Raw genomic sequence first — 115,343 nt, forward strand, 5'->3', positions numbered from 1 at the left:
CCCGAGCGCGTCGCACTCGTCCAGCAGGCCACCCTGGCCTATCTGCGCACCTCACTCGGCCTGGACGCCCAGGCGTGGCCCACTGCCCGGGAGGCCCTCACCGCGGCCGCCGAGCCGCTGGGCAGGATCGACTCGAAGTGACCGGCTCCCCCCGGCCGGCCCGCCGGCCCAGCTTCGGCATCATGACCCCGCCGTCCCAGGTCGGCTATGCGGACCTGCTGCGGGTCTGGCGCGAGGCGGACGGCATCCCGCGGATCGAGCACGCCTGGCTGTTCGACCACCTCATGCCGCTCGGCGGCGACCCGAACGGTCCCACCTTCGAGGCATGGACGCTGCTGTCCGCGCTGGCGGCCCGGACCGAGCGGCTGCGTTCTCCGGCCCGGCGTGATGGTCCGGAGCAACCCGGTTCACGGGTTTCCGCCGGCCAGTGCCTGGCGCATTGATCGCCGCCTCGGTCGACGTTTTTTCGTTCTTCCCGGCGGCGGCCTGGAGTTTCGGCACTCGGCGGCGGGCTCACGCCCACCGGACCCGTGCCCTGGGCCCGGCGTGAGTACGACGCTCCAAGGGGGCCTGGCCCCCTACCAACGACGGCCCGCCCACAGGGGTCGGGCGCTTCTCGCCGAGGCGTTGCGCCCTCATTCGCGCGGCTGTGTGGAACCGCCCACCGAAGTGCCGTTCGACTTCCGGGCGCGAACCACTTCCGGGACTCGCGGGCGATTTTTTCTGCGCCCAGGGGGGGGCCCGTGGCAGCGGGCCCCATCCGCCGCTGGTGATCGGCGGCCAGGCCACCCGGACCCGGCTGCGGGGGTCGGCGCCGAACCACGGGCGGACCGGTTGGAAAAACACTGGCCCGGCGGGGGCAGCATTTTCGACACGCGATCGGAGGTCCGGCGCCAGGCCTGGAACCGGGCTGTGCCGCCGGAGCAATTCGGCCGAGGAACCCGGCCGGAGAATTTCACCCGGTCCATCGTCCTGCCCCGTTCATCCTACGTCCGGCCCCGAACGGCACAGCGCCAGGCCGTTCCGCGAGGCGCGCGGGAACGGCGGGTTTGTTCGACCACATTCGTGCTCGGGCTGAGCGCGCCCTATCCGGCGGGGGTGGCGCGCTGGGTCGCCGACACCTTCACCGACACAAGCAACCCCGCGCCGAGGAGCCCCCGTTGACCACACATCCGCCGATCGATCCCGAACTCGCCCCGGTGCTGGCGGTGGTGCAGCAGCACGTGTCGCCGACCGTCACCCCCGGGGACATCGGGGCGCTGCGGGCCAGCCCCGCGTTCGCCGTCCTGGACGAGGAGTTGACACGCGACGGCACCGTGGAACTGCGGGAGTTCTCCGCCCCGGGGCCCGCAGGCGCCCCCGAGGTCCCGATGCTCGTCCTCCGGCCCGCCGGGCTGGCGCCCGAGGCGCCCGTCATCTACTACATGCACGGCGGCGGGATTGATCCTACGGCAAAAACAACCGGAACCCGGCCTCCGGCAATGGGTGCTTGGTACTGGGCCGTTCGACAAAACGGGGGGGGCGGCGGTCGTTGGGTGTCGGTGGACTACCGGCTGGGGGCGCCGGAGGGCAATTTCCCGGACCCTGCTCCGATCGGGGAACATGCTGACGCGGGGGCCTGCTGTGGGCTATCCACCGGGACACCGCCGGAGGTTCGGCGGCGGCGCGGGCCGCGCTGCCGTTTTTTTTTTCGTCCGTTCGTCGGCCGGTACGAGGGCTGCCGGCTGGGGGGGACTTTGCGCCGCCGGTGTGGGCCACTGCTCGCCCGCGGGACCGGGGGGGCGTACCTGGGCTGCTGGCTTTTCCAAGATGCTTGATGTGCCCCGATGCCTCGGGGACGGAACGGGCTCCTGGAACACGAGCAAGCCGGGAAAATAACTAGGAAGGGCGAGGGGCAATCTGGGTACGCCGCCCAGCACAACGGCGGACCGGGTGGAACGCGCTGCTCGGCGCGCGCAGGGGGCGGCGCACGGGGGGGGGGGAACGGTCCAAGCGGTCTACGCCGGCCACCGGGCCCAGGGGGCCACGGGACCCTGGCCGGGCCATGCCCCAACCGCGTTCGGGCGGCGGTCTGGCTCGGTGGGAGGGGCTTCCGCGACTGCAGGCACGTCGACTACGCGCTCCGGCGGGTGCAGGCCGGCGCGTCCAGTGTCGAAACTGCCAACTGGTGGGGCGGGTCGGCTTCCACGGATTCGACGCGATGGCCCCGCAGGCCGCCCTGTCGCGGACCGCGTCCGCTACCCGGGCCGCCTGGATGCGCCGGCTCCTCGGCCGGACCAACGGCGCGTGACGGGGCGTCCCCCTCGCCTCGCCCCCATCCCGTCCCTGGTGGTGGTCCGCTCCGCGGCCCGCGGACACAGGGCACACCCCGACCCGGCCGCGGCAGCCTCCGCGTACGACAACCCGGCACCCGCGCAAGCCGCGCCCGGGCGGGCCTGCCGGACAATCACGGGGCGGGCGGAACGCGGAGTGTCCGACGCCCCTTCCCGGCGGGACACCGCGTGCGCACCGCCTCTCTCATCGGTCACGGCGTCGTCCCCCATTCGTTCTTCCATTCGTTCTTCTACGACAGTTGGAGTTCATCGTGCGCATCATCTTCAGTGCCGTTCCGGCGCCCGGCCATCTGTTCCCCCTGCTTTCGCTGGCCGCTGCCGCGCAACGGGCCGGGCACACGGTCGGGTTGCTCTCGGGCCGGGGGGGCGGCGGCGATGGTGCCGTCCATGGACGTGTTCGAGGTCGGCCCGTCCATGGACGAGGCGATCACGGAAACCGGCCGTCGCCTCGGTGACGGCCAGGACGGGACCAAGCCCGGTCCCGGAGCTGTGGAGTTGTTCGGCGCGGTGCCCCTCGACGGGGTCGTGGACGAGGGCGGTCGGAGGGTTTTGGGGCGGGCGCGGCGGGTTCGCGCCCTGGACCTCGTTCGTTGCACGGACCACCGTCGGACGCGATGGGCCCGCTGATCGCCGCGGTGCTCGGCGTTCCCCTGGCCGAGCACCGCATCACCGGACCGATGCCCGAGCAGTTGCTGCGGGCGATGGCCGATCGCGCGCAGGGTGAGTACACGGCCCGCGGTGTCGCACGCCCCGCGCCGATCGCGGTGGTGGACCCGTATCCCGACGCGCTGCTCCCGAAGACGGAACGCGACGACTTCCCCGGCCGTCTTCCACTCCGTCCGGAACCCCACAGCACAACGGACGGTGGACGCGCCCTGCCCGGACCCGACGGACCGGTCGCCGCGGTGACTTTCGGCACCTCGGTGCAGGACCCCGCCGCGATGGGGTCGCTGGTGCGGTCGATCGCGAGCGCCGGTGTGTCCGTACTCGCCACGGTCGGACCTGGCGAGTTCGACGTCGACGAGAGCCTGCGGCACAAGGTCCACGCGGTCGGCCTTCGTACCGCTGGCGCGACTGCTGCCCTCGGTGGACGTGGTGGTGAGCGCGGGCGGGACGGGCACACTGCTGGCCGCACTGGCCCTGGGCAAGCCCCAGGTGATCCGGCCCTTCATCGCCGACCAGCCCTGGAACGCACGGCGTGCGGCCGACCGGGGCATCGCCGTGGAGATCGAGGACCTCGCATCGGCGGGCGACGCCGTGCGCCAGGTGATCTCCGACCCCTCGTACGCCCGTACGGCGAAGGCAGTCGCGGAGGAACTCGCCGGCCTCGACGACGCGAACCGGGTCGTCAAGGCCCTCCTGGACCGGCTCTGACCGGTCACCACTGCTGCCGGGGACGTAGAGGCGCCCCGGCCCACCGGCCGAGGCCCGGCACCGCACGCCGGATCCCGGCCGGGCGACTTCCGGGCGCAGGGGCCGGCCAGGGAGAAGGTGAGGCAGTTTCTTCACCGAGCCAGGTGATCATGGGCTGGGACGCTCGCGCGGCGGGTTCACCACCACACTGCACCTGGCCGTCGAGCAGGGCCAAAAGCCCACGCCGATCGTGGTGACCAGTGGGCAGCGCGGGGACTCACCGCGGTTCGAACCGCCTTGGAAAAGATCCGCGTGCCCCGCATCGGGCCGGGGCGGCCACGTGTCCGTCCCCATCGGATCCGCGCTGACAAGCGCCCTGCGAACCGATCTGGGCCGCCGGGCACCGATCTCGGCTGCGAGCAGGGCAGCGTGACCGAGATCGGAAGCTCTGTGGACCGGCTGGAGGAGACCGCCGTGTCGGCTGATCTGCCCGGATGAGATCCTCGGCGGGCGCGGTGCCGGCGTTCGCGACCGGACTCCGTACCGGACCCTGCTACGCGGGTTCGGGCTTGTGTCCTTCCAGGGCCTTCACCAGGAGCGCGTGGAGTTGCCCGCGCTCGTCCTCGTCCAGGCTCGACAGCAGTTCGGCCTGGGCCTTGTCCGCGTTCCGCTGGATTCGTGTTGCGAGGATAAGCGGCCTGCCGGCCATGGGTTGAATGGTGGACGGAGGGTTTAGCGGTGCGTTCGATCGCCTGGATCGGCCTGGCGGTCGGAGGTTGACCACCGGTCTGGAGGCCGGGTTCACGATTGCCGCTGGACGTCGTTGCGGTTCGGAGGCCGAGCCGCCTGCCGAGATCCGGCCTGGCTGAGCGCGCCCGTTACTCCTCCAGTGGCGGGCGAGGACGGCGAAAGTGTCGGGAGTGCCGCGCCGTCAGGGGCATTGTACCCGGCGCCGTCATTGCGGGCCCCGATCGTGGAGACCCCTGCTCGCCTGCCAGCTCGTGAGTGCCCGCAGTCGTTGGCCGGGTGGCTGGAGGTCGTCGTTCGCATCACCCCATGGACTCACTATAAAACGTTGGGCCCGCCCCAAACCGATCAGTGTTTACGGTTGGGCCAGGCCAACGTTTGGATAGCCCAAACGCGAGAGGAGTCCGGCGGGGATCTGCTGCCGACCCGACTTGGCCGAAGGGGAGCATTCCTGATGTTTCCGACAGCATCCCTCATCCCGACCTCTTCTTCCGGTCGGGCGAGTCCTGATTCCCGGCGGCACCGGAGGGGGTCGGGGAAGGGCGGGCCGTGCGCTCCCTATCTCGCGGCGGCGGCGCGCAGGTTGGTGGTGCCCACCACAGCAGGCAAGGAGGGCGGGCGGAGGAGTTCCGCCTACTGCTCGGCGGAGGGCCGCAACCGCGCGCCTGCACCTGTTTCGAGCACGACTCACACCGACTTCGGCGGGCCGCGGAGGCGCCTCGTCGCGACCATGGTCGGACCGGCTCGGCGGCGTGGACGGACGTCGTCGCCCCGATCGGCGGCTGAGTGGCACGGCAGGCGGTTTGTGGGAGATCGACGAGGCGGGACGATGGGCAGGCGGCCTTTCGTGGGCCTGGCGACCGGGCGCACATGGGCCGTGTTGCGCCGCGGGCCCTGCCGCACATTGACGCGGGCAGGGCGCGTTACTCCATCGTCGTACTCGGCGAGTCCCCGCCCACGTCCCCATCCCCGGAAAAAGCGGCCTGGTGAGCATGGAGCAGACCCGCGCTCCAGTATGAGTGCCACCAGGTGCTCGCCGTCGAGCTTCAGGGCGCCAAGCGCGTTGTTCCTCCTCGAACTCGGCCCCGTGGGCGACCCGCTTCGTTCGAAAGCCGTCGACCCCGCCCAGGTCACTTCCGCGCCAGATCGGTGCGGTCGCCGTCGCGGCCTCCGCCTCGGACACAGACCGGGAGCCTGGTGCAACTGCTGTGAACCGGGCCCAGGCCGAGGAGGAAGCTTCTGGTCTCGCTCGGAGCCGCGCGGTGCGAGCGCCACCCGGCTCGGCTACGAGGTCATCGTGTGCCCGAGGCGATCCCGCTCGCCCTGCCGGGACGCACGCCCCGATGGGGGCGCGCCGTACCTGGGCGCCGGTCGTCCACGACCGCTCGTCTTCGGCCGTGACGAGGCGGTACTCGTCGACCCGCGCGCTGACCACCGCCCAGGCGGGGATAGCGCCGTCGCGGACCGCGTCGCGCCGTCCGGCCCGCAGGCTCACGCACATCTTCGCCACCCACGCCGCACGGCGACCACTGGTTCACCGCCCCGAGTCTGACCGACCGGTTTCCCAGGCGCCCAGGTGGTGGCCCACGGGCGGAACACATCGCGCAGATGCAACCGCACCGCCGAGGCCGGCGCGCGGGCTTCTGGGACAAGATCCTTCCCGGACGGATCCCGGCATCACCCGTCACGGCCGTCGCCCGCCGAGGACCTCGGAAACCGGCTCGTCCTCGAAGGACACGCCCTGTTCCGTCCTCGGTGTCGGGCACAGCGACACCGACGACACCAGCGTGCTGCACATCCCGGACCTCGACCTGGTCGTCGCGGGCGACGTCGTCTACAACGGCGTCCACCAGTACCCTCGTCGAATCCCCGTGACGGGGGACGCGACGCCTCAGGCGCCAGTGCCATCGCCGCTGTGGAAGCACTCGGCGCACGCCGAATCCGTCGGCCCCGGCCACAAGAACCACCGGTACGACGACGACGCGGAACCGGCAGATCCGCGAGACCCGCCGCTACCTCGACGACACCGACCAGCTGCTGGGAAACAGAGCCGACACCGGGAGCGCTTCTACAGTGCCATGATCCGGCGGCACCCTGACCACCTCAATCGCAGCAGCCTCTGGGGGCAGCAGCCAGGCGCTCTACCCGGACCGCACCCAGGGGGCCCCGCCGCCCACCTGACGGATGGTCATCACGGGTGGGACGTGGGCGTCAGTCCTGCTTCGCAGCCAGTCGGCCGGGGAGGAGGCCGGGTGCGCGTGCGTCGGCGGCGACGACGCGATGACGACTGTGGAGATCGCAGGGCCCAGGCTTCGCGTACCGCATTGCTCACCACACACTTCGCCGGGTCGGCTTCCTCCTCGCCCAGAACGCCACCAGCGCCGCCCGCTACCAAGAAGACCCCACCTACTCCGACGCAGACGCCGAAACCACAGACCTCAGCAACGGTGAAGAGAGGGACCACCACCGATCATGAACGAGCTGAGGTGTCCGCCTCAGCCCCACCACCCCAGTCCGATCCGCTAACCTGTCAGGGACCGCCCTCAGTGGCGGTCCCCATCCTTGCCGCAGCGCGGGCGAACGCTCACTCAGAGTATTCAGCCACGTTTCACGCAAGGCCCCCGGCGAGGCGGTCTTCGGGCTTGAGGGTGTCGTCGTGCAGCAGGCGTCGGGCGGTGGCCCAGCGGGCCTCGTCGTCCATCGGCTGTGAGGGGCCGTTCCATCGCTCGGCCGGGAAGCTGAGATCCTGGGCGATATTTTGAGTAAGGGCCCAGCGCACGAAGTGGCCTGCCTCCTGGCGAAGGCGGGCATCGTCGCTGGTCATCCAGCGTTCAAGGTCGGCTTGGCGAAGGTGGCAAGGGTCAGGTTCTGGCCCTCGATCCAGTTCAGGAGATAGACGGCTGCCCGCAGATGTTGCCGCGCGACCTGAAGTTGGTAGTACGTGGTCTCCTTGCCGTGACTGCGACGGCGAAGCCGACGCAGGAGGTGCCAAGTCGCGTACCGATGCAGGATTTTCCGGCCCTCGGGCCGACGTGTGGGAGGCGACGAGGCCCTTCACGTGCCGTTCGAGATGGATCATCTGCTCGTCCCGCCGGGGCAAGGCTTCGGTGGCGACAAGAACGCTGCGGATGTGCTCCACGACCTTGCCTTCAGGGAGCTCGTCCAGGGCCTCATGGGTGAGAGGCCGGCGTCCGGAGCCGAGATCGGACAGGACGGTGGAGACGATGCCCTTGGAGAGCCAGCGCATCGCGGTGCCAGCCCGTTCGGTGTCGGCAAGGGCGTCGTGAAGCGACTGCAGCTTCGGGCTTATGGAGCCTGTGTTATCGGCGAGGAGTTCGTGGAGCCGCTGCTTGAGGGTGCAGCGGGGGCACGGTCCCGGCGCGTGCAGCCGTTCGGCTTGTCCGCCGGTGGGACAGGGGCGCCAGAGCTCGGCGTCCGGCATGGTGCAGGGGCCGCAGACGGGGGCGTCGGCGGTGCCGGAGTGAATGCCGCGCATTCGTCCGCAGACGGTGCAGTGAGCTTGGCGCCTGTCACAGCCGCCGCAGCGGGGCAGGCCGGTGAGCTTGGAGAGCATGCAGGGTGCGGTGCGGCCGCAGATCGAACAGAGCAGAATGGGCAAGGGACGGCAGTTCGGGCAGATCGGCCCGTCCGCAGTGCGGGAGTTGACCATGCGTGACGCGCCGCAGACGATGCAGGTCTCCAGGTTCGCCGGGTCCTTGACCAGGCAGCTCGGACACAGCGGTCGCCCTTGGCCGTTGCGGGTGGCCGGCTCGCGTCGGGCGCCGCAGCGTACGCATTCTTCGAAACGGGACTTGGCGATGCAGTTGCGGCAGACGCGCTGCCCGTCGAGCGGCTTGTCGATGCGGACCACCCGGTGGCAGCGAGGGCAGGCGGGCCGGACGATCCCGGCGACCCCGGCCTCGTGCAGCAAGTCGATGAACCGCAGGATGGCGCGATGCGGCGCCAGGTGTCCCTCCCCGGTCAGCAGACGAGGGTTCTCCTCCAGGGCCCAGACCTCTCCGGTGAACAGCCATCTGGCGCTGTCCCACTCCCCCGGCCGCCACGCGGGATCGATGTGGGCACGCAGCCACGTCTCCCACGACTTCTTCGTGGCCTTCGTCGGTGCGGAAGGTGCGACGGCAGGCGCACCAGCCGTGCTCACTGGTTCTCCCGCCATGCCTGGGCCCGGTCGACAGCCGCCCGGGTCTCGGACTCATCGACGTGGCGGTAACGGTCCATGGACAGCGGCGAGGCATGGCCCAGCAGCTTTTGCACGACGTCCCGATCCACTCCCTCACGCAGCCAGTGAGTGGCCGCGGAGTGGCGCAGCGTGTGCGGGCGAGCCGGGTGCCCGGCGCGGCGGGCCAGCCGGTCGAAGACGCTCTTGGCGTTCGGGTAGGTCATGGCCCGCCCCAGCGGGGGCCGGAAAAGGTTCACGAACACCATGCCGGTCTCGGCCGCGGCGGCCACCTGGTTCCGTTCGTGCTGGTAGTCGGTGTAGAAGGCGACGATGTCGGGGGTGACGGGGAGGCATCGGGAGTGTCTGGACTTGGCCAGGGCCCGGTTCGGGTTGTCGGTGCGGCGCCGCACATGAAGGTGCGGGCCCTCCACCGGGCAGCCCAGCGAGCGTGACGAGGCCAGGAAGTGCAGATCCTCCTGGCGCAGGCCCAGGGCCTCCCCGATCCGCAGGCCGGTCGCGGCGAGCAGCGCGATGAGGAAACAGTCCCGTGCCCGGGGCGTATCCGCGATCATGCGGCGGATCTGCTGCGGGGACAGGTCCTCGTAGCCGGGTTCGCTGACCTGGAAACGAAAAGCCGACACCTGGACCTGGCGCCACTGGCCACGCTCGCCGGCGTCGTAACCGGCCGGCAGGTAGCGCAGCAGCTTCGGCTCCGACAGCAGGCCGGCCGTCTGGGCGGGGACCCAGCCGTGGAGAGCGCCGAAGCGCAGGAAGTCCGTGACCGCCGTCATCACCGCGTTCGCCGTACCCTGCGAACGGTAGCGGGGCGCAGCCGTGGTCGGGGAGCGGCGGCTGCGGGCCGGCAGCGGCGTGGTGACCAGCCACTGCTGCAGCCCGGACAGAGCCATGAAACTCGGACGCGACCACTCGATACGGCGCTGGGTGCAGTAGTTCAGATAGAGGGCGAGACGGCCCGCGTAGACCCGCTCCGTGTTCGGCGAGCGGCCCTTACTGCGCAACCCGCCAAAAACGCACACGCCTCCACATGCAGGTCATAGGTACGTGCATCAGCCACCACCCACCGCTCCACACCGGTCACCGGGGAGATCGAACGCTCAGCCGCATAGCTCTGCTCCACCCACCAAACACAACCAAGCCCGACCCCAGCCGGCTCTGCTTCCAGACATCTCCTACACGACCAGGTGGCAACCACACCGAACACACCACACAAGCCCGCGCACCTATGGATAATCCCTGTCCTGTAGTCGACGCCCTGACACTGGCCGGACCCCAGCGCCGAGCAGTAACAGCGCCCGCCACGGGCGGGCGCCGTGCTCTCGCCTGCAGGTAGGAGGACAAAGCATCCTCGGTTCACAGCACCGCGAGGACGAAGGTCAGCAGCGCCAGGGACAGGGTGGCACTGCCCGCAAAGGCCACGGCACCGCGCAGCAGAGCGGTGGCATAGGTGGCTCCGTCGATACGAGCGAGCAGACCGGCCGCTGCTCCTACGAGCATGCACAAGAGCGCGACGACCGCGAGGAGCAGGACCAGGAGCATCAGGTGAATGGATGAGGTGTTCATGCCTTCTTCCCAGGACAACCGACGACGGGGACTTCGGCGAATTTCGCAGTTCTGGTGTTCACCGGGGTTCAGGGCGAACAAAGATGAACGAAGACGGTCGCTTGAGAGACGGAGAAGCAGGACATGGGGGACGTGCACGAGGATCCGCTGGCGGAACTCGCGCTACGGCTGCGCACCCTCAGGGCGCAGCGGGGTCTGCAGATGGGTGGGTTGCAGCAGCGGACCGGGCTGGGGCGGACAACGGTCAGCCAGGCGCTGAACGGCCACAAGGTGCCCTCCGAGACCACGCTGATGGCCCTGGCGAAGGCACTGGGCACGGATGTGGAGCCATTGCTGGCCTTACGCCACGCCGCCGCCCGCGTACCGCAGGTGCGCCAGGGCTCTCCGAGGAGAGTTACCCGCAGGTCGGTGCGGCCCAGAGTGCAGCCTTCGTTCGAGGAGCGGTACCTCAGCTACGTGACGGAACGGCATTCCCAGCTGACCGTCGTAGGGCTGGACCTGAGTCGGCCGGAGCGTGCGCGCTGGCCGCTGGACGCGGCGTACTTGAGCTTGGAACTGGCGGAGCGGTCGGAAGACTGGTCTGCAGGCAGTGAGGAATGGAATCGGCCATCGGTCGTGGTGAAGCGTGCCGAGCACGCGTTGGCCGACTGCCGGCGCGTTCTTCTGCGAGGGCTCGCTGGCAGCGGAAAGACAACGCTGCTGCAGTGGCTGGCTGTCTCCACGGCGCGCGATGAACTGCCGGAGGAACTGGCGGACTGGCGGGGGCGGATTCCGTTCGTCCTGCCGCTGCGGACGCTAGTGAGGCGTGGCCCCCTTCCGGAGCCGCATCATTTCCTGACTGCGGTCGGCGCTCCCCTGGCCGCCTCGCAGCCTGAGGGCTGGGCCGATGACGTACTCGCCAGAGGCGAGGCACTCGTCCTGGTCGATGGCATCGACGAGGTCCCCCAGGAGCATCGGGGTGCCACGCGGGACTGGCTCGAGCGACTCTTGGCCGCGTATAGGGACGCACATTTCGTGGTCACCACGCGTCCGTCAGCTGTGCCAGAAGGCTGGCTGACTTCGTCGCACTTCACCGAACTGTCAGTACGGCCCATGAGTGCCGCTGACACTGGGGTGTTCGTTGGCCGGTGGCATACCGCCGCCCGGCACAGTGCAGCGACCGACGCCGAGCGGTCACAGCTTCATGATCTCGAAGCAGCGCTCCAGGTGACGGTGCGTGCTCAGCGTGACCTGGCGCAGTTGTCCAGCACTCCCCTGATGTGTGCGTTGATCTGCGCGCTGCACCGGGACCGCCGCGGTCATCTGCCACACAGCCGCATGGAGTTGTATGAGGCAGCACTGTCGATGCTGCTCGTGCGCCGCGACCTTGAGCGCAGCATCGATGTCCCGGAAGGCATTCAGCTCACCGAACACCAGAGCGTCCAGCTACTGCAGCGTCTGGCCTACTGGCTCATTCGCAACCGCCAGACCGAGATGGAACGGGCCACCGCGATGGCCCTGGTCGACGACGCGCTGCCAGCCATGCAGGCCGTGGCCGAGCAGGGCACTGCCGACCAGGTCCTGACGCACCTGGTCGGCCGCAGCGGGCTTCTGCGCCAGCCCACCGCGGACACTATCGACTTCGTCCACCGCACTTTCCAGGACTACCTCGGGGCCAAAGCCGCCATCGAAGCCCATGACTTCCCCCTGCTGGTCAACAATGCACACGACGACCAGTGGGAGGACGTCGTACGCATGGCTGTCGCCCACGCCCGCCCAGCCGAGAGCGCTGATCTACTCCGCCGCCTCGTCGAACGCGGTGATGCCGAGGGCGAACACAGGGGCAGACTCCACCTCCTGGCGGCCGCCAGCCTGCAGTACGCCACCGAAATCGAGCCCGAGGTCCGCAGACTGGTCGAACAACGTGCGCGTGTCCTGATGCCTCCCCGCTCTTCTGAGGAAGCGGAGGAGCTTGCCGCGCTCGGGCCAGGCATCCTGGATCTGCTGCCCGGTCCCCAGGGCCTGAAGCAGGATGAAGTGAATGCGGTTTTCCGTACGTCTGCTGTTATCGGCGGCGACCAAGCATACGCCTTCCTTCAACACTTCACACAAACGTTATCTTCTCCCCCGGCAAACTACGAGCTAGTCGATGGCTGGGAGAAATTCGATGCAGACCAATACGCCCAGGACATCCTTTTCCGCTTCAAAGACCGCTTGCATCTGAGCGTACAGACCCAAGACCAGAGGAACGCCCTCCGCTTCCTCAAGCCTGTCACCAAAGTCGCCTTCAGGGGGGAATTCACTCAAGCCGAGATCACCGAGCACCTCTCTCTTGAGCACACCCAGAAAATCGAAATCTACTCGGGTCAGCTGCTCGAAGATTTGACATTCGTACGCGATTTCCCCGCCCTAAAGGAGCTCGCTCTCAGCAATTGCACACAACTCAGTCACCTCGAAGACCTTACAGGACTGCCACTACGCAACCTGAGGCTGATTCAACTCCCGGGCTCTTTCTCATTCAACGCACTGACCTCTCTTCCCCACCTCACCGAACTCGCTCTCTACACACGCCTGCCCTGGAATAGCCTGGGAGAGCTACCCGCACCAGCAGACCTGACATCACTACGCCTCGCCGAATGGATCGGCATACCCCTGACAGGCATATCCAAATGGACGCAACTGCAGGAGCTGGTGATCAACGCAGCACCTACACCAGCAGAATGGCGAGAAATTTCCGCCCTGCCCCACCTATCGACACTTACCCTCGGGAAATATGACCTCGCGCAGGCCACTCCCATACATGCCGTAACTTACCTGCACCTTGCCCCTGTCGGCTCAGACACCCAGTTGGACCTGGTGCCGGATATCTTTCCCAATGTGAAAGATATTTTCGTCAACTGTCGCGCGTCTCTGCCTGACATCACCGACATCACCCCCTTGAAAAGAATCAAAGAGCCGACAATCTCGTTGAGTTTCGCGAATTATGTCGTTGGCCGAGAAGAATTCAGTCCAGAAGCGGTCCATCTCTACCCACGACCCCGGGCAGAAATCACTTGATCGCCCATTGGGTTGAGGTTTCAGCACACAGATCGGCTTCTCTTCAGCACGGACCTGTCAGCTAATACTCCAGCCGTAGATGTGATCTTGCTGGTCGCGCATGTGGCCATGGGGTCGCTCGATATCGGATCGCGTAAGACGGATGCGGGCTGGCACGCTGCCTCTATGGATCACGCGGAAGTGCTACTGATCGGCGGGCGGGCCGGAGTCGGCAAGACGACGGTGGGGTGGGAGGTTTCGGTGTTGCTGCGGGCTGCGGAGGTCCCTCACGCGGTCATCGATGGTGATTTCATGGGGCAGGTGCACCCGGCCCCGGAGGGAGATCCTCACCGCTCGGAGATCACCGAGACGAACCTCGCCGCTGTGTGGGCCAACTTCGCCCGGCGCGGCTACCGCCGACTGATCTATACGAACACCCTCAGCGTGCTGCCAGAGGAGACCGGCATGTTCCAGCGGGCCATGGGGACAGGTGTCCGGATTGTGCGAGTCCTTCTCACCGCCTCCGATGCCACCGCCCGCGAGCGGCTGATGCGCCGGGAGCTCGGCTCGGAACTGGAGCAAGAGCTGGAAGGCAGTGCCCGCAAGGCGCGGCTCCTGGACCAGCGCGTCCCCGCAGAGACTATGCGGGTGGTGACGGATGGTAGGGCTGTTCTGGACATCGCGGGTGAGGTCGTGGCTGCCACGGGCTGGTCCAGGCGGCACTCCGTGACCGGGCCGTAATCGAGTCGTGCAGGCCGGTCCGAAGGTGGGTGCGGCCACCGCTGATCATCGGTTTGTGAAGACTGAAGATCAGGCGGTGGCCGCGGGTGGCGGCGTAGTGCCTGACCGCTGGCAGACGATGTTCCAGGACCTGATGGGCCGGATCGCAAATCGCTTCGTGCGTGTCGAACCCCTGCTTCGGACAAGGCAGTTGGTGCTCGGCTTGCTGTCGGACCTGTCGCGCAAGAATTGCTGGACGATCGCCGAACACACCGGGGACGCCTCACCGGACGGGCTGCAGCACCTGCTCGGCCGGGCCAAGTGGGACGCCGACCTCGTCCAGGACGACATGCGCACATTCGTTCTGGAGCATCTCGCCGACGACCAGGCGGTACTGGTGGTGGACGAGACCGGCGGCCTGAAGAAGGGCACGCACACCGTCGGCGTCCAGAGGCAGTACACCGGCACCGCTGGGAGGATCGAGAACGCCCAGGCCGCTGTCTACCTCACCTACGCCTCCCGGCACGGGCATGCCGGCATCGATCGGAGCCTGTACCTGCCCAGATCCTGGAGCGCCGACCCCGAGCGGTGCCCCCGGGCTGCCGTCCCCGAGGAGATCGGCTTCGCCACCAAACCTCAGCTCGCCCAGCACAGGGCGTGGGCCGCGCGCTGCGGATGCAGCCGGGCGAGGGCAAGGTCGCCTCGCTCGTGGTGCCGGTCCTGCTCGGGCCTGGCGAGACGGCGGACAACATGCTCACCTCTCGGGCGTTTAGCGGGCTGGCGGGAGGCGCACGAGCACTGGCGGCGCGGCGTGGAGGCCGCCGTCATCTGCGCCCGCGCACGGCGACCTGAAGGTCCCGTTCGCGTACCGGGTGCCCGGCGGCGACGACCAGGCGGTGGAGGCCGAGGGGTGGCCGGCCTCGCTCGCCGCGTTCCCTCTCGGGCAGTGGATCGCGGATGCTCGCCGCTCCTACGCCCGTGGGCCCGTGGGGACATGGACGAGGCTCGCGTCGAGCAGCTGGAGAAGCTGGGCATGGTGTGGTCGCACTTCGATGTCGCGTGGGAGGAAGGGCTCGCGGCGGCGCGCGGGTGGGCGGCCGAGGCGGGCCACCTCTTGGCGCCGCTGGACGCCACGCGCCAGGGGTACCGCGTGGGGATCTGGCTGAAGAACGCGCGGGCCGCCGCCCGGAAGGCTGCCGAGCTCGAGGAGTGGCGTGCCGAGGGGCTGCTGGTGGAGTCGGCGGCCGGTGCCCTATCGGCCGAGCGGCGCGAGCAGCTGGCGGAGATCGACCCGTCGTGATGTCCGGCTTGGCCGGTGGAGTGGCAGAGGGCGTTCCATCTGACCCGGCTGCACCTGGAGGAGGGCAGTGCGCTGCCCACCGAGCCGGGTGGCGTCGTGCGCCAGGGCGAGGATCTGGGGCGGTGGGTACGAGCCAGCGCCTGGGGTGGGACAAGCTCACCGCCGTGCAGCAGTGGATGCTGGAGCAGGTCCTCGGGATCGAGCCCGCGGCCGAGGACGAGAAGCCACTGTCACGCCGCACGCAGGCTGACAAGTGGGCCGCCAACATTGTGGCCGCCCGGCAGTTCTTCGAGCGTGAGAGGCATCTGAAGGTGCCCCGGAAGAATGTCGAGACCGTGCTCTCCGAGGACGGCTGGGAGCTTCAGTTCCGCCTGGGGCATGGGTCAGCAACCAGCGGAGCCGGGCCGCCATGCTGTCCCCGGAGCGGGTGGAGCAGCTGTCCGAGGTCGGGATGCGGTGGTCGTAGCCCGTGTGCGAACAGCGGGGCCGGGCAGGGTGAGCCTGCTCGGCCCTGCTGTCGTCGGGTCAGCCGGAGTCGAACGTCTCTTGTAGGAAGTCGGCCGGGAGCGGGCGGGGCGAGGGCGGTGGTGTGCCGTCCCGGTGCGCGGCCTTCCAGCGCTCGGTTTGCTCGTCCTTCCAAGAAGCAGTCGGCGACGACGCCCCGTACGTATCTGCCGTCCGTGGGAACATACACTGGCCGCTGCCCTCAAGCGCACGGCCCCTGGGCAGCCAGTCGTGAGAATCGCGGTCATGGCATCAATGACGCAGACTTTCCGCCAGGCCCTGCAGAATGCGCTGGCCGATCGGGACACAGTCAGCATCCGCAGGACGCTGATCGAGATGTTGGAGCGGGATCCTTCCAAGGCGGAGATCTCGGCGGCCAACAAGGCGGCCCGAAGGATCGCCGAGGAGGGGGACGCGGTCCTCATCTCCCTGCTTCCTGACCAGGCCGGCGCCGACGTCTACGTGTCTGCGGCCCGTGGGGCTGGGATGCGGGCGTCGAACTACCTGACCGTGGACGAGAAGATCATCAAGGACTTGCCCTGCCGCGTCGAGTTGGCGACAGACAAGTGGGATGCACTCATCGACGAAGGCATGCGGCTTACCCAGCAGAAGATCGAAAGCGACCCGCTGCTCTCGGCGTTCCTGCCTGGTTGGAAGGCCGAACCGCGTGCCGAGAAGCGCGCCCGGCTCACAGCAGATGCAGCAGCCAGCTGACCCGCCGCTGCGCACCTGTGTCAGCACACAAGGCAGAAAGCGCGGCACAGGCGGCGGGGCTGGGCAGGGCGATCCTGTCCGGCCCCGCTGTCGCCAGGTCAGCCGAAGTCAAGCGTCTCCTGCGCGAAGCTGGCCGGTGCCGGACGGGGCAGGGGTGGCGGCGGTGCGCCGTCCTGGTGTGCGGGTTTGGTCGGGGCCACGGGACGCCCCAGGCAGCGAGCTGGTCGTGCTTCCATCCGCCGGCGGGCGTGCGGGCGGCTTCGACTCATCAGGTGATGGGAGTTCCGTCATAGAGGGGGAACGCTCCGTGTTCAGAAGTTGTCCGCCGAAGCTGTGTTGGAAAAGCGAGAGGTTCGTTGTCTTGTTCAGCGGGAGCCACCCCTCAGGCAGCGGGGTGCTCGCCAGCGACGGGGGTTCTGCCCCGGCAGGGGCGAAGAACACCTTGGCCGTCTCTTCCCACACGGTCGACTTCAAGGCGACCCGCTCATCGAAGACCTCCTGGCGGAGTTGCAGAAGACCAGCCTCGTGCAGTGCTCGGATGAAGTTCAGGAGCTCAATTGTGCCGACCATGGCCCAGGCGATAAGTGGTACAGCCGCCCGAAACCGGTCGCGCAGTCCGAAAGCATCGCCTTCCTTTCGCCGCTCCGGATCGTGGTGGACCACATCGCCGTAGATCCAAGCCATGGCCAGTCTGTGGGCATCGAGATCGTGGTCCTGGCCTGTGGCGGTGTCAGCGACCATGACGCAGTAGCCAGTTTCTTCACGTGTTGAGGGGTTCACCCGTGTCCGCCATTCAGTACGTGCAGCCCGTATCCACTCCGCGTCTTGTGGTGATGTTCGACAGAAGTAGCCGAGTGCTGCTAGCGCCTTCATATGGAAGCAGTCCTCCTGCTCCAGAAGGATCGGTCTGAGTCGGGCCGCAGCGGACTCGACCACTTCCTCGGGCGGAAGCTCGTACCGGATCCGCGCTTCGCCGTTGTTGAAGCGGATCTTGATCTTCATTTGGGCCAGCGTCACGAGGGCATCCCAGTCGGACGCAAGCGAGTGTTCCTCCACGCGGCGGGCCCTCACCACGTATGCCTCCAAGCAGCGTTGGTGCTTTTGGTCAACGCTCTCCGGCTGGCTGCGTCCCACGTTTCCCCCTCACATCAAAATCCTCTCCAGCATGACGCGGCATTCCATAAATATCCACCCAATTCGTCAGACGGAGCTGTTTGCGGCAATGCACAGGATCCAGGTACGCGCAGCCCGGTCGCGACAATCGGGATCTTCCTGTCGTAGAGGTGATGATCCTCGTGGCGCTCCCCCTGCAACAGGTGGCGGGTGCGTTCGATCAGGCGCGGGATCATGCGTTTGAGGTCCGCGATGCCGGCGCCTTCGGGAAACACGACCAGGTCGTGGTCGCGGTGCCGAGTACCTCGTCCCGGCCGCAGCGGTGCACGGTGACTCTCCGGCCGTCCGTGCGGGAGGTCCGGTGCACGACGATCGGCGCTGGTCACGCCTCCCAGCGTGCCCGGGCCCGTTCGAGGGCAAGTCGGTCCGGGGCGGTCAGGGAGTGTCACCGGTCCAGTCGAAGCGGGCCGGGGCGCCGGGGCGCGGGTCATACATGGCCCGGCCGCCGGCGCCGAACTGCCCAAGTTCCGTAGGGAGCGCGACGCCACTGTCGACCTCGTCCTGCGTCCAGCCGGTGCTGTCGAGCAGCAGGCCGTCCAGCGGCCCGCCGACCAGTTCGGCGTAACGCCGGCCGGGCTGCGGGCCCGGGTAGTCATGGTCGGCGCCGTAGACCCTGCGGCGCAGCAACTGCTCGTCATCACGGTCCATCCCTTCAGCCTCCCAGACGCCACCGACAGCTCGAGTCGTCTCCGGGCTTGCCCACACCCCCGGTCCGGGCTTGCTCACCTTCATGGTGGTGCCCGCCGTCAGCCCGGGCAGGATGGTTGATGCGCGGGCTGCGACTGGTTGGGTGAAGTCGAAGGCCTCTCCACCAGCCTTGCCGCAGCACAGGAAAAGGTCGACCAACTCGACCGGCAGCAAGAACGCAAGGCTTCACACATCTTCATGGGGATCCCCACGTTCGACCAGGTCGTCGCCCGCACCAGTGAGACGAGGGAGCCGTAAACCGCAGTCAGGCCGGCGCCCCATCTGCGTCAGTTCGATCAGGTGTACCGTCCTGTACGACGAGGGCCCATCTGGGGTTCTCCGGCAGCGGATGTGCAGACCAAGTTCGCCTCCCTCGTTCCGGTTCAGGGAGTGGTTCCCCTTCCGCCAGCGGACGTTCCTTCCATCCCGAGGGGAAGGGCTGGCGGTTGGTGGTCCACTCGGTCTCCGTGGTCAGGGCTCGAGCTTCGCGGAAGGACGGAGGCTGGGCGAACGAGCAGCGTCCCCAGCGGGCGTAACCGGCGAAGGTGGCTCCCTCAAAGTCGGCGATGCCACGGAAGTTTGTAGCGTCAAACAGAATGAACTGGCCGAACCACACGCCACGAAAGATCGCATGCTCGAAGGTCGTGCCATGGAAGAAGCCGCGTTCCACGATCTCGGCATGCGCAAAGTTGGTGGTTCCGGCGAAGTGGGTGTACCGGAAGTCGGCGTGCTGGATGCGGCAATACGTGAAGTCGACGTCGATGAGGGTGGCCCCAGACAGGTTGAGCTGGATATCCGGCCAGAAAGTGATCCGTGAGTGCCCGGGAGATCTCGAGTCAGAGACCTTGGGATCGACACGCAAGTGGTCGGCGAGCAGCTTCTGAACCGTGGCCCGTACGACCTTCTCCTGCTTCCAGCCAGTGCGGCCTTCGTCCTCCGCCGGGGGCGCCGGGTTGAAGGGCATGCGCAGGTAGGCGCACATGACATCGACAATGGTCTGCCGGTGATCGGGGTGGTCCTGGGCGAGGCGTTCGAGGGCGTAGATGCCAGCAAGGCGTACCGGGGCGCTCTCGCTGCCGAGCTGTGCGGCTGCGGCGGTGTACAGCTCAGTGATTCGCCGCTCGGTGGCGTCCTGCTCGGTGGAAGCGTCGACGGCCTCGCGATGGATCTGCTCCCGCTCGTTCAGCCACTGCCGCCGTGCGGTCAACAGCAGGGCGGCTGCGCCTCCGGTGCCGGCTCCCACTGTGAGGGCGGCCTTGACCGCGTCCATCCGGGCCTTCGCCCGGTCCGCCCCACGGAGCCCGTCGGTCTGGGCGAGCAGGGCCCACAGCGACAGCATGATCGCCACCGCAACCAGCGTGACGCCGGCGGCAGCCCACCACCACGACAACGGCCGGAATCCCCGGGACCTACGCTCCCGCTCACCACTCATCTGATGTACGTCCTCCCCCTGGCGCGTCGAGTACCGGGAGCAGCATGCCCACTAGCAGCTGCAGATCACTCCGTAACACGGAGTGGCCCCCGCCTGAGAGAGGACCATCCAACGTCCTCTTGAAGAACATTGCCCACGCTTAGTTCAGAGAACAGCAGCAACCCATCCAACGGCCCGCCTATGAGCGCGGCATAGGTCTGGTGCGGGAGCGGGCCCGGGTCGGGGTCATCGTGGTCACAGCCGTAGACCCGGCCGCGCAGCAGCTGCTCATCGCCGGCCTGAGCTCGGGCACAGGCCCGGGCTCGGGGTGCCCTGGGCAAGGTCCTGGTCGACCTTGCTGCGGTTTTCCCGGGCGCTCACTGCGACCAAGGACCCTGTATCCCCCAAGTTACTGGCGCAACACTGCCATTCCTGGCCGGACCAGCTCGATGCCCCGGTGTCCAGGCTTCCGCAAGGGGTACGAGGTGGTCGATGTCCGGGCCACGGGCGTTCGTGACGTCGGTGTCGTCGTAGCAGGAGTGCCATACGCCGCCGGTGATCGTGCACCGGCTGCTGACCGTCGGAGGTTCGACCGCCTCGGCGATCAGCACTTCCTGGCGCGTATTGCAGGATTCCCCGTCCTCGTCCACCCAGTGCTGTGGGCCAGCCGGTGCTGGTGGCCGGCCCCGTCGAGATCATGGCGGGGCGGTGCAGGGGTGAGCTCGGTGTCATTCGGCTGCATCGGTCACGTGGACGAGGGTGGAGCCGACGGGGCTTTTACGGACGTGGAGGCGCTGGGTGATGCGGCGGCGCATCTCGGCGACGTGGCTGATGACGCCCACAGTGCGGTCGTGGTCGCGCAGGGAGTCGAGGACGTCGAGGACCTGGTGGAGGGTGTCGTCGTCGAGGGTGCCGAAGCCTTCGTCGATGAAGAGTGTGTCGAGTGCTTGCCCGCCGGCTTCGGCAGTGACGACGTCCGCGAGGCCCAGGGCAAGGGACAGGGACACGTAGAAGGATTCTCCGCCGGAGAGGGTGTCGGTGTGGCGCTGGTGTCCGCTCCAGGTATCCAGGACCTTGAGGCCCAGGCCGGATTTGGCACCGCGGGCGGCCCGTTCGTCGGAGTGGACGAGGGTGAACCGGTGGTGCGACATGCGGGTCAGGCGAGTGTTGGCTGCCTCAACAACGTCCTCGAGGCGGGCGGCCAGGACGTAGGACTCCAGTTGCATGCGGAGCCGGTTGCTGAGCGAGGCGCCGCTGATCAGGCCGTGGAGGTGGTCGACGGTGCAGTAGGCGGCCTCCAGGGGCTTGAGGTTCGCTGTGAAGGCATCGAGCTGGGCGCCGAGAGTGGCGAGGGCGGCGACGCGGTCGGTGGCTTGGGTTTCGGCAGCCGTGGCGCTGGAGTGGGCGGTGGTGGCTTTCTCCAGGTCCGCCACAGCATGCTCCAGGTCTGCGGGAGGCTGGGCAGCGGCGTTCTTGAGGTCGGGTTGGTCGAGACGGGCGGCCAGGACGAGTCGCTGTTCGTGCCAGCGGGTGATTTCTTCGCTGATCCGGGCGAGGTCGGCGTCAGACAGCAGGGCGTTGGTGGCCTCGGCCGGTGAGGCGAATCCGGCGGCCTGGGCTGCCTGCTCGGTGCGTGCCGTGGCGTTGCGCAGGTCCTCTGTGGTGCGGGTCATGGTGGTGGTGCACTCGGCTGCGGCCTCGATCCGCTCCGCGAGCTGGGTGAGGTGGGTGATGCGGTCGGCGAGCGTGGTGTGCTGGTCCAAGGCGGCGGCCAGGCGCTGGCTGAGGGTTTCGCGCTGGGTGTGCAGGTTGTCGTAGGTGGCGTCGATGGCGCCCAGGCGCTGCTGTGCGGTGCTGCGGGTGTGTTCGCGGTCGGTCTGCTGCTGTTCCAGACGGGTGAGTTCTTCTTCGGCTGTGCCTGTATCCGCGGCTTCGGCCAAGGTCTGGCGGAGGCGGTTTTCCAGCTCGGTGCGTCGAGCCATGAGGTCGGTAAGAGGGGTGTCGCCACCGGCCTGGCCGCGTGCTTCAGCAGCCTCCTGCTTGAGGTGGCTCAGCGTCTGGCTGGCTTCTTTCTCTTTCTGTTGCGCGACGGCGTGGGCGGTTTCGGCGGCCTGTTCGTCGGCGGCTGTGGGCTGGCCCGGCTGGGGAGTGGCGGGTGCCGGGTGGGTGGCGGAGCCGCAGACGGGGCAGTTTTCGCCGTCTTTGAGGCGGCCGGCGAGTTCGGCGACGATGCCGTCGGTGCGACGTCGGCGGAGGTCGATGTAGGCCGCAGCGGCCTGGCTGAGGATGCCGGTGGCCTCGGTCAGGGCTTCGTCGGCGGCGGCAACCTGCGTGAGCAGGCTGTCGCGGTGGGCGGCGGCCTCGCACTGGGCGTTCACCGTGCTGAGGGTGACGGTGAGTTCCCGGCTGGTTTCCTGGGCGGTGCGGGCTGCTTGCAGCCGTGCGGCCAGTGTCTCGCGCAGGTGGGGCAGGCCGTCCAGCCAGTCCTGGGCTTCGGCGACAGTGTCGGCCAGCTCGTCGCGTTCGTTTGAGAGCGCTGCGAGTTCGTCGGTGTGGTGCTGCAGTGCAGCTTCATCCGGGAGCAGGGCCTGTGCGGCACCGATGTGGCCGCGTACCTGTTGCGCGGTCTGGGCGAGACTGTTGCCGTCCTGCGAGGCGTGTTCGGCTGGTAGGAGGGCGCGGGCGTTGGTGTCGGCGGCCGCGGCGAGGCTGTGGTCGTGGGCGGCGGTGTGGGCGTCGTCGAGGACGGTCTGCAGTTGCCTCGCCGTACGGGCGCGGTCGCGGCGATCGGTGAGCTGTGTGTAGTGGTCGGTGTCTTCGTCGAGCTGGGCCAGTTCTTGCTGGGCGGTGTGGTGTGCCTGCTGGAGGCGGTGCAGGTCGCGGGTTTGCTGCTCGGTGGCGCGGCAGTCGGCCAGCAGTTGGCGGGCGTTTTCGGTGCCGGCGGCGGCTGTCTGCTGAAGCGTTGCGGCCTGCTGGTGCAGGGCGGCGGCCCACAAAGGTGCCTGGTCTGTGAGGGTGGCCGGGTCATCGGGGCGTGGCGCGCCGGTGGAGGGGTCGAGTTCGTCGCCGGCGGCCTGCTGGATGCGTTCGGCCAGGCGCATGACGTCGGCGCGGGCCTCGTCGCGGCGTTTAGCGGTCGCGGTCTTGCGTTCGGCCAGGAACTCCTCGATGCGGCCGAAGCGGCGGGTGCCGAACAGGGTGCCCAGCAGGATGCGGCGTTCGGAGGCGTCCGCCCGCAGGAATTTGGTGAAGTCGTTCTGCGGGAGCAGGACGACCTGGCAGAACTGCTGACGGTTGAGGCCGAGGAGGGATTCGATCTCTTTGCCGGCCTCTTTGTGGGAACTGCTGATGCCCTCCCAGCGGCCCTGTCCGTGCCCGTCTTCGGTCCACTGCCTGAGGTCGGTTTCGGGTTTGTGTTCCACGAACTCGCCCGGGCGGCGCGAGTGGGGCTTTCGCTGCGCGGGCACGCGGCGGATCTGCAGGCGTTTGCCGGCGATGGTTGTTTCCAGGGTTACTTCGGTGAGCAAGTCGGTGGGTGCGTGGTCGCTGCGCAGCCGTGCGTTGCGCTCGCGGGGTGGATAGCCGTAGAGGGCGAAGCAGATGGCGGCGAACAGGGTGCTTTTGCCTGCTCCGGTGTCGCCGTGCAGGAGGAACAGGCCGTCGGTGGTCAGGGCGTCGAAGTCGATGCTGTGGCGGCCGGCGAAGGGGCCGAAGGCCTGCAGGTGCAGGGAGTGCAGGCGCATGTTCAGATGGTTTCCTTCTGCTGGGCGTCCAGGTGCATGCGGTCGACGGCCTCCTGCAACAGGGTCTGCTCGTCGTCGGTGGGCGCGCTGCCGCGGACGGCGGTGATGAAGTCGTGGGTGATCTCGAGGTCGCCACGGCCGCGCACCCGGTCCCGGTAGGTGGGGGTGTCGGTCGCCTGGGCGGGGATGGCGGCGGGTTCGTGCTTCAAATCGAGGGTGTGGGCAAAACGCTGGCGCAGGCGGCTCATCGCCTCGTACGGCCGGGCGGGGTCGGTAAGGGTGACGTGCAGCCAGGCTTCGGTCAGCGGGGTGTGGGCGGGGTTGGACAGCAGATCTTCCAGATGGCCGGTGAGCCGGGCCAGGGGGAGGTGCAGGTCGGCGGGGACGGCCTGGTGGGTGACGGTGGGCGTGCCGTCGGCGTCCAGGTCGACCAGGGCCAGGGATTTGGTGTGGCCGGCTTCGGAGAAGGAGTAGGCCAGCGGGGATCCGCTGTAGTGGATGCGGTCGTTGACGGCCTGGGGGCGGTGGAGGTGGCCGAGCGCGGTGTAGTGGATGCCGTCGAACACGGTGGCGCCGGCGTGGGCGACGCCGCCGACGCTGATGTCGCGTTCGCTGTCGCTTCTGTCCGCGCCGGTGATGAACGCGTGGGCCAGGACGACGGCGCGGGTGCCCTTGGGGCGCGTGGCGAGGTCGGCGCGGATGCCGTCCAGGGCCGCGGTGAGAACGGCCTGGTGGGATGCGGTCTCCACGTGCATCTGCTCGCTGACCAGGGTCGGGTGCAGGTACGGCACACCGTAGACGGCGACGGGGCCGTGGGTGTCGGACAGCAGGACGGGCCGTGGGGCGCCGGCGGGGTCGGTGCGCAGATGCACGCCGGCTTTGGCGTACAGGCCGGAGCCGATACCGAGGCGGTGGGCGGAGTCGTGGTTTCCGCTGATCATGATCGTGGGGATGCCGAGGTCGGCGAGTTCGTGCAGGGCCCAGTTGAACAGGCGCGCCGCGTCCAGGCTCGGGATGGCACGGTCGTAGATGTCGCCCGCGATCAACACAGCGTCGACCTGTTCGGTGCGGGCGGTGGCGCAGATATGGGTCAGGACATTGCGCTGACGGGCGATCAGGTCTTCCCCGTGGAACCGGCGGCCCAGATGCCAGTCCGAGGTGTGCAGGAACCTCATGACGTCAGAACGTAACCGCTGAAGTGACAGCAGTGGATGGTTTTTCAGATAAAAGCCCTACTTCGGGTGTCCGAAGCAGCTTGCCGGAGACAACTGTGCCGCCAGGGCATGAAGGCAGTCCGAAGTGCGACCACCAACCGCCAGCGCGGTCTGCGGCGGCGCCCCGGCAGGCTGCCCGCCTCGAACACGGTGCCCGGCTCGTGGCGGACCGTTTCGATGTCCCGCAGATACTCCGGGACCGCCGAGTACTCCAGTTCCATCGCCGTCAGCACCACCACGTAGCACATGCCCACCGCCCCGCGGTATCCCCGACCGATCCGGCACGTCCCCGGTTCCCCGACGGAGTAGCTCTACCCGGGCCCGCGACCGGCACAACAACCGCCCCACCACGGGCCGTGACCGCAAGAGGCGGGCCGTACGGACGGCTTCGGGTCAGCGGCGTCGAACACCACGCCCCGACGCGGGGCGTGCTATCACCGCGGAGGCGACCGCCATCCACGATCTTCTGGTCGGCCAGGAAGCCGAACCACCGCTCGACCTGGTTGATCCACGAGGAACCGGTCGGGATGAAGTGCATGTGAAAGCGGGGGTGATTGGACAGTCACGTCCTGATCGTGGGGGCTTTATGGGTGCCGTAGAAGCCCCTATGTCTCGTCAAGCCTTGGAGGGAAATTGGCTGGTGGGGCTTCCAGAGTCTGGCGTTGCGCTGTCACCCACTCACGGGCCGCGCGGATACGAGCCGGCACGCCCGCGCGCGCCAGCTCCCTCAGGGCCGGGTCTCCGTCACGCGCCCCTGCTTCGATGCCGCTGCGTGTGCGTTCCTGCCACCAGATGATCGCGGGGACCAGGCGGGCGCGGTCGGCATCGGGGAGTCCGTAGGCGTCGGCCACCAGGCGCAGGCGTTCGGCGGCCCAGGCGGCATCAGTTCCTGGGCCGAGGCCAAGGAACTGCCAGCACAGGTGGGCCACGTCGTGGATACGTAGTCCGGGGCCCGCCAGGTCCCAGTCGATGAGGGCGATCGGGTGCAGCCTCGCGCCTTCTCGGCGGTACACGGTATTGCGGGGGGACAGGTCGTTGTGGCACACCACTTCGCCGCCTTCGGCCAGGGGGTGTCCCTGGGTGAGGTCGTGGGCCTGGCGCACCAGAACACACAGTTCGCGGAGGCTGCGCTCTTCGTGGACGGCCGGGTCGCCGCCCGCCCAGGGGACGTGACCAGGCACGTACTGCAAGACGTCGCGCCCCTGCTCGTCGCTTCCCAGGTGGCGGGGAGCGCCCGGCCAGTGGTGCTTCTGGAAGAGGTGCAGGAGCTCACGCAGGTAGGGCGAGCGGGCGGTGGGACGGCGTCGGACGGTTCCGTCAAGCAGAACGGTCTCGTTGACGAAGCCGCCGGGGAGGCGTTCCTCGGGCATGTCGGCAGGGTGCTCCTTGCGGGCGGTTGGCGGGGGCGGAGCCGGCTCTGGCACGGATCGTCAGTGCGGGAGCCGGCTGCGCCCCACTCCGAGGTAGTGGTAGCCGACGCCTTTCATCGTGGCGGGGTCGAGCAGGTTGCGTCCGTCCAGGATGACGGGGGTGCGCATCGTGGGACGTACGACGGGCCAGTCGACGTCCAGGAGTTCGGGCCATTCGGTGACGATCACGGCGGCATCGGCCTCCGCCATTGAGTGCGCGGGGCTCGGGGAGCGGCTCACGTGGGACCAGGGGGCGGTGTCGGGCAGTTTGGCCAGGGGGTCCCAGCAGCGGACTTCGGCGCCTTCGGCGAGGAGGCGAGCCGCCAGGACGGTGCTGGGAGCCTGGCGCATATCGTCGGTGCCTGGTTTGAAGGTCGTCCCCAGGAGGGCGACCCGAGCTCCGTCGAGCCCGCCAAGGGCGGCGCGGAGGCGGACGACGGGCCGGCGGTGCTGGAGTTCGTTGACCTCGATGACGGCATCCAGGAGTTGCGGGGAGTGTCCGGCGTTTCTCGCCATCTGCTTCAGTGCAAGCGTGTCCTTGGGGAAGCAGGAGCCGCCCCAGCCGACTCCGGCCTTCAGGAAATGGGGTCCTATGCGCTGATCCAGGCCGACGGCGCGGGTGACGGCGACGATGTCCGCGCCGACCAGGTCGCAGATGTTGGCGATTTCGTTGGCGAAGGAGATTTTTGTGGCGAGGAAGGCGTTCGCGGTGAGTTTCACCATCTCGGCCGATTCCACGTCGAGGGTGACGATCGTGCCGGGGACGTCCTTGTGCAGGTCGGCGACGCAGGCGGCGGTCTGCTCGTCCCAGGTGCCGATGACGATGCGGTCGGGGTGAAGGAAGTCGTGGACGGCGGTGCCCTCGGCGGTGAACTCGGGGTTGGAGGCGTAGCCGACGTGCCGTAGTCCGACCCGGTCCAGGGCTGTGCGGACGCGGGCCCCTGTCCCCACCGGGACGGTGCTTTTGACGACGACCGCTGTCAGGTGCGTGGCGTCGCGCAGGGAGCGGACCACTGCGAAGACCCGGCTGAGGTCCGCGTCTCCGCCCGCCGTAGGAGGGGTGTCCACGCAGATGTACGCCACTTCGGCGCCGCGGACGGCTTCGTCTGCATCGATGGTGTAGGACAGCCGGTCGGCGTTGCGGGTGAGGAGCGTGTCCAGACCGGGCTCGTGGATGGGTGTGCGGCCGGCGCGCAGGGCTGTGACGGCTTCGGAGCGTATGTCGCGTACGGCGACGGTGTGGCCCAGTTCCGCGAAGCAGGCCGCGGTCACCAAGCCGATGTAGCCGGCCCCGAATACGGCGATCCTCATGGAGTGTGGTCACCCTTCTGGTCGATGGTGGTCGAGGTGGTGCGGGATGTCGGGAGGTTGCCTGTCGGGCGTTCGGAGGCCAAGGGGCCGGTGTGATCGCCGGGAGTGGCGTCGGCGCGCCCGTTGTGGATGTGCCAGAGGCGGGCGTACTCGCCTCCTTGTTCAAGGAGGGTGTCGTGATCGCCCAACTCCGTGATGCGGCCGTCCTGGAGGAGGGCGATTCGGTCGGCGGCCTGGGCGGTGTGCAGTCGGTGCGCGATCGTGATGAGGGTGGAGTCGCGGAGCCTGTCCGCCAGGATGTGCTCCAGGGCGGACGCCACGGTCCGGTCCAGGTCAGAGGTCGCCTCGTCGAGGACGACGATGGGAGGGGCCGCGATCAGGACGCGTGCCAGCGCGACCTGTTGGGCCTGCCGGGCGTCGAGGGGAATTCCGCCGGAACCGATCCGGGTGGCGATGCCGTGAGGAAAGGCGGCGACCCAGGACGCGGCGCCGACAGCGTGCAGGGCGTCAAGGAGATCGGCGTCGCGGGTACCCGGCCGGGCCAGGGCCAGGTTGTCGCGCAGGGTGCCGGCGAAGACGTGCTGGTCTTGTTCGACGACGGTGATGAGGCGGCGCACTGTCGCACTCGGCAGTGTGTCCAGGCGTACACCGTCGAGCAGGACGGAGCCGCTCTGCGGGGTGTGCAGTCCGGCGAGCAGCGCCGCGAGAGTTGTCTTGCCCGCCCCGCTGGGTCCCACGAGGGCAAGTTTCTCCGCTGGGCGCACGTGCAGGTTCACGCCGTGCAGGACGGTGCGCCTGCCGTCGTGGGAGAACGTCAGCCCGTGCGCGGCGAGAGCGGGGCGCCGCGGGACGTGCGGTGGCGGCGGGGGTTGCGCGGGAGGAGCGGGGATCCCGAGCAGTCGTACGAGTGCGGTGTGAGCGAGGTGCAGGTCGTCGACGTAGTAGGAGATCCGGCTGACCGGCTCGCCGAACTGCTGGGCGTACACGGCCGCGGTGGTGACGGCCCCGATCGTCGTCGCGCCGTGGGTGTGCAGCACGAAGCCGGTGACCAGCACAGCGGGCAGCGGCAGCAGACACACCAGTCCGAGCGTCGGCAGCCAGACGGTGCGCAGGTTCAGGGTGTGCAGGCCGGCCCGGAACCAGCGGTCGACGTCCTGGCCGGTGCGGCGCTCGCGCACCACCGCCAGGTCGAGGGATTCCACGGTGCGGGGGTGTGAGCTCGTTTCGATCAGGCCCTCGCTGAGCTGGGCGTAAGCGCGGGCCTCGGCCAGGTACCACTGCGGGGCGCGCCTCAGGTACCAGCGGCAGAGTGTCGTCGCCAGGCCCAGTGACAGCAGGCATGGGATCAGGTACAGGGGCTGGAGCACAGCGAGAGCGGCGACGGTGATTGCCATGGTGAGCAGCGAGCCGATGAGTTCGAAGAGGGTGAAGCGAAGGTTCTTGGAGAGGGTGGTGATGTCTCGGGTGGTGCGGGTCAGCAGGTCGCCGACGCCCGCGCCTTCCACGGCGGCGGTGGGGAGGGCGACGGCCCGGGCCATGGCCTCTTCTCGCAGGTCGGCTAGGAGGTCCTCGCCCAGGGCGCGTGCCCGCAACCGGGCATGGCGCGTGAGCCAGGTCTGGAGGAGAAGGAGGAGCACGCCGAGGGCGATGAGGGGTTCGACGGGGGCGCCGGTGTCGTGGGCCACTGCAGCGGCCACCATCCCAGGATGGGGCCGATGCCGAGTCCGGCGATGACCGACAGGACGTAGACGAGGAGGACGGCGCACAGGGACCGCCGTTTGCTGCGGCCGACGGCGCGCAGGTACCGGGCGACGGCACCCCGGTCAGCGAGGGGCAGCATGGTGCTCACGCGTGTACCTCCCCGGCGTTGCCGCTCCCGGCTGTTGTGCTCCTGTCGGGGGTCGCGGGCCGGTCGGCGACGGTGCGGGTGATGTCGGCGAACGCGGCGAAGGCCGGACTGTCGGTGACGATGACAGTGGTGCGCCCGCGCCGGTGGGCAGCCAGGCCCTGGGCCATCCGCATCTCTGTGTGGGCGTCGACGGCCTGGGTGGGGTTCAGGAGGATCAGCACGTCGGGGTCCGCGAGGAGGGACCGGGCGACCAGGAGCCGCTGGCGCTGGCCGCCGGACAGGGTGTACCCGCGTCCTCCGACCGGAGAGTCCAGACCGTCGGGGAGCGTGCGGAGGAGGTCGGTGGCGCTGACGGCGTCGAGGGCGTGCGCGAGGTGCTGGTCGTCATGGCGTGTGTGGGGGTCGAGCGTGGTGCGCAAGGTGCCGGCGAAGAGGCCGGACAGAGGGGTGGTCAGCAGGACGGTGCGGTGCAGGAGGGCAGGGTCGAGACGATCCAGGGGGGTGCCCCGCAGGTGGACGCGGCTGGGACGGTAACCCCCGAATTCGTCGGCGATTCGGGCGCCGACAGCCGCGTCATGCACCTGGATAACGATGAGTTGGCCACGACGAACGGTGATCCCTCGTGCCGTATCGCGGAGTTCGGGGCAGGAGGCGGACGGAATGGGGATGTCCAGGCCGTCGCCTTTGATCGCGCCGGGGCTCAGGGCGGTGATGAGGCGGCGGGAGGCGATGAGAGCCTTGGCCGCCTTGTCGTAGAACTCGGCCGCGGTCTGCAGCGGCACGACGAGGAACGCTGTCAGGCCCGACAGGGTCAGCAGGGTTCCGGGGCTCATCTCGCCGACCAGCGCCAGGCGTGCGGCGATCCCGAGGGTGAGCAGGCCGAACAGGCCGGGCAGCAGCACATTGGCGGAGTCGACGACTGTCTCGGTCCGGCTCAGCCGCACAGCGATGGCACGGGCCTGCTGAGACTGGGCCCGGTAGCGGTGCAGGAAGTCGCCCTCCCCGCCGGTGCCCCTCAGCACACGCAGGCCGTGGACGGCGTCGACGGCCGAGGTGCTCAGATCGTCCACGGTGTCGCGCAGCGCCTGCTGCCCACTCGACAGGGGACGCATCACCGGCCGGATGCCCAGCACCAGGGCGGGCATCGTGACGAGGGTCAGAGCGCCGAGCAGCGGCGCGGTGGCCAGAAGCAGGAGCGACACCGCGGCGAAGGCGACGAGCGCTCCAGCGGCCCGCGCCGCGATGCGCAGGAAGTCACCGACGGGCGCGATGTCGCCTGCGGCGACGCTCGCCACGCCGGTGCCCGCGTCGTCTGGCGCACGCTGTCTGCCGTTCGCACTGTGGCGTGCCACCAAGAGCATGACGCGGCTGTTCGCCGTGCGGGCGCTGCTCTCCGAGAACCGGTTGCGCAGCGCCCCACAGATGTGGAGGACCAGAGCGAGCCCCGCGAGGGGCAGGCAGCCGACAAGGACGGTACGCGTGGTGGCGCCCCGCGTGGCGAAGAGGTCGTCGATCTGACGGCCGACCAGGACGGGCAGAGCCGCCTGCGCGAGCATCCAGACGATGCCGAACAGGCAGGCAGCGGTGATGGTGCGCGCCTGCTGCCGCGCCAGCCACAGCAGGAGCCGTGCCGGTGACCGGACATCGGGCGCGCCGGTCGTGCTCAGGTGGGGTCGGCGCATGTGCTGCCTGCCCCGTCCGTCGGCGTCGTGGTGCTGTCGGTGTGCGTCATGACTGGTCGGGGACGGACAGTGCGCGCAGGCTGTCCGAGAGCATCCGGGTGGGGACCAGGACCTGGCCCGTGGAGTCGGCGTCGTCGCCTGCGAACGGCACCGCCGGGATCAGCCGCGGATCGCGGCTGCGTACGACATCGTGGTGCGTCGCGCTGGAGACGATGCCCTCGGCACGGTCCGGGTGGACGAGGTATTCGAAGTCGGTGTAGCGCTGGGCATAGGTGTAGCGGCACGGGGCGAACGCGTCGGGAATGTGTCCGCTGAGATGAGCACGGCGCAGGGCCTGCCACTTCTCACCGTTCCAGATCTCTTCGAAGGTGTGGTGCTGGAGCGAGCCGAGGGTGTACTCGTCGCTGCCGATGAGGTGGTCGCAGAAGCCGACGGCACCGTCGTAGCGGACATAGGCGTAGCTCCAGGGGTGCATGCACGCGGGTTTGCGGACCATCTCCGGAAGAGCAAGGGAGGGGTCGGGGGCAGCCCCGAGCTGGACGACGACTCCGTGCTCGCGTCCGGCCTCGGCGGCACGCGCGTACGCCTCTTGAGTGCGGCCGAGATCCTGGCGCAGGTGGGAGGGGTCGTCAACGTGGGCGACCAGCGGGTGGATGACGACCGGGGAGATGTCCAGGCGGGCCGCGAGGCGCACGATGTCGGCGAGCTCGTCGAGGTTGTCCATGCTGGACACGACGTTGAAGTTGACGTGGTCACGGGGCACGCCGTGGCGGTCGCGGGCCTCCACCAACGACGCACAGGTGCGTTCGAGACGCTCCAGGGTGCCGCCGGCGCGGAGCTTGTCGAAGAGTTCGGGGGACGCGGCGTCGCAGGAGACGGTGACGATCCCCTGTCCGCGCATCAGGGTGTCCCACACGGCCGGGCGGTTGATCTGGCCGTTTGTCACGACCCGTACCCGTACGCGGTGTTCGAGCGCGCGCAGGACCAGGTCGCCGAAGCCAGCCAGCATGGTGCTCTCGCCCCAGCCACGGACATCTACCAGGTGAGCGTCGGGGAACAGTTCTTCGGCGAGCCGGTCGAAGACCTTCTCGTCCATGTTGAGCGCGGGATCGTACTTCTCGCCGAAGCGGCACATGGGGCAGCGCAGGTTGCAGTTCTGGGTGAGTTCGACGAACAGCGCGAGCGGCCTGCTGCGCAGTGTCGTGGCGCCCTCGCGGTACTCGTGGATGTTGAGTGCCTGGTTCTCGCGGCGGCGCTGGGTCATTTCGAAGGGGCGCACGGGGATGTCGAGCAGTCTGTTATCGGCTCGCATGGTCCTTCTCCTGGCGTCGTGACGCATGGGCGATGGGGGGTATGAGGGCAGGTCTGTTCCCCTGGTTCAGGCGGGCCCGCCGCCGAGCAGGGACAGGGCCTCCTGCACCTGGGCCGAGCTCTCCAGCGAGGGCAGTACGTGCGGGCGGCCGGCCACCGCACGGGCGAAGTGGTCGAACATCGCAGCGTACATGTCGAGGCCGGGGTGGGTGACCCGGAACCGCTCCCCCGTCGCACTCGTGCGCAGCAGATGGCCGTCGCCGGTGCCGGGATTGAAGCAGTGGTCCAGGACGAGACTGCCCTTGTCGCCGCGTACGGTCAGCCGGGACTCGTACCAGGGCAGCAGGAAGCTGGTGCTGAGCAGCGCGGCTGAACCCCGGCCGTAGTCCAGGGCACCGGCGGTGTGCACGATCACTCCGTTGTCCTCGCGGTGGACGGTTCCCGCACCGGCGTGCGGCCCGCGCCCGAAGACCTGGTTGGCGGCGTCGACGAGGTAGCAGCCGAGGTCCAGCAGGGAGCCGCCCCCGAGGTCGGGTGACATGCGGATGTCATCGGGGTCGTCCAGAGTGAAGGACAACGTGGCCTCGACATTGTGGACTTCGCCGATGACACCGTCACGTATGCCTTGGAGCAGTGCCGCGAACTGGGGATGTGTGCGGTACATGAAAGCCTCGGCCACGGTCCGGTCCGCCTCGCGTGCCGCGGCCGCGATGCGATGGACGTCGTCGACGGTCGTGGCCAGGGGCTTTTCGCACAGCACATGCTTCCCGACGGCCAGCGCGGCCAGGGTCCACGAGGTGTGCAGGGAGTTGGGTAGGGCGATGTAGACCGCGTCGACCGCGGGGTCCTCCAGGAGGTCCTGGTAGGTGGTGTAGGCGCGTGCTGTCCCCGCGCGGTCGGCGAGGCGCTGGGCGGCCGCGGCGCGGCGGGAGGCGACGGCGTGGGCGACGGCGTGCGGGGAGGTGGCCATCGCGGGCAGGGTGAAGTGCTCAGCGATGCGGGCGCCTCCCAGTACGCCCCAGCGCAACGGCGGCATGTGATTAGTCATCAGGCGTGCTGTCCTTTCGCCGGGATGCGGGCTCAGCTCAGATCCGACTTGCGCAGGGGGGCACGCGGAGTCCCGCCGGTGAAGGAGCCATAGGCCCACTCCAGGATCTCGCCGAACTCGGTTAGTCCGAAGCCGTTGTTGGCCCGGAAGTGTCCGAGGTAGGCGGCGAGCAGCCCGGCGGCGTGCTGGTCGCCGCGCACCGCGTGGTAGCCGAGGGCTTCCACGTTGCCGCGGATGTAGCCGCGGTGGGCGGGCTCGGTGGAAGCGGGGCTCATCCATGAGTCGTGTTGCACCAGGGCCCAGGGCGCGTAGGCGACTCCCCGGCCTTCGCGCATCAACAGGTAACCCAGTTCGGTGTCCTCGCCCGATCCGGCGCCGGTGCCCGGACCGAGGTGCGGCAGGAAGGCAGGACGGTGTGCCGGAAGCAGGCTGCGGCGCAGCGCCAGATTGTTGGACGAGCCGACGGCGCACCAGGGGACGGTCGGCTCGCCGCGCACGGGGCCCGGGGTCCAGCTCGGTGCGGAGACAGCCGGGCACCAGCGTTCACCGTCGTCGCCCTGGGCGACTCCCCAGGCGCTTTCGCCCAGTTGGGGAAGGTAGGCCGTGCGCAGCTCCCAGCCGGGCACGGGCACCGGAACGACTTTTCCGAAAGCTGCCGCCACGTCGAGGTGCGTCGCCATGTAGTGCGCCATCTCTTTGGCCCAGGCGGGGTCGGGCAGACAGTCGTCGTCGAGGAACAGCACGACGTCGGTCCGCGCTTGGGACAGCGCGAGGTTGCGTCCCACGGACGCCGGGCCGCTGCCGTCCAGGACACGGACGCGCACGGGGGCGCAGGCATCGAGGACGCGCCGGCGGTCCAGCGTCCCCGCGGTGTTGTCGACGACGATGACCTCGTGGATCGTGCTGGTGTCACCGGCGGCGATCATGGATAGGGCGCGGGTGAGCGCCGGACGTCCGACCGTGCAGACAGCCACGGTCAGTGCGTCGTCGGCGATGGTCTCCTGCGAGGGGGGCGAGGTGTGGGGCATGGCGGCGAAGGATCTCCTTGACGGTCGGCGGGTGGGATGCGCGGTGTTGCGGAAGGTGACAGGAGCCTTGCGGGCCGGATTGTGGCGAGCGGGGTCTGTTGGGCGGGCATCTGCGGAGTGGCCGGTGGACCGGCGCAGGAGGTTGCGAGTGCTCTCTCAGGTGGCTGGCCGAGCGGCTACCAGGCCGTCCAGGGAGACACTGCCGCCGGTGCGGGCGGAGGTGTCGGCGGCGGTGAGCACCCGTAGGACGGTCGCGCAGTCGTCCGCGGAGGCTGCGAAGGGCCTGCCGTCCCGTAGCGCGGCGAACACCTCTCGGTACAGCGCCGTGTACGACGGCTCGACGGCGGCCTCGCGGGCCGGGACGGAGGCGAACGCCGTGGACGGAAGCGCCGTGCAGGGCCCGCAGTCGCCCTCCAGCCGCAGCGTTCCACGCGTGGTGTGCACCTCCAGGACGGGCACGGCCGACGGCGCGCACCACGACGACTGCACGCTGCTGAGCACGCCGTTGGCGTGCTCCAGCAGGATCAGTGCCAGGTCCACGGCCGCGCCTTCTTCGGGGCGTGCGGTGCGGGCCGTCACCCGTACCACGGGGGAGGCGGCCAGCTCGGTGGCCACGTAGACCCAGTGGTAGGCGTTGTCCACGAGGCATCCCGCTGCCGCGTCGCTGCGCCTCCAGTGAGGGCTATCCCCAGCACCGGGAAAGTGGCCGCTGTCCGGCTGCTCCAGGCGCAGGAAGCGGACCTCCCCGCCCTGCCCCTCTCCCAGCCGGGCGAGGGCCTGCCGCACGTCGCTGCGGTGCAGGTAGTTGTGGACCACCCCCAGCTCGTGGCGCCGCGCACGGTCGGCGATCAGGGCGGCCTCGGTGACATCCGTCGTCATCGGTTTCTCCGCCAGTACCCGTGTTCCTGCCTCGAGCAGCGCGGAGAGGGCGTACGGGGTGGAGCGGGGAGGCAACACGAGGACGGCGAGGTCGACGGGATCGCCGGCGGCCAGGAGGACGTCCACATCGTGGTGGCGGTGGGCCGCGGGCACACCGAGGCGGGACCCGAGCAGGTTCCGGCGGTGGTCAGCCGTGTCGACGACGCTGGTGACGCGAGCCTCGTCCGCGAGTGCCGACAGAGCTGGCGCGTGTCCCAGTTCGGCGATGGCTCCGCAGCCGATGAGGGCGACACGGATCGGGTCGCGGTTCACTCGTGGGCCCCTTCCTCTGAGGCGATGAGGGACCGCACGAAGTCGGCATCGTGCCGCAGGGCGGCCGTCAGCTGCTGCGCGGGCATGGCGCGTTCGACGACGGCGACGTGGACGCTGCCCGCCGCCAGGGCCTGTCGCCACCCGCCCAGGAGGTCGACCTCGCCGGTACCCAGGTCGAAGGAGTGCGGGGCCTGCGGGTCCGCGGTCAGACCGTCCTTGATGTGGAGGTAGTCGCAGCGTCCTGCCGTGGCCTTCAGCATGCGCGCGGTGTCCCCGGCGACGGCGGCCCAGTGGAGGTCGACGACGAAGCCCACCTCCTGCTCGCCGGTTTCCTGGGCCAGGATTTCGAAGGGCGTGCTGCCTCCGGGCAGAGGAATGCCCTCCTCGGCGTGGTTGTGGATCAGGGTGCGGGCTCCCTCCTGTTCCGCGCGGGCGGCGTGTTCGCGCAGGGCGGGAAGGCAGGCGAGCGTCTCCTCCTCGCTCGCCACCGGTAGGCCCGACAGGATCAGCCGGTGCAGGCCGAGGTTGCTCAGCGTGCTCCAGTTGAAGCCGTCCAGTTCCTGCCAGAACAGATGCAGGGTGGTGAGGTCGAGGCCGCGCTCCGTGCAGGCAGCCCGCAACCGTGGCCGGTCGCCGAGCAGCGACGACATGATCTCCAGTCCCCCGTACCCGGCATCCGTGATGGCGTCGAGGGTGCCCTCCAAATCGGTCTCCGCGTGGCGACCCAGGATGCCGTAGCCGTGGGTGCCGGTCTGCAGGACAAGTCGGGTACTGGTCATGAGACGTTCCTCTCCTGGCCGCGGGGATCGTTCGGCTCGGCGGGCGAGGAGGCCGGCCGGAACAGGTGCGGCGGGAAGTAGTTGAACCGCTTCATCGTCAGCAGCGGTCGGCCACGGACAATCGCCTCTCGGGTGATGCCGACGTGGTAACTCCAGTCGACGCTGGTGGCCGCGACGGCCAGGCCCAGCAATCGGCCGACGCTCAGGCCCTCTTCGGGCCGGGAACGGCGGAGGAGCCGAACCGTGTCCCGGACGAACCAGCTGGCCAGCACGGCCGCGGCGGCGCCCGACACTTTGCGGCGCGCCCCGGGCAGCAGCGCGGCGGCGACCGTTAGCGCCACGGCGGCGCTCACCGGGTTGAACGACCAGGACGCGTACTGCGGCTGGCGCACGCAGTTGTAGACGCAGGCCCGGCCGTAGAGGAAGAGCTTGCGGTGGAACTGGGACAGCCTGGTGATGCCGTCCGTGGCATGCATGACCACGGCCCGCGGGTGTCCCAGTATCCGGTGTCCGGCGGCATGCAGCCGCACGCCGAGATCGACGTCCTCGCCGCCGACGACGGTGTACGGGTGCTCGTCGAAGCCGCTGATTTCCTCGAACGCGTCTTTGCGCACCGACAGATTGGATGTGGCCCCCCACCAGAGGCGGTCGTAGTGGAGGGGCCAGTTCCAGGGAGCGTTGACCACCACGGAGTGCTGGACCGTACGCCAGGCAGGGACCTGTCCGGCTCCCTCGACCACGGTGGGACCCGCGACCGCCGCGATGCTGGCGCCGTCCGTCGCCCGGTGCTCGTTGTGCGCGTCGATGTGGGCGCTCAGCAGCGAGGGCGTGGCCACACAGTCGGAATCGATGAACAGCACCAGCGGGAAACGGCAATGCGCCACTCCTGTATTGCGCTTCGCGCCGACGTTGCGCGGTCCCCGAAGGTAAGTGGCGCCTGTGGCGCGGCACGCCTCTTGGATGCCTTCGCGATCAGTGCCCTGGGAGTCGTCGACGATCAGTACCTCGGCCTCCATGCCGGAGGGAAGTGCGGTGATGGCGGCGTTCAGCGAGTCCAGGAGCCGGCGTACCGCGTCGGGGTGCCCCAGGGTGGGGACCACCACGGAGACGGACGACAGCCTGCCCCGCACGCCCCCACCGGCCCCCGCCGTCGTGGGACGGGGGGCGGTCACCGGCCGCTCACCGCCCCGGCGAGGGGGGTGGCCGCGAACCAGTCGACGGTCCGGCGCAACCCCTCCTGGAGACCGACCCGTGGCCGCCACCCCAACTGCGTGGCGGCACGGGTAGTGTCGGGGCGTCGCAGCGCCGGGTCGTCCTGCGGTAGCGGGACGCTTGTGAGGACGGAGTCGGAGCCGGTCGCCTGGACGACCAGCCGGGCTGTTTCCGCCACGCTGAGCTCTTGCGACCCGCCGAGGTTGACGGGTCCCGGCTCGCCCGTCGACGTCAGCAGCGCCCACAGCCCCTCGACCATGTCGTCGACGTAGCACAGCGAGCGGGTCTGTGTGCCGTCTCCGGCTACGGTCACCGGCAGGCCCGCCAGAGCCTGGGAGATGAACGTGGGGATCATCCGGCCGTCGTCGACCCGCATCCGGGGACCGTAGGTGTTGAAGATGCGGGCGATGCGCGTGTCCACCGCGTACTGCTGGCGATAGGTGACGGTGAGGGACTCACTGAACCGCTTAGCCTCGTCGTAGACGGCCCTCGGGCCGGTCGGATTGACATTGCCCCAGTAGCTCTCTGGCTGCGGATGGACCTTCGGATCGCCGTAGACCTCGCTGGTGGACGTCAGGAGGAAACGAGCACCGTGGCGTGCGGCCAGCTGGAGAGCGTGATGGGTACCGGCCGAGCAGACCAGCATCGTCTCCAGCGGCAGCCTCAAGTAATCGGCGGGCGAGGCCGGGCATGCCATGTGCAGCACGTCGGTGACGAGGCCGTCGACGGACAGTTCCCGTGACACGTCGGCCTGGTTGAAGGTGAAGCCGGGGTGATCTTCTAGGTGGCCGATGTTGGCACGCTCGCCCGTGCTCAGGTCATCGACGCAGACGACCGAGTAGCCCTCGGCGAGGAGCCGGTCGCACATGTGGGACCCGAGAAACCCTGCCCCGCCCGTCCACGGCGCGCCGCTCGCCGCTCATTCGATGGTTCCCGCCACGATGCAACGGCCTGGGCACCCACGTGCGAGCGCCGGCCGTTCCGAACTGCCTCTGCGTAGTCGCATGTCCCGTATGCACATGACATACGAGCATCATCGCCACGCACAGTTGCCGCAACAGCTTAGGGAAAACTCTGCAAAAAATCGATCCCTCAGAGTAAAGTTTGATCCTTGGACATACGGGCATGGTTAGGGCGACCAGACTTGGATGCGACCGAGACGGCGTGGCGCCGGTGAAAGTTGGCACGGCCAGGAGGCGACGGCCACGCCCTGCCGATGAAGATTGAGCCAAACTGACGCATGAGCGGCGTCAATCAGGTAGGCAAATAGCCTAAGGATCTTTGTAATTCATAAACGACACATCGGCGGTGCCGCGTAAGCCACCGCGCCAGTAGGACTCCGTTAGGTCTGTGTGTCGACCTTGTTCAGGGGCACCGTGAGTGTGTGGACGCACATGAAGTGAACCGTGTTCGGGCGACGTTGGAGCGTTATTCGTGGCGGATGTGTTCGCCTCGGTGCCGCGCAAGGACCAGCGGGCTAAGAGCGACTGCTATCTGCGGGGAGTGATGATGGACGGTCGCCGCAAGTCCATCCAGGCCATGGCCTCGCGACTTCCGGACGGCAATGAACAGAACCTGCAGCAGTTCGTGAACCAATCCACGTGGGATCCGGTTCCAGTGCGTCGGCGGATCGCCGAGCGGCTGGTGCCGCAGGTCGGCCCGGACGCCTGGGCGATCGATGACGTGTCGTTCCCCAAGGACGGAAGGATGTCGGTCGGTGTCGCCCACCAGTACTGCGGTGCGCTGGGCAAGCAAGCCAACTGCCAGGTCGCGGTCAGCGTCCACGCGGTCTCCGACACAGCGTCATGCCCGCTGAACTGGCGGCTGTTCCTGCCCAAGGAGTGGGCCGAGGACACCGTCCGGCGCCGGCAGACCGGCGTGCCCAAGGACGCCGGGCACCGGGAGAAGTGGCGCCTCGCCCTGGACGCCCTGGACGAACTGGCCACCTGGCAGCTGGTGCCGCCGGTCGTGGTAGCGGACGCCGGCTACGGCCAGAACGCCGACTTCCGCGCCGCCCTGACCGAGCGGGAGATCCGTTAAGTAGTCGGGATCCGCGGCGATCTGACCGTCCAGCCCTGTGACGCCCTCCCTGATGCCCCCGCCTGGTCCGGAAACGGCCGGCGGCCGGTGCCCCGCTACCGGCAGCGACCCGTGCCGGTAGCGGAACTGGCCGCGGCCGCCGGACGGGAAGCCTTCAGCGAGGTGACCTGGCGGGAAGGCTCCCGCGGCCCGATGACCTCCCGCTTCCTCACGGTGCAAGTCCGGCCGGCCGGGGCGCGCCCGCGTCGGCTGGCCCAGCAAGCCGCGGTGGCCGAGCACGGCCGGTGGGACGGCATCCTGCCCCAGGTTGCGACTGCTGGCCGAATGGCCCGACGGCGAGGACCAACCGACCCGCTTCTGGCTGTCCGACCTGCCCGACGACACCCCGATCCCGGACCTGGTCCGCCTGGCAAAGATCCGCTGGCGCATCGAACACGACTACCGGGAACTCAAGCATGGCCTGGGACTGGACCACTTCGAAGGCCGTTCCTGGCCGGGCTGGCACCACCACGTCACCCTGGTCACCGCCGCCCACGCCTTCCTCACCGAACAGCGGCTGGCCCCAAAAGCCGACACAGCGGACTCACCCTCTACCAGATCCTCGACATCCTCCAGGACCTGCTGAACTGCTGGACCGGCATCTGCACCACCTGCCACCAATCCCTGCCCCGCAGGACCACACCAAGATCAAGACAGACCTAACGGAGTCCTACTAGGTCCTGGCCGCGCTCGCGCCGACCCTTGCGGAGGCGGGGTCCGGACAGCATCATCGAAGGCGTTCGTGCTGCTGGACGGGGCCTGCTGCCGATCGACCGGGTCGCCGCTGACCGGCCCTACTACTCGGGAAAGCACAAGAGGCACGGGATGAACGTGCAGGTCCTCGCCGATCCGTTCGGTCGGCTGTTGTGGGTTTCACCGGCCCTGTCCCGGCGCCGTCCATGACGTCCGCGCGGCCCGTGAACACGGCGTCGTCGATGACCTCGCCGAGGCGGGCATCACGTGCTGAGCCGACAAAGGCTACCGGGGTGCCGGCGGCACGGTCCGCACCCGTACTGGGGACGGTGGGGGACCCTCTCCACTGGTCAGCAAGCGGTGAACCGGTCCCACGCCAAGGTCCGCGCACTTGTCGAGCTGGCCATGGCCACCCTCAAGTCCTGGCGACTCCTTCGCAAGCTCCGGTGCTCGACACCCGGATCACCCACCTCGTCCAGGCAGTCCTCACCCTCCATCTGGCCAGCTCAGACCGATGATGGAATGCCTCTTTGACAGGAACTGCAGACCTGAATCCCAGGACGTCGGCGAGGAGCCGGCGGTGAAGGTCGCTGAGGTTCACGCCGCGGCTGCCGGGCGAGCCGAAGCCAGCTCGGGGAACGCCTCTTCCCATACGTCGCGGATGGCGCGGCTGATCAGTGTGCGCAGGACGGGCCACTGGGCGATCAGGAGGTCCCGGTTCAGCAGGGCAATCAGGTCACCGTGCTGCCCTTCGGCCAGCACGGTGCGGTACATGCTCATCCGCGACCGCGGCCGGTCCAGATCGAACCGCGTCAGACCCGACCACGCCACATGCAACGGCAGCTGCACGGAACCGTGCACCGGTCCAGCCAGCTCACCAAGCGTGCCGGGAAGCCTCCGCGTGTAGCGCTGCCGCAGCACCTCGGAAGCGGACGGCGACGGCTCAGCAGCAGACACAACGGACATGCCACCAGTATGAGCGATGAGCACCGGTCCGTAGCACAGGAAATCCGGCAGCGAAGCTGACCGTCGTGCCACGCGGACCCGGCCGCGTGGCACGACACTCCGCATTCGCGTCGGGAGAGAAAGAGCAGCCGGTGCTCATCCGGACACCGGCGCGCCGGCCTGTCGGCGCGCCGGGAACTGACTGTCAGGCGCAGGTGGCGAGCATGCCGTCCAGGGCCGAGCGCTCCGCCGGGTCCACGGTCAAACCGTACGCGCGTTTCACCGAAATCCAGGCGCGGCCGTAGGTGCAGCGGTAGCCGGCCAGCGGGGGCTGCCAGTTGGCGGGGTCCTTGTCGGCCTTGGAGCGGTTGGAACGGGCGGAGACGGCCACGAGCTGGGAGTGAGTGAGGTCGTTCGCGAACGCCCGGCGGTCCTGCGTGGTCCAGGCCGCCGCGCCGGACCGCCAGGCTTCCTTGAGAGGCACGACATGGTCGATGTCGAACTGGGCCGCCGTCTCGGCCGCCACACCGTCGTACGGCGAGACCCAGTGACCGGAGGCCGCCTGGCTGTCCTGGGTGACGCCTCCGCCGTCGCGCTGGAGAGGACGACCTCGCGGGTGTCGCAGGTGCCGTACTGGATGACCCAGTGGGGGAACTTCGCCCGGCTGTATCCGGGGACGTCCTCTTCGGGTGCGACGGTCAGTTCTTGCAGTTCCGCCCGGGCTTCCTCAGCCGTCGGGGGCTCCGGGAGCTCTGCCGCTGATACGGGAACGGTGACGGACGACGGGGCGCTTGGTGTGGCCCAGCTGGAGGGAGCGGAACCCATGAGGCCGGCGGTTGTCAGCATGGCGGCCGCAGCAGCGGCCCAGCGACGCACCATCATGGCTGTCACCGTGGCCTGCCCCGCTGGAGCGAACGTTCTTTTCCCGGGGGCTGTCACCCCATAGTGGATACGCGGCAGCGGGGCTCCAGCCGCCGTCGAATCCGTGGGGATATCGACCACAGGCCTTCCCGCCCGGCCTCATGCTGCACGTGTACCGGGCACCTGCTTGCCTCGATATTCGAACAAGGGATCTCGTGCAGTGCATGACCCAGCACGACTTCCCTCATGACCTCGTGGAGGCGCAGACCGCCTGGTACCGCACGTACTGGCAGCTCGCGGAATCCGGTCCGACAGCGAGCACCGCGAGGAGCCGCCGGCGCCTGCAGGAGCTGTCGGTACAGATCGCCGGGCCCCGTACTGGTGCGGACCGTCGGGCACGCCCGCCGCGCGTACAGAGCTCAAGGAGCTCGCCCGGCGTGCGGTCGGTCGATGAGGCTCACCACCTGAGCGGAGGCATCCGCCCTGTGTCATCGCCTCATGCCGCCTGGCCCGTGGGCTGGGCGGTCCTCAGGACGTATCGTGCACGGGCCCACCCCGCACGCGGGGTGGGCCCGTCTTGTTTGGGAGGCCGCCCCCGATCAGGAGGTCATCCTCACCGTCCACGAGCTCAAGCGCCTGGCCCGCAACGCCGCCGAGCTGATGACCCTCTCCGGCCAGCTCCAGACCGCCGGCGTCCAGCTCGAACTCCTCACCGGCCCGCTCACCGGTGTCTACGACCCCAACGGCATGGGTGCGATGTTCTTCGCCGTCCTGGCTGCCGCCGCGCAGATCGAGCGCAACTACATCCGGGAGAAGACCCTGGAAGGGCAGGTCACAGCCGCCGCGAAGGGCAACCACGGCGGACGACCGAAGGCCATCGACGACGACTCCCTTCTGCTGGCCCTCGCGCTGAAAGACCGCGGCGTCCCCGTCCCCGAGATCGCCAAGAAGCTGACCATCAAGACCGGCAAGAACGCCGGACAGCGCCCCTCGGTCGCCTCCGTCTACCGGGCACTCGCCGAGGCCGAGGAAGCCGACGCCCCGACAGGGGCGCACGTCGTCGGCCCCCGCCGACCGGTCCGCGCACGGATCACCCGCCCTGGCAGTGGCACCGACCCGGAGCCGATGGAACGGCTCACCCGGCAAGTCCTCGACAAGGACCGCGTGCTGGACGATCTGGTCCAGCAGACCGAGGAGGGCACGACCGACGTCGTCGCCCAGCTGCTGGCGCAGGTCCGGGATGGAAATGCCCAGTGATCCGGCCCCGGGCTGGGTCCTCTTCTCTTTCCGTTTCCGGGCGTCGTCAGAGGACTGGTTCCCCAGCGATCTCACGAGCTGCCTCGTCGATGGCCGCTTCATAGTCGTCGTCGTCGAGGATGGGCGTGTGCATGGCGGCGCGGTGCCTGAGCTCGGCGAGGTGGCTGAGCACCTCTTCCTCGGACATCGCCCGGTTGAATCCTTCGACGTGGACTTCGGCGTTGGGCTTCATCGTGTGCCTCCCTCGCGGAAATCGTGGCCGAGTGCGTCCCTGAGGTCCCTGCGTGCTGCACTGAGCCGACTCTTGACCGTGCCGGGTGGGATCTGCACGAACTCAGCGATGTCTGCCACGGAGTAATGGAGCACGTAGTGCATGACGAAGCACTCGCGCTTGTCCCGGGCGAGGTTCCTGATCGCCGCGCGGAGGGCCACCTTCTCCACCGTCGTGGTCGCAGGATCCAGGTCCTCGCACGACACATTGAGATCGGTGTCGCCCAGATGCTGTTCTGGGTGCTTTGCCTGGATGCGGTGAACCCTCATGAGGATCCGTCGGCCAGTCTTGACGACCCAGCCGACGCGGTTGGGGTGGGCGCGTACGTCTGGCCATCTGCGGTGAGCGATCTCGAAGGCCCGGCTGGCAGCATCCTGCGCCAGTTCCCAGTCGTTCTGTCGCGCGTTTAGGATGCGACAGACCTGCGGGAAGTGAGCCTTGAAGAAGGAGACGAAGTCGTCACCCTCCTTCTCTTTCGCTGGCTGGGGCGGCTCGCTAATGGGTAGGGCCTCATCAAGGGGCCCAGGCGGGTCCTGGTGAGGAATCTGAGCTCGGAACGCTCGCAAGAGATCGTTCGCCCGCGTCGGATTGAGCGGTGCGGATTTGACCTCACCCAGGATGTTGGAGGGGCACCGGTCGCCGAAGAGCACCACCATGTGCTCTGGGTGACTACAAAACGAAGGCCACACGAACCCCTGGGCCCAGGGGTTGTGCTCGCGCAGCAGCGCAGCCCAGGCCCGCGTATGACGGTATTCACCGCTGTCGGCAAGTACGAGCCAAGATGACTGACCGACACGAGCAAGGGCAGCGGCGCTCGTCAGGTCGAGGAGATCCAGTGGCTCAGTGGTCCTCAACTCGGCTAGGCGACGTCCCGAGATTATCTTGGGCGAGATCAGCCGCGCTCCTCCCTCGTCGAAGGGAACGGCATGCAGCACCGTCTCCGCAAGCGCCGTTTCAGGAGTGAAGGCCGCATAGAGGAAGGGGTACGGATCCGCAGGCGTGCCGTCGAAGCGCTCGCCGAAGAAGTGACTGTTTTCGACAACAGGGTTGAACGCGGTCGGACCGCGCCGTTCGTGGTGAACCCTGTGGAGGGATGTGCCCTCCGGGATACGAAAAGCCTCGCCGACCAGGGGCTGTGATGGAGGACGGAGGACGGACATAGATCACTGCTCCTCGGTACCGGAAAGGGCGGGACGGGAGGATGAGGGAAGCACGGGATGGGTCGATGCGGTGCTGTGCTGCCGGACGCTCTCACCGATGATGACACCCGAATGTCCTGGGGCGGGAACGGCGATCTCCAGGACGCTGCCGTCAGTCCGCTGGTCGTAGATTCTCCCGCCCTGATGAAGGGTCGCCGGCACCGCGAGCAACGTCGAGCGCCGCTCACGCTCGAACGCCACGGCGTTCCTGCCCTCAATCCACGTCCGAATCGTGTGCCACATCCCACTCACCCGTCCCCTCAGGGTGCCGCCCAATGCTGTCCGGATCTCTCGAAAGACCATGTCCGCTCCTGGGGCATCTGCTGGCTACCTTCACCCTGGTAAGGCACCGTGCCTGCGCGCTGGTTCACATGAATTTTTCTCGGACCCCAAGAGGGGCTGACCGAGATTGGCGTTAGGGCTCCGCGCCAGCGGTTCCGCCCCCTATAGCCCCGGACACTCGAGCCCGCACCATCAAGATCAAGTGCTTGGCGTCAGCGGCTGCACCGATGTTCCCCACGACCGAAGATCCCGCGATCGAGTGTCTGACCTGCTACGCGACCGTGATCAATCTCATCGATACTGGCTGTACGGATGGTCCCCACAGCCGGGCCCGAACTGGAGAAGGCGCTCGCACTGGCCCGCCAGTTCAAGGAGGCCGCACCCGAGATGCCGGTCATCTTCACCGTCCACGAGCTCAAGCGGCTCGCGCGCAACGCGGCCGAGCTGATGACGCTGTCCGCCGAACTCCAAGCCGGCGGCATCCAACTCGAACTCCTCACCGGCCCGCTCACTGGCATCTACGACCCCAACGGCATGGGCGCCATGTTCTTCGCCGTGCTCGCCGTCGCCGGACAGATCGAGCGCAACTACATCCGGGAGAAGACCCTCGAAGGCCAGGTCACCGCAGCTGACGGTGCCCTCCAGGGGCCTCAGCTGGGAGGCGGCCAGCGCCATCAGCGTGGACTTCCCCGCCCCGTTCGGGCCGAGCAGCACCGTTGCCGGGCTGCTGACGCGAAGGTCGAAGCTGTCGAGCACGGTCGTCTTCCGGTTGTACCGGAAGACGACACCGCGGAATTCCAGGGCCATGAGCCGCACAATCCGCCGCCAGGGTGACCCCGAGGAGGCTGTAGTGAGAAACGGAGCGGGAGGTGCCCCGGTGCAGGCTGAGCCCGCTTGCACCGGGGCACCCATGAAGACGTGCCGTACCGTCTTCGGGTTCTAGGGTCCGTCTTCAAACGGATCTTGCCCAGAGCAGGAACGATGCGAGGGTGACCGCCGCTTCGTAGGAAGTGGCGGTCTTCTCGTATCTGGTGGCGATCCCGCGGAAGCCCTTGAGCCGGTTGAAGCAGCGCTCGATCATGTTGCGCCGCCGGTAGGTCTCCCGGTCGAACCCTGGCGGTCGTCCGCCGTGGCCTCCGCGCCTCAGCCGGTGCCGTCGCTGGTCGGTCTTCTCGGGGATGGTGTGCGCGATGCCGCGTCTTCGCAGGTAGGCACGGAAGCCGCGGGAGCTGTAAGCCTTGTCTGCGATGACCTGGCCGGGCCTGCACCGAGGCCGGCCCAGGCCGGTGCGGGGAACACGGATCCGTTCCAGCAGAGGGCGTGCACAGACACTGTCGTGGCGTTGGCCGGGCGTCACCAGGATCGCGAGCGGGCGGCCCCTGCCGTCACAGGCGAGGTGAATCCTGGTCGTCAGCCCGCCTCGGGATCGGCCGAGGGCGTGATCGTCCGGTTCGTCCTGCCGATGCCGCCCCCTTTTCGGCCGGTGGCGGCGGCGTGCTGGTGGGCGCGGACGATGGTGGAGTCGATCTGGACCAGCCAGTCGATGTCGCCGGCCGCGTCGGCGTGGGCTTGGATCTGCTGCAGAGCCCGTGTGAAGACTCCGTCGAGGGCGTAGCGGCGGAAGCGGGTGTACACGGTCTTCCACGGCCCGTAGCGTTCCGGCAAGTCACGCCAGGAGATTCCGGTGCGGATCTTGTAGACCATCCCGTTGACGACCTGCCGGTCCTCCACGCGAGGACGCCCCGTCGCAGCCCGGGGTTTCAGCGGAGCGAGTAACTCCCACTCCTGATCAGTGAGTTCATGACGACGTACCACGACACCATGATCTACTACCCGGATGATCTTTGAAGACGGACCCTAAAAGCGGTGCAGGTCATTCCGGAAGCCTCAGCTGCGGTCGTCGAATTGTTCGGCAAGTACGATCGGACGATCTACCCTGGATTGCGCTGGTTGACCCCTTTCATGCATACGGTCCGCAACCGCATCGATCTGCGAGGACAAACCGTCCCCTTTCCCTTGCGTCTGGTCTCCACGAAGGATGGGCAAGAAGTCCCAGTCCAGGTTACTGTCCAGTACCACATCACGGACCCACAAGCGGCTACGTACGCCGTCGCCAGCTACATCCACGCTCTCGAACAACGCATGCTCTTCGAGCTCATCAACAGCATTGCCCTTCTGGAAGCCACGCATACCCGCACACAGATGCGCGAACTGAGTGCTCAGATTGAGAATGATCTGCGTGCTGCGGTGAAGCCATGGGGCATCACGGTCGACTGGTTCGGGACCCTTCCGGGCACCGAGTCCGACAGTAAGGATGCGCCTCGCGTGCTCGTTTCGTCGCTAGTCATGGGAGACCAGGTCGTGGCAGACACCTACTCAAGAGGCAACAATCACTACAGCAATGAGGGCAGTGGCAGCCAATACCACGTCGATCGCTCGAACCACGTCGTCGCTGGATCCTCGCACAGCGGGGCGGGGGAGCAAGTGACCCTCAACAATGCAGTCCTGGACACAACGGCTCTCGTGCAGTGGGCACAACTCGTCCGCCAGGTGGCACCAACTCTCGGGGCGCCACCGGAACAGGAACAAGAAATCATTCAGGACGCGGAAGTGCTGGAAGGAGAGGCGTCAGTCACCAGCACCGAACCCGGTCGCCTCCGCGCTCTGTATGACCGGATACAGGGAAGCCTGTCTGCGGTGACATCACTCACCGCAGGGCTGACGCTGTTGATCCAGCAAGGAGAACAAGCGGCTCACGCAGTCTTGGGCAATTGACAGCGCCCGCACCCTGAGGGCATTACGTGAACAACGACAGGCCAGCTGTTCAGGATGGGGCTCAGCCGACCGGCGTGAGTGAGTACAGAGAACGTCCAGCTCCATCTGCGCGGGCCGCCTCCCACTCCTGCCGCAGATCCACACACGCTCGGTTCAACGACCGCAGCGTCTCCCACTCCACCCCGCTCGACGGCCCAAGATCTCGCAGCTCAGGAAACACAGCATTCCCACCATGTCCCCTCCCCCACCTGGGCCCGGAACGATAAACTTACTCCGCACCACCTGCCCGAAGGCGTAAATCCCACCGAAGCGTTGCGTGGCACCCGGCGGGCATAGTTCTTCGCCGAGGTGCTCGCGGCAGAGCAGGGCGCCCAACCGGGCCGCCGGCTCGGTGGGAGTGCCTCTGGCACCAGGGCCACTGCTGCGGCTGGTCAGTCGTCCGTGGTCTCCTCATGCAGGCGCTGGGTTATGAGAGCGGGTGTTCCTTCGGCCAGTCGTGGTACAGGCTCAGGAACATGACCAGTGTCGCGTTCGGTTCGGCGTGTGCGCCGACCGTTTGCGTTCTCGCGCGGCCAGGTAGCCCTGCCGCAGGGTCAGCAGCGCCCACAGGCCGCCGATCGCTATGAGCCAGCGGGCGTGCAGCAGCATTGCCCCGGTGACCAGAGCGGCTCTGATCACAAGATCTACAACGGTCACGGAGGCGTCCCGTACCCATTGCGTATTCCCGGTTCATCGCCGCGCTCTCACGGTCGGTGGCTCCCCGGTAGCGCCTCCCCGCCCAATGACCTCCCCCCACACGGCCGCACTCACAGCGGGGGCCTGCGGCAAGCAGGGAACGAGCTGCCGGCCGTGCTCGGCCAGCGACTCTTCCAACAACGAGGTTTTCGCCCGGTCGTCACGACGCCTGGTCACACTCTGTCAGCCCGCGGCGACTTGGTCGCGACTTCATCGCGCTGAGTGACCGAAGTGAGGCACTCCGTTCCGGCTCGTGCTCATACGAGCAAAAAAATGCGCGCCCGTTGCTGTGAGGTTAATTCCACATCTACTGTCCCTGGCCAGGACCACATCTGGAGGCCCATATGCGCATCAATCGCATTATCGGGATCTTTTTCATCACATTTTCTCTCCTGGCGCTCGCCGCCTGTTCGGTGTCGACCAGTCCCGGTGGCTCCGGCAACTCCGGTGCACACAAGAGATCCGGAGCGCTGACCATCGGCTTCAGCCAGGCCACCCAGCAGTCGCCGTTCTACGTCCAGCTCCGCCAGGGCGCGCGGAAGGCCGCCGAGAAGGCCGGGGCGAAGCTCTACTTCGCCGACGCTGGCGGCGATGTGACCAAGCAGAACAACGACATCCAGGACCTCATCACCCGCGATGTCGACGTGCTGATGGTCAACCCCGTCGACCCCAAGGGGGTCAAGGCGGGACTGGCCGCCGCGAAGTCCGCCGGGGTGGCCGTCGTCACCGTCGACCGTCCGGTGCCCTCCGGGGCCACCGCGCATGTGGGCCGGGACAACACCGCGATGGGGCAGCTCGTCGGCGAGCGGATCGCCAAGGAGCTGGGCCCCAGGGGCGGCAAGATCATCGAGATCAAGGGTGACGCGGGCGGTGCCGTGGCGCGCGACCGCAGCGCCGGGTTCCACAAGGCCGTTGCGGCCAACAAGAAGATCCACATCGTCAGCGGCCCGTACTGCGACTACATCCGCTCCAAGGCCGTCACCGCCATGCAGGACCTGCTGCAGACCAACCCCGACGTCAAGGCCGTCTACGCGCACAACGACGACATGGCCCTCGGGGCCCTCCAGGTGCTCAAGGAGAACGGCCGCTCCGATGTGAAGGTCGCCGGGGTCGACGGTCTGATGGGGGCGGTCAAGGCCATCGACCAGCACGGCCCCTACAGCGCCACCGCCCTCAACGACCCGATCTCCCTGGGCCGGACCGCCGTCATGACCGCCGAGGACGTCGCCGACGGCAAGAAGGTCGACCCGTCCATCGACGCCGGCACCGCGCTGGTCGATCGCGACAACGCCCACCAGTACGTCGGCACGACGACCTTCGCCTCCGAGAGCGCGCGGTGACCCGCGCATCCCGACCGGACACCCATCACGTGGAAGGAAACGACATCATCATGTCGGAGACCATGCGAGCCGCCGTGCTGCACGCCCCGGGCGACATCCGGGTGGAGCGCGTACCCGTACCGGAGCCCGGCCCTCGTGAGGCGCTGGTGCGCGTCGCCGCCTGCGGTGTCTGCGGTTCGGACATCTCCCGGATGCTCCGCCCCGAGGTGGCCTACAACCTGCCGCTGATCTGCGGCCACGAGTTCTCCGGCCATGTGGTGGCGCTCGGCTCCGAACTCGCCGCCGCCGGCACGGTCCGGGCCGGCGACCTGGTGGCCGTGCCGCCGCTGATCCCCTGCCGCCGTTGCGGCCCCTGCGACCAGGGGCGGTACAGCCTCTGCGAGGACTACGACTATTTCGGCAGCCGCCGGCCCGGGGCCTACGCCGAGTACGTGACCGTGCCTGAGGACAACCTGCTGGTGCTGCCCGCGGACCTCGACCCGCGGGCCGCCGCGATGCTCGACCCCGCCGCCATCGCCCTGCACGCCATCTGGCGCACCAAGCTGCGCGCGGGCCACCGGGTGGCCGTGGTCGGCGCCGGCCCCATCGGGCTGTTCGCCATCCAGTGGGCGTTGCTCCAGGGCGCGAGCGAGGTGCTGTCGATCGATGTGAGCGAGGAGAAGGCGGCCATGGCGCTGGAGGCCGGTGCCACCCGGACCGCCACCACACCCGAGCAGGCCCGGGAGCTGGCCGGGCCCGGCTTCGACGTCATCGTCGAGTCCGCCGGCGTCCCCGCCACCGCCGACCAGGCAGTGTCGCTGGCCGCCCGGCACGGCGAGGCCGTCTTCATCGGCATCCCGCACGATCCGGTGGTGCTCCCCAAGTCCACCTTCAGCACCTTCCTGCGCCGCGAGATCACCCTGCACGGCGCGTGGAACTCCTTCTCCGCCCCCTTCCCGGGAGACGAGTGGCGGCTCGCCGCGCAGGCCATGGCGGACGGCCGGCTGCGCTGGAAATTCATGATCACCCATGAGCTGGGCCTGGACGACCTGGGCGACACCATGCGCCAGCTGGGGGAGCGGTCCATCTTCAGCTCCAAGGTGCTCTTCCTGCCGAACGGAGACCGTCCATGACCGCGCTGCTGGCCATCGACCTCGGCACGGAGAGCGCCCGCGTCTGCGTCTACGCGGCGGACGGCGCCACGCTGGGCCGTGGTGAGAGCGGCTATCCCACTGTCTTCCCGCACCCCGGCTGGGCCGAGCAGGATCCCGAGGACTGGTGGCGCGCCGTGGTGTCCGCGGTCAGGGCGGCACTCGCCGAGGCGGGCTCACCCGCCGTGGTCGGACTCGCCGTGGCCACCACCGCCTCCACCGTCGCCGTCCTCGACGCCGCGGGCCGCCCGCTGCGTCCGGCCCTGCTCTGGATGGACGCCAGGGCCAGCGCGGAATCCGAGCTCACAGCGGCCGCCGACCATCCCGTACTGGCCTACGCGGGCGGTGCGGACGCCGTCGAATGGCTGGTGCCGAAGGCCATGTGGCTCGCCAGGAACGAACCGGAGACCTATCGTGCGGCGCACCGCATCACCGAAGCGGTCGACTATCTCGTCTGGCGGCTGACCGGGGAATGGGCCGGGTCGCGGATGAACGCCGTCTGCAAGTGGAACCACGACCCGCTCGGTACCGGGCTCCCCGACGACCTGTACGCGACGTTCGGCGTCCCCGATCTGCGCGACAAGCTGCCCGAACGGATCGTCCCGGTCGGCGACCCGGTGGCCCCGGTCGGCGCCGCCGCCCGCGAGGAACTCGGCATCCGCGGGGAGGCGGTGGTCTGCGCGGGCGGCATCGACGCCCATCTGTCGCTGCTCGCCGTCGGCGGGGCCCGCACCGGGCTGGTCTCCATGGTTTCGGGCACCTCCACCGCCTTCGTCACCGAGATCGGCTCCCCGGTCTTCCCGCCGACCATCTGGGGCCCCTACCCCGACGCCCTCAACGCCGGACGGTGGCTGATCGAAGGCGGCCAGGTCAGCTCCGGCTCCGTCCTCACCTGGGCGGGGGAGGCACTGCTGGGATGCCCCCGCGCCGAACTGCCCCGGCTGATCGCCGACGCCGCGGCCCTGCCGCCCGGCGAGCACGGCCTGCTGGTCCTCGACTACTTCATGGGCAACCGCACCCCGCTGCGCGACCCGAGGCTGCGCGGCGCCGTGCTCGGCCTGACCCTCGCCAGCCGCCCGGTGGAGATCTACCGGGCGGCCGTGGAGGGCGTGGCGTACGGCACCCGCCAGGTCCTGGAGTCCTTCGTCGAGGGCGGGGTGCCGGTGGACGAGGTGTATGTCTCCGGCGGTATCCGCCACAACCCCCTGTGGCTGCGCACCACGGCCGATGTGCTCGGCCGTCCGCTGCGGCTGGTCGAGGGCGACAACCTCACGCTGCGCGCGTGCGCGGTCATCGCGGCGGCCGGCACCGGGCAGACCGGTTCGCTCGCCGAGGCCGCGGCCGGTTTCGCCCTCCCCACCCGGACCGTGGAGCCCGACGGCACCCACCGTGAGATCTATCAGCGGGGCTATGCCGACTACCGCGCGGCGACCGCCGCCACCCGCGCGATCGCCCACCGGCTGACCACCCCCCGGGGACCGGAGGTCCCGGTATGAGCGGCACCGAGGACGAGGCACTGCTGTACCAGGTCGCCTCCATGTACTACGAGCAGGACCTCACCCAGGAGCAGATCGGCGAGGACCTGCACTTCACTCGCTGGAAGGTCGGCCGGCTGCTGGCCGAGGCACGGCAGGCCGGGATCGTGCGGATCCAGGTGGTCCACCCCAAATCGCGGATGCGGGGCCTGGAGGAGCGGCTGCGGGACGCCTTCGGGTTGCGGGACGCCGTGGTGGTCGCCCGCGGCCACACCGAGGACGAGGAGGGGCTGCGGGCACGGGTCGCCGAGGCCGGGGCCGACTATCTCGCCAGACTGCGCCCGTCCCCCCGGCTGCTCGGCGTCTCCTGGGGCCGCACCATGGATCTGCTCGCCCGCGGCCTCAACCCGGGGTGGACCCACGGCGTCCACGTGGTGCAGATCAACGGCGGGCTCAGCCGCTCCCGCCGGCCCAGCTCCGCCCAGGACATGGCCAGCCGGATCGCCCATCTCGGCGAGGGCACCGTCACGGTGCTGCCGGCCCCGGCCATCGTGGAGCAGGAGACCACCCGCCGGGTGCTGGAGCGGGACAGCGCGGTCGCCGACGTCCTCGCCCAGGCCGCCGCGGCGGACACGGTGCTGTTCAGTCCCGGTGCGATCGGCGCCGACTCGGTGCTGGTCGGCTCGGGCTATCTCACCGCCGACGACGTGGAACGGCTGGCCAAGGCCGGCGCGGTGGGCGATGTGGCGGGTCGCTTCATCGGCTCCCGGGGGGAGCTCATCGACCAGGCGCTGGACGACCGCACCCTCGGTCTGTCCCTGGAGGACCTGCGCCGCAGCCCGGTGTCGGTGGCGGTGGCCTCCGGAACCGCCAAGCACACCGTGTGCGCGGCCGTGGTCACCAGCGGGCTGTGCAACACCCTGATCACCGACGACCACACCGCCTCCCATCTGCTCAACCCCGCTTCCTGTGAACGGCTGTCTAGGAAGGAGAGGCCATGAGCGCACCCGGCACCAGCGGGCCGTCGGAGCTGACCCCGCGCCTGAGCATGCGCGGAATCGTCAAACGCTTCCCCGGTACCCTCGCCAACGACCACGCCGAACTGACCGTCCTGCCCGGTGAGACCCACTGCCTGCTCGGCGAGAACGGCGCGGGCAAGAGCACCCTGATGAAGATCCTGGCCGGCTCCGTACAGCCGGACGAGGGCGAGATCCGCCTCGACGGTGAGCTCGTGCGGCTCACCAGCCCCCAGGTCGGCATGGCCGCCGGCATCTCGGTGATCTACCAGGAGCTCGATCTGGTGCCCGACCTGACCGTCGCCCAGAACCTGCTGCTCGGCCGCGCCCCGGCCAGGGGACCGATCATCCGCCGCGGACGGCGGGCCGAACTGGCGCGGGAGGCCATCGACCGGGTCGGCGGCGACTTCCCGGTCAACGCGGTCGTCCGCGAACTGCCCATCGCCGCCCAGCAGCTCACCGCGATCGCCAGGGCGCTCACCGCGCGGGCGCGGGTCATCGTCATGGACGAGCCCTCCGCCACCCTCGGCGAGAACGACCTGCGCAAGGTGTTCGACGTGATCCGCTCCCTCACCGCGGAGGGCCGCTCGGTCATCTACATCTCACACCGCATGGACGAGGTGATGGAGATCGGTGACCGCGCCACCGTGATGCGCGACGGCCGCTCGGTCTCGGTCCACGACCTCGCCCGCACCACCCCCGACGAACTGGTCGCCACGATGATCGGCGAGTCCCGTGAGCTGGTGCGCCCCACCGACCGGCCCCGGCCCGAGGGGCCCGCACTGCTGGAGATCCGCCGGGTGCACCGCCCCGGACTGATCGACGTCCGCGACATCGAGGTCCGGCCCGGCGAGGTCGCGGGCCTGGCGGGGCTCGGTGGCGCGGGCCGCACCACCTTGCTGTCGGCGCTGTTCGGCGACATCGGGGCGTCGGTTTCGGTACGGCTCGACGGCGCCGAGCCGCGGCTGTCGAGCCCCGCCGCCGCCGTGCGGGCCGGATTCGCGCTGGTGCCGGAGAACCGTAAGGAACAAGGGCTGATGCCCGGTCTGTCGGTGGCGCGCAACGCCGCCGTCACCGCGCTGGGCCGGCCGCCCTGGCTCGCCCCGCACACCACTGGACGCCGCAGGGCCGCGTCCGCGCTGACCGGGCTGGGCGTCCGGTACTCCTCGCCCGACCAGCTGGTCGGGAAGCTGTCGGGCGGCAACCAGCAGAAGGTCGTGCTCGCCAAGTGGATCGCCAAGGGGGGCGTGCGGGTTCTGCTGCTGGATGAGCCCACCCGGGGCCTGGACGTGGGAGCCAAGGCCGATCTGTACCGCCAGGTGCGCCACCTCGCCGACCAGGGTGTCGCGGTGCTGCTCGCCAGCAGTGAGCTGAACGAGCTGACCGCCAACGCCGACCGCGTCTGGGTGCTGCACGAGGGCCGCAACGTGGCCTGCTACGACCCCAGGACCACCGACGAGGCCACCATCGCCCACACCGTCATCACCGGAGAAACCCCCGCAACGAAGGCCGCATCATGACCACCTCCTCCGCAGTGGCCGAGCCGACAGCGGCAGCCACCGGCACCCGACGGGCCCGGCCCCGTGGCGCCGAACTCATCGTCAAATTCAACCTGGTACTGGTGTTCCTCGCCCTGTGCGTCGCGGCGAGCCTGCTGACACCCGACTTCCTCACCACCCGCAATCTGTCCAACCTCCTCCAGCAGTCGGCGCTGACCGGCATCGTCGCCATCGGCATGACCCTGGTCATCCTCACCGCCGGCATCGACCTGTCGGTGGGCAGTGTCGCCGCCTTCGGCGGGATGACGGTCGCGCTGCTGATCGGCGACGATGTCAACGTCGTCCTGGCCATCGTCGCCAGCGTCGCCGCGGGCGCCCTGTTCGGGACGGTCATGGGCGGGCTCTCCGCCTATCTGTCCCTGCCCGCGTTCATGACCACCCTGGCCGGGCTCACCGCCATCCGCGGACTGACCTACCTGCTCACCGACGGCGAGCCGACCAGCGCCGAGCTGCCCCACTCCTTCCAGCTGCTCGGCGGGGGCTTCATCGGCTACATACCGATCGTCGGCCTGATCTTTGTGGCCGTCACCCTCATCACCGGGCTCGTCCTGCGCGGCACCACCTTCGGCGAGTACATCTACGCCGTCGGCAGCAACAAGGAGGCCGCGCGGCTGTCGGGACTGCCGGTCCGGGGAGTCATCACCGCCGTCTTCGCCATCTCCGGAGCCCTCTCCGCACTGGCGGGCGTGCTGCTGACCTCACGGCTCACCATCGGCCAGCCGACCGCCTTCAACGGGCTCGAACTGGACGCCATCGCCGCCGTGGTGCTCGGCGGCACCCATCTCTTCGGCGGCCGCGGCGGAGTGATGGGAACGTTCGTCGCGGTCCTGCTGCTGTCAGTGCTGCGCAACCTGTGCAATCTTATGGGCCTGGGCTCCTTCTTCCAGATGGTCGTCACCGGTCTGATCCTGATCGTCGCCCTGATCCTCAACATGCTGATGGAGAAGCGAGGCGTCCGTGCCTGACACCGCCCCCGCCCCCGGACTGCCCCGCTCCACCGACAACGCCTCGCTGCGCGCCTTTCTGCACGGCCTCCCGGGCGTCGACGAGGTGGGCGCCCGCGCCCGAGCCGCCGCCCTGGCCACCCGTTCCCTCAAGACCACCGCCAAGGCACACGCCATCGACCTGGCCATCCGGATGGTCGACCTGACCACTCTGGAGGGCGCCGACACCCCCGGGAAGGTACGCGCCCTGTCCGCCAAGGCCCGCCGGCCCGACCCGGACGACCGCGATGTCCCGCAGGTGGCCGCCGTCTGCGTCTACCCCGATCTGGTGCCCGTGGCCGTGGACGCCCTGCGCGGCAGCCCGGTGGCCGTGGCCTCGGTGGCCACCGCCTTCCCCGCCGGGCGGGCGCCCCTGGCAGCCAAGCTCGCCGACACCCGTCAGGCCGTCGCCGACGGCGCCGACGAGATCGACATGGTGATCGACCGGGGCGCCTTCCTGGCCGGTGACTATCGCAAGGTCCACGACGAGATCGTCGCGGTCCGCGAGGCGTGCGCCCGGCCCGGCGGCGAACCGGCCCATCTGAAGGTCATCCTGGAGACCGGGGAACTGGCCGCCTACGACAATGTGCGGCGCGCCTCCTGGCTCGCCATGCTCGCCGGAGCCGACTTCATCAAGACCTCCACGGGCAAGGTGACCCCCGCCGCCACCCTGCCGGTCACCCTCATCATGCTGGAGGCGGTCCGCGACTTCCGCGCCGCCACCGGTCGTCAGGTCGGCGTCAAACCTGCCGGTGGCATCCGCACCACCAAGGACGCGCTGCGCCACCTGGTGCTGGTCAACGAGACCACGGGCCCCGACTGGCTCGACCCGTCCTGGTTCCGGCTCGGTGCCTCCAGCCTGCTCAACGACCTGCTGATGCAGCGGACCAGGCTGGCCACCGGCACCTACCCGGGCCCCGACCACTACACCCTGGACTGAAGACGCATGGCTGACACCACCTTCGCGTACGCCCCCGCACCCGAGTCCCGGGCCATCGTCTCGCTGCGGCCCGCGTACGGACTGTTCATCGACGGCGCGTTCACACCCCCCACCGAGCGACTGATCACCACGGTCAACCCGGCCGACGAGGAGCGCCTGGCGGAGGTGTCCGCCGCCGACGAGGCGGACGTGGACCGCGCCGTGACCGCCGCCCGGCGGGCCTTCGAGCACGTGTGGTCCCCCATGCCCTCCGCCGAGCGCGGCAAGTACCTCTTCCGGATCAGCCGCATCATCCAGGAACGCGCCCGTGAACTGGCCGTCCTGGAGTCCCTGGACAACGGCAAGCCCATCAAGGAGTCGCGGGACGTGGACATCCCGCTGGCGGCCGCGCACTTCTTCTACTACGCCGGCTGGGCCGACAAGCTAGTCCACGCCGGCTTCGGCGCCGCGCCCCGGCCACTGGGCGTCGCGGCCCAGGTCATCCCCTGGAACTTCCCCCTGCTGATGCTCGCCTGGAAGATCGCCCCGGCCCTCGCCACGGGCAATACGGTGGTGCTCAAACCGGCCGAGACCACCCCGCTCACCGCCCTGCTGTTCGCCGAGATCTGCCAGCAGGCCGAGCTGCCCCCGGGCGTGGTCAACATCGTCACCGGCGCCGCGGACACCGGACGCGCTCTGATCGCCCACTCCGGCACCGACAAGGTGGCCTTCACCGGCTCCACCGAGGTCGGCCGGGAGATCGCCCGTACCGTGGCGGGCACCCGCAAGAAGCTCACCCTGGAACTCGGCGGCAAGGGCGCCAACATCGTCTACGACGACGCTCCCCTGGACCAGGCCGTCGAGGGCATCGTGAACGGAATCTTCTTCAACCAGGGCCATGTGTGCTGCGCCGGGTCCCGGCTGCTGGTCCAGGAGTCCGTCGCCGAGGAGGTGCTGCACCGGCTCAAGGAGCGCGTCTCCCGGCTCAGGCTCGGCGACCCGCTGGACAAGAACACCGACATCGGCGCCATCAACTCCGCCGAACAGCTCGCCCGTATCCGCGCCCTCGCCCAGACCGGCCGGGACGAGGGCAGCCAGGACTGGGCACCCGACTGCGAACTGCCCGCCCGCGGCTATTGGTTCGCGCCGACCATCTTCACCGGGGTCGCCCAGGCCCACCGCATCGCCCGGGAGGAGATCTTCGGACCGGTGCTGTCCGTCCTCACCTTCCGCACCCCGGACGAGGCGGTCGAAAAGGCCAACAACACCCCCTACGGCCTGTCGGCCGGAGTGTGGACCGAGAAGGGAAGCCGCATGCTGTGGACCGCCGGCCGGCTGCGCGCCGGTGTGGTGTGGTCGAACACCTTCAACAAGTTCGATCCCACCAGCCCGTTCGGGGGCTATCGCGAATCCGGGTACGGACGCGAGGGCGGACGGCACGGACTGGAGGCGTACCTCGATGTCTGAGTTCCCCGTACCCGCCGCGGCCCGAGTGCCGGTGCGCAAGACCTACAAACTGTACCTGGGCGGGGAATTCCCGCGGTCCGAGTCCGGGAGGAGCTATCCGGTGACCTCAGCAGGGGGCGAGTTGCTGGCCCACGCCGCGATGGGCTCGCGCAAGGACGCCCGGGACGCGGTGGTCACGGCCCGCCGCGCGTTCGTCCCGTGGGCCGCCCGTACGGCCTACGCCCGCGGACAGATCCTCTACCGCGTGGCCGAGATGATGGAGGGGCGGCGCGCCCAGTTCGTCCAGGAGACCATCGACGCCCAGGGCCTGGACGCGGCGCGGGCCGAGGACGTGGTCTCGGCGGCCGTCGACCGCTGGGTGTACTACGCGGGCTGGACCGACAAGGTCACCCAGGTGATGGGCGGAACCAACCCCGTCTCGGGGCCGTACGACAACCGCTCCGTACCCGAACCCACGGGGGTGGTGGCGGTCCTCGCGCCACCGAAGTCCCCGCTGCTGGGGCTGGTCTCGGTGATCGCGCCGGTGATCGCGACGGGCAACACGGCGGTGGTGGTGGCGAGCGAGCCGCATCCCCTGCCCGCCGTCACCCTGGCAGAGGCCCTGGCCACCTCGGACCTGCCCGGCGGTGTGGTCAACATCCTCACCGGCCGCCTCGCGGAACTGGCCCCGCCCCTGGCGTCCCACGCGGACGTCAACGCGCTGGACCTGGCGGGAGCCGGTGAGCGGGCGGCCGAACTGGAGGCGGCGGCGGCCACCACCCTCACCCGCGTCCTGAGACCGTCGCCGTCCCCCGACTGGGCCGCTCCACCGGGACTGTCCAGGATCACCCCGTTCCTGGAGACGAAGACCGTGTGGCATCCGGTGGGAATCTGACCATTCCCGCCCGGTGGCGCCCCGGCCCAGCCCGGCATCGGACGCTGTTGGTCAATTCGGGGCCTCGCGTGACGTCGGCCTTCAAGACCCGGTTGTGGTCTTGAAGGCCGACGTTGTCGTATGGGGTGGGTGCGGATGGGCCTTGCCCCTCGGCCGTGCCCAACGCCTCGGTCCCACCCTGATCCACTCTCGCGTGCCGGCCCTCGCCACCCCAGCCGACCGGGTCAGCAGTCATCCCACGGCGGGTCAGTTCCGTTTCCGAGACGGTCGGAAGAAATTCACGTGCAGCCCGGACACCCGTTCGGGGAAGCGGTACGCGAGCCACATGGAGACAGCCGCGCCCCCAGTCGGAGGACTGCGTACCGAAGCGCTCGTAGCCGAGTCCTGTCATCAGCTGCATGCGTGCTGGCCGCTGCGGACACGCTGTTCGCGAACGCCAAAACACCCCAGTCGGTGTGATGGACGCCATCGCCGCAGCGGCCGGTGCCGGAAAGGGAACGTTGTTCCGGGCGTTCGGTGACCGCGACGGACTCCTCGATGCACTGCCCGCTGCGAAGTTCCAGCCGCTTCGAACAGTCGTGGAGTACCGCTTAGCTTGTTCCTTAACATCGAGCCCGGCCGTGTGGTCACTCTTTGGAGTGATCGCAGGGTATGAGGGCGGCCTTCCTCGTGATCCTGAACTCTGCGACGAGGTCCCGGAGTTCACCAGGAAGGCCGTGAGGATGAGTGTGCTGGCATCGGCCGGCGAGCGGAACGTGCTTGAGGAACTGCCACGCTTTCGGACGGCCTTTTACGGGTGCTTGTCCGCGCGAGCGGATGCGTTCTTCGAGCTTTCCGACGCGCTGCTGTGCGCAGACGGGCCGACGCGGACGCCGGTCGAGCTGTCCCTGCTCGCCGAGCACCAGCGCGGCTACGGCTCGTTGTACGGCGCTCTGAACCATGGTCGGCTCGACACGAACACCCTGCGTGACCTGCTGGTTTCCTTGCCGCTACCGCGGTTCGACGGGCGGATCGTGCTCACGGTGGACGTCTCACCGTGGCTGCGGTCGGACGCCGCCTGCTCGCCGGAGCGATTGTTCTGCCTGGTCCACGGCCGCAACGGCCGCTCATCGGACCACGTGGTGCCGGGCTGGCCGTACTCATTCGTCGCCGCGCTCACCCCGGACCGCACGTCGTGGACCCAGGTCCTGGACGCGGTCCGGCCCGGGCCCACCGACGACGCCGCGGCCGTCACCGCCGACCAGCTGCGGGCCGTGGTCGAGCGCCTGGTCACGGCCGGTCAGTGGCAGGACGGCGACCGGAACATCCTGGTCGTGATGGACGCGGGCTACGCCGTGATGCGCCTGGCCTGGGTACTGAGCGACCTTCCCGTCGAGGTGGTCGGGCGCCTTCGTTCCGATCGCCTCCTGCGACTGCCGGCGCCGCCGCGTGTCTACGACCCCCAGGGCGGCAGGCCTCCCAAGCACGGAGCGGAGTTCCGCCTGGCGAAGCCGGAGACCTGGCCGGAGCCGACAGCAGTGACCCTCAACAACACACCCCGCTACGGCAAGGCCGAGGCCCGCGCCTGGGACCGGCTCCACCCCCGGCTCACCCACCGCTCGCCCTGGATCGACCTGGACGGCGAACTCCCCCTGATCGAAGGCACGTTGATCCGCCTCAAGGCCGACCACCTGCCCGGCGACCGCGACGCGCCGCCGGTCTGGCTATGGTCCTCCGCGACCGGCGCGCCCCCGGACCACCTCGACTTCGTCTGGTCGTGCTACCTGCGCAGATTCAACCTGGAGCACACGTTCCGCCTGTTCAAGCAGTCCCTGGGCTGGACCCGCCCCCGGCTGCGTGACCCACAGGCAGCGGACCGGTGGACGTGGCTGGTGATCGCCGCGCACACCCAGCTCCGCCTCGCGCCGCCGCTGGCAGCCGACCGGCGCAAGCCCTGGGAGAAGACCACCCGCACCGGCACCGCGCTCACCCCGACCCGCGTCCGGCGCGGGTTCAGGAACATCCGCCCCCACCTCGGCAGTCCAGCCCGTGCACCCAAACCCACCCGGCCGGGGGCCAGGACGACCACCCGGTTCGAAGAACCGGCGCCCCACCACCCGCTACGACGTGGGCAAGACCGTCAAACGCCCCGAGACCCTAGTCGCTCTGCGTAATGGCAGATGTTAAGGAACAAGCTCAAGCACGTTCCGCTCGCCGGCCGATGCCAGCACACTCATCCTCACGGCCTTCCTGGTGAACTCCGGGACCTCGTCGCAGAGTTCAGGATCACGAGGAAGGCCGCCCTCATACCCTGCGATCACTCCAAAGAGTGACCACACGGCCGGGCCCGATGTTAAGGAACAAGCTCAGAAGCTGTGTCAGAACGGTGATCCGTGACGCGCTGTGACGGGTGGGAGGCGCGACCACCTCTTTCGACCTGCCGGACCACACCGACGTCCGATCTCGAGTACGTAGGTACTTGTTCCTGGCCCGGATATGCCATGGCGCTCGTGATGCGGCAGATCGGGCAGCCCGAAGCATCATGACTGGGCCGTTTGGGTGATATCGCATAGCTGACCCTTGTCACCCGTTTGACATTGTGGGTCACTTTGAGTAGTGGAACCGGTGGGCCGCCCATCCTTTGCCGGGGAACGTGCTGTAGGTGGTTGCCGCGGTTCTTTTGGCGTGGTCGTTCGGCCATGAGGGCCATCTGCCGCCTGGAGCGCGGGCCGCACTGCCGCAGGCGGAACCCCGCAGTGGCATCAACCGACGTCCCTGCCCGGGACTGCGTCTCCGCCCGGGCAGTGGCTGCGGTTCCCCGATACGCGCTCAGAAAGGCTGCGCCATGACCGCCTTGACCCGGCCTGATCCGTTGCTGGCCGCCGTCGCGCTGCCTCGGCAACGCTCCACGGTGCTGCCACCTGCTGACGCCACCATCCCCGTCGGCAACTCGCCACTGGGGGTGGCACTGACTCCGGACGGGGGACGCGGCTACGTCGCGAACCGGGCGTCGAACACCATCAGCGTGATCGACACCGTCACCAACTCCGTCACCGCGACCATCACCACCGGCGGTGGCCCGTTCCTCACGGCGGTCTCGCCGGACGGCACACGCGCCTACGTGACCCTGTTCGACGACGGCACCCTCGGGGTGATCGACACTGCCACCAACACCCTCACGGCCACCATCGCGGTCGGTGCCGCAGCCGTCGCGGTGGCGCTCTCCCCGGACGGCGCCCGCGCCTACGTCACCAGCCAGGGCGCCAACACCCTTAGCGTGGTCGACACCGCGACCAACACCGTCACCGCTACCGTGACCACCGGCCCTATGCCGGTCGGCGTCGCCGTCACCCCCGACGGCGCCCACGCCTACGTCTGCTGCGTCGGCGACAGCTCCGTCAGCGTGATCGACACCGCGACCAACACCGTCACGGGCAGCTTCACCGCCGGCGACGTGCCGGTGATCGTCGCCTTCAGCCCGGACGGCACCCGCGCCTATGTCTGCAATGCGGGGAGCAACAGCGTCAGCGTGATCGACACCACCACCACCACCACCGCCATCGCCACCATCGGCGTCGGCACCCTGCCGCGTTTCGTGGCCGTGAGTCCGGACGGGACCGCCGTCTACACCACCGACTTCACCGACAACGCCGTGAGCGTGATCGACACCGCCACCAACACCGCCACCGGCAGCATCCCGGTCGGCAACGGCCCCGTCTGCGTCGCGGTCACCCCTGCCGGGAACCGGCTGTACGTGACGGACAACGCCGACAACGCCGTCAGCGTGATCGCCCTGACGCTCGTACCTAGCCAGGGCACCACCGCCGGTGGCACCATCGTGACCATTCGAGGCCACGATCTGGCCGGCGCAACCGCCGTGCACTTCGGCGACAGGCTCGCCACCATCCTGGCCAACACCGCGACCTCGGTCACGGTCCGCACCCCCGCCGGACAGGGCGCGGTCCCCGTGACCGTCACCACCCCGGGTGGCACCGGCGTCTTCGGCACCTTCTACTACCGCCCCACCCCACTGCTGACCGGGATCACCCCGACCATGGGTTCCGTTGCCGGCGGAGGCACCGCGGTCATCACCGGAGCCAACCTGACCGGGACCACCTCGGTGCGCTTCGGCTCCAGAGTGGCCACCATCCAGTCCGTCACCGACACCGCCGTCACGGTCGGCATCCCCGGCGCTCCATCCACCGGCCCGGTGTCCGTCACCGTCATCACCCCCGTCGGAAACGCCAACGGCCTGACCTTCACCTACCTCGACACCCCCTCCCTGACTGCCGTCAGACCCGACACCGGACCAACCGCCGGCGGCACCGACGTCACCATCACCGGCGCCAACCTCGCCACCACCCAGGCAGTCACCTTCGACAACACTCCCGCGCCCTTCGCCGTCATCTCCGACCAGACGATCACCGCAGCCGCCCCGCCCCACCCCGCCGGCGGAATCACCATCATCGTCAGCACCATCGGCGGCAGCTCCCAGAGCACCTACACCTACCTCGACGGACCCGCCATCTGACCCCGCCGCCGGCCCGCCCACGGCCGCCTTCCGCCAAGGAGCGGACAGCGGTCCTCTCCCGGAAGCCGCCTCCGGATGCGGAACAGTCAGGTGTCGGTCACCGCCACGGCCGCGAGCACGGTCCCGGCGGGAGGGCCGGGCACGGCGTCACCGGGCACGGCGTCACCGGGACCGGGCGGCCGGGGCGTGAAGGAGGCCAGCTGCTGCGGCGCCCTCATTACGCGATGGTGCTGGACGAGGTGAGCCGGTGCGGGCAGCAGCTGTACTTCGCCGACATGCTGCGGCGCGTCCGGCTGATGACGCCGGGGCCGGTCCGCCGCCGCGCCGAGCCGCCTGCGATGCCCTCGCCTTCGCCGTTGCCGGTGAAGCACCGGCAGCTGGCGCTGTACCCGCCGCACGGCCGGGACCTACGACGCGCGCAGGAGCGCGGCTTCCCCGAGGCGGATGCGCCCGAGGTGGCGGCGGCGCTGAAGGCCGCGGCCGACGCCTACGCGCGACGTCACGGCCTGGAGTACGCCACTGCCCAGGGCCTTGACCGGGGCCTGCGCATCCTCCTGGCCCTCCAGGACACCCCCGGAGCCCCGTTCCGGGCGTCCGACGTCCTGCTTCTGCGAGACCTGCACCTGCCGGCCAGGCCGCTGCTGAAGCTGCTGTCCCACATCGACATGCTCGACGATGACCGCATCCCTTCGGTGGTGCCCTGGTTCCGTGAGGTCACCGCGGACTTCCCCGAACCGATGGCCGCCGAGCTGAACACCTGGTTCGAGCTGATGCTCGCGGGCAGCACCACCGCACCGCGGCTGAAGGCCCGCTCACCTCGGTGGATCCGGCGCATGATGAGGTCCGCGCTGCCCGCCCTGCGCACGTGGACGGCCCGGGGCAAGGACTCGCTGCGGGCCATCACCCGGGACGACGTCCTGGACGTCCTGCCCGACAGCGCAACCCCGCGAGCCAACATGCTCCAGGGCCTGCGGCACATCCTGCGGCCACTCAAGCGACGGCGGATCATCTTCACCGACCCCACCGCCCGCATCTTCTGCGGTATGCCGACCGCCACCATCCCCCTGCCGGTCGAGGTCACCGACCTCCGCCAGATCCTCCAGGACCAGACGGCTCCGAGAGCGGCCCTGTCAGCGCTGGTCATCTTCCACGCGCTCACCTCCCGCGAACTGCGCACCGCGCTGACCACCGGCCTGCGCGACGGTCGGCTCTTCCTGCCCAACCGAACGGTCCTGCTCGCAGACCCCGTGCGGGACCGGCTCACGGCCTACCTGGACCACCGCAACAGCCGGTGGCCCCGCACCGCCAACCCTCACCTGTTCCTCTCCCAGACCACGGCCTGCGGCGTGGAGCCCGTCAGCCACGTCTGGGTCAACGACGTACTCGGCATGCCCGCCCGCCGCCTCCGCGAGGACCGCCTCCTTCACGAAGCCGAGGCCACCGGAGGCGATCCCCGCCGAATCTGCGATCTGTTCGGCCTGACCGTCGGCGCGGCCCTGCGCTACACCTCCACCGTCGACCAGGCCGGCCTGGTCGACTACAACCTCCGCAACGCCGGACCACGCCCGAGACTTACACCGACGGGGTTAGCTGAGTGGGTGCTTGACGGCCCCGAGGGATCACTCAGCGATTCTGAATCCACCAGGTGATCACTCCCAGAGACGCGGCTCCAGCCGCCGATGCCACGCCCCGTACCGCGCTGAACATCGCTGCACGGCCGAGCCGCCGAACGATGCCGTTCTTGCCCTGCTCCCGTCCCATTGGGTTTCTCCCCGTGTTGAAGATTCCGATACTCGGATTCGACAACAGACCAGGTCAGGGTGTCTGTAGCCTCGGACAGGCCCGGCTGCTCGCGGCCGCTGTCGGCTGTGCTCGGCCACTCTCGGACGGCCAGCGTCTTGATAGAGCAAGGGAAAGGTGCAGTTGTGGGGGCAAGTGAGGACCTGATCGAAGCCTTCGTGGCTGACCTCCGTCAATTACGCCGTGCCGTGGGCCAGCCATCCTTCCGTGACCTGGAGACCCATGCGCGGAAGGCCGGAAGCCATCTGCCAGCTTCAACCGCCTCAGACGCGGTACGCGGCCGACGGCTCCCGAAGCCGGGCGTGGTCATCGCGTTCGTCTCGGCCTGCCGACACTATGCGGAGAAGAACGGGATCCCTGTGCCTGAGCGTGCCCGGGAGACGTACTCCTGGCAGGACGCCTGGGCAAAGGCGTTGGCGGGTCTCGATGAGGGAGAAAAAGTCAGAAAGCCCCCGGCCCGCGAAACGCCCAGCTCAGATCCGCGCAGCGGTCCTTCCGAACGGCGGAACCGCTGGTGGATTCCGGAGCGCCAGCGGTGCTCTTACCTGTTGATCGGCAGCAGCACTGCTGGCAGCCGCCATGCTCCGTTGTACGGTGTGCCCCGCGACTGCGAACGCATGTCAGCAGCAGTTCGCGCCGCAGCACCATGGATGTCGTTGACGATGCTGCTCGATCCGACGAACCAGGAAGCACACGACGAGATCCGTCGTGCCATGGCCGCTCCGTGGGAACTTCTGGTGGTGCACGTTGTCGGGCACGGCTACCTCAACGAGTCCGCACGACTGTCCTTGATCATGAAGGACTCCCAGGAAGACAACCTGCTGCAGACGTCGGTCGACCTTCAGGGCCTTCTGTCCCAGGCGGAGCGGCGTTCACAGGAACGAGCGGTGATCCTCATCGTGGACACCTCGTTCGCCGGTGCCGCGATCCCAAGCACTCCGCCGACGCTGAGTAACTGGTTCGTCCTGGCCGCAACGGAGGCCCATGGCCTGGCATACGAGTGGGCGGGAGAAGACGGTGAGGGGTCCTTCACCGGAGTGCTTGCCCACCTGCTGAACAACGGCATCGCCGCCAGCCCGTACCCCCTGGTGACGATGATGGACCTCGCCCGGGAATCATCAGAGGCAATCCTCCTACGCGACTCAAGTGGCCGTCAGAAGGTTACCTGGAGCGGCACTACGAGCATCGAAGCCCTCGCCCTTGCCTGTAACCATGCGAAGTGAGGTGACAGCGGGCCGAACCTGAAGACACCCGCTGGTTTGGCGGGCCCCGCAATCCGCGGGTTGAGGACACGCTCCGGCCTGCTCGCCTGGTGAGCCGCCAGCGCCCGCTGGTAGCCCGGCGATGCGGCCTCCCGCGTACGGACCGGCGCCTCGGACACGGCTGGCCGCAAGTCCGGGTCGGCGGCTGCCGAGGCGGAGCCAGCGTCGCTTGGGTGCGGGCGGCAGGACATACCGGGTGCGCACGTTCGCGCCCGGCACCTTCGCGTTGGCCGCCGCGATCAGCTTCGGCGCGCTCCAGCGCAGCTTGGTGCCGAACGCGGGGGCGTCGGGGACGACGTCCAGGCGGCCGGTGTCCGTATCGAACTTCACCGCGTGGGCGCGGCCGACGAGTTCGGGCGGCCGCGGCGAGGATGTCGTCCCACTGCGCAAGGGAGCCGCCGCCGGCGGCCGCAGCGGCCATGCGCGCTCGGTCGTCATCATCGTGATCGCGGTGGCGAGTCCGAGCGGCTCGCAGCCGTCCCGCCGTATGGCCTGGCCGGTGCGCCGCTTCGGCTTCCGACGTATCGGACGCGCGGTACGGGACCGCGAGACTCCACACAGCTGTAGGTTCTCGCTGCTCGTGTCCTACGGTGAGGCCGTGACCTGCGGCTTCTCGCGGTGTCTCACGCCGTGTCGGCCCCGGTCTCCTATCCCTGACCCACGGTGCAAAGTAGCGGTCAGGGCTTCGTGACCTCCGTCTTCTTCGGCTGACGGGGGACGGTCTTGGCCTTGTTGAGGTGCCCGTACACCGTCGACCTCGGCACACCGAACATGTCGGCAATTTGTTGGAGGTCTTCTCCCGCTCGTCGTAGAACCGTTGGGCGAGCGCGGCCTGGTCCTCGGTGAGCTTCGGCCGACGCCCGCCGACCCGGCCGCGGGCCCGCGCGGAGGCGAGCCCGTCGTTGGTGTTCGCGACGATCAGCTCGCGCTGGAGCTCAGCGAGCACGCTGAGCATGCCGAACATGGCCCTTCCCTCCATCGTGGACGTGTCGATGCCCTGCTCGATGACGTGCAGCCCGATCCCGCGCTCGTGCAGCTCGGCGCCGAGGGTCACCAGGTGCAGCACCGAGCGGGAGAGCCGGTCGAGCCGGGTGACCTTCAACGTGTCGCCCTCGCGCAGCAGCTGGAGGACGAGATCGAGCTTCGGGCGGGACGCCTTCGCGCCGCTGGCGGTGTCGACGTGGATGTTGTCGCGGTCGACGTCGGCCCGCAGCAGGGCGTCAATCTGATGATCAGGGTTCTGGTCGGCGGTCGAAACCCGCGCGTAGCCGATGAGCATGTGTCGGAATCCATCGGCCGGACCGTTCATCGACGTTGATTGCCGACGCGAGTTGTCGACACTACCCACCTGCGGGTTCGTGATCGCGCGGGCGAGTGTCGGCAGTCGATCGTTTGCCGACACTCATATCGAGTGCTGCACGGCCGGCGTAACCGACTGCGCCCACCGCCTGCGGAGCAGGCGGCCCCTTCAGCCTGCCAACTGCTGTAGCCATTCGCGCAGCAGAGCCGTCTCCGTGTCTCGCAGAGGTACCCCGGTGCTGAGCGCGGTTTCAAGTGCGGCATCGAGGGCGAGTGCGCGCGAGGCCAGGTCCGACCCGGATGAGGCGGGCGCGTCAGTGGTGACCGAGGCCATGACGGTGTCCCGCAGCCGCGCCGAAGTGGTCAGGTCCCGATCCGAGGGCTCTTCGCCGATCAGCGCCAGCGTGGCACCCGTCGTCGCCGCATGGATGACGCGGGTCGCCTGCTCCACCGGAACCCGAAGGCGCCCGGCCTCGGCCGCCCGGCCCAGCAGTGTCACCAGCAGGGCGTGCGCCTCGTCCGCGGCCGGGGGCCGCCGCCCGGGCTGCACCGTGCCGTACATGAGCATGTAGAACGCGGGGTGCCGCAGTCCGAAGTCGACGTGCAGGTCCCAGCCGCGGTAGAGGTCGGCCACCGGGTCGTCCGGGGTCAGCGCCAGTGCCTCCCGTTTCTCGGCCAGGTACATCTCGAACCCGTAGGCGGCCAGCTCGGCCAGGAGTCCGTCCTTGTCGTCGAACATCCGGTAGAGCGCGGGGGCCGTGATGCCCGCGGCTGCGGCGACCGCGCGTGTGGAGACCGCTTCGCTGCCGCCCTCCTCCAAAAGCTTGGCGGCCACCTGCAGTACCTGGCGTCGCGCGGCGCGTCGTCCCTCGTTCATGGAACAATGATATCTCATTTTGCGTATCGCCGCCTTATCGGTGTTACTGTTTAAAGCGGAACGACGATCCATGCTGATGGTGGCCGGCGCCGGCCCGCGACACCTGGGCAGGCGCCGCACCCCGGCCGGGGCCGTTGGTCCCCCACTCGTGGAGCAGTGCGGCCGACCGCCTCAGCGGGCAGCTCATCGTCTGCCGGCATACCACCGAACACGCCGCCATCGCGGCAGGAGAGGAACACCCGTGTCCGATATCTCGATCGTCATCGCGTCGCATTCCGGCTACGGCCACACCGCGCAGATCGCCACGGCCGTGGCCGACGGCGCGCGCTCCATCGCTGGGACGCACGTCCACCGCGTGGACGTCGCCTCCCTCAGCGACGCCGACTGGGAACTGATGGACGCCGCGGACGCCATCATCTTCGGTACCCCCACCTACATGGGCACCGCCTCGGGGGCGTTCCACGCCTTCGCCGAGGCCACCAGCAAGCGGTGGATGACCCGCGCCTGGAGCGACAAGCTCGCGGCGGGATTCACCAACTCCGGCTCCATGAGCGGCGACAAACTGCACACCCTGCAGTACCTGGCGCTCCTGGCGGCCCAGCACGGAATGCTCTGGGTGAGCCTGAACCTCCTGCCGGGCTGGAACACCACCACATCCGGCCCCCAGGACGACAACCGCCTGGGCTTCTACCTCGGCGCCGGCGCACAGAGCTTCAACGACACCCCTGCCGTCCACGATGCAGACCTGAACACCGCCCGCCACCTCGGCCGGCGCGTCGCCGAGCACACCCGCATCCACCGCGCCGGACTGACCGCCGCAGCGCACTGACACAACGGTCCGCCAGAAATTGCCTTCTAGTTCCTTTCGGAGGAGTGAGTCATGCAGCATCGGACACTCGGAAGCCAGGGCCTTGAGGTCTCGGCGATCGGCTACGGCGCGATGGGCCTGACGATGGCCTACGGATCCACCGACGAGGAGGCCGGCGTCGCCGCCCTCCGCCGCGCGCACGACCTGGGCGTCACCTTCTTCGATACCGCCGAGATGTACGGCTGGGGCACCGGATCCAACGAGATCCTGGTCGGCAAGGCAGTCAGGGACTTCCGCGACGACGTGATCCTGGCCACCAAGTTCGGCGTCGACATGTCGGTACCGCCCGAGCAGATCGGCGGCCCTCTCAACAGCCGGCCCGACAACATCCGCAAGGTCGCCGACAACAGCCTGCGCTACCTCGGCGTGGATCACATCGACGTCTTCTATCAGCACCGCGTCGACCCCGAGGTGCCCATCGAGGAGGTCGCGGGCACCGTCAAGGAACTGATCGACGCGGGCAAGGTGAAGTACTTCGGCCTCAGCGAGGCCGGGCCCGAGACGATCCGCAGGGCGCACGCCGTGCAGCCGGTCTCCGTCCTGCAGACCGAGTACTCCCTGTTCGAACGGGACGTCGAGCAGCTCTTCCCCACCCTGGACGAACTCGGCATCGGCTTCGTCGCCTACTCCCCCCTCGGCCGCGGGTTCATCACCGGCACCGCCAAGCCTGCCGGCCAGTACGAAGGCAACGACCTGCGCAACGTCGACCCCCGCTGGCAGCCGGGCAACTTCGAGAAGAACATCGAAGCCGTCGACCGGCTCGCCGAGCTCGCGGCGGCCAAGGGTGCCACCGTCTCCCAGCTGGCCCTGGCCTGGCTCCTGACCCGTGGCGAGCACATCGTGCCGATCCCCGGCACCCGCAGCCCGAAGCGCGTCCAGGAAAACGCCGGCGCCGCCGACCTGACCCTCACCGACACCGACCTCAAGGCCATCGCCGAGATCCTGCCTCAGGGCGGCTTCGGCGCCCGCTACACCGAGGGGCACGTGCCCACCTGGATCTGAGACCCACCCTGGGACAGATGCACTCGGACACCGACGGCGGCACACGGACCCGGTAAGGCCCGGATCACCGGAGCCTTGGAATGCCGGCCACGGCGAGAGGCGCCCGAAGCCGTTGGAGCTGGCTTCGGGCACTCTCTTCGACGGCGCCGAACACTCAGCTGGGCATCGTCGCGGTGGGCTCAGGGAAACGCGGCCGGGGCACTGTGATCGATAGCCCCAAGTCGAGCCGCTTGTCCATGTCGAGGCGGAAGGTGCCGTAGGGGTTGACGTTCGACCAGAACAGCGCGGTCAGCCCGCGCCGGTCTTCGCCGCTGAGCCGCTTCGCCCACTCCGGCTCGGCCAGGACCTGTTGCAGCAGCAGGGTATTGATGTGGACGAGGCTTGACTGGAGCAGGTGCAGGGCGAGCATCGATGTCTCGGCGTGCTCTTTGTCCGGGCCGGTCAGGGCGCCGTCCTTGCCGTAGTGCAGGACGGTGTTCGCGCTGTTCCAGTTCTCCACGACCTGGAGCCCGCCGTGGATCTCACGCCGCAGGCCGGGGCTGGCCAGGTAATCGCACGCGAAGATGGTGCGAACCGCGCGGCCGAGCTCTTCGAGCGCGGCGTAGGTGGAGTGCTTGGAGCCACCGCGGGTGAAGCGCCGCAGGACCTGTTCCGCCTCCGTGGTGCCCAGGCGCAGGGCGGTGGCGTACTTGACCATCTGGTCGTACTGCTGGGCGATCAGGTCCCACTTGATGGCCCGGGTCGTCAGCGAGCCGCCGAGCGCCGGCCAGCCGGGCGGGGTGTCGTCCGGGCGGTACAGACGGATGCTGCCGATGTTCTTCAGCCTCGGCAGCAGACGGAAGTTGAGCAGCTCGGTGAAAGCGAACCCGACCACGCTCGCGCCGTGCGTGTCGACGTAGTTGGACTCGATCTCGGCGTCTGTGCAGTGCCGCAGCAGGCCCTCGATCATCGCCGCGACCTCGGATGACGAACAACTCTTGAGCTGGGAGTAGATGCAGACGTTCTTCTTCTCCACGTGCCAATAAATCATCACGCCGTTGCCGCCGTAGCGGGCATGGTATTCGGTCATGAAGTTCGAGGACCAGGACCCGAACTTCTTCGAGTCCGACGCGCACGAGGTGCCCTGTCCCCACCAGGCGGCATCCCGGGCGGCGAACGTGCCGTTCACGAGCCGGGTGACGGCCGCGCGGAGGTTGTCGACGGTGATGAAGTGCCGGCGCACGTGCCGCAGCGCGGCCTCGGTCTCACCGTGCTCGCCGGTCGCCACGATCGCCCGGATGCCCATGTTGGTGCCCAGGGCGAACAGTGCGAGCAGCAGGCGCCGCTGGAGGGTGGCGCGGTCGATGCGCTCGTACGCGGCGACCGAGGAGAACTCGTCGGTGAAGCCGGTGAGGAAGTCCGCGTTCTTCAGCACGTCCAGCAGGTCGAGCACCCCCCACCGCCGTACGACCTCGTCCTTGAGGGCCTGAAGTCCGGTGGGCTCGTCCAGCGGCTCCAGCTTCGGCACGGTGATCCACGGCTCGCCCTTGCGGGTGGTGACCTTCGCCCCGCCCGCCGAGCCGTCCGCGAGCGCCGTCGACAGCCGGTCCAGGCCGTCCGTCATCCGGCGCTTCAGGCCCGTGACGAACACCCTCGGGTCCTCGGGCTGGCGGATCGCGACGTAGTACACGGTGCGGGCCGACTCGAAGTCAGCGGGCAGATCGTCCTCCGGGTTGCGCCACCGCATCCCGCCCTCTACGTAGATCTCCCGGCGCCGGATCGCGTCTCGCAGCGCCACCAGCACGCACAGCTCGTACGGGATGCGCTCGATACGGCCCTTATCGTCGACGACCGCGGCCAGCAGAGCGAGACGATCAGGTGTTCAGCGCGGCTGCCGGCCTCGGAGACGTGGTGGAAGTGGCCCAGGAACCCGGTCCAGGCGTGGCCTTCGAGGAGGAGTTCCGGGAGGTCGACGGTGGGGATGCGGGCGTCGACGGCTTCGCGGAGCTCTTTGAGGCTGGCCGGTTCGGTGAGCTTGTCCAGGCCGGTGAGGACGAGATGATCGCGCAGTTTGCCGTTCTCGGTGCGCTGCTCGATGCGCACGTGCGGGTTGTCGGCAAGCCCGGCGCGCAGGCGCCGGTAGTCGTCGTCGAGTTCGCTGCACCAGCGGTCCAGGTCGACGCCGGGCTTCGCGGACAGGCCGAGGCTGCGGCACACCCGGGTGCGGGCGTTTTCCCAGGCGTCGTCCTGGAGCAGGGCCTTGCGGGGGTCACCCCACTTGTCCAGGCCAGGTACGAACACGTCGTGGCGGCGCAGGGCGCCGCGCGGGGCTTCGGCGGTGCCGACGATCCAGGCGTGCTTGTCTACGCCGCCAGCGTGCTCGCCCTCAGTGGGGAACACCTACGTCTGCCAGGTGGGGCCGAAGTGCTTGACGGGGACGGAGGGGAACAGTTCGCTCTGGCGGCTCTTGGCCAGGGTTCGCTCCAGCTTCGGCAGGAACTTCAGGGCCTCCATCAGGGGACCGGCCTCTTCGGCCACGCCGCGAGCCGCCGCGGCGACCAGACGACGGGCCGCTGGTGTGAGTTCGTCGGTGGTGAGCAACGAGGCGTAGTCGAACACGCGACTGCCGCTGCCTACCGCTTCGATATCGATGACGCCGCTGACACGGTTGCCGTCGAAGAGGATGTTCGCGGGACGGAAGTCGCCGTGTACCAGGTCACCGGTCGGCAGCTGCACCTCTCCATGGGCGCTGAGCAGGCGTTCGCACTCCGCTGCCATCGCCCGGCCCTCCGGTCCGCAGTGCGCGGCCCGGCGCAGCAGGCCGCCGTCCGTCAGCTGTCCCGTGACGCCAGTCCGTTCGGCAGCAGGTCAACGAGGCGTTCACTGCCGCGTTCAACCCCAAGCCCCAGGCCGCCGCACCCATGGCGCCGCCGTCAGCGCGTCTTGCAGCCCACGGGCGGGAGCCGTCCGGGTCACCGCCGTGCCCCAGAGTGAGCTTGTTCCTTAACATCGGGCCCGGCCGTGTGGTCACTCTTTGGAGTGATCGCAGGGTATGAGGGCGGCCTTCCTCGTGATCCTGAACTCTGCGACGAGGTCCCGGAGTTCACCAGGAAGGCCGTGAGGATGAGTGTGCTGGCATCGGCCGGCGAGCGGAACGTGCTTGAGGAACTGCCACGCTTTCGGACGGCCTTTTACGGGTGCTTGTCCGCGCGAGCGGATGCGTTCTTCGAGCTTTCCGACGCGCTGCTGTGCGCAGACGGGCCGACGCGGACGCCGGTCGAGCTGTCCCTGCTCGCCGAGCACCAGCGCGGCTACGGCTCGTTGTACGGCGCTCTGAACCATGGTCGGCTCGACACGAACACCCTGCGTGACCTGCTGGTTTCCTTGCCGCTACCGCGGTTCGACGGGCGGATCGTGCTCACGGTGGACGTCTCACCGTGGCTGCGGTCGGACGCCGCCTGCTCGCCGGAGCGATTGTTCTGCCTGGTCCACGGCCGCAACGGCCGCTCATCGGACCACGTGGTGCCGGGCTGGCCGTACTCATTCGTCGCCGCGCTCACCCCGGACCGCACGTCGTGGACCCAGGTCCTGGACGCGGTCCGGCCCGGGCCCACCGACGACGCCGCGGCCGTCACCGCCGACCAGCTGCGGGCCGTGGTCGAGCGCCTGGTCACGGCCGGTCAGTGGCAGGACGGCGACCGGAACATCCTGGTCGTGATGGACGCGGGCTACGACGTGATGCGCCTGGCCTGGGTACTGAGCGACCTTCCCGTCGAGGTGGTCGGGCGCCTTCGTTCCGATCGCCTCCTGCGACTGCCGGCGCCGCCGCGTGTCTACGACCCCCAGGGCGGCAGGCCTCCCAAGCACGGAGCGGAGTTCCGCCTGGCGAAGCCGGAGACCTGGCCGGAGCCGACAGCAGTGACCCTCAACAACACACCCCGCTACGGCAAGGCCGAGGCCCGCGCCTGGGACCGGCTCCACCCCCGGCTCACCCACCGCTCGCCCTGCATCGACCTGGACGGCGAACTCCCCCTGATCGAAGGCACGATGATCCGCCTCAAGGCCGACCACCTGCCCGGCGACCGCGACGCGCCGCCGGTCTGGCCGTGGTCCTCCGCGACCGGCGCGCCCCCGGACCACCTCGACTTCGTCTGGTCATGCTACCTGCGCAGATGCGACCTGGAGCACACGTTCCGCCTGTTCAAGCAGTCCCTGGGCTGGACCCGCCCCCGGCTGCGTGACCCACAGGCAGCGGACCGGTGGACGTGGCTGGTGATCGCCGCGCACACCCAGCTCCGCCTCGCGCCGCCGCTGGCAGCCGACCGGCGCAAGCCCTGGGAGAAGACCACCCGCACCGGCACCGCGCTCACCCCGACCCGCGTCCGGCGCGGGTTCAGAAACATCCGCCCCCACCTCGGCAGTCCAGCCCGTGCACCCAAACCCACCCGGCCGGGGGCCAGGACGACCACCCGGTTCGAAGAACCGGCGCCCCACCACCCGCTACGACGTGGGCAAGACCGTCAAACGACCCGAGACCCTAGTCGCTCTGCGTAATGGCAGATGTTAAGGAACAAGCTTAGAGCCTGTTTCTGATCCCGCTGCTGACACTGCCAGGGTGCGCCGGAGCCGATGGAGGCGAGCTGATGCTGCGCCAGGTCGGTCATCGGCTGGCCATGACAGGGTGTCGGTATGGGGCAAGGGTGGGAAACGATCATCACCGGGGCAGTAGGTCTCGCGGGAGCAATCGTTGGCGGTGTCGCTGCGATCATTGGTGCGCGCATCGGTGCAGAAAAGACAGCTCAGGCCACACGCCAGCAGGTCCGGGACCAGGCTCGCAGAGAGCACGAGCACTGGCTGCGGCAACTGCGCCTGGATGTGTCTGAAGCGCTGGTCACGGCGTCTGACGAGTGGTTACGAGAAGAGATGCTCTTTCGGATCCACATAGAGCGGGGGGAGTTGGAGGAGGCGGAGCAGAAGTCTCAGGAGATGGGTATGAGATGCCTCGCCGTTGCAGCGCTGATATCTCGGGTATGCATTCTCGGCCCCCTGGAACTTGCGGAGGCTGCTGAGGGTTTGCACGCTCCTATGCTTGGTTTCTTAGATCATGTAGCCGAGGACCCTCTCATATTTGAGCCTGCCGACGACAGTGAAGAGCAGCGAGGGAGGAGAACAGAGTCCCTCGATGCCTTTCTTGAGTCCCAAGGGGAGGCTCGGGAGGCATTCGTTTCGGCGGCTCACATAGTTGTTGCAGCGCCTCCAGAGGAGGTGTGAGCGGTTCCGTCTCAACGCCCGCGCAAAGTGCAGGAGTAAAGCGGGGTGGTCAGGCACCGGTCGGCGCCGGTTTCCTCGGCCAGCTCGGGGTGGCGCCCTTCCGGGCCAGGCGCCTGCTCATCAGGGTGATGGCGGCCCAAGTGATCAGCGTCTCGGAGTGCTGGACGAGCCGTTCGTAGTCGCGGGCATGCCGACGGGCGTGCATCATCCACGCAAGACTGCGCTCGACGACCGATCTGCGGGGGAGCACGACGAATCCGGAGGCGTCCTTGGGGCGGCTGACCGGCTTGATCGTCAGGTTGAGGTGCCGTTTCGCCCAGGTCACGAGCTTGCCCGCGTAGGCGGAGTCGGCCCAGACGATGGTGATCTCGGGGTGCATCAGCCGGAGACGGAAGAGGACTTCCTTCGCCGCAGCGGAGTCGTGCAGGTCGGCCGGGGTGACCATGACCAGCAGGGGCAGCCCGCGTGTATCCACGACCAGGTGGCGCTTCCGGCCGTTGATCTTTTTTCCTGCGTCGTAGCCGCGGCTGTCCTTCGCCACGGTCTCCGCGGCCTTGACGCTCTGAGAGTCGATGACCGTGGCGACCGCGCGCGGGCCCTTGCCGAGCTCGCGGCGGATCCGCCCAGCGAGCTGGTCGCGGATCTGTCCGATGATCCCGGCAGCGGCCCAGCGTGCCATGAAGCCCCAGCCCGTGCGCCAGGGCGGGAAATCCGCAGGCAGGGCCCTCCACTTGCATCCGGTATCGACGACGTAGCGGATCGCGTCGACGATCTCGCGACGGGGGTGCTTCTCCGGCCGGCCGCCGCGGCGGGTCTCGCAGGCCGGGGTGGGCAACAGCGGCTCGATCAGGGCCCATTCGGCGTTGGTGGTGTCGGAGGGATAGCGGCGGCGGCGCACGGCTTCCCTCCCTCCGGGCAGGTGAGGAGGGACGCCCGACCTCTGGCCGGGCGCCCCTCGTGGTGGTCAGGCAGAGACAACGAGGTCGAGGGTGGATTCGATGGAGTTGAGCTGAGCGATGATGTGCTTGATCCACTTGTCGCGCGGATGAGCTGCGGCATGCGGGGCGACCGTGCCGGTGATGAACCGCCGGAACTCGGTGAGCTTCTCGGCGAGCACGGCCCGCTCGTATGCCTCCAGCGCCGCGCGGTCGGCACCGAGCTGGTAGCCGTCAGCCCTGGTCCAGATCAGCGGCGGCCAGCCGTTCTCCGCGATGATGTCGCGCAAGCAGGCGAGCCCCGCTCTGACCTGGCTGGGGGACAGCTCGCTGGCGCGGACCAGCTGGGGAAACAGCAGCCCGGCCGGTCGGGCCTCGAACAGCACGAACCGGAGGGTGTCCGCATGCCGCTGAGCGGCCTCGCCCGTCGTCGCGAGGCACGGGGCACCCCTACTCGCCCCGCAGCATGCGGGCCAGCTCGTCGTCCATGTCGACCTTGCCGGTGTCGACCGCAGTCTCGATCCAGTCCAGCGTGGCCCGCACCTTCGCGACGTTCTGGTGCACGATCGTCCGCTCGTCCTCGCCGAGCTGCCGGTCCCGCAGGCCCGGGACGACCCGGCCGGTCGCGGCCACGAAGGAGTGGCAGGCGGTCACCAGGTCCAGGAACTCCACCGTCCGGTCGACCTGACGGACGGCCGGGGCGACCGGGCTGGTCCGCTCGAACATCGACATCGCAGCCGGAGCCGACGGCACGGTGTGGCACGTCAACAGCGCCAACGAGATCTACCGGTACACCGGGGACCAGCCGAGCTGATCGTCGCTTCGATGCGGGCCTGCTGAGACGGGCGAGGGCGGAGTCCGCAGATGCCGGGCTCTCGCCCCGCCCCACCCTGGCGTTCCAGATCGCGGCGATTCTCGACGTCAACGGAGGGGCGAGCACTGCGGGAGGACAGTACAGGGTGTCCACCGCGACGGTCGCCAACCGCGAGGGGGCCAGCGGCACCTGGGAGATCGTCTCCGGATCCTGCGCGGCCCCCCGCACGACGGTCAAGAGCGGGGACATCATCTACCTGCGCAACCTCTACGGCGGCAACGGCGGCTACCTCGACGTCAGCGGTGGCGCCAGCAGCGGCCAGCAGCAGGCCGGCGGCATCTACGACGTCACCACCGCCTACGGCAAGGACCGCGACGGCAACAGCAGCCGCTGGCAGATCTTCGACACCGCCTCCTCTCCCGGCGACGGCCTGGTCCGCTTCAACGACATCGTCCAGCTGTGGAACACCTACGCCAACCGCGGCGGCTTCCTGGAGACCAACGGCGGCAGCAGCGCCTCCGGCGCCCGCTACGACGTCGACACCAACGCCTACTCCAACCGCTCCAACTCCAACGTCACCTTCTGGAAGATCCTGCCCGCCACCTGACCTCTGTGCCGCAGTCTGCGGAGACCTGCCCACGGTCGTGCTCGTGCGGGCGACGTGGTCCCCAGGCACTTGTCCGTGGTGGTCCGCGTCGTCGATGGCGACGCGGACGACCAGAGGCGTATCGGGTGGTCAGGCGCCTGCCGGCGCCGGGAGACCCTGCCCGTCATGCCCCAGGTGTGTCCGGTGGAACATGGGCGAGCCGCGGACACAGGCTGCGGTGTCCTGTGTCAGCGGCTCGCGTTGTGGGGTCAGGTCGGACTCACCCAGTGGGCCGCGACGGTCGTGCGTCCGTGGTCGTTGCTGATGAGGTGGGCGGAGCTGCCGCTGCCCCCTGAGAGGGTGTATGCGTGGAGCGTCACGCGGTCCCCGGCGTCGAAAAGTTCCAGGATCGTCTGTCCCCAGGTGCTCTGCAGGCCCACGCTCGACCCCTGGATGCCGGCCAGTGCCTCACTGCCGCGCAGGAGCGTGCCGTTCTTGAACAGCGATGTGGTGACCCAAAGGGCCCCTGACCCGGGGTAGATCGACGCGCGGGCGCTGTAGGAGATCTGCCACACGCCGGGAAAGGGGATCTCGAGTTCCGGGACATCGGGGATCTGCTGGTCGACGTTGGTGAGGGCTCGGTCGAAGCTGAGCGGGTCGATCTGTACCCATTGCGGGCCTCCCCGCTGAGAGACCGCGGTGGTCGAAGAAGTCATGTCTGTCACGTTGCGCATGACAGTGACATGTTAAGCGGCATTCAAGGTTGTTTGACGGGATAAAGCCGTTCATCTGGCCGGAAGGCCGCGGAGAAACGTCACTACATTCGGTGCTGCTGCGAGCGCTACAGGCGTCCCGATCACCTGACTGATCGGGCACTGCCTCACAGGGCACGTGCAGGGATGAGCTTCGGCTTCATCACATCGAAATCGGGCACGGAGCACTTCGCCCACTGCAGGTCGGTCCGAGACGCCGGACCCCTGTCCCTCCGCGACGGGCAGAAGGGCGCCTTCCTGGCCGCTGAGGGTGGACGGCGCAGCCGCGCCGGGCGGCGCACCGAGTGTCGCCCGGCCCGATCGCCGCGCAGTCACATGGCGTTCACGGTGATCGTCTGGCTGGCTTCCGGCCCGTAGGAGCGGTGCGCGCCGTCGGCGAACTGCACGGTGAGGGTGTGCCGGCCCGGAGGAAGCCTGATGTCGGCCTCGGACTGGGCCTGGCTGTAGTGGATCGAGCGCTCGCTGACGGCACGACGTTCCCCTTCGGGACCGGCCTGCCGTCGATGAGCAGGCAGTGGTGGCCGGTGTCCGGCGTCATGTCGCCGGCGGGGCGCAGCTCCATGCCTTCGAGGCCGAATTTGACGTGCACCGGGCTGCTGACTGTGGCGCCGTCTGCCAGCTCGGCGAAGTACACACGGGCTTCCATTCGCTCTCCCGTTCCCGTTCAAGGCATGCACAAGTGAGCCGGTTCCCGGCCTCCGCCCACTCTGGCAGGAACAGGCCTATCCATTACCAAAACGCCGCAATCTGACGAGACCGAAGCCCGCGAGTGGGCTACCACCAGCGAGAAAGCCGCCGACGGCCCCAAGCCCGCAGCCCTCCCGACGCAGCCCGGCCCGATGAAGTTGCAGAAGCCGCCCACGCCCGACGGCCGCCGCGCCCGCAGAACTGGCTGAGGCTTCGTCCAGCTGGCCTTCGCCGGTCAGCCGTCGACAGCGGCCGGTTTCCCCGGTCAGCTCGGGGGGCACCCTTCCGGGCGAGGCGCCTGGTCATGAGGGTGATGGCGGCCCAGGTGATCAGAGTCTCGGAGTGCTGGATGAGCCGTTCGTAGTCCCTTGCCTGGCGGCGGACGTGCATCATCCAGGCAGGCGACCTACGCCTACCGATTACTGTGACCGTTCGCCGTACGGTTCCGCCCGGCGCCTCCAGGCCCTCACCTCGCACCGGGCTGAGCAATACAGAGCGTCCGAACGGCGGTCGACCCCGGCCACCCACCGGGCCCCGCACTCCGGGCACACCGCCTCACCATCGCCGTGCTGAGCCGCTGCCAGAAGCCGGCGCAGCCGGCGCTCCTTCCGCCACTGCCTGGCACGACACACCGACAAACAGAACTCCGCCCTGGACCGGGCATCCGGCCCCAGCCGTTCACCACAGTCCCGACAGATCCTCTCCCTAGCCCATCCAGCGTCCTCGGACACCTGGCCAGCGTAGGACTCCAGGCTGCTAAGAACCGAGGCCTGGAAACACGCACTAAAGATCACCAACAGAGTCACGACGTTGCACGCAGGTTGCCGGTTACTGAGACGCCCTCCTAGGGGTTGGCGTCGGCGGGCACGGCCGTTTCGCCCGGCCGTAGCCCGAGCCCGGCGATCTCCGGCACGGCCAGGGTGCCGCCGTCCGACAGCAGCAGCGCCGTGATGGCGTCGGCCGGGCCCTCGGTGAAGTGCCCGTGTGCGCCCGGGAGGGGGACGACCGTGCCCGGTTCGCCGACGGGAATGCCGGTGACCCGGCTCAGCCACGCCGCGGCGGCGGCCGGGTCGGGCGTCTCGATGACGAAACCGGCGAGGTCGTACGGCCCCCGCCGCGTGGTGGCGGCCCGGTACTCGCGGAAGATCGTGTCGCGGTCCGGGGTGTACGTGATGAAGAACGGAGCCCATGACGGAACGCCGTCACCGGTCAGGACCGCCTCGGCGAAGGAGACCGGGGCGCCCTCGGAGGCGAAGGTGTGCAGCTCGACCGTGTGGCCCTGGGCGCGGAGCCGCTCCGTGGTCGCCGCCACGTCCGCGACGTGGATGGCGAAGTTCAGCCCGCCGCCGCCCGCCGCGAGTAGCGCGTCGATGCGGGGCATCCAGGGCACCATCGCCTTGCCGTAGGGCGAGGCGTCGAACTCGGCCCGGTCCTCGACGGTGAAGGTCTCCACGTACCGCACGTCCAGGCGCCAGGCGCCGTTCCTGTAGCCGCGGCAGGGCGGGTTGGCGTGGGCGGGGAGACCGGCCCGGGTATAGGCCCGTACGGCGGAGTCGACGTCGGGGACGCAGTGCAGCAGATGGTCGAACTCCGGGGATTCCGGGGGCCCCGGGGGCTCAGGAGTCTGCGGTAACGGCTGTCGCGTATTCATGGATGCCAGTATCACCTGGCGGGGCTACGACGGCAGGGTCCACATCGGCAACGACCTCGACCGCATTCCACTGAGGTGAATCCTGGGGCGCCGCGGTAGTGATGCCGCACAGCGAGCGGGTGTCGTTCCGCACCGGATCCCGTCCGCTCCAACCCGGGTCTTCGAACGTCAGCGGTGCGTCGTCCCGAGTGGCTCGACCCGGACCGTCTGCCCGTCGCACTGCTGATGCCGGTAGCCCGGCTGCCGACGCCGCTCGTTCACTGACCGGGTCCCCCCGCTACCGGCGCGGGTCACCATGCGACTGCGGGCCGCGGCCGGACACCGGACAGGCGCAGCCGGGTCCACCGTCATCCAGGCCGCCCGGGATCTGCACCTGTCCTGGCCGACCGTGATGCATGCCTTCCGCGGGCAGGCCCGCGAAGCCCTCGACGCGCCCCTGCCCGAGGTCGGCGTGCCGGGCGTTGCCGAGACCCGCCGAGGCAGGCCAGTTCCGCAGAGTCCGTTGATCACCGCCGCAGCAGTTGGCACAGGGTGTTTCGCAGATCGCCGACGTCGCGCACGGTGTCCAGGGACAGGCACTGCGCGATCCACTGCTCCCAGTGGCTGTCACCTGCGTCAGCGCCGATGGTGCGGCGGAACTTGGCCGTGACCGCGTCACCGGGCAAGGGGCGGGCGGCGCCTCCACCGCTGCCCAGGCACTCCTTCTCGACCCGCTGTCCGTCCGCGAGATCGACGACCACGCGCGCGCCCCAGCGGTCCGGCAGGTGAGCGTCGAGTCCGGGGGCGTGGTCCAGGGCCACCTCCGGCACCCCCTGCGGCAGCGCGCCCCTGTAGAAACCGACGTCCGCGGCGGCTCCGTGGAGCCACGCGGCGACGGCGAAGACCGCGCTGGCCGCGGCCTCGGTGGGACCCGCCGGCGCACGATCGGCGGTGACAAAGCGCAGCAGCGCCTCGGGCAGCAGGATCTCGATGCGTCGGGCCTCCGCGATCGGCCGCCCCTGGGCCGCCAGCGCCTCCAGCGCGTCCAGCGCCGCGTGCAGCGGCCGGGCGCACGGATACACCTTGAACACACAGCCGTTCAGGTGCGGTTCCGTCTCGGTCGAGGCCGGTGCGGCGCGCGTGCCCAGCGCCGCGGCGGCGGGCCCGTCCAGCAGGGTGCGGCTGGCCCGGGCGCCGATGCGGGCCAGGTGGGCGGCCTCCGCTCCGTCGGCCGCCGCGCGCCCGGCCAGCAGGTAGTGGCCCGCGCCGAGCTCGTCCGCGCTGAGCAGCCCGCCGAGGCCGGCAGCGGCCAGGCCCAGGGCTGCGGTGGTCTCCTCATGGTCGAGGTCCAGCAGGCCGGCCGCGGCGGCGGCCGAGCCCAGTGCGCCGAAGACGGCGGTCGGCCACCAGGCGGTGCCGTACAGGCGGGGTCCGCCGAAGCGCAGTCCCGCCTCGACGATCACCTCATAGCCGGTGATCACGGCGTCGACAACAGCCCTGCCCGACCGTCCTTCGCGGTCGGCCACGGCCAGGGCGGTCGGGACCACCACGGCCGCGGGTGCCACCGCCGCGGCGGGGTGCAGGGCGTCGTACTCGTCGGCGTGTGCGAGCACGGCCTCCGCCCACAGGGTCGTGCGCAGCCCATGCCGGCCGGCCAGGGCGGGCGTGCGCAGCCCCCCGGGGACGCCGGTGTCCGTCACGAACCGGCCCAGCTGCGCCGCGAGGGGGTGGGTGCTGCCGGCCACCACGCAGCCCAGTGTGTCGAGGACGTGGAGGGCGGCCAGCGACCGAGTGCCGGCGTCGGCCTCCTTGGCCCGGTGGCGGCCGCGCAGTGCCAGCTCCTCCAGCACACTCACCGGATCGCTCCCGGCCGCATGGCGGGCAGCACCGTGGAGCCGACGCTTTCGATCAGCTCGGTGGGCAGGTCGTAGGAGCCGACGTGCTGGAGGAACACTCCGGTCACTCCGGTGGCGTGCAGTTCCCGGAGCCGTTCGGTGATCTCCTGAGCGGTGCCGAACAGGCAGAACTCCTGGGCGAAGCGCAGGGCTGCCTCGTCGCTGACCCACTTGGAGCAGATCTTCACGGCCGTGTCCCAGTCCTCGGCGTGCACGAGATCCGGGTAGACCCCTTCCACCTGAGCGGGGACGTCCAGTTCGATCCCCGCGAGGGGCGAGGAAGGGAGCTCCGCCGTTCTGCGCGATCGAGGCGCAGATCGGTTTGAGTCGTCGCGCGTCGGCCTCGACGTCGTCGGTCACCGCGCAGAACGCCGAGACCGTCAGTGGGACGGCCTCGGCGGCGCGGCGCGCGGCCTCGGCTCCCTCCCGCACCCGCGCGATGGCACCGGCCAGGGTCTTCGGCGAGGCGCCGCTGAGCAGGATGACACCGTCCGCTGTCTCCCCGGCGAGCCGCAGGTTCCGCGGTCCGCTGGCGGCCACGTGCACCGGTACGTCCGGCTGAGGATCGCGGAGCCGGGAGCGGACGCCGCCGAAGTCCCACTCGTGCCCCGCCAGCAGCGCCCGCAGCATGCCCAGTCCCTCACGCAGCGCGGCCCCGGTGCTCGGGCGCAGACCGATGGGGCCGACCGAGCTGTTGCCCACACCGAGGCCGAGGGTGAACCTGCCAGGGGCGAGCTCGGCCACACTGCGCGCGGCCGAGGCGACGACGGCCGGGTGCCGGGTCACCAGATTGGTGACCGCGGTGCCCAGCCCGATCCGTTCGGTGTGCAGGGCGGCCGCGGTCAGCACCGTGAACACGTCCCGCCACAGCAGCTGGGAATCGGGGAACCACACCTGGTCAAAACCGAGTTCCTCGGCCCGGCGCACGGATCCGACCAGCCGGTCCGCCCGGTCGCACGGCGGGATGCGGACACCGACCCGCAGGCCGGCGTCCGGCCCGGCCGCTGCCGGGGCGTTCATGCCCGCCCCCGGCCCAGGAACTCGACCGCGAGCTTGTTGAACCGGTCCGCGTGCTCGTGCTGGGGCCAGTGTCCGCACTCCGGGAAGATCTCCAGGGCCGAGCCCGGGATCGACTGCTGCATCCGGTGCGCTTCGGGGACGTTGCCGAAGGGATTCTGCGCGCCCCAGACGATCTGGGTGGGCGCGGCGATCCGGGCCATCTGCTCCGGGGTGAGGAGGTCTTCGGTCCGGTTCTCCATCTTCTGCAGGCACAGCAGCTCGTCGATGCCGGCGACGAACTCGGGCCGGTGGTAGATCGCGTGGCGCACGTCGACGAGCTCCTCGGAGACGTTCACCGCGTCGTGCATGAGCAGTTCCAGGCGGCGGCGGGTGAGGTCCCTGTCGTCGCTGGTCACAGCTGCCTTGGTGCTGGTGCGGATACGGTCCATGACCTCGGGGTTGGCCACGGTCCCGCCCGGGGCGACGAGGATCAGCCGCCCGACGCGGTCGGGGTGGTCGGCGGCCAGGCGGCCGGCCACCCAGCCGCCGAGCGACTCGCCGATGAAGTGGGCGCGCTGGATGGCGCGGCTGTCGAGGTAGTCCAGCACGTGCCGCACATAGCGCGGGATGCGCAGGTCCCCGCCCGGGTTGGCGGTGTAGCCGTGGCCCAGCATGTCGAGGGCGTGCAGTGCGAAGTGCTCGGACAGCTCCGGCACGTTGCGCACGAACGCCTCGAGGCGGCCGCTGGTGCCGTGGAGCATCACGACGGCCTCGCTCTCACCGGCGCGCAGCACACGGGTGCGGGCTTCTTTCAGGATCTCGATCGTCTGCTGCTGTTCACGGACCTCCTTGCGCAGCCGCTTGAGCTCCTCGCGCCCGGCGCTGGTCAGCTCACCGGACTTGCCCTCGCCCCGGTCCGCCTTCACCCGGCGGTACCAGCCGCGCAGGGACTCGGAGCTGATCCCGAGCTCCCGGGCGACGGCGGTGACCGTCTTGCCCGAGGAATCCACGAGCGCGATCGCGTCCCGCTTGAACTCCTCGGTGTACCGCTTCGTGTACTTGCTTCCCACCTGGTGTCACTTCCTGTGGAACCTCAAGATCCCAGTCTCCAGGTGTCCAAGCTTCACCGCCGGAGACACCCGCCGAGGCCGATGATGTAGCCGCTGTCGGTCCACACGTCGCCAACCGCATAGGTGCCGGTGCAGGGGCTCGGGCAGGAGTCGTAGGGGTAGCGTGCGAGTACCGCGTCGACGTGGGCGCCGTATTGGTCGCGAACGGTCTGCCGGCTGGTGTCACGCCGTCACCATCGCCGACAACCTTTCGGTTGGCCGGCTCGGGGAGAAACGAGCCCCACGGCTCCTTCGCGCGGCCGGAACTCAGCCGGATTGAGCCTGCCGCGGGTGCACAGAGTCCGCGACGGTGACGAGCGACTGCATCATGGCCTCCGAGGCCGGGCTCAGACGGCGTCCGGCCGCGAGGGTGATCCCGACGCGTGCGCCGACGAGGTCGAGCGAGATCGGCAGTGCGGTGAGCCGGGGGTCGCTCGCGCCGATGAGTTCCGGTAGCGCGGCCACCATATCGGTCTCCACGAGGAGCTGGCGGATGGTGAGGAACGCGGTCGTCTCGACGCGGTTGGGGGGCAGGGAGCAGTCGTTGCGGTGGAAGAACTCCTCGAGTTCCGTGCGCAGCGCCGTCTCCACCCCCGGCAGGACCCACGGGTAGGCGATCAACTCGTCGAGCGGGATCTGGGTGCGTGCCGCGAGCGGGTGCCCGCTGCGCGCGATCACGCGGATGGTCTCCGCGTGCAGCGTCTGCTGGATCGTCCCCTCCGGGGGGACCGTCGCCAGGCGGCCGATGATGAAGTCGATCTTGCCTGCGACGAGGTCTTCGAGCAGCGCCTCCGGCGTCGCTTCGCGCACGACGATCCTCAGGGCGGGGCGGTCTTGCTTGAGCTGGGCGATGGCCCGCGGCAGCAGGAGGTTGGAGCCCGCGAGATGGGTGCCGATGACCACGTGGCCGCGAGTGGCGTCGGCTATCTCCTGGAGATGCCGGCTCGCCTGGTTCATCTGGGCCAGCGCCGAGCGCGCGTACTGGGTGAAAGCGTCACCGAACTCGGTGGGCTGGATCCCCCGGGGGCCGCGTTCATAGAGGGTGACACCGAGGATGCGTTCGAGATCCTGGAGGCTGCGGGTCACCACGGGCTGGGTGACGTGGAGCGCGGCCGCGGCGCCGACCACGCTCCCCTGGCCGGAGAGCGCCTCGACGAGGAGGAGATGGCGGAATTTCAGCCGCCCATCCAACATCCGCGGTATTTCCATATGAGAATGGTAGACCGCCTTCCATCCTGAGGCATAACCACACGGCTGTGTGCATCACCATGGACATACCCGCTGGTGGAGCCTGGTCCGGATGCCCGGCGACGGGCTTGTTCGAGCAGTGGAGTGGCGGACCCTGGCCGTGATGGCACGGGTACCAGGGTCCGCCGGTCCCGACTGAGCGGATGTCACTCGGATGGAGTTTCACCTTTCGGAGGGCCGGTTCGCGGTCAGCGATCGGCAGGCACGCGCCCGACCCAGCGCAGCGCGTTGCCGCCGGCGATCGCCTCGCGCTCCGCGGCGCTGAGGAAGTCGGCCTTCCGCAGCACCTGGCCGACGGGCCGTTCGCCCAGCGGGTAGGGGTAGTCGCTGCCCAGCATCACGTGGTCCGCGCCGAGGGTGTCGACCAGCGTGCGCAGAGCCACGGGATCGAAGACGACGCTGTCCACGCTGAACCGGCCGAGGTAGGCCGAGGGCGGCAGCTGCGAGGTGGCGATGATGTCCGAGCGGCGATGCCAGGCGTTCTCCAGGCGCCCCAGCCAGAACGCGAAGGATCCGCCGCCGTGCGCGAAACAGATCCGCAGCGAGTCCGGCACCCGGTCGAACACTCCGCCGAGGATCATGGCGAGCAGGGAGAGGTGGGTCTCCGCCGGCATCCCGGTCAGCCACCGCGCCATCCAGCGTTCCAACCGCGGGGAGGTGGGCATGTCCCAGGGATGCACGAAGACCGGCGCGCCGCGCGAGGCCGCGTGCTGGAGGAAGGTGACGACGCCTTCCGCGTCGAGGTCCTGGTCGCCGACGTGATTGCCGATCTCCACCCCGATATGCCCGGCGTCCAGACAGCGGTCGAGCTCGCGGCAGGCCGCGTCGGGGTCCTGCAGCGGCACCTGGGCGAACGGAATGAACCGCTCCCTGTCGGGTGCGCAGATCTCCAGAGCGAGATCGTTGAAGATCCGGCAGACCTTGACCGCCTCGGCACCGCTCAGGTCGTACCCGAAGAACAGCGGTGTGGGAGAGACCACCTGGGCCTGTACTCCATCGGCCGCCATGTCGGTCAGTCGGGCCGACACGTCCCAGCAGTTAGATTCGATGGCCCGGAACTCGGTCTCCCCCACCATGATCATCGCCTGGCGTTCCGACTCCACCCGCAGCCAGGGACGTCCGGGACCGAGATCCGGCCAGCCGACGGGGACGTAGTGGGTGTGTATGTCGATGACAGCGGACACCGGATCAGCCCTTACCGGGGTGCAGCGTGCCGCAGTTTCCGCACGTGCGCTGCTCGACGGACGCGTGGAAGGCCTCGAACACCGGGGGCAGGTCGGCGACGATGTCCCGCACCTGCAACTCCACCGAATGCACCTTCGTACCGCACTCCAGGCAGAACCAGCCGAACTGCTCCGTCGTCCCCTCGGGGCGGACGCGCTCCACCACGATGCCGATGGATCCTTCTTCCGGACGCTGTGGTGAGTGCCAGGTATTGCCGGGCAGCAGCCACATGTCGCCTTCGCGGATGTCCACGCGCTGCGGACCGTCCTCGGTGATCACATTGACGTGCATATTGCCCTTGACCTGGTAGAAGTACTCCTCGAACGGGTCGAAGTGGAAGTCGAGCCGCTGGTTGGGGCCGCCGACGATCTGCACGATGAAGTCACCGCTGGTGTCCCACATCGCCTTGTTGTTGACCGGAGGCTTCAGCAGGTGCCCGTGCTCCGAGAGCCACTGCGGGAAGTTGAAGACCGGAGGCAGTGACGACGTCATGAGAGCTCCTTGGTGGTAAGGCCGGGCCGGCGCACGGCGACGGCCTGGATCTCGATGAGCAGATGCGGGTGGGGAAGCTGGTGGACCGCGACGGTGGTCCGCGTGGGACCAGAGGCGTCGAAGTACTCGGCCCAGACGCGGTTGTAGCCGCCGAAGTCGTTCATGCTGACCAGATAGGCGGTGACCTGGACGAGGTCATCGAGAGTGCAGTCCACGGCGCGGAGAACGTCACGGATGTTCTCGATCACGGCCCGGGTCTGCGCCTCGATGTCGAGGTCCGTCACCCCCATCGCGTCGGCGCTGGCCCCGGCGAAGGTGTTGTCGGGGCGGCGGCTGCTGGTCCCGGAGACGAACACCAGGTCACCGACGACCTTGACATGCGGGAATCGGCCGCGAGGGGTTGCCTTTCCCTCGACGACGAGGGACTCGTCGTTCATCGCTCCTCCGCGGGTGTGCCGGTGGTGGTGACGCGGACGGAGCCCAGACCCGGGACGGCCGCGCTGACCGTGACCCCGCCCGGGAGGGTCACCGCGGCGGTCGCCGCCCCGGCCAGCAGTACGGAACCGGCAGGCAGGACGACCCTCTGGGCCGCGGCCATGCGTGCGATCGCCGGCAGGGCGAGAACCGGGTCACCGAGGATGTCGCTGGTGCTCCCGGTCGCCACGACCGCGCCGTCGATCTCCAGCGTCACCGGCCGGTCGTCGAACCGGGCCGCGGCGGAGGTGAGATCGGTCGGCTGCCAGGGCCCTGTCACGAACCCGGCTGCCGAGGTGTTGTCGGCGACTACGTCGGTGAGAGAGAACCGGAAGTCGCGGTAGCGGCTGTCGATGATCTCCAGACCGGGGGCGACCGCGTCGACGGCGGCCCGCAGCTCGGCCTCGGGATCGGCCGAGGCACGCGCGTCGAACCGCGCACCGAGACGGAAGGCCACCTCCGGTTCGACGCGCGGGTGGATGAAGGCCTCCAGGGCGACGCCACCACCGTCGACGTACTCGCCGCACGCGTGCAGCCGGCCGAAGATGACGTCGGAAACACCCATCTGCAGCGCCTTGGCCTTGCTGGTGAACCCCAGCTTCACACCGACGAGACGGTCACCACGGGCCGTCCGCAGATCGGAGCTGAGCGCCTGCACACGGTAGGCGTCGTCCAGGGTGAGGGAGGCGGACCGGCTCAGCTGCGCGATCGCCCGCCTGGACGTGACCGCCTCATCGAGAGCCGAGGCGTACCGGGAGAGAGGAGAGGTCGATGCGGTCACAGGGCCACGCACACATTCGTCGTCTCGGTGTAGAAGTGCAGCGAGTGCTTTCCGCCCTCGCGTCCGATACCGGAGCGGCCCGTCCCGCCGAAGGGGGCGCGCAGGTCGCGCAGATACCAGGTGTTGACCCAGGAGAGGCCGACGTCCATCGCCTGCGCCACCCGATGGGCCCGGTTCAGATCACTGGTCCACACCGAGGCGGCCAGCCCGTAGTCGGTGTCGTTCGCCAGGCCGATCGCCTCCTCCTCGGTGTCGAAGGGGATCAGCGCGGCGACCGGACCGAAGACCTCCTCGCGCACGGTACGACAGGAGTTGTCCAGTCCGGTCCACACCGTCGGTTCGATCCAGGCTCCGCGCGCCAGATCCTCGCCGAGATCGGGTATGCCGCCCCCGGCGAGGACCTCGGCCCCTTCCTGCACGGCGAGCTCGAGATACGACATCACCTTGGCCCGGTGCCCCTGCGAGATCAGCGGGCCGGTCGTCGTGCCGGGGGCGTGCGGGCGGCCCAGGCGCAGCCCCCGGGCCCGCTCGGCGATCCCGGCCGCCAGTTCGTCGAAGAGCCCGCGCTGTACGTAGACCCGCTCGGTGCACAGGCAGACCTGGCCGGTGTTCAGGAACAGCGACCGGGTCAGCCCGTCGAGGGTCCGCTCCAACGGGGAGTCGTCGAAAACGACGGCCGCGTTCTTGCCGCCCAGTTCGAAGGAGACGGGCACCACACGCGGGGCGACCTCCTTCATGATGGTCGCCCCCGTCGAGGACTCACCGGTGAAGGTGACCCCGTCGATCCCCGGGTGCCGGGTGAGGAACTCACCCGCCGAGTCCGGGCCGAAGCCGTGGACGACGTTGTACACGCCGTTCGGCGCGCCCGCCTCGGCGATGACCTCCGCAAGCAGGGTCGCCGTCGACGGAGTCTCCTCGGACGGCTTGACCACCACTGCGTTGCCACAGGCCAGCGCCGGTGCCACCTTCCATGTGAGCAGCAGCAGCGGAAGGTTCCAGGGCACGATGACGGCCACGACACCGAGCGGCTTGCGCACCGCGTAGTTGAGGGCGCCGCGGCCCACGGCCGTGTCGGTCAGATACGAATCGAGACCGGCGGAGGAGATCGTGTCGGCGAAGGACCGGAAGTTCGCCGCCGCGCGGGCCACGTCCAGTTCGCGGGCCAGCGCCACCGGTTTACCGGTGTCAAGGACCTCGGCGTCCACGAACGCTTCGAAGCGCGCCTCGATCCCGTCGGCGATCCGCCTCAGCAAGGCGGCTCTGTCCCGGTCCGTGGAAAGGCCCCAGCGGCCGTCGAACGCCCGGCGCGCGGCCCGTACGGCGGCGTCCACCGTCTCCTGCCCGGCCTCGTGCACCACGGCGACACGAGCCCCGTCGACCGGGCTGATTTTGTCGAACGTGTCCGCACCTTCGACGAAGCTTCCGTCGACGAAGTTCCGGAGCTGAACGACCTCGGTTGGCGAATCGTCAGTCATGAGGGGACCGTACGATCGCCTTTTCATGCCCGTCCAATGCCGATCCGGGCTTCAGGCATAGCCATTCAGGCATAGCGGGACCGGGCGGTGAGGAGGGTCAGGCGCGTGCGTCGTGCGGAGCCGGACCAGGGGGCGCACACCCGCGGTATGACCGTATGGCGATAGGTGCGGACCAAGTAGGCATTACCCGAGCTGCTGCGGGCCTGGTGATGATACGGACCACTGCACACCGGAGCCGCCAGGGCACCGGCGATGACGAGGAGGACCAGTGGCCGGAAGCCAAGCAGTCCGTCCGGCGGACACCAGTGAGTTCTTCACCTGTCGGCGCCCGGAGGACTATCACCCCGACTGGCCGGGCTTCTATCGGCAAGCCGCACGCCGCCGCCAGGAGCTGCGCTCACGGGTGCCCCATGAGGTCGACCTCAAGTACGGTCCCGACGCCCACCAGCTGGTGAACGTCTACCACCCCGGGCCGCCCGCCGTCCCCACCGGCGCCGGATCCAGCGACCGCCCGGTCATCGTGTACTTCCACGGTGGCCGCTGGCGCGAGGGCCACCCGGCCTACTACGACCACCTCGCCGGCCCCTGGTTGGATGCCGGCGCGGTCTTCCTGTCCTGCGGCTACCGGCTCGAACCACGCCACACCATCGCCGACGCCGTCGCGGACGCGGCCCTGGCGGTGGAGTGGGCGCGTGCGAACGCCGCCCGTTACGGGGGCGACCCGGAACGCATCACCGTGGCCGGGCACTCCGCGGGCGGTCATCTCGCCGCGATGGTCACGCTGACCGACAGCTCCCCCGGTCCGGTGGCGGGCGCCGTGTGCATGAGTGCGCCCACCGATCTGCGGGGCATGGTCGAAGACCCGGCGCAGGCCCTACGGCTCAGCCCCGCCCTGCGGGTGAGCCGCAGCCCCGAGCGGGTGGTGATCTCCTTCGGGGATCCGGAGCCCAACCGGAAGACGGACGACGACCTCTGGCTGACCCGCCAGGGACGGCTGCTCGCCGACGCCCTGACCGACGCGGGCAGGTCGCCGGTGACCGTGGCGCTGACCGGGACCGACCACATCGGCACCGCCACCGCCTTCGCCGAACCGAAGTCGGAGCTGTTCGAAGCCGCACACCAGGTAGTTTTCGGAGGCACCCGATGAGACAGGACGAGAGCACGGCGACGGGGAGTGGGCCGGGAAGTGTCCTGGCGAGTTTCCGCGGAATGCGCTTCGGCGTGGTGGGACTTGCCTTTCTCGCGGTGCTGCTCGACGGTTTCGACTCCGCGTCGCTCTCCTTCGTCCTGCCCTCCCTGGCGGAGCAGTGGGGCGTCGCCTCGGCCGACTTCACCCCGGCGGTGGTGCTGACCAACATCGGCGTGGTGCTCGGCTACCTCGCCTCGGGCAGGCTCGCGGTACGGCTGGGCCTGCGTCGGATTCTGATCGCCGGGACCTTGCTGTTCGCCGCGGGCTCGCTGGTCACCGCCCTGATGCTGCCCGCGCAGTCACTGACCGCGCTGAGCACGGTCCGGCTGGTCACGGGCCTCGGCCTCGGCGTGGTCCTGCCCGGCGCCGTCTCCCTCGCCGCCGCACACCACCCGGACCGGCAACGGCAGTCGGTCTCCGTCACGGTCACCCTCGGGCTCGCCTTCGGCGGGACGGTCGCCGGTGTCTTCGGCAGCGGCATGCTGGCGTCGGTCGGGGCCACCGGGGTGTTCTGGATCGGCGGCGGACTGCCGCTGCTGCTGGCCGCGCTGATGGGCCGCTGGCTGCCGGCCGCACCGGCGTCCGTGGCCGCGGACAGCACGGCGGCCATTCCCGGAACCGACGACGCGGTGGCCGCCGCGCGCGAAGCGCGGGTCGGCGCGCTGTTCGCCCCCGGACTGCGCGTCGCCACCCTGCTGCTGTGGACCTTCGCCTTCCTGGTCTTCATCGCCAGCTACACCCTCCAGTCCTGGGTGCCCACATTGCTGACCGGGTACGGCTTCTCCGCCTCGCAGGCCCCGATCGGCCTGGCCTTCCTGAGCTTCGGCGGAGTCATCGGCGGAATCGTGCTCCTCCTGCTCGCCGCCCGTAAGGGGATCACGTTCGCCCTGATGGTGATGCCGGCGATCGGCGCGGTGTCGATGGTCGCCGCAGCCACGGTCGGGACCGACCACACCGCGCTGCTGCTCGCACTCGCCGGTTCCGGTGCGGGTGTCACGGCCAGCCAGATCGGTCAGCTGACCCTCGCGGTGGCGATGTACTCGTCGGCCGCCAGGACCGCCGGAGTGGGCTGGGCCGCGGCTCTGGGCCGGGTCGGCTCGATCGTGGGTCCGGCCACGGCGGGTATCCTGCTCGCGCTCTCGCTCCCCGGCGACGACATCGTGCTGCTGACCGCCATTCCGGTGGTGGCGGCGGCCGTGAGCGCGGCGGTGCTGTGGCGCCTGCCCCACGCGGCCGACCGGACAGGCGGGGCCGAAGACGCGGAGCGGAAACAGCGGGAAGTGACGGCGCGATGAGTGGTTGGTTCGATCTCGGCGACGTTGCGGTGGTTCCGATCGTGGAGACACCGCGGCTGCTCATCGACCCGGTGGAGTTCTTCCCCGGACACCCTGGCGTGCCCTCCGGTTGGGCCGCCGAGGAGCCCTGGTACGAACCCGGGCAAGAACGGCTGGTCTTCGCCATGCAGGCCTTCCTGGTCGTCACCCCGCACGAGCGGATCCTGGTCGACGCCTGCGTCGGCGACGGGAAACACCGGGCCAGGCCGGAGTTCGACCGCTTGGACAGCGGCTGGTGGCAGCGGTTCGCGGCGACCGGACTGTCCGCCGACGACGTGTCCACGGTCGTCCTCAGCCATCTGCACGTCGACCACGTCGGCTGGGCGACGCGGTGGTCCGACGGGCACTGGCGACCGGCCTTCGCGAAGGCCCGGCACGTTCTGACCGCACCGGAGTACGACTACTGGCGGTCGGCGGCGGGGGCCGCGGCGATGACCCGGACCGGCGACTACCTGGCCGACAGCATCGAGCCGGTCGCCGAGGCGGGGCTGTTGGATCTGACGCCCCTGGACGCCGAGCTCGGCCCGCGTGTGCGGCTGTGCCCGGCACCGGGTCACACCCCGGGCAACACGGCCGTCCTGGTCACCGGCTCCCGGGCACGACTGCTGCTCACCGGCGACATCCTCCACCACCCGCTCCAACTGATGGATCCGGACGCCAGCACCCGGTACTGCGTCGACCCCGAGCTCTCGGCGCGCACCCGCAGGCGGACGCTGGAGTGGCTGGCCGACACCGGAACCGCGATGATGCCCGCGCACTTCGCCGCCCCTTCCGCCGGCCGCGTCGGCCGCCACGGCTCCGGGTTCACCTTCGCCCCTGCCGCTGATCTCCATCACCCGGGCCGGTACGTGGTGGCGGGCGGACCCGCCGCCGGATAACGGGTCGGCGACGACCGCCGTGCCTCACTGAGTGTTTCGCCCTGTTACATAGCAGGTCATCGCGACTTCGCAGGCCCGCTGTGACGGGGCGAGAGGGGCGGTCGGATCGAGAGGCGACGCCGTGGCAGCAGAGGGGTGTTTCGTTCCGGCACCTCCCGTCTCCTCCCCACACGCCCCCTCCCACGGCCCTGAGGGGCTCACCGGGCTGTGCATCTCGCCGGTCAGGGCACCGACGCCGGGAAACGGATCACCGGGCGCAAGCCGCACCCGGGCTGCGACACCCTCGGTCTGCTGCTGACCGTGCTGGTCACCGCCGCGAGCGTGTCCGACACCGCAGCCGGTGTCACCCTGCTGTCCCGCATCGCCGCGGCCCACCCGCACGTCCGCAAGGCCATGGGTCGACGCCGGCTACCGCGCCACCGCCGACTCGCCCGCGACTACGAGCAACACCCACACCGCTCCGAAGCGCTGATCCACTTCGCGACGATCGACCTCATGGCCCGCTGCCTCACCGCCGAAGCCACCCCAACTGGCGCGGAACCTGACCCAGGACCAAACGCCCGCTGTACGCATCTTGTGGTGGGCCGACCCGTGGGGATCGAGCAGACGAGAGGAAGCGCGTCCACGACCACGGGGTCGGCGGCTACGCGATAGCAGGTACGAACGTCGCACGGAGGGTGCCTCCCCGCGGCCGAGGGCGCACAGTCCGTCCCGGGCGGCACGGCGGACGAGCCGCCCGTACCCCCTGAGGTCGCGCGAAGTCTCACGAGGCGGGTGCCCGCCCCCGGCCTTTGGTGGGGCGGACGGCTCGTCGGCCGGCCAAGAGGTGGCCGACGAGCACCGGCGCACCGGGTACGCGCTATTCGTATGTTCCGGCCGGCTGCAGCCGCGGGTCCGGCGTGGGCGCGGTGTCGCGCTGCACCGTCTCGCGGGCGAAGTAGACCGAGACGAGCGTGACGCAGCCGAGGACGACGAGGTACAGGGAGATGGGCCAGGAGGAGTCGGTGGCCGCCAGGAGAGCGGTCGCGATGAGCGGCGAGAGCCCGCCCGCGAACACCGAGGCCAGCTCGTGGCCGAGCGAGATGGCGCTGTAGCGCGAGGACTTGCCGAACAGCTCGGTGAAAAAGCTCGGTTGGGTTCCGATCATGGCCCCGTGGCCGATGCCGATGGCGATGACGAAGGCGAGCCAGACGAGCGCGGGGGTGCTGGTGTCCACGAGCCAGAAGAAGGGGAACGCGAAGACGATGAGGGTGGCCGCTCCGGCCATGTAGACGGGGCGGCGGCCGATGCGGTCGGAGAGGGCACCGAATCCCACCATCGAGGCGCCTTCCACGATGTTCGCGACGATGATCCCGGTCAGCAGCAGGGTGTTGTCGACCCCGATGTGCTTGCCGTAGGCGAGGGAGAAGACGAGGAAGATGTACGACGCGCCGTTCTCCGCCATCCGGGCGCCGGCGGTGACCAGGATGGAGCGCGGGTGGGTTTTCAGGGCGTGCAGGACCGGCAGACGCTGCTTCTCGCCCTTGTGCTGGACGCTCTGGAACTCCGGTGTCTCCTCGATCTTCAGCCGGATGACGAGTCCCACCAGCGTTGGGACGGCTCCGAGGAGGAAGGGCAGACGCCAGCCCCAGGACAGGAACGCCTCGTCGGACAGGGCCTGGACCGCGGCGAAGACTCCGGCGGAGGTGATGAAGCCGAGGTTGATGCCAACCTGACTCCAGGCTGAGTAGAAGCCGCGCCGTCCCGCGGGGGCGTGCTCGGTGATCATGAGGACGCTTCCGCCCCACTCGCCGCCGACCGCGATGCCCTGAAGAACACGCAGCAGGGTGAGCAGGACCGGCGCCCACACGCCGATCTGCGCGTAGGTGGGCAGGGCGCCGATGAGGAAGGTGGTGAAGCCCATGACCAGCAGGGTGATCACGAGCATGGGTTTGCGGCCCAGCCGGTCTCCGAAGTGACCGAAAATGATTCCGCCGAGGGGGCGGGCCGCGAAGCCGACGGCGAAGGTGCCGAAGGAGGCCAGGGTGCCGGCGAGGGAGCTGGCCTCGGGGAAGAAGAGGGTGCCGAGCACCAGGGCGGAAGCGGTGCCGTAGAGGAAGAAGTCGTACCACTCGAGTGCGGTTCCGGTCAGGCTGGCGATGACGATCTTGCGGATCGACTGCGGTCCGGCTGCCGGTTTGTGCGGTGCGGTGGGGCTCATCTCGTCACCTCTGGATGAGGACGGTGGCCATCGGGACGTCGAGGGTCGCGCGGGGTCGTCCCGGTGGCCGGGAAAGGGGGATGTGCCGGGGCGGGGTCCGCCCGAGGGAAGGTTCAGTGGCCGCCGCTGACGGTCAGGACCTGTCCGGTGACGGCCACCGCCTCCTTGGAGGCGGTGGCCGCGATCTTGGAGGCGGAGATCAACTGCCGCCTAGGGGTGGCCTCGACGAGGGGAACGGTCGCCGCTTCGGGCAGGATGGCAGCCTTCTGTGAGGCGAGCCCGGGAATGACGAGGTCCAGGGGGACGCTGCTCGGGCCGGCCCCCGGCCGACGCGCGGGAGGCCGCGCTCAGCTTTCGCCGCTCATCGCCAAACGGCGACACCACGCGCTGCCCAGCGTCGTCGGCGCGCACCAGTTCAGCCGATTGCATGACGGGGGAAGCCCTCGGAGCGCCACCGCATAGGGAGGGAACGCGCAGCGACGATCCGGACCACCCGAGGGCTCCTCTCATACTGGGCTCCCGCCCGCGATGACGGCGGTGCCAAGGAACCGTCGCGCGTTTCCGGACAACACCAACTCACGCTGGCGGTCGTCGAGGAAGCCAGCCGTGCGGACGACGTTCCCCACCGGGCGCTCGTCGAGGGGTACGGGCAGTCGCTTCCCGCCATGATCCGTTCCGCGCCCGCCGTGTCGACCAGGAGCCGCAGAGCCCGCTCGTCGAAGACGACCGAGTCCGCTGAGAAGCGGTCCAGGTAGTGCGAGGGAGGTGGCGCGCATGAGGCGACACCGTTCGGCCCCCGGCCTACGGCCCCGCGGTCCGTCGTGGGCTGTCCGAGCCGCGCGTACCGCGCGGTCGACAACGGACGCGTCCGCCTCGTGCACCCGGGCGACGACGGTGCCGTCCACTGGATTGATGTCGTCGAACAGCGATGCGCCGTCGAGGAGCCGGCCACCGACGAAGTTGCGGTATTCGGTCATGTACAAGCTTCTTCCGAGCGGACCGTGGTGGGCTGGTCGCGCCGCAGCACGACACCGGCCGCCTCGCGGTCCCAGTCGGCGCGGTCGGCTCCCCACTCCCTCAGCACGGTCTTGCGAACCTTGCCGTTCTCGGTCAGCGGCAGTTCCGAGCACAACGCCACGAAGCGGGGAATCGCGTAGTAGGCCAGCCGGGGCTCGCAGAAGGACATCAGCTCGATGAAGTCGATCTTCTGTCCCTCGACCGGGACCACGGCGGCCATCACCTCATCCTCACCGAGTTCGGAGTCCACCGCGTACACCGCGACGTCACGGACGCCGGGGTGCTGTGCAAGGACGCTTTCGACCTCGACGGAGGAGATGTTCTCGCCGCGACGGCGGATCACGTCCTTGATGCGGTCGACGAACCTGATCCACCCGTCCGCTTCGATCACCATCCGGTCACCGGTGTGGAACCACAGGTCCTGCCACGCGGCGACGGTGGCGTCGTGCATGCGGTGGTAGCCGGAGGCGAAGGCGAAGGGTTGCTCGCTGCGCAGCAGCAGTTCGCCCGGTGTGCCAGGGGGAACGTCGAGCCCGTTCTCGTCGACGATCCGGGCGGAGAACCCCTCCTGAAGGCGTCCGACGAATCCCGGCCGCTGTTCGGTCCGGCTCGCGGAGATCACCGCGTTGGTCTCGGTCGAGCCGTAGCCGTCGATGAGGACGACACCGAACCGCTCCTCGAACTCCCGGAGCAGCCCGGCGGGGGTGGCCGGCGCCAGTGCCGCGGTCACCCGGTGCGCCCGATCGTGCTCTCCGGGAGGCCGACCCGCCAGGATGCTGATCATGGCGCCCAGCAGATAGGTGAAGGTCGCCCCGCTGGCCGTCACGTCCGACCAGAAGCGGGAGGCCGAGAAGCGCGGGCCGATGACGTATTGGGCACCGCTGACCAGCGCCTGGCTGAAGGCGTTGAGCGCGTTCGTGTGGAACAGCGGCAGGCAGGTGTGCAGAACGTCGGCCGAGGTGATGCCGAGTTGGGCTGTGACGTTGCGGCCCCACCAGTAGAACTGGGCGTGCGGGCAGACGACTCCCTTGGAGACTCCGGTGGTGCCCGAGGTGTAGAGGATCACCGCGGGATGGCCGGGGCCGACCGCTGCAGGCTCCACGGCCCGGCCGTCGTCCGGGAGCAGGTCGACGGGAACCGGCAGTACCGAGACGACCTCGCCCTCGTCCAGCAGCCAGATCTGGCGCAGCTCTGCGGTGCTCGGCAACGCCTCCACCTGTGCGAGGAAGGGGCGTTCCAGAACCAGCAGCTCCGCCTGCGAGTTGGTCAGGATGTGATGGAGCTGCTCACCCCGTGCGGCGGTGTTGACCGGCACCGCGACGGCACCGATCCACGCGCATCCCAGGATCAGGTCCAGCAACTCGACTCGGTTGGACGCCATCAGCGCCACCCGGTCTCCCTGCTCCACCCCGTGCCGGCGCAGCAGGCCTCCCGCAGCGGCGACCCGTTCGAGCATCTGGGCGGCGGTCCTTTGCGTGTCACCGCAGCGCAGCAGGATGCTGTCCGGGGTGATTTCCGCGCGCCACTGCAGCAGTCCGGAGACGCTCGCACGGGTGAGGTCGGGCATGCCGGTGACGTTGCTCATGACAACTCCTCTCGGGGCCGGCCGCTCGGCGGTACGAAGGCAACGGGACGGCCGGACGTGTCGGGGCGATCGGTGAGTTCCACGACGTCACCGGCCTCGACCGTGCCGTGCAACCTGGCCACGAGCAGCGGTTCGGGGTCGCAGGCCACCGACGCGATGACGACGTCGCCGAGGTGGGTCAGCTGCTCGACCACCCCGCGCTCGATGCTTCTGGGGGCCAGATCGGCGCCCCCGCAGCGGGGGCACAGCAACCGGGCGGGGAACCACTGGCCGCCGCACGTCCGGCAGTTCTGCACGATCACACTCATTCGGCCGCCTCCAGGAGCCCGGCGGTGGCACACGCGCCGTAGCGGTAGAGCACCATCCCGTATCCGCTGAACAGGCCGAGACGGGCATCGACCTGCCGCTGTCCGGCCTGGCCGCGCAGCTGCCGGACGATCTCCACGAGTCCGTGCATGCCTCCCGCGGAACCCGGCTGACCGGCCGAGAGCTGTCCGCCGGAGGTGTTGACGGCGAGCTTGCGGGTGGCGAGACGCTCGGCGATGAAGGCCGGCATCTCACCGCCGGCGACCAGCCCAAGGTCCTTGAGCTGGGCGAGCGCCATGGCCGGGTAGTCGTCGTACACGCTGACCACGTCGACGTCGGCGGGCCCATGGCCTGCGGTGTCCCACAGCTCGGACGCGCAGTCGGCCAAGCCGGTGACCAGGCCGTCGCCTGTCTGGTCATCGCTGTTGTAACGGGCCGAGACGGTCAGCACCCTGGCTCGTCGCGTGCCCGCGGCCCGTTCGTCGGCCGCGACCACCACGGCATCGGCGCCCGTGACCGGCGGTACGCAGTCGTACCGGCCAAGGGGTTCGGCGACCATGGGAGCGTTCAGGTAGTCGTCGAGCGTCATCGGCTTGCGGTACACGGCCCCGGGGTTGAGAGCCGCCCATGCGCGTTGCGCCACCGCGAGCCGCCCATAATCCGTACGAGTGAGTCCCTCGGCCGCCATCTGACGCTGGGTCAGCAGTGCGAAAAGGGCGTTCGGTCCGAGCATGTCCAGCGGAACCAAATGGTCGGCGGTCGCCCGGTTGTATTCGGCCACCATCTTGAGGTGCACCTGCTGGTCCATCAGGTCGCCGGCCACGAGCACCACGACCGAGGCGTCGCCGGACTCCACGGCCCGCACGGCGTGCTGCAGCATCGTGCCGGCGCTCGCCCCGCCGTTGGTGTCCTGCATCAGCCAACGCAGCCGCAGTCCGAGCCGCCAGGCCAGGTCGATGGCGTGGTCCGGACCAAGAGTGAAGCTGCAGACACCGAAGCCGTCGACCTCGGAGGTCTGGAGGTTGGCATCGGCGAGTGCGCGGCGTACGGCGTCGGCGAGCACCCGTTCGGTGGTCGTGTCGGATGCTGGATGCCGGGTGTAGGGCGACTCACCGGCGCCGATGACGGAGACGCCGCTTGTCATCCTTCTCATCAGAGCTCGCTCTCCCATTTCGTGACACGGTCGGGGGATTCATGCGCGGGGCCGTCTTGGTGGCCATGAAGGTGCGCTTGAGCTCCTTTTTCGGCGTCGCGGACAGGCCGTGCGGCCCGGTCCGGTGGCCTAGGGGCTCTGGGCGGTGCCTCAGTGCCCGAAAGCTTCCTGCAGCCACCAGGAACCCCCGTCCGAGGTGATCTTGGCGTCCAGCACCAGGGGACGGACGGGGCCGGCCGACAGCCACTCCTTCACGGCGTACGTGTCCTCGGGCCGTCGGATGGTCAGCGCCTCGCACCCATGTCCCCGCGCGAGCGCCGCGATGTCCGTGTCGGGGAAGGTCACCGTGTCGAGGCCGCTCGTGCCGGCCCCGAAGTGATGCACCTCGGCTCCGTACATGGCGTCGTTGTAGACGACGATCAACATGGGCAGACCCAGCCGTACGACGGTCTCGAGCTCCGACAGGCCCATCAGGAACCCGCCGTCACCGCAGCCGGCCACGGGCAGCCGGTCGGGCTGCGCCAGCGCGGCACCGATCGCGGTCGCCAGGCCCAGGCCGACGGACTGGAACGCCTGGGTGAAACAGAACCCGTACTCGTCGGGCACGTCGAGGTACATGCTCGGGTAGCCGAGGAAGTTGCCCGAGTCCACGGAGACGATCCGCTCGGTGGGCAGGATGTCGTTGAGCGCGACGGTCAGACTGCGCGGGTCGACCCGTCCGTCCCCCGAAGCGTCCTCGAATCCGACCTGATTCCAGCGCAGGCCGGACCGGATCCGCTCGGCCACGTCCGGAGTGCGGTAACCCGTGCGCCCGCCGGGCGAGTTCGCCCGCAGCCACGCGGCCGTGGCCCGGGCCGTTCCGGCGACACCGCCCCACAGACCGAGGTCCACGTCACGGTGTACGCCGATGGCCCCGGGTTCGATGTCGACCTGGACGACGGTCGCGTCCGGCGCGATGAGCCTGCCGTGCCGCATGGTCCACATGTTCAGGGCGCAGCCGAATCCCACCAGCAGGTCGGCGCCGGAGACGAGCTCGGCCGTCAGCGGCGAGGAGAAGCCGCCGGAGACGTCGATGTTCCAGGCGTCGCCGTTGAACATCCCGCGGGAGACGGCGGATGTGGCCAGGAGTGCGCCCGCCTCGGCGGCCAGTTCGCGGACGGCGTCCCTGGAGCCCGGGGAACGGCCGCCGCGTCCGACGACGAACACCGGCCGCTCGGCGCGTTCCAGCAGCTGCGCGAACGCGGCTATCTCACTGTCGTCGGGCCGCGGTTCGGCGACCCGGTGGTACTCCCGGGCCGGGGACTCTGCGTCCAGGGGCGCATCCTGAACGTCGATGGGAACGTTGAGGACGACCGTGCGCCGCTGGTGGCGGCAGATCGCGAAGGCCCGTGCCACATCGTCGAGGGCGGTTCTGGGAGACCGGACGCGCAGCGCGACCGCCCCGATACCGGCCGCGATCGCCGCCTGGTCGAGCGCGAAGTTCGAGGTCGGATCGGCGGCTTCGGCGGTCAGCACCAGCAGCGGCGTCCTGCTCTTCGCGGCCTCGGTGATTCCGGTGAGGGCGTTCGTGTAGCCGCAGCCCTGGTGCAGGGAGAGCACGGCGACCTCGTCGGACATCCGGGCGTACGCGTCCGCCATGGTGGCCGCGCCGCCCTCGTGACGAGCGGCGACGAACCGTGCGCCACCGCGCACCATCGCGTCGGTGAAGTGGAAGTTGCCGCTGCCGACCACACCGAAGACCGTCCGGACCCCGAGATCGGTGAGCTGCCTGCCCATGGCTTCGTGGACAAGCACGGTCACTGGACTTCTCCGTTCTCCATAAGAGCCAGAACCCGTGCCGGACTGCCGGACCCTCCCACGATGCGGAGCGGAGCGACGATCAGGACGGCGCCGGTGACGGGCAGCCGGTCGAGGTTCTGCAACTGGGTGACTCCGTACTTGCCCGCGCCCAGCAGGTAGTGGTGCGCCGGGAACTGCGGGGTGAAGGTGAACGCCTGCCCGGCGTCGGTCCCGACCGTCTCCACTCCGAGTCCGACGATCGGTGACTCGTCGGCCAGCCAGCGGGCGCATTCGGCCGTGATGCCGGGCGTGTGCGGCCCGCTTTCGTCCGCGTTGAGGAACAGTTGCTGATCGTGCGAGCGGGCGGCCCAACCAGTCCGATAGAGCAGCCAACCGTCCTCCGGCAGCGGGCCGTTGTGGTACTGCCACTCCTCCAGGTGTTCAGGTGTCAGCAGGAAGTCCGGGTCGGCGGCGCACTCGGCGGTCTTGTCGATCACGGCAGCGGGAGCCACCAGGCGCCGGACCGGTACGTGAGCGACGTCCCCCTTGTCGGCGCCGGTGACCCAGTGGCACGGCGCGTCGAAGTGGGTGCCCACGTGCTCACCGGTGTGAATGCCGTTCTGGTAGGACGTGCGCCCCCGATCGTCATACCGCGCAAGCTCCTCCAGCTCGAAGTGAGGGATCGGCGCCATGTCTGGCGGAAGGTCGAGCACGGGCGTCGACGGCGACAGGAGGGCGGTCAGGTCGACCACCTCGACGCCGCCGGAGGCCAGAGCGGACGTCAGGCCGCCCAGCAGGCCGTCTGCGGAGAGTGTCGAAGACATGGCCCCATCATTTGGCAGGGATGAGGCCTTGACTAATGCTTCTCCGGTCGGCGTTATTCGTGTTTGGCTATACCGAAGCCCAACACCATGCTACGGAGAGATGTCGAGAGATGAACGTGGAGCACTTTCTGGACGGTCGGCTGAAACTGCGCCACCTCGTTCTCGTCACCGTCGTGGCTGATGAGGGCACTCTGGTCGGTGCCGCCAAGGCGATGCACGTCACCCAACCCGTCGTGACCCGAAGCCTCCAGGAGATCGAGACGATCATCGGGGTCAAACTCTTCGCCAGGGGACCGCGAGGCGTCCGCCCGACCCAGTACGGCGACATCCTCATCGAGCACGCCCGCGCGGTCGTCGGCAATGTGCGCGCCGCGGCCGGACGTATCCACGAGCTCCAGCGTCTCGGCATGGAGCCCGTACGGGTCGGAACCAACCTCGCCGGCGCCTACTCCCTTCTGCCGCAGACCCTGATCCGGCTCAAGAAGGCCCACCCGCACCTCACCGTCTCGGTCGTCGAGGCGATGCCCGAGGAACTCGGCCTGCAACTCTCCCGAGGCGAAGTGGACGTACTGGTCGGCCGACTCCAGCCGTCGAGCCTGCGCGCCACGCTGCGTCACGTACGGCTCTACGACGAACCGGTTCGGCTCGTCGTTCGGCATGCGCACCCCTGCCTCGGAACACCCACCAGCGGCATCGAGGACCTCATGGACCTGCCGTGGATCCTGCCGGGCCGAAACACCCAACTGCGCCAGGAAATCGACGAACTCTTCGACCGCCGAGGCCTGCCTCTCCCCGCGAACATCATCGAGTGCTCGACGATCCTCACGCTGAGGACGGTTCTGTTGGAAACAGACGCCGTCGCTCCACTGCCCATGCTGATCGGCGCGCGGGACCCTCTTCTTGCCATGCTGCCCCTGGGTCTTGACACCGTGCCGCGCGAGATCGGGATCACCACGGCCGCCGACCGGCGGCCGTCCGCGAGTACCAGGCTCCTGATCAAGGAAATCGTGGCAGTCGCCCGGGAGACCGACCCCGTGCTGTTGGAATCACGGCGATGATGGGAGCAATTTGTTCTCGCGTGCTTGTCTGCCCGTCCTCGATCGATCTGTCCCGCACCTTGCGGTTCCTGACCGGGCAACTCGTTTCTCGGCGACAGGAGATCGGGACACGGCGGCGACGCCTGACAGCCGATCGCCAGGCTCTCCTCGCCATGGTCCACCTGCGGTGGGGTGACATCTACGCCCGCCTTGAGGATCATGACCGGGTACTCGCCCCGCTTCGCCAGCGCGTAGCCCGTGCTGCGGCCGATCGGCGGCGCGTTCTTCACTGTGCCGAGGTAGACGGCGACAGGCAGAGCGAGCAGCCCCGTGGGTCAATCCCAGCCTCTCCGTCCCAGTGACTTCCCAGTGACTCTTCAGGGACTGCCAGCGAGGCCACGCTGGATGGCGGGTGGTCCTGACGGGCCCACCACGGGCTGTCCGGACAGCCGGGCGGACTGCCAGGGTGACGGCGCCCGCAGATGACGGCGCCCATCCATGCCACCAGCGGACCCCCGTAATCGACCGCGGCCAGGGGCCCCAGCCACTCCCGCCCGACCACGCAGCCGAGCCAGGCGCAGAAAGCCCCGCCGGGGGCGAACGGTCGCGGGGAGTGGCCGCCGCTGTCGGCCCACACCAGCTCGGCCATGGCCGGGTCCAGCAGCGTCCTCGCGACCGCAACCACCTCGGGGAAGATGACCGCGTCCCAGCCGACCACCCGCCAGCGCTCCAGGTCGGTCCCGGCGTCGCCGCTCCCGACCTGGTGCAGCCGACAGAGCCAGGCCGCTGCGACAGCGCCGCCCCCGCACACGTACACGGAAACCCCGACGAATACGAACGGCTGCTGCGCAACCTCATCGACAACGCCGCCCGCCACGCCGCCCACCCCATCCAGATCACCATCCGGAACCAGGACACCTGGGTCGTCCTCACAGTGCACGACGACGGACCAGGCGTGCCCACCGAGGACGCCGAGCGCATCTTCGAACGCTTCGTCCGGCTCGACGACGTCCGCTCCCGCGACCACGGCGGCACCGGCCTGGGCCTCGCCATCGCCCGCGACCTGGCCCACCGCCACCAAGGCGCGAACAGGCTGCCGGAGCGAGCCGGGCGGGAGCAGTGCGTCAACTGGCCCTGGCAGAGCGCGTGGCGCGGACCAGCCAGAGGGTGGCGGCAAGGCACAAGGCCGAGATGCCGCCCAGCAGAATCGGAACGGCGCGTGCACCGGACCACTCAATGGCCTTGCCCAGCGCGGGGCCCGCCACCACGCCGCCGATCATCGACGCGGCGATCACCAGGGCTCCGGCCCGCCGGGCCCGCGGTGCCGCCTTGTTGAGCCACGGCAGACCGGTGGGGAAGATCGGCGCGATGAACAGGCCGACGCCGGCGTACGCGTAGGGGGCGAGGGCCGGCACCGTGGCCAGCGCGAGGCAGACCGTCATGCCGGCGCACGAGACCGTGATGATGGCCTGGGCGGAAAAGCGCAGCGCGATGGGCGCGACCAGGAAACGGCCCACGGTCATCATCAGCCAGTACACGGAAGTGGCGGTGGCGGCGACACCCGCGCCGTGGCCCACGGTCTCCAGGTGGGTGGGCTCCCAGCCGCCCACGCCCGCCTCGATGCCCACGTGCAGGACATAGAGGGCGACGAAGACAGCCAGCACCGAGCCCAGGCTGCGGCCCAGCGCCGTAGTGCCGGGCGTCTCCCGAGCGGGGTCGGCCGGCTGCGGTGCCCGGTCGCGTACTCCCTTCAGGCACAGCAGGAGCGGCAGGTTGGCGGCTGCGAACCCGGCGAAGACCACCGGGTAGTGCTCGGCGCCGACGCCGCCGATGAGGGCAGGGCCGAGGATCGCGCCGACGCCGAAGTGGGCGTTGAGAATGTTGAGCATCGCGCCCGAACGGTGGCCGAAGCCGACGGCGAAGAGCTGGTTGAGGCCGTAGTCGATGCCTCCGAAGCCGAGTCCGGCGAGCAGCGCCATGACCAGGGCGACGGGCCAGTTCGGCGCAAGCGCGAAGCCTGCCGCACCGACGGCCATGAGCAGGTAGGAAGCCGCGAGGAGTGGGCGGTTGCCGACGCGGCCGAAGAGCCGGTCGAACAGCAGCACACCGGCGACACCGCCGATGAAGTGGGCGCTCAGCCCCAGCCCGGCGGCCGAGGGGGACAGCCCGTACTCCGCGCGCAGGCCCGGGATGGCAGGCCCGTACAGGGCCTGGAGGGCCCCGATGAGCACGAAGCCCACGCAGGATGCCACCACGGCGGCAGGCTTGAACAGCGGCGCACTCGGTTGTGCAGCCAGTGTGGTGGCCCGCTGTGTGGTCGGTCGGTCGGTCACGTGCTCTCCAGGTGGCGGCCCACGATCTCGTGGGCGAAGGACATGATCGTTCCCTGCGGACTGATGCCTGGTGCGCCCGGCAGGACGCTGGCGTCGCACAGGTGCAGGTTGGTGAAGCCGTGCGGTCTGCCGAGCTCGTCGCAGAGCCCGCCGCGGTCGGGCCGTGCGATGGGGCAGCTCGCCATGCCGTGCACGGAGACCAGCTCCCAGTCGCCCGGCCGGATCCGGGCGCAGTGGTCCGCCACCTCCGCCTGCGTACGCAGCGGGGCGGCGGAGCTGGTCGGTGGCAGGATTTCCACGGCGCCCGCTGCGAACAGCAGCTGTGCGGTCCTGCGGAACGCCAGGCACAAGGCATGGTGGTCGGCGCGGGTCATGCCGTGCCGCAACAGAGGGGTGCCGCCCACCAGCGCGGCGATCCGGGCGGTGCCTTGCATCCGTACCTGCGTGGTGTACATGCCCAGGTGGGCTCGGGCGGCCAGGAAGGCGTCGACCTCACGCGGGTCGCGGCCGGCGAGCGCGGCGCCCAGACCGCCGGGGGTCAGGTTCGACGGCATGACGAGCATGCCCAGCGCGGAGTGTTCCTGGACCTGGGCGGTGAACATCGTGCCGCGTCCGGCGTCCACGACCTGGGGGAAGCGGGCGATGGTCCGCAGGTTGAGGTGGAGCGCGAGGCGGTTTCCGGCCGTGCGTCGGTGGATGCCGCTGCGGCGCAGCAGTACGGGGGTTCCGATGGGACCGGCGGCGAGGAAAACGGTGCGGGCGCGGTAGCGGACCCTGCGGCCGTCCGGGCCACTCGCCTCCACGCCGCGCACGATGCCCCGGTCGTGCGTGATCCGGTGCACGCGCACACCGGGGCGTATGCGGGCTCCGAGTGCCTCTGCTTCGGGCAGGTAGGTCAGGGCCATGCTCTGCTTAGCGCCGCTGGGGCAGCCGGTGGCGCACTGGTTGCGGTGCCGGCAGCCGCGTACGACGCGCTGCGGGTGCTGCCAGCGCCATCCGAGCGACTCGGCGGCTCCTGCCAGGAGCCGTGAATCCTCGTTTCCTCCTCCGTGCTCCTGCACGATCATGCCGAGGCGCTGCTGGATCTCGGCGAATCGGAAGTTGATGACCGGCGCCCGGTAGCTGCCGTAGCCCGACCAGGTGGCCCAGCGGTCAAGGACGGTCGGTGACGGCTCCCACAGCAGGCCGCCGTTGACGACGGTGGTGCCGCCCACGGCGTGGGCCTCGCCGTAGGCGATGGCCGGGGTGCCGAGGATCGCGGTCGCGCCGCCGTTGCGGTAGAGGTGGCGCATCGACTCCGCCGGACTGGCCGTCGCCAGGTCGCGGGTGTCGGCCCTGGGGCCTTCCTCCAGGACGGTCACCGACCGTCCGGCGCGGGCCAGCTCCAGTGCGGCGACGCTGCCGCCCGCGCCGGAGCCGACCACCAGGGCGTCGCACTCGATGTCCGCGGGGCGGGCCCGGCGGCCGTGCGTGCTGTCCCAGCTCATCCGGCGGCCTCCCTCGTCCGTGCTTCGGCCGGAGTGCCGTCCAGGGCTCCGTACAACGCCAGTGCCGTGGTCATGCGGAGGACATCGGCGTAACCGGGGAAGCCGCGCAGCCGGGCAAGACCGGCGCGGACCTCGTCCGGTGAGGCGTGGCGGATCCGGCGGCGGGTGACGGCGTGAAAGGCCATCGGGAACGAACGCAGGGCCACGGTCATCGCCCACCGGTAGCCGGCCGGCATACGGTTCAGGCTTCCAGTGGTGTGGCGCACCGCCTCGCGCAACGCCGGCGCGGGACGCAGCGCTTGATAGGCGGCGGCCCAGCACCTCGGCAGGCCGGAGAGATACAGGTGGCGCTCGGTGATCCTCATCCGGCCACCTTCTCCCGCACCAGTCCGGCGAGCAGCCGGGAGGCACCCTGGTCCAGGACTTCGTCCAAGGCATTCACGAACAGGTCCGCTTCGTCGTCCCGCGCCACCAACGGCGGGGAGACGATCAGGGCGATGAGGCGGTTGGAGCCGAAGAAGGTGAGGATGCCGTGGTCGCGGTAGAGGGCGGCGACCACGGCAGCGGTCAGGAGCTTGGAGACGGCCTGCGGGTCCTTGCCCGCCGTCGTCGGCAGCTTCTGCCGCAGGCCGGCCGGCAGCTGCGGGCCCGGGGTGAGGAACACGCCGTGCAGCGCACCGCGTCCCTCGACCCGCCGCACCAGCTTCGGGTGCCGGGCCGCTACCCGCGACAGCCCCTCGCCCAGCCGCTCGCCCAGTTCGAGTGCCCGGCCGGAGAAGTCCTCCTCCACTGCCACCGCCACCGCTTCCAGCGCTGTCGCGGTCTCCTCGCCGAAGCCGTAGTACGTCGTGCTGTGCAAGGTGGCGTCGGCCAGATTGTCGTAGGCGGCACGCGCGATCGGCTCACGGGCTATGTATCCGGAGATCGACGCCTTGCCGCCGCCGAAGGACTTGGAGGTGGTGACGACATCGGGCACGAGACCGGGGTGGTGCATGAAGTAGAAGAGCGCCCCGGTCTTGCCCCATCCGGTGTACACCTCGTCGAAGATCAGCACGATGCCGCGTTCGGTGCAGATGCGGCGGACCTCGCGCAGGAAGCGCGGGGAGCACTCCCGCAGGCTGGAGGCGCTGAACGGTTCCAGGACGACGGCGTACACGTCGCACTCGCCCGCGGCGGAGACGTGCCGCTCCAACGCCAGCCGGAAGGAGTCGAGGTCGTCGTAGGCGAAGGTGTCGGTGCCAGGGATACGCGGGTAGGGGAAGTGGACTTCGGGTGAGGCGGTGAGGCTGCCGGCGCCCAGAAGTTTGCCGTGGAAGGCGATGTCGGTGTGCAGCACGGTTCCGCGATGGCCCCGGTGGTACTTGTAGGCGAGCTTCAGCGCCCCTTCGACCGCTTCGGCCCCGGAGTTGGGGAAGTAGCTGATGTTCAGGTCGCCGGGCAGGAGCTGGGCGAGGTTGTGACTCAGGGCGGCCACGTACGGCGAGAGGTAGTTCTTGTGCACCTCCATGCGGCGCCGTTCCTGGAAGCGGCGCCGTGCGGCAAGGATCCTCGGGTGATTGTGGCCGTGGTTCAGCACGCCGACGCCACCGGTGAAGTCCAGGATGCGGCGGCCGTCACACAGGTGGATCCAGGCGCCCTCGGCATGGTCGACGAGATCGCGGCCGAAGCCGAAGGAACCGATGAGGGAGACCTGGCTGCGGCTGACGTACCGCCGGTACAGATCATGTACCTGCTCGGTGCTCATGGCCTCGGCCTGATCGACGCTCAGCAGCTCAGGCATGGTTGCTCCCGGTGACGGATGAGGTGAGACGGTCGGCGACCAGGCGCCCGGCCCGGCGGCCGTCGCGCACGGCGTAGTTGGTGCCGCGGTCCTCGGGAAAGACCTGGGCCATGCCCGCCAGGTAGAGGCCCCGGACGCGGGACTCGACCGAGGGCATCGTCCGCGTGTAGTGCGGCGTGATCACCGGCTGCGCGTGCGCGGCACGCCACACGTGGAAGCGCTCCACCCAGCCGCGGTCGAAGGCGGGGAACATGCGCTGAATGTGCGGCAGGCTGTACTCGAAGACCTCCTCGTCCGACATGCGGTACAGCTCCGCGTCCGTCAGCAGGTACTTGGAGAGGTAGACGACGTGCTTGCCGTCATAGCGTTCCGGACGGTCGAGGTTGGTGTGCTCGATGACGCCGACGTAGGGGAAGCCGGGGTCATTGACGTTGAGCCAGTAGGTGTCCGACAGCCGCCGGTTGTTCTCCAGTACCAGGCACACGTTCCCCAGGTAGTCGACGGTCGACCAGCTCCGCTTGAGCTCCGGTACGGCTGGATGGTCCGCGCCCTCGTGGTCCAGCAGAGCGGCCGCCGGCTGTGGTGCTGTGGTGATCAGCACGTGGCGGGCCGGGTGGAACACACCGCCGGCCGTCGCCCCGCTCACCCCGGCGCCGTCGATGTGCACGCTCTCCGCAGCCGTGTCCGTGCGGATGTCGACCCCCAGGGACAGCAGCCGGTGCTGCAGCGCATCAAGCAGGGCTCCGCTGCCGCCCTTGATGTAGTACAGGATCTCCTTGCCGGAACGGGTGCGGCTCCCGCCGCGCAGGTGGAGTTTGGTCCACATCCACGTGGCACCGACCTGATCCGCGTACTTGCCGAACTTGCCCTCCAGCAGGGGGCGCCACACCACCTCGTACACGCGGCGGCCACCCAGCGACACCAGCCACTCCTCGGCCGTGCGGGACTCCAGCTCCCGCCAGTGCTTCACTCGCTGGGCGCGCAGTGCCAGCAGCCCGAGGCGTAACCGGTCGTGCAGGGGCAGCGGTGCGAACCGGAGCAGGTCCGAGGGGGCTGAGAGGCGGTAGACGGAGTTGGCGAAGTACATGCCCGTGCGGGTCTCGTGGGCTTCGAGGAGGTGGGAGACGCCCAGGCTCTCACACAGCCGGATCATCTCCTGGTCGGAGGAGAACCAGTGGTGGTAGAAGCGTTCGATCCGCTTGTCCTCGCCGATGGCGAAGCTCGCTGCGAGTCCGCCGATGGTGTCCTCGCGTTCCAGGATCCGCACCTTCCGCCCCTGGGAGGCGAGTTCCCATGCCGCCGCCAGCCCGGTGAAACCGGCACCGACGATGACGACGTCCACAGGTGCCGTGGTGCCGTGTACGGCGTCTGCCGTTCGGGTGCTCACAGGGCGACACGCTCCTCTGCACGGAGGCACGGGGCGGTCGCTCCGATACGCCGCTCGACGATGTAGGCCGGTCTGGCCTGCACCTGCCGTAACACCGTCTGCAGATACTCGCCCACGATGCCGAGCGCGAGCGCCTGGGCGCCGAAGGCACCCGGGCCGGCCAGCAGTCTGACGTCACGTCGGACCGCGGCGCGGGCCAGTCCGCCGGCCAACGCGATTGTGCCCAGGTAGGCGGGCAGACGGAGGGGCACCGACGAGTGGGCCAGCAGCCCGCGCCGGGACAGCTCGAGCATCTTCCGCAGGGTGTACTTGGACTCGCCCGCGTGCCGGGACTCCCGGTCGTACGCCACACCGGTCTCCGGGAAGCCGAGCCAGCTCACCGCGCCGCGCAGGTATGCGTTTTTGTCCGTCGTCTCCCCGAGGAGTGCGGCCACCTCACGATCCAGCAACCGGAAGTCCCCGGTATCCAGAGCGAGTGGATGGTCGGACACCAGGTTCAGCGTGCGGTAGAACACGTACGCACTGGCCTTCTTGAACAGCGTCTCCCCCGCGCGGCTACGGCGCCGCGCGGACACTACGGACCAGCCGTCCCACCACAGCGCCACCATTTCCGGTATCAGCTCCGGTGGATCCTGCAGATCCGCGTCGATCAGGACGACCGCGTCTCCGGAGGCTTCCCGCAGACCGGCCAGGCAAGCGGACTGATGACCGAAGTTCCGGCTCAGTTTCACGGCCCGGACGGAGTCCGACTGCCGCGCCAGGCGGTCGATGACCTGCCACGTTCCGTCCGTACTGCCATCGTCCACGTAGATCTGCTCGCACTCCACGCCGACGAGCTCTTTCAGAACCCGGTCAAGGCGGGCACGGGTGTGGGTCAGCACCTCCACCTCGTTGTAGCAGGGGACGACGACGCTGAGGATCGGTCGCCGGTGTTCGAAGACGCGTTTCTCCAGTAACACAGCACACCTTTCGCGCGGATTCAGTGGCGAGGTCGCGAGGGCGGTACAGCGGGGGCGCGGACAAGGCCGACGGCATGTGACGGGCGACTTCTTCGTCGCCGCTGCCGCCGCGGGCATGCCGGTTACGCCCCTCGGCTCGGGCACACCGGAAGCTTTACACGATCAACTCTGCCCTATAAGACATCGTTGTCAAGCCCTAACTTCACTGGCTTAACTTATCCAGCGGGGGAGCTGTGCACCGCAGGTACCAGCTCAGGTAACGTGCTCGGGCAGTCCTGGCTGAGCCGTGAGGCGCCGGGCGCGACCGCTTATCGCCCCAGGCAGCCGGTCAGCACGTCATGGCTTGAGGCACGGAGGGGACTTGATCGCCGGCGTCTCGAATCCGCCACCCTCGGTCATCGGCCAGCGCGTGGTCGGGTGCGATGCGCCGACCCCGGTTCGCCGGATGTCCGTATCTGTGGGATACCTGGCACCGTGGACGTGGCTGCCGGGCTGCCGGGGCGGAAGACTCGGTTCTGCCCGAGGACCGGGCACAGCCGAGCAGGAAGACAGGTGAGTGGTCATGACGACGAACGCCGACGCGACCGCCGGGACCCACGTCGCCGAACAGCCGGTCACCCACCCTGTGCGGGACCCCGACGGCACCGACGGTGGCGGCGCTGCGGGCTCGGTACCGCTGCGAGCCCGCGCTCCCAGCCGTGACGTGGGCTCGTCACTCCACCTGGCCGGGCGCAGACCCCGTCGTTCCGCGTTGCACGAAGTGGGCCGTCGGGGACCAGCGCTCGGTGGCGGGCCGGCCGTCGATGTGGTCCAGGGCGGCTTCGGCGACCAGTACGCCGTAGCGGTGTACGTCCACGGTCATGGTCGTCAGTGGTGGCGAGGCCAGTCGGCAGAGAGTGGAGTCGTCCCAGGCGATCAGTGACAGATCAGCGGGGACGTCCAGGCCCAGTTCCTTGGCCGTGGCCAGTCCGGCGACCGCCATCACGTCGTTGTCGTAGAGGATCGCCGTGGGCCGGGGGTTCCGCTTGAGCAGTTCGGCGGTGAGCCGGGCCCCGGACTCGGCCGTGTAGTCGCCTTCGACGACCACCGCCTCGATGCCCGCCTCCCGGCACTCCTCCTCCTGCGCAGCGTTGCGGGCCTGGGTGTGCAGGAGGGACCGTGGTCCCGCGACACGAGCGATGACGCGGTGTCCGAGTTCCGCCAGCCGGGCCATGGCGTCGCGGACGGGGCCGCGGTCGTCGGTACGCACGGCTGGCACTCCGGGGTCGTCCCGCCAGGTGCCGACGAGGACTGCCGGCAGGCCCAACTCCCGCAGGACAGCCGGTCTGCGGTCACCCTCGATGAGGTTGACCACGGCCACCGCGTCGACCAGACCTCCCTCCGTCCACCGGCGATAGGCAGCGATCTCCTCCTCGTACGTCGGGACGACATGGAGCAGCACTGACATGTCTCGCGTCACCAGGCGCTCCTCCATCCCGGTGATGAACTCCATGAAGAACGGCTCCACGCCGAGCAGGCGGGTCGAGCGCGCGAGGACGAGGCCCAGGGCGCCCGGCTGGGCGCGGTCGCGGTGGGCAGGGGTCATCCGATCTCCGGTGTTGGGTGACAGAGGCTGTTCACGGAGCGCAGCACTGGCGCGGCGGTCAGGACAGCGGGGTCGAAAATCCGGCTGGTGTGGACGTGGAAGGAGTGGGTCTCGCCCGGCAGCAAGGTGACGAGCATGTCATCGACGATCGCGTCGTGGGCGACGTGGTCGGCCAGTACGGCGACGTCGCGGGCGAAGGAGGTGGCCCGGACGTCGATGCGGTAGCCGCCTGGCACTGCGTGTGCCTGCACGCTCAGCGCGTCGGGCCGGTAGGCGAGGTCCCGGTCCTCGCAGAAGGTGTGGATGGCGCGCACGCCCTCCGAGGACGCCATGAGCACCTCCTGCCTGACCTCCTCCGGCGTGAGCAGTGCGTCGTCCGGTTCCACGAGCACGACCGAACGGGGGCCCACCCGGAGGTCAACTTTAGCACCGGCCAGGACGACGCCTTCGAACGTCTGGCGCTCGAGCACCAGGCGCCCTGTCCACGGCTCGTCGGTGTCGTTGACCGCGGCGAGGACGAGCCTGCCTGACCGGGGCTGGAAGGTGAGCATGCGCGGGGCGTAGGCCCTGCGCAGCGCGTACCACAGCGGCTTGGGGCGCTCGTCGCTGTCCACGGCGGCCCAGGAGGTGACGGGCCAGCAGTCGTTGAGCTGCCACACCAGCGTCCCGGCCGTCCGGGGCCACCATGAGCGGAAGTGCTCGACACCGAAGGCGACGGCGCGGGCCTGGTTGAGCTGCGTGGCCCAGTGCCAGTCCGTGAAGGAGCGCGGGGTGGGCAGGTGTGGGGCCATGCCGCGGTCCAGCTTGCCATTTCCGTCCTCCGCCTTCTGGTGGAGCAGGAATGCGGGCGAGGTCTGGGTGAGTGGCTCGTCGTGGATCCAGCGGGTGAGGGTGGCCCAGGTGGGCGGGCCCTGGAAGCCGAATTCGGAGCAGAAGCGGGGGACATGGTGGCGATAGGCGGTGTAGTCGAGCCGGTTCCACACCTCCCATTCGTGGCGCGTGCCGTGGTTCTCGTCGTTGGGGTGGATGCCGCCGACCGGGGCGCCGGGGGTGTACGGGCTGCCGTCGGCGTAGGGCGTCGTCGGGTCGAGTTCGGCGACGATCCGCGGTAGCAGATCGGTGTAGTAGCCCAGGCCCCAGGTGCGGCCGGCCAGTTGCTCGGGCC

General features: G+C 69.3%; 89 protein-coding genes and 18 pseudogenes (1 of these 107 running past the window's edge). 40 read left to right on the forward strand and 67 right to left on the reverse strand.

Annotated features, from left to right (window positions below):
• Positions 1–182 precede the first annotated feature (182 nt).
• The 4 genes from PS467_RS00005 (at position 183) to PS467_RS00020 (ending at position 3,707) form a co-directional block, all read left to right on the forward strand.
• A complete protein-coding gene (locus PS467_RS00005) occupies positions 183–443 on the forward strand; it encodes a hypothetical protein (protein WP_311033335.1) in 261 nt (86 codons plus the stop codon).
• Positions 444–2,167: 1,724 nt separating this feature from the next.
• Positions 2,168–2,290, forward strand: coding sequence for a hypothetical protein (locus PS467_RS00010; RefSeq protein WP_311033336.1), 123 nt, complete (start codon positions 2,168–2,170; stop codon positions 2,288–2,290).
• Between the two features lie 430 nt (positions 2,291–2,720).
• Positions 2,721–2,960, forward strand: coding sequence for a hypothetical protein (locus tag PS467_RS00015; RefSeq protein ID WP_311033337.1), 240 nt, complete (start codon positions 2,721–2,723; stop codon positions 2,958–2,960).
• Positions 2,961–3,308: 348 nt separating this feature from the next.
• Entirely contained in the window at positions 3,309–3,707 is a 399-nt protein-coding gene (locus PS467_RS00020) for a glycosyltransferase (RefSeq protein WP_311033338.1), read from the forward strand.
• Positions 3,708–4,239: 532 nt separating this feature from the next.
• Here the strand turns inward: PS467_RS00020 and PS467_RS00025 are convergent.
• The 4 genes from PS467_RS00025 to PS467_RS00040 all read right to left on the reverse strand — a co-directional run bounded on the left by PS467_RS00025 (position 4,240) and on the right by PS467_RS00040 (position 10,194).
• On the reverse strand, positions 4,240–4,395 hold the full coding sequence (locus PS467_RS00025; protein ID WP_311033339.1) for a hypothetical protein: 156 nt from the start codon (positions 4,393–4,395) through the stop codon (positions 4,240–4,242).
• 2,646 nt (positions 4,396–7,041) lie between these two features.
• Positions 7,042–8,595 (reverse strand): hypothetical protein, encoded by a 1,554-nt coding sequence (locus tag PS467_RS00030; protein ID WP_311033340.1) that lies wholly within the window; start codon positions 8,593–8,595, stop codon positions 7,042–7,044.
• The gene (locus PS467_RS00035; RefSeq protein WP_311033341.1) at positions 8,592–9,632 is read right to left on the reverse strand and encodes a tyrosine-type recombinase/integrase; all 1,041 of its coding nucleotides are present in this window, start codon (positions 9,630–9,632) and stop codon (positions 8,592–8,594) included. Before PS467_RS00035 ends, PS467_RS00030 begins: the two co-directional genes overlap by 4 nt.
• A 352-nt stretch (positions 9,633–9,984) precedes the next feature.
• The gene (locus PS467_RS00040) at positions 9,985–10,194 is read right to left on the reverse strand and encodes a hypothetical protein (protein ID WP_311033342.1); all 210 of its coding nucleotides are present in this window, start codon (positions 10,192–10,194) and stop codon (positions 9,985–9,987) included.
• A 123-nt stretch (positions 10,195–10,317) separates the two neighbouring features.
• On the opposite strand from PS467_RS00040, the gene PS467_RS00045 reads away from it, so the two are divergent.
• The 6 genes and pseudogenes from PS467_RS00045 to PS467_RS00065 all read left to right on the forward strand — a co-directional run bounded on the left by PS467_RS00045 (position 10,318) and on the right by PS467_RS00065 (position 16,447).
• Positions 10,318–13,230 carry an NACHT domain-containing protein gene (locus PS467_RS00045; RefSeq protein WP_311033343.1) on the forward strand — a complete coding sequence of 971 codons (2,913 nt, stop codon included), beginning with the start codon at positions 10,318–10,320 and terminating at the stop codon, positions 13,228–13,230.
• Between the two features lie 165 nt (positions 13,231–13,395).
• Positions 13,396–13,950 (forward strand): AAA family ATPase, encoded by a 555-nt coding sequence (locus tag PS467_RS00050; protein ID WP_311039730.1) that lies wholly within the window; start codon positions 13,396–13,398, stop codon positions 13,948–13,950.
• A gap of 133 nt (positions 13,951–14,083) precedes the next feature.
• Positions 14,084–14,575 (forward strand): annotated as a pseudogene (locus tag PS467_RS00055) (IS701 family transposase); the annotation flags it as partial.
• A gap of 387 nt (positions 14,576–14,962) precedes the next feature.
• Entirely contained in the window at positions 14,963–15,229 is a 267-nt protein-coding gene (locus PS467_RS41965; protein WP_432280712.1) for a helicase associated domain-containing protein, read from the forward strand.
• A gap of 409 nt (positions 15,230–15,638) precedes the next feature.
• A complete protein-coding gene (locus tag PS467_RS42305) occupies positions 15,639–15,695 on the forward strand; it encodes a hypothetical protein (protein WP_498076489.1) in 57 nt (18 codons plus the stop codon).
• A gap of 284 nt (positions 15,696–15,979) precedes the next feature.
• Positions 15,980–16,447: a hypothetical protein gene (locus PS467_RS00065; RefSeq protein WP_311033344.1), complete on the forward strand. Its 468-nt coding sequence runs from the start codon at positions 15,980–15,982 to the stop codon at positions 16,445–16,447.
• A gap of 108 nt (positions 16,448–16,555) precedes the next feature.
• Here the strand turns inward: PS467_RS00065 and PS467_RS00070 are convergent, their stop codons facing one another.
• The 18 genes and pseudogenes from PS467_RS00070 to PS467_RS00155 form a co-directional block, all read right to left on the reverse strand.
• Entirely contained in the window at positions 16,556–17,449 is an 894-nt protein-coding gene (locus tag PS467_RS00070) for a hypothetical protein (RefSeq protein WP_311033345.1), read from the reverse strand.
• A 146-nt stretch (positions 17,450–17,595) separates the two neighbouring features.
• Positions 17,596–17,946, reverse strand: a complete 351-nt coding sequence (locus PS467_RS00075; protein ID WP_311033346.1) for a hypothetical protein — start codon at positions 17,944–17,946, stop codon at positions 17,596–17,598.
• Positions 17,947–17,995: 49 nt separating this feature from the next.
• Positions 17,996–18,268, reverse strand: a complete 273-nt coding sequence (locus PS467_RS00080; RefSeq protein WP_311033347.1) for a hypothetical protein — start codon at positions 18,266–18,268, stop codon at positions 17,996–17,998.
• Between the two features lie 304 nt (positions 18,269–18,572).
• On the reverse strand, positions 18,573–19,646 hold the full coding sequence (locus PS467_RS00085) for a pentapeptide repeat-containing protein (RefSeq protein WP_311039731.1): 1,074 nt from the start codon (positions 19,644–19,646) through the stop codon (positions 18,573–18,575).
• A 158-nt stretch (positions 19,647–19,804) separates the two neighbouring features.
• Positions 19,805–20,059: a hypothetical protein gene (locus PS467_RS00090; RefSeq protein WP_311033348.1), complete on the reverse strand. Its 255-nt coding sequence runs from the start codon at positions 20,057–20,059 to the stop codon at positions 19,805–19,807.
• A gap of 387 nt (positions 20,060–20,446) precedes the next feature.
• Positions 20,447–23,461, reverse strand: coding sequence for an AAA family ATPase (locus PS467_RS00095; protein ID WP_311033349.1), 3,015 nt, complete (start codon positions 23,459–23,461; stop codon positions 20,447–20,449).
• 2 nt (positions 23,462–23,463) lie between these two features.
• Positions 23,464–24,636, reverse strand: coding sequence for an exonuclease SbcCD subunit D (locus PS467_RS00100; protein ID WP_311033350.1), 1,173 nt, complete (start codon positions 24,634–24,636; stop codon positions 23,464–23,466).
• A 644-nt stretch (positions 24,637–25,280) separates the two neighbouring features.
• Positions 25,281–26,045 (reverse strand): phosphotransferase family protein, encoded by a 765-nt coding sequence (locus PS467_RS00105; protein WP_311033351.1) that lies wholly within the window; start codon positions 26,043–26,045, stop codon positions 25,281–25,283.
• A 60-nt stretch (positions 26,046–26,105) separates the two neighbouring features.
• Positions 26,106–27,395 carry a UDP-glucose dehydrogenase family protein gene (locus PS467_RS00110; protein WP_311033352.1) on the reverse strand — a complete coding sequence of 430 codons (1,290 nt, stop codon included), beginning with the start codon at positions 27,393–27,395 and terminating at the stop codon, positions 26,106–26,108.
• Positions 27,392–29,092: an ABC transporter ATP-binding protein gene (locus tag PS467_RS00115; protein WP_311033353.1), complete on the reverse strand. Its 1,701-nt coding sequence runs from the start codon at positions 29,090–29,092 to the stop codon at positions 27,392–27,394. Before PS467_RS00115 ends, PS467_RS00110 begins: the two co-directional genes overlap by 4 nt.
• 148 nt (positions 29,093–29,240) lie before the next feature.
• Complete coding sequence (locus PS467_RS00120; protein ID WP_311033354.1) at positions 29,241–30,926, reverse strand: ABC transporter transmembrane domain-containing protein; 1,686 nt, start codon at positions 30,924–30,926, stop codon at positions 29,241–29,243.
• 46 nt (positions 30,927–30,972) lie between these two features.
• Positions 30,973–32,238: a radical SAM protein gene (locus tag PS467_RS00125; RefSeq protein WP_311033355.1), complete on the reverse strand. Its 1,266-nt coding sequence runs from the start codon at positions 32,236–32,238 to the stop codon at positions 30,973–30,975.
• Between the two features lie 66 nt (positions 32,239–32,304).
• Positions 32,305–33,285, reverse strand: a complete 981-nt coding sequence (locus PS467_RS00130; protein WP_311033356.1) for a Gfo/Idh/MocA family protein — start codon at positions 33,283–33,285, stop codon at positions 32,305–32,307.
• 32 nt (positions 33,286–33,317) lie between these two features.
• Positions 33,318–34,313 carry a glycosyltransferase gene (locus PS467_RS00135; RefSeq protein ID WP_311033357.1) on the reverse strand — a complete coding sequence of 332 codons (996 nt, stop codon included), beginning with the start codon at positions 34,311–34,313 and terminating at the stop codon, positions 33,318–33,320.
• 156 nt (positions 34,314–34,469) lie between these two features.
• Positions 34,470–35,504, reverse strand: coding sequence for a Gfo/Idh/MocA family protein (locus PS467_RS00140; protein ID WP_311033358.1), 1,035 nt, complete (start codon positions 35,502–35,504; stop codon positions 34,470–34,472).
• Positions 35,501–36,283 (reverse strand): sugar phosphate isomerase/epimerase family protein, encoded by a 783-nt coding sequence (locus PS467_RS00145; protein ID WP_311033359.1) that lies wholly within the window; start codon positions 36,281–36,283, stop codon positions 35,501–35,503. Before PS467_RS00145 ends, PS467_RS00140 begins: the two co-directional genes overlap by 4 nt.
• Positions 36,280–37,455 carry a glycosyltransferase family 2 protein gene (locus PS467_RS00150; RefSeq protein ID WP_311033360.1) on the reverse strand — a complete coding sequence of 392 codons (1,176 nt, stop codon included), beginning with the start codon at positions 37,453–37,455 and terminating at the stop codon, positions 36,280–36,282. Before PS467_RS00150 ends, PS467_RS00145 begins: the two co-directional genes overlap by 4 nt.
• Positions 37,452–38,396, reverse strand: a pseudogene (locus PS467_RS00155) (UDP-glucuronic acid decarboxylase family protein); the annotation flags it as partial. The gene PS467_RS00150 and the pseudogene PS467_RS00155, both read right to left, overlap by 4 nt.
• 483 nt (positions 38,397–38,879) lie before the next feature.
• Between PS467_RS00155 and PS467_RS00160 the strand changes: the two are divergent.
• Positions 38,880–40,160, forward strand: a pseudogene (locus PS467_RS00160) (IS701 family transposase).
• Between the two features lie 91 nt (positions 40,161–40,251).
• Positions 40,252–40,785, forward strand: a pseudogene (locus PS467_RS00165) (transposase family protein); the annotation flags it as partial.
• Positions 40,786–40,864: 79 nt separating this feature from the next.
• Here the strand turns inward: PS467_RS00165 and PS467_RS00170 are convergent.
• On the reverse strand, positions 40,865–41,233 hold the full coding sequence (locus tag PS467_RS00170; RefSeq protein ID WP_311033361.1) for a hypothetical protein: 369 nt from the start codon (positions 41,231–41,233) through the stop codon (positions 40,865–40,867).
• A 184-nt stretch (positions 41,234–41,417) separates the two neighbouring features.
• Positions 41,418–42,058, reverse strand: a pseudogene (locus tag PS467_RS00175) (HNH endonuclease family protein).
• 555 nt (positions 42,059–42,613) lie between these two features.
• Between PS467_RS00175 and PS467_RS00180 the strand changes: the two are divergent.
• Positions 42,614–43,330, forward strand: coding sequence for a recombinase family protein (locus PS467_RS00180; RefSeq protein WP_311033362.1), 717 nt, complete (start codon positions 42,614–42,616; stop codon positions 43,328–43,330).
• 46 nt (positions 43,331–43,376) lie between these two features.
• Here the strand turns inward: PS467_RS00180 and PS467_RS00185 are convergent, their stop codons facing one another.
• The 3 genes from PS467_RS00185 to PS467_RS00195 are packed head-to-tail and all read right to left on the reverse strand — an operon-like array spanning position 43,377 to position 45,001.
• Positions 43,377–43,562, reverse strand: a complete 186-nt coding sequence (locus tag PS467_RS00185) for a hypothetical protein (protein WP_268971006.1) — start codon at positions 43,560–43,562, stop codon at positions 43,377–43,379.
• Entirely contained in the window at positions 43,559–44,761 is a 1,203-nt protein-coding gene (locus tag PS467_RS00190; protein WP_311033363.1) for a sigma-70 family RNA polymerase sigma factor, read from the reverse strand. Before PS467_RS00190 ends, PS467_RS00185 begins: the two co-directional genes overlap by 4 nt.
• 3 nt (positions 44,762–44,764) lie before the next feature.
• A complete protein-coding gene (locus PS467_RS00195; RefSeq protein ID WP_311033364.1) occupies positions 44,765–45,001 on the reverse strand; it encodes a hypothetical protein in 237 nt (78 codons plus the stop codon).
• 468 nt (positions 45,002–45,469) lie between these two features.
• On the opposite strand from PS467_RS00195, the pseudogene PS467_RS00200 reads away from it, so the two are divergent.
• A pseudogene (locus tag PS467_RS00200) lies at positions 45,470–45,652 on the forward strand (recombinase family protein); the annotation flags it as partial.
• Between the two features lie 99 nt (positions 45,653–45,751).
• On the opposite strand, the pseudogene PS467_RS00205 reads toward PS467_RS00200, so the two are convergent.
• Together PS467_RS00205 and PS467_RS00210 are read right to left on the reverse strand one after the other, a co-directional pair.
• A pseudogene (locus PS467_RS00205) lies at positions 45,752–45,994 on the reverse strand (ABC transporter ATP-binding protein); the annotation flags it as partial.
• Positions 45,995–46,034: 40 nt separating this feature from the next.
• A protein-coding gene (locus PS467_RS00210; RefSeq protein ID WP_311033365.1) for an IS5 family transposase occupies positions 46,035–46,897 on the reverse strand; the annotation gives its coding sequence in 2 pieces (ribosomal slippage) (positions 46,035–46,538 and positions 46,541–46,897; 861 coding nt in all).
• A gap of 51 nt (positions 46,898–46,948) precedes the next feature.
• On the opposite strand from PS467_RS00210, the gene PS467_RS00215 reads away from it, so the two are divergent.
• From PS467_RS00215 to PS467_RS00275, 13 genes and pseudogenes are all read left to right on the forward strand, one after another.
• The gene (locus tag PS467_RS00215) at positions 46,949–47,857 is read left to right on the forward strand and encodes an SPFH domain-containing protein (RefSeq protein ID WP_311033366.1); all 909 of its coding nucleotides are present in this window, start codon (positions 46,949–46,951) and stop codon (positions 47,855–47,857) included.
• A 1,148-nt stretch (positions 47,858–49,005) separates the two neighbouring features.
• The gene (locus tag PS467_RS00220; RefSeq protein WP_311033367.1) at positions 49,006–49,932 is read left to right on the forward strand and encodes a substrate-binding domain-containing protein; all 927 of its coding nucleotides are present in this window, start codon (positions 49,006–49,008) and stop codon (positions 49,930–49,932) included.
• Between the two features lie 50 nt (positions 49,933–49,982).
• Positions 49,983–51,044, forward strand: coding sequence for a galactitol-1-phosphate 5-dehydrogenase (locus PS467_RS00225; protein WP_311033368.1), 1,062 nt, complete (start codon positions 49,983–49,985; stop codon positions 51,042–51,044).
• The gene (locus PS467_RS00230) at positions 51,041–52,558 is read left to right on the forward strand and encodes an FGGY-family carbohydrate kinase (RefSeq protein WP_311033369.1); all 1,518 of its coding nucleotides are present in this window, start codon (positions 51,041–51,043) and stop codon (positions 52,556–52,558) included. The genes PS467_RS00225 and PS467_RS00230 overlap by 4 nt, the downstream gene beginning before the upstream one ends.
• Entirely contained in the window at positions 52,555–53,538 is a 984-nt protein-coding gene (locus tag PS467_RS00235) for a sugar-binding transcriptional regulator (protein ID WP_311033370.1), read from the forward strand. The genes PS467_RS00230 and PS467_RS00235 overlap by 4 nt, the downstream gene beginning before the upstream one ends.
• Complete coding sequence (locus PS467_RS00240) at positions 53,535–55,073, forward strand: sugar ABC transporter ATP-binding protein (protein WP_311033371.1); 1,539 nt, start codon at positions 53,535–53,537, stop codon at positions 55,071–55,073. The genes PS467_RS00235 and PS467_RS00240 overlap by 4 nt, the downstream gene beginning before the upstream one ends.
• Positions 55,070–56,077 carry an ABC transporter permease gene (locus PS467_RS00245; RefSeq protein WP_311033372.1) on the forward strand — a complete coding sequence of 336 codons (1,008 nt, stop codon included), beginning with the start codon at positions 55,070–55,072 and terminating at the stop codon, positions 56,075–56,077. The genes PS467_RS00240 and PS467_RS00245 overlap by 4 nt, the downstream gene beginning before the upstream one ends.
• Complete coding sequence (deoC, locus tag PS467_RS00250; RefSeq protein ID WP_311033373.1) at positions 56,070–57,035, forward strand: deoxyribose-phosphate aldolase; 966 nt, start codon at positions 56,070–56,072, stop codon at positions 57,033–57,035. Before PS467_RS00245 ends, deoC begins: the two co-directional genes overlap by 8 nt.
• A 6-nt stretch (positions 57,036–57,041) precedes the next feature.
• Positions 57,042–58,481, forward strand: coding sequence for an aldehyde dehydrogenase family protein (locus PS467_RS00255; RefSeq protein ID WP_311033374.1), 1,440 nt, complete (start codon positions 57,042–57,044; stop codon positions 58,479–58,481).
• On the forward strand, positions 58,474–59,355 hold the full coding sequence (locus PS467_RS00260; RefSeq protein WP_311033375.1) for an aldehyde dehydrogenase family protein: 882 nt from the start codon (positions 58,474–58,476) through the stop codon (positions 59,353–59,355). The genes PS467_RS00255 and PS467_RS00260 overlap by 8 nt, the downstream gene beginning before the upstream one ends.
• 458 nt (positions 59,356–59,813) lie before the next feature.
• Positions 59,814–59,888 (forward strand): annotated as a pseudogene (locus PS467_RS41970) (TetR family transcriptional regulator); the annotation flags it as partial.
• Between the two features lie 189 nt (positions 59,889–60,077).
• Positions 60,078–61,521: pseudogene (locus PS467_RS00270) on the forward strand (NF041680 family putative transposase).
• A gap of 658 nt (positions 61,522–62,179) precedes the next feature.
• Positions 62,180–63,865, forward strand: coding sequence for an IPT/TIG domain-containing protein (locus PS467_RS00275; protein WP_311033376.1), 1,686 nt, complete (start codon positions 62,180–62,182; stop codon positions 63,863–63,865).
• A gap of 86 nt (positions 63,866–63,951) precedes the next feature.
• On the opposite strand, the gene PS467_RS00280 is transcribed toward PS467_RS00275, so the two are convergent.
• Positions 63,952–64,083 (reverse strand): hypothetical protein, encoded by a 132-nt coding sequence (locus tag PS467_RS00280; RefSeq protein ID WP_311033377.1) that lies wholly within the window; start codon positions 64,081–64,083, stop codon positions 63,952–63,954.
• A gap of 6 nt (positions 64,084–64,089) precedes the next feature.
• Here PS467_RS00280 and PS467_RS00285 point away from each other — a divergent pair, with 6 nt between their 5' ends.
• Together PS467_RS00285 and PS467_RS00290 are read left to right on the forward strand one after the other, a co-directional pair.
• Entirely contained in the window at positions 64,090–65,514 is a 1,425-nt protein-coding gene (locus tag PS467_RS00285; RefSeq protein WP_311033378.1) for a site-specific integrase, read from the forward strand.
• A 276-nt stretch (positions 65,515–65,790) separates the two neighbouring features.
• A complete protein-coding gene (locus PS467_RS00290; protein ID WP_311033379.1) occupies positions 65,791–66,888 on the forward strand; it encodes a caspase family protein in 1,098 nt (365 codons plus the stop codon).
• A 967-nt stretch (positions 66,889–67,855) separates the two neighbouring features.
• Here the strand turns inward: PS467_RS00290 and PS467_RS00295 are convergent.
• Positions 67,856–68,236, reverse strand: a pseudogene (locus tag PS467_RS00295) (recombinase family protein); the annotation flags it as partial.
• Between the two features lie 159 nt (positions 68,237–68,395).
• Positions 68,396–69,103 (reverse strand): TetR/AcrR family transcriptional regulator, encoded by a 708-nt coding sequence (locus tag PS467_RS00300; RefSeq protein ID WP_311033380.1) that lies wholly within the window; start codon positions 69,101–69,103, stop codon positions 68,396–68,398.
• Positions 69,104–69,344: 241 nt separating this feature from the next.
• On the opposite strand from PS467_RS00300, the gene PS467_RS00305 reads away from it, so the two are divergent.
• Together PS467_RS00305 and PS467_RS00310 are read left to right on the forward strand one after the other, a co-directional pair.
• Positions 69,345–69,932, forward strand: a complete 588-nt coding sequence (locus PS467_RS00305) for a flavodoxin family protein (RefSeq protein ID WP_184945986.1) — start codon at positions 69,345–69,347, stop codon at positions 69,930–69,932.
• A 51-nt stretch (positions 69,933–69,983) separates the two neighbouring features.
• Positions 69,984–70,973, forward strand: coding sequence for an aldo/keto reductase (locus PS467_RS00310; RefSeq protein WP_311033381.1), 990 nt, complete (start codon positions 69,984–69,986; stop codon positions 70,971–70,973).
• A gap of 154 nt (positions 70,974–71,127) precedes the next feature.
• On the opposite strand, the gene PS467_RS00315 is transcribed toward PS467_RS00310, so the two are convergent.
• The 3 genes from PS467_RS00315 to PS467_RS00325 are packed head-to-tail and all read right to left on the reverse strand — an operon-like array spanning position 71,128 to position 73,730.
• On the reverse strand, positions 71,128–72,750 hold the full coding sequence (locus PS467_RS00315; protein WP_311033382.1) for a Tn3 family transposase: 1,623 nt from the start codon (positions 72,748–72,750) through the stop codon (positions 71,128–71,130).
• A complete protein-coding gene (locus tag PS467_RS00320) occupies positions 72,708–73,352 on the reverse strand; it encodes a hypothetical protein (RefSeq protein WP_311033383.1) in 645 nt (214 codons plus the stop codon). The genes PS467_RS00315 and PS467_RS00320 overlap by 43 nt, the downstream gene beginning before the upstream one ends.
• A complete protein-coding gene (locus PS467_RS00325) occupies positions 73,353–73,730 on the reverse strand; it encodes a phosphotransferase (RefSeq protein WP_311033384.1) in 378 nt (125 codons plus the stop codon).
• 345 nt (positions 73,731–74,075) lie between these two features.
• Between PS467_RS00325 and PS467_RS00330 the strand changes: the two are divergent.
• Both PS467_RS00330 and PS467_RS00335 read left to right on the forward strand, forming a co-directional pair.
• Positions 74,076–75,519 (forward strand): annotated as a pseudogene (locus tag PS467_RS00330) (NF041680 family putative transposase).
• A gap of 122 nt (positions 75,520–75,641) precedes the next feature.
• Positions 75,642–76,223, forward strand: a complete 582-nt coding sequence (locus PS467_RS00335; protein ID WP_311033385.1) for a hypothetical protein — start codon at positions 75,642–75,644, stop codon at positions 76,221–76,223.
• 49 nt (positions 76,224–76,272) lie between these two features.
• Here PS467_RS00335 and PS467_RS00340 read toward each other — a convergent pair whose 3' ends face one another.
• The 3 genes and pseudogenes from PS467_RS00340 to PS467_RS00350 form a co-directional block, all read right to left on the reverse strand.
• On the reverse strand, positions 76,273–77,121 hold the full coding sequence (locus PS467_RS00340; RefSeq protein ID WP_311033386.1) for an IS5 family transposase: 849 nt from the start codon (positions 77,119–77,121) through the stop codon (positions 76,273–76,275).
• A gap of 66 nt (positions 77,122–77,187) precedes the next feature.
• Positions 77,188–77,606, reverse strand: a pseudogene (locus PS467_RS00345) (RacP protein).
• Positions 77,607–77,608: 2 nt separating this feature from the next.
• Positions 77,609–77,893, reverse strand: a pseudogene (locus PS467_RS00350) (DUF6192 family protein); the annotation flags it as partial.
• 224 nt (positions 77,894–78,117) lie between these two features.
• On the opposite strand from PS467_RS00350, the gene PS467_RS00355 reads away from it, so the two are divergent.
• Positions 78,118–78,579, forward strand: coding sequence for a hypothetical protein (locus PS467_RS00355; protein WP_311033387.1), 462 nt, complete (start codon positions 78,118–78,120; stop codon positions 78,577–78,579).
• Positions 78,580–78,827: 248 nt separating this feature from the next.
• Here the strand turns inward: PS467_RS00355 and PS467_RS00360 are convergent, their stop codons facing one another.
• The 14 genes and pseudogenes from PS467_RS00360 to PS467_RS00420 all read right to left on the reverse strand — a co-directional run bounded on the left by PS467_RS00360 (position 78,828) and on the right by PS467_RS00420 (position 91,345).
• A complete protein-coding gene (locus tag PS467_RS00360) occupies positions 78,828–79,274 on the reverse strand; it encodes a hypothetical protein (protein WP_311033388.1) in 447 nt (148 codons plus the stop codon).
• A gap of 368 nt (positions 79,275–79,642) precedes the next feature.
• Positions 79,643–79,977 (reverse strand): annotated as a pseudogene (locus PS467_RS41975) (DUF4399 domain-containing protein).
• Between the two features lie 326 nt (positions 79,978–80,303).
• A pseudogene (locus PS467_RS41980) lies at positions 80,304–80,426 on the reverse strand (IS5-like element IS4811 family transposase); the annotation flags it as partial.
• A gap of 436 nt (positions 80,427–80,862) precedes the next feature.
• Positions 80,863–81,669 carry a VOC family protein gene (locus PS467_RS00370; protein ID WP_311033389.1) on the reverse strand — a complete coding sequence of 269 codons (807 nt, stop codon included), beginning with the start codon at positions 81,667–81,669 and terminating at the stop codon, positions 80,863–80,865.
• Between the two features lie 506 nt (positions 81,670–82,175).
• Positions 82,176–83,504 (reverse strand): MmgE/PrpD family protein, encoded by a 1,329-nt coding sequence (locus tag PS467_RS00375; RefSeq protein WP_311039732.1) that lies wholly within the window; start codon positions 83,502–83,504, stop codon positions 82,176–82,178.
• Entirely contained in the window at positions 83,501–83,758 is a 258-nt protein-coding gene (locus tag PS467_RS00380; RefSeq protein ID WP_311040110.1) for a hypothetical protein, read from the reverse strand. Before PS467_RS00380 ends, PS467_RS00375 begins: the two co-directional genes overlap by 4 nt.
• 124 nt (positions 83,759–83,882) lie before the next feature.
• A pseudogene (locus tag PS467_RS00385) lies at positions 83,883–84,563 on the reverse strand (LLM class flavin-dependent oxidoreductase); the annotation flags it as partial.
• On the reverse strand, positions 84,560–85,612 hold the full coding sequence (locus tag PS467_RS00390; protein WP_311033390.1) for an alpha/beta fold hydrolase: 1,053 nt from the start codon (positions 85,610–85,612) through the stop codon (positions 84,560–84,562). The pseudogene PS467_RS00385 and the gene PS467_RS00390, both read right to left, overlap by 4 nt.
• A gap of 306 nt (positions 85,613–85,918) precedes the next feature.
• Complete coding sequence (locus tag PS467_RS00395) at positions 85,919–86,860, reverse strand: LysR substrate-binding domain-containing protein (protein WP_311033391.1); 942 nt, start codon at positions 86,858–86,860, stop codon at positions 85,919–85,921.
• A gap of 227 nt (positions 86,861–87,087) precedes the next feature.
• Positions 87,088–88,083, reverse strand: a complete 996-nt coding sequence (locus PS467_RS00400) for an amidohydrolase family protein (protein WP_311033392.1) — start codon at positions 88,081–88,083, stop codon at positions 87,088–87,090.
• A 4-nt stretch (positions 88,084–88,087) separates the two neighbouring features.
• On the reverse strand, positions 88,088–88,615 hold the full coding sequence (locus tag PS467_RS00405; RefSeq protein ID WP_311033393.1) for a 3-hydroxyanthranilate 3,4-dioxygenase: 528 nt from the start codon (positions 88,613–88,615) through the stop codon (positions 88,088–88,090).
• On the reverse strand, positions 88,612–89,052 hold the full coding sequence (locus tag PS467_RS00410) for a RidA family protein (RefSeq protein ID WP_311033394.1): 441 nt from the start codon (positions 89,050–89,052) through the stop codon (positions 88,612–88,614). Before PS467_RS00410 ends, PS467_RS00405 begins: the two co-directional genes overlap by 4 nt.
• The gene (locus tag PS467_RS00415; protein WP_311033395.1) at positions 89,049–89,870 is read right to left on the reverse strand and encodes a 2-keto-4-pentenoate hydratase; all 822 of its coding nucleotides are present in this window, start codon (positions 89,868–89,870) and stop codon (positions 89,049–89,051) included. Before PS467_RS00415 ends, PS467_RS00410 begins: the two co-directional genes overlap by 4 nt.
• Positions 89,867–91,345 carry a 2-hydroxymuconic semialdehyde dehydrogenase gene (locus PS467_RS00420; RefSeq protein WP_311033396.1) on the reverse strand — a complete coding sequence of 493 codons (1,479 nt, stop codon included), beginning with the start codon at positions 91,343–91,345 and terminating at the stop codon, positions 89,867–89,869. Before PS467_RS00420 ends, PS467_RS00415 begins: the two co-directional genes overlap by 4 nt.
• Positions 91,346–91,613: 268 nt before the next feature.
• On the opposite strand from PS467_RS00420, the gene PS467_RS00425 reads away from it, so the two are divergent.
• From PS467_RS00425 to PS467_RS00440, 4 genes and pseudogenes are all read left to right on the forward strand, one after another.
• Positions 91,614–92,492, forward strand: a complete 879-nt coding sequence (locus PS467_RS00425) for an alpha/beta hydrolase (protein WP_311033397.1) — start codon at positions 91,614–91,616, stop codon at positions 92,490–92,492.
• Between the two features lie 77 nt (positions 92,493–92,569).
• Complete coding sequence (locus PS467_RS00430) at positions 92,570–93,829, forward strand: MFS transporter (protein WP_311033398.1); 1,260 nt, start codon at positions 92,570–92,572, stop codon at positions 93,827–93,829.
• The gene (locus PS467_RS00435) at positions 93,826–94,746 is read left to right on the forward strand and encodes an MBL fold metallo-hydrolase (protein ID WP_311033399.1); all 921 of its coding nucleotides are present in this window, start codon (positions 93,826–93,828) and stop codon (positions 94,744–94,746) included. Before PS467_RS00430 ends, PS467_RS00435 begins: the two co-directional genes overlap by 4 nt.
• A gap of 207 nt (positions 94,747–94,953) precedes the next feature.
• Positions 94,954–95,289: pseudogene (locus PS467_RS00440) on the forward strand (transposase); the annotation flags it as partial.
• Between the two features lie 316 nt (positions 95,290–95,605).
• Here PS467_RS00440 and PS467_RS00445 read toward each other — a convergent pair.
• The 7 genes from PS467_RS00445 to PS467_RS00475 form a co-directional block, all read right to left on the reverse strand.
• Positions 95,606–96,946 (reverse strand): MFS transporter, encoded by a 1,341-nt coding sequence (locus tag PS467_RS00445; RefSeq protein WP_311033400.1) that lies wholly within the window; start codon positions 96,944–96,946, stop codon positions 95,606–95,608.
• Between the two features lie 506 nt (positions 96,947–97,452).
• Positions 97,453–97,923, reverse strand: coding sequence for an aldehyde dehydrogenase family protein (locus PS467_RS00450; RefSeq protein WP_311033401.1), 471 nt, complete (start codon positions 97,921–97,923; stop codon positions 97,453–97,455).
• Entirely contained in the window at positions 97,920–99,548 is a 1,629-nt protein-coding gene (locus PS467_RS00455) for an ATP-dependent acyl-CoA ligase (RefSeq protein WP_311033402.1), read from the reverse strand. Before PS467_RS00455 ends, PS467_RS00450 begins: the two co-directional genes overlap by 4 nt.
• A complete protein-coding gene (locus PS467_RS00460) occupies positions 99,545–99,856 on the reverse strand; it encodes a zinc ribbon domain-containing protein (protein WP_311033403.1) in 312 nt (103 codons plus the stop codon). The genes PS467_RS00455 and PS467_RS00460 overlap by 4 nt, the downstream gene beginning before the upstream one ends.
• Positions 99,853–100,998 carry a thiolase family protein gene (locus tag PS467_RS00465; protein ID WP_311033404.1) on the reverse strand — a complete coding sequence of 382 codons (1,146 nt, stop codon included), beginning with the start codon at positions 100,996–100,998 and terminating at the stop codon, positions 99,853–99,855. Before PS467_RS00465 ends, PS467_RS00460 begins: the two co-directional genes overlap by 4 nt.
• A gap of 159 nt (positions 100,999–101,157) precedes the next feature.
• Positions 101,158–102,807, reverse strand: a complete 1,650-nt coding sequence (locus PS467_RS00470) for a thiamine pyrophosphate-binding protein (RefSeq protein WP_311033405.1) — start codon at positions 102,805–102,807, stop codon at positions 101,158–101,160.
• Positions 102,804–103,610: a cyclase family protein gene (locus PS467_RS00475; protein WP_311033406.1), complete on the reverse strand. Its 807-nt coding sequence runs from the start codon at positions 103,608–103,610 to the stop codon at positions 102,804–102,806. Before PS467_RS00475 ends, PS467_RS00470 begins: the two co-directional genes overlap by 4 nt.
• A gap of 110 nt (positions 103,611–103,720) precedes the next feature.
• Between PS467_RS00475 and PS467_RS00480 the strand changes: the two genes are divergently transcribed.
• Positions 103,721–104,668, forward strand: coding sequence for a LysR substrate-binding domain-containing protein (locus tag PS467_RS00480; protein WP_311039733.1), 948 nt, complete (start codon positions 103,721–103,723; stop codon positions 104,666–104,668).
• A 766-nt stretch (positions 104,669–105,434) separates the two neighbouring features.
• Positions 105,435–105,752: pseudogene (locus tag PS467_RS00495) on the forward strand (sensor histidine kinase); the annotation flags it as partial.
• 19 nt (positions 105,753–105,771) lie between these two features.
• Here the strand turns inward: PS467_RS00495 and PS467_RS00500 are convergent.
• From PS467_RS00500 to PS467_RS00535, 8 genes are all read right to left on the reverse strand, one after another.
• On the reverse strand, positions 105,772–106,980 hold the full coding sequence (locus PS467_RS00500) for an MFS transporter (RefSeq protein ID WP_311033407.1): 1,209 nt from the start codon (positions 106,978–106,980) through the stop codon (positions 105,772–105,774).
• Entirely contained in the window at positions 106,977–108,467 is a 1,491-nt protein-coding gene (locus PS467_RS00505) for an FAD-dependent oxidoreductase (RefSeq protein ID WP_311033408.1), read from the reverse strand. The genes PS467_RS00500 and PS467_RS00505 overlap by 4 nt, the downstream gene beginning before the upstream one ends.
• On the reverse strand, positions 108,464–108,832 hold the full coding sequence (locus PS467_RS00510; protein ID WP_311033409.1) for a hypothetical protein: 369 nt from the start codon (positions 108,830–108,832) through the stop codon (positions 108,464–108,466). Before PS467_RS00510 ends, PS467_RS00505 begins: the two co-directional genes overlap by 4 nt.
• Positions 108,829–110,247, reverse strand: coding sequence for an aspartate aminotransferase family protein (locus tag PS467_RS00515; RefSeq protein WP_311033410.1), 1,419 nt, complete (start codon positions 110,245–110,247; stop codon positions 108,829–108,831). The genes PS467_RS00510 and PS467_RS00515 overlap by 4 nt, the downstream gene beginning before the upstream one ends.
• Positions 110,240–111,634, reverse strand: coding sequence for an NAD(P)/FAD-dependent oxidoreductase (locus tag PS467_RS00520; protein ID WP_311033411.1), 1,395 nt, complete (start codon positions 111,632–111,634; stop codon positions 110,240–110,242). The genes PS467_RS00515 and PS467_RS00520 overlap by 8 nt, the downstream gene beginning before the upstream one ends.
• Positions 111,631–112,593, reverse strand: a complete 963-nt coding sequence (locus tag PS467_RS00525; protein WP_311033412.1) for a glycosyltransferase family 2 protein — start codon at positions 112,591–112,593, stop codon at positions 111,631–111,633. The genes PS467_RS00520 and PS467_RS00525 overlap by 4 nt, the downstream gene beginning before the upstream one ends.
• Positions 112,594–113,305: 712 nt before the next feature.
• On the reverse strand, positions 113,306–114,178 hold the full coding sequence (locus PS467_RS00530) for a LacI family DNA-binding transcriptional regulator (RefSeq protein WP_311033413.1): 873 nt from the start codon (positions 114,176–114,178) through the stop codon (positions 113,306–113,308).
• Positions 114,175–115,343, reverse strand: partial view of a glycoside hydrolase family 2 protein gene (locus PS467_RS00535; RefSeq protein ID WP_311033414.1) — the end only. 1,315 nt of this gene lie beyond the right edge of the window; only the last 1,169 of its 2,484 coding nucleotides appear in the window; its start codon lies off the right edge, out of view; it ends in the stop codon at positions 114,175–114,177. Before PS467_RS00535 ends, PS467_RS00530 begins: the two co-directional genes overlap by 4 nt.

The sequence above is a fragment of the Streptomyces luomodiensis genome (assembly GCF_031679605.1).
Lineage (GTDB): Bacteria > Actinomycetota > Actinomycetes > Streptomycetales > Streptomycetaceae > Streptomyces > Streptomyces luomodiensis.

Bases quoted from the DNA above. Each gene is read 5' to 3' on its own strand.
- PS467_RS00005 (WP_311033335.1), top strand. From the start codon at position 183: ATGACCCCGCCGTCCCAGGTCGGCTATGCGGACCTGCTGCGGGTCTGG.
- PS467_RS00015 (WP_311033337.1), top strand. From the start codon at position 2,721: ATGGACGTGTTCGAGGTCGGCCCGTCCATGGACGAGGCGATCACGGAA.
- PS467_RS00025 (WP_311033339.1), bottom strand. From the start codon at position 4,395: ATGGCCGGCAGGCCGCTTATCCTCGCAACACGAATCCAGCGGAACGCG.
- PS467_RS00040 (WP_311033342.1), bottom strand. From the start codon at position 10,194: ATGAACACCTCATCCATTCACCTGATGCTCCTGGTCCTGCTCCTCGCG.
- PS467_RS00045 (WP_311033343.1), top strand. From the start codon at position 10,318: ATGGGGGACGTGCACGAGGATCCGCTGGCGGAACTCGCGCTACGGCTG.
- PS467_RS00050 (WP_311039730.1), top strand. From the start codon at position 13,396: ATGGATCACGCGGAAGTGCTACTGATCGGCGGGCGGGCCGGAGTCGGC.
- PS467_RS41965 (WP_432280712.1), top strand. From the start codon at position 14,963: ATGGTGTGGTCGCACTTCGATGTCGCGTGGGAGGAAGGGCTCGCGGCG.
- PS467_RS00065 (WP_311033344.1), top strand. From the start codon at position 15,980: ATGGCATCAATGACGCAGACTTTCCGCCAGGCCCTGCAGAATGCGCTG.
- PS467_RS00070 (WP_311033345.1), bottom strand. From the start codon at position 17,449: ATGAAGATCAAGATCCGCTTCAACAACGGCGAAGCGCGGATCCGGTAC.
- PS467_RS00080 (WP_311033347.1), bottom strand. From the start codon at position 18,268: ATGGACCGTGATGACGAGCAGTTGCTGCGCCGCAGGGTCTACGGCGCC.
- PS467_RS00085 (WP_311039731.1), bottom strand. From the start codon at position 19,646: ATGCTGTCGCTGTGGGCCCTGCTCGCCCAGACCGACGGGCTCCGTGGG.
- PS467_RS00095 (WP_311033349.1), bottom strand. From the start codon at position 23,461: ATGCGCCTGCACTCCCTGCACCTGCAGGCCTTCGGCCCCTTCGCCGGC.
- PS467_RS00100 (WP_311033350.1), bottom strand. From the start codon at position 24,636: ATGAGGTTCCTGCACACCTCGGACTGGCATCTGGGCCGCCGGTTCCAC.
- PS467_RS00105 (WP_311033351.1), bottom strand. From the start codon at position 26,045: ATGCCCGAGGAACGCCTCCCCGGCGGCTTCGTCAACGAGACCGTTCTG.
- PS467_RS00110 (WP_311033352.1), bottom strand. From the start codon at position 27,395: ATGAGGATCGCCGTATTCGGGGCCGGCTACATCGGCTTGGTGACCGCG.
- PS467_RS00120 (WP_311033354.1), bottom strand. From the start codon at position 30,926: ATGCGCCGACCCCACCTGAGCACGACCGGCGCGCCCGATGTCCGGTCA.
- PS467_RS00125 (WP_311033355.1), bottom strand. From the start codon at position 32,238: ATGCGAGCCGATAACAGACTGCTCGACATCCCCGTGCGCCCCTTCGAA.
- PS467_RS00130 (WP_311033356.1), bottom strand. From the start codon at position 33,285: ATGACTAATCACATGCCGCCGTTGCGCTGGGGCGTACTGGGAGGCGCC.
- PS467_RS00135 (WP_311033357.1), bottom strand. From the start codon at position 34,313: ATGCCCCACACCTCGCCCCCCTCGCAGGAGACCATCGCCGACGACGCA.
- PS467_RS00145 (WP_311033359.1), bottom strand. From the start codon at position 36,283: ATGACCAGTACCCGACTTGTCCTGCAGACCGGCACCCACGGCTACGGC.
- PS467_RS00170 (WP_311033361.1), bottom strand. From the start codon at position 41,233: ATGTCCGTTGTGTCTGCTGCTGAGCCGTCGCCGTCCGCTTCCGAGGTG.
- PS467_RS00185 (WP_268971006.1), bottom strand. From the start codon at position 43,562: ATGAAGCCCAACGCCGAAGTCCACGTCGAAGGATTCAACCGGGCGATG.
- PS467_RS00190 (WP_311033363.1), bottom strand. From the start codon at position 44,761: ATGTCCGTCCTCCGTCCTCCATCACAGCCCCTGGTCGGCGAGGCTTTT.
- PS467_RS00225 (WP_311033368.1), top strand. From the start codon at position 49,983: ATGTCGGAGACCATGCGAGCCGCCGTGCTGCACGCCCCGGGCGACATC.
- PS467_RS00230 (WP_311033369.1), top strand. From the start codon at position 51,041: ATGACCGCGCTGCTGGCCATCGACCTCGGCACGGAGAGCGCCCGCGTC.
- PS467_RS00235 (WP_311033370.1), top strand. From the start codon at position 52,555: ATGAGCGGCACCGAGGACGAGGCACTGCTGTACCAGGTCGCCTCCATG.
- PS467_RS00240 (WP_311033371.1), top strand. From the start codon at position 53,535: ATGAGCGCACCCGGCACCAGCGGGCCGTCGGAGCTGACCCCGCGCCTG.
- PS467_RS00245 (WP_311033372.1), top strand. From the start codon at position 55,070: ATGACCACCTCCTCCGCAGTGGCCGAGCCGACAGCGGCAGCCACCGGC.
- PS467_RS00255 (WP_311033374.1), top strand. From the start codon at position 57,042: ATGGCTGACACCACCTTCGCGTACGCCCCCGCACCCGAGTCCCGGGCC.
- PS467_RS00260 (WP_311033375.1), top strand. From the start codon at position 58,474: ATGTCTGAGTTCCCCGTACCCGCCGCGGCCCGAGTGCCGGTGCGCAAG.
- PS467_RS00275 (WP_311033376.1), top strand. From the start codon at position 62,180: ATGACCGCCTTGACCCGGCCTGATCCGTTGCTGGCCGCCGTCGCGCTG.
- PS467_RS00280 (WP_311033377.1), bottom strand. From the start codon at position 64,083: ATGAGGGCGCCGCAGCAGCTGGCCTCCTTCACGCCCCGGCCGCCCGGT.
- PS467_RS00285 (WP_311033378.1), top strand. From the start codon at position 64,090: ATGGTGCTGGACGAGGTGAGCCGGTGCGGGCAGCAGCTGTACTTCGCC.
- PS467_RS00300 (WP_311033380.1), bottom strand. From the start codon at position 69,103: ATGAACGAGGGACGACGCGCCGCGCGACGCCAGGTACTGCAGGTGGCC.
- PS467_RS00310 (WP_311033381.1), top strand. From the start codon at position 69,984: ATGCAGCATCGGACACTCGGAAGCCAGGGCCTTGAGGTCTCGGCGATC.
- PS467_RS00325 (WP_311033384.1), bottom strand. From the start codon at position 73,730: ATGGCAGCGGAGTGCGAACGCCTGCTCAGCGCCCATGGAGAGGTGCAG.
- PS467_RS00335 (WP_311033385.1), top strand. From the start codon at position 75,642: ATGGGGCAAGGGTGGGAAACGATCATCACCGGGGCAGTAGGTCTCGCG.
- PS467_RS00360 (WP_311033388.1), bottom strand. From the start codon at position 79,274: ATGACTTCTTCGACCACCGCGGTCTCTCAGCGGGGAGGCCCGCAATGG.
- PS467_RS00370 (WP_311033389.1), bottom strand. From the start codon at position 81,669: ATGAATACGCGACAGCCGTTACCGCAGACTCCTGAGCCCCCGGGGCCC.
- PS467_RS00395 (WP_311033391.1), bottom strand. From the start codon at position 86,860: ATGGAAATACCGCGGATGTTGGATGGGCGGCTGAAATTCCGCCATCTC.
- PS467_RS00405 (WP_311033393.1), bottom strand. From the start codon at position 88,615: ATGACGTCGTCACTGCCTCCGGTCTTCAACTTCCCGCAGTGGCTCTCG.
- PS467_RS00410 (WP_311033394.1), bottom strand. From the start codon at position 89,052: ATGAACGACGAGTCCCTCGTCGTCGAGGGAAAGGCAACCCCTCGCGGC.
- PS467_RS00420 (WP_311033396.1), bottom strand. From the start codon at position 91,345: ATGACTGACGATTCGCCAACCGAGGTCGTTCAGCTCCGGAACTTCGTC.
- PS467_RS00435 (WP_311033399.1), top strand. From the start codon at position 93,826: ATGAGTGGTTGGTTCGATCTCGGCGACGTTGCGGTGGTTCCGATCGTG.
- PS467_RS00445 (WP_311033400.1), bottom strand. From the start codon at position 96,946: ATGAGCCCCACCGCACCGCACAAACCGGCAGCCGGACCGCAGTCGATC.
- PS467_RS00450 (WP_311033401.1), bottom strand. From the start codon at position 97,923: ATGACCGAATACCGCAACTTCGTCGGTGGCCGGCTCCTCGACGGCGCA.
- PS467_RS00455 (WP_311033402.1), bottom strand. From the start codon at position 99,548: ATGAGCAACGTCACCGGCATGCCCGACCTCACCCGTGCGAGCGTCTCC.
- PS467_RS00460 (WP_311033403.1), bottom strand. From the start codon at position 99,856: ATGAGTGTGATCGTGCAGAACTGCCGGACGTGCGGCGGCCAGTGGTTC.
- PS467_RS00465 (WP_311033404.1), bottom strand. From the start codon at position 100,998: ATGACAAGCGGCGTCTCCGTCATCGGCGCCGGTGAGTCGCCCTACACC.
- PS467_RS00475 (WP_311033406.1), bottom strand. From the start codon at position 103,610: ATGTCTTCGACACTCTCCGCAGACGGCCTGCTGGGCGGCCTGACGTCC.
- PS467_RS00480 (WP_311039733.1), top strand. From the start codon at position 103,721: ATGAACGTGGAGCACTTTCTGGACGGTCGGCTGAAACTGCGCCACCTC.
- PS467_RS00505 (WP_311033408.1), bottom strand. From the start codon at position 108,467: ATGAGCTGGGACAGCACGCACGGCCGCCGGGCCCGCCCCGCGGACATC.
- PS467_RS00510 (WP_311033409.1), bottom strand. From the start codon at position 108,832: ATGAGGATCACCGAGCGCCACCTGTATCTCTCCGGCCTGCCGAGGTGC.
- PS467_RS00515 (WP_311033410.1), bottom strand. From the start codon at position 110,247: ATGCCTGAGCTGCTGAGCGTCGATCAGGCCGAGGCCATGAGCACCGAG.
- PS467_RS00530 (WP_311033413.1), bottom strand. From the start codon at position 114,178: ATGACCCCTGCCCACCGCGACCGCGCCCAGCCGGGCGCCCTGGGCCTC.